Annotated in this window: 104 protein-coding genes, 1 pseudogene and 1 riboswitch (1 of these 106 running past the window's edge); of the genes and pseudogenes, 36 read left to right on the top strand and 69 right to left on the bottom strand. The window is 61.6% G+C overall.

All coding sequences use genetic code 11. From position 1 onward, the window contains the following. Positions 1 to 1,106, top strand: the 3' portion of a protein-coding gene (locus AC07RO_RS03740) for a gamma-glutamyltransferase family protein (RefSeq protein WP_495085296.1). Its footprint begins 490 nt before the window's first position; 1,106 of the gene's 1,596 nt are visible here — the last part of the coding sequence; its start codon lies off the left edge, out of view; the stop codon is at positions 1,104 to 1,106. A 297-nt stretch (positions 1,107 to 1,403) separates the two neighbouring features. On the opposite strand, the gene AC07RO_RS03735 is transcribed toward AC07RO_RS03740, so the two are convergent. From AC07RO_RS03735 to AC07RO_RS03725, 3 genes are all read right to left on the bottom strand, one after another. Next, positions 1,404 to 1,754 carry a DUF202 domain-containing protein gene (locus AC07RO_RS03735; protein ID WP_495008876.1) on the bottom strand — a complete coding sequence of 117 codons (351 nt, stop codon included), beginning with the start codon at positions 1,752 to 1,754 and terminating at the stop codon, positions 1,404 to 1,406. Next, on the bottom strand, positions 1,751 to 2,179 hold the full coding sequence (locus AC07RO_RS03730) for a YidH family protein (RefSeq protein WP_495085295.1): 429 nt from the start codon (positions 2,177 to 2,179) through the stop codon (positions 1,751 to 1,753). Before AC07RO_RS03730 ends, AC07RO_RS03735 begins: the two co-directional genes overlap by 4 nt. 587 nt (positions 2,180 to 2,766) lie before the next feature. Next, positions 2,767 to 4,080, bottom strand: a complete 1,314-nt coding sequence (locus AC07RO_RS03725) for an L-fuconate dehydratase (protein ID WP_495085294.1) — start codon at positions 4,078 to 4,080, stop codon at positions 2,767 to 2,769. Positions 4,081 to 4,291: 211 nt separating this feature from the next. Here AC07RO_RS03725 and AC07RO_RS03720 point away from each other — a divergent pair, with 211 nt between their 5' ends. From AC07RO_RS03720 to AC07RO_RS03705, 4 genes are all read left to right on the top strand, one after another. Further along, positions 4,292 to 5,245, top strand: a complete 954-nt coding sequence (locus AC07RO_RS03720; RefSeq protein WP_495085293.1) for a LysR family transcriptional regulator — start codon at positions 4,292 to 4,294, stop codon at positions 5,243 to 5,245. Positions 5,246 to 5,461: 216 nt separating this feature from the next. Beyond that, the gene (locus tag AC07RO_RS03715; protein ID WP_495085292.1) at positions 5,462 to 7,015 is read left to right on the top strand and encodes a UxaA family hydrolase; all 1,554 of its coding nucleotides are present in this window, start codon (positions 5,462 to 5,464) and stop codon (positions 7,013 to 7,015) included. 215 nt (positions 7,016 to 7,230) lie between these two features. Next, the gene (locus AC07RO_RS03710; RefSeq protein WP_495085291.1) at positions 7,231 to 8,556 is read left to right on the top strand and encodes an MFS transporter; all 1,326 of its coding nucleotides are present in this window, start codon (positions 7,231 to 7,233) and stop codon (positions 8,554 to 8,556) included. Positions 8,557 to 8,948: 392 nt separating this feature from the next. Further along, positions 8,949 to 10,514 carry a sensor domain-containing diguanylate cyclase gene (locus AC07RO_RS03705; protein WP_192172800.1) on the top strand — a complete coding sequence of 522 codons (1,566 nt, stop codon included), beginning with the start codon at positions 8,949 to 8,951 and terminating at the stop codon, positions 10,512 to 10,514. Here AC07RO_RS03705 and AC07RO_RS03700 read toward each other — a convergent pair. From AC07RO_RS03700 to AC07RO_RS03690, 3 genes are all read right to left on the bottom strand, one after another. Then, positions 10,492 to 11,274, bottom strand: coding sequence for a DeoR/GlpR family DNA-binding transcription regulator (locus tag AC07RO_RS03700; protein WP_495085290.1), 783 nt, complete (start codon positions 11,272 to 11,274; stop codon positions 10,492 to 10,494). The two genes, AC07RO_RS03705 and AC07RO_RS03700, sit on opposite strands and share 23 nt — an antisense overlap. Positions 11,275 to 11,341: 67 nt before the next feature. Continuing rightward, on the bottom strand, positions 11,342 to 11,905 hold the full coding sequence (locus AC07RO_RS03695; RefSeq protein WP_192172802.1) for a GNAT family N-acetyltransferase: 564 nt from the start codon (positions 11,903 to 11,905) through the stop codon (positions 11,342 to 11,344). A gap of 30 nt (positions 11,906 to 11,935) precedes the next feature. Continuing rightward, positions 11,936 to 13,213, bottom strand: coding sequence for a serine/threonine transporter (locus tag AC07RO_RS03690; protein ID WP_282367477.1), 1,278 nt, complete (start codon positions 13,211 to 13,213; stop codon positions 11,936 to 11,938). Positions 13,214 to 13,570: 357 nt separating this feature from the next. Between AC07RO_RS03690 and AC07RO_RS03685 the strand changes: the two genes are divergently transcribed. Beyond that, the gene (locus AC07RO_RS03685) at positions 13,571 to 14,020 is read left to right on the top strand and encodes an SgcJ/EcaC family oxidoreductase (protein WP_495085289.1); all 450 of its coding nucleotides are present in this window, start codon (positions 13,571 to 13,573) and stop codon (positions 14,018 to 14,020) included. A 70-nt stretch (positions 14,021 to 14,090) separates the two neighbouring features. On the opposite strand, the gene AC07RO_RS03680 is transcribed toward AC07RO_RS03685, so the two are convergent. Both AC07RO_RS03680 and AC07RO_RS03675 read right to left on the bottom strand, forming a co-directional pair. Further along, entirely contained in the window at positions 14,091 to 15,425 is a 1,335-nt protein-coding gene (locus tag AC07RO_RS03680) for an ATP-binding protein (protein ID WP_423572817.1), read from the bottom strand. Then, positions 15,422 to 16,105 (bottom strand): response regulator, encoded by a 684-nt coding sequence (locus AC07RO_RS03675; RefSeq protein ID WP_495085288.1) that lies wholly within the window; start codon positions 16,103 to 16,105, stop codon positions 15,422 to 15,424. The genes AC07RO_RS03680 and AC07RO_RS03675 overlap by 4 nt, the downstream gene beginning before the upstream one ends. Positions 16,106 to 16,306: 201 nt before the next feature. Between AC07RO_RS03675 and dsbG the strand changes: the two genes are divergently transcribed. Continuing rightward, positions 16,307 to 17,074: a thiol:disulfide interchange protein DsbG gene (gene dsbG / locus AC07RO_RS03670; protein ID WP_495085287.1), complete on the top strand. Its 768-nt coding sequence runs from the start codon at positions 16,307 to 16,309 to the stop codon at positions 17,072 to 17,074. A 140-nt stretch (positions 17,075 to 17,214) separates the two neighbouring features. After that, positions 17,215 to 17,778: a TetR/AcrR family transcriptional regulator gene (locus AC07RO_RS03665; protein ID WP_495085286.1), complete on the top strand. Its 564-nt coding sequence runs from the start codon at positions 17,215 to 17,217 to the stop codon at positions 17,776 to 17,778. A gap of 59 nt (positions 17,779 to 17,837) precedes the next feature. On the opposite strand, the gene fabF is transcribed toward AC07RO_RS03665, so the two are convergent. The 17 genes from fabF to mtnA form a co-directional block, all read right to left on the bottom strand. Continuing rightward, positions 17,838 to 19,112: a beta-ketoacyl-ACP synthase II gene (fabF, locus tag AC07RO_RS03660; RefSeq protein WP_423572824.1), complete on the bottom strand. Its 1,275-nt coding sequence runs from the start codon at positions 19,110 to 19,112 to the stop codon at positions 17,838 to 17,840. Positions 19,113 to 19,152: 40 nt separating this feature from the next. Further along, entirely contained in the window at positions 19,153 to 19,956 is an 804-nt protein-coding gene (locus AC07RO_RS03655; RefSeq protein ID WP_495008864.1) for an SDR family NAD(P)-dependent oxidoreductase, read from the bottom strand. Positions 19,957 to 20,127: 171 nt separating this feature from the next. Beyond that, a complete protein-coding gene (locus AC07RO_RS03650) occupies positions 20,128 to 20,472 on the bottom strand; it encodes a ComEA family DNA-binding protein (protein ID WP_192172811.1) in 345 nt (114 codons plus the stop codon). 198 nt (positions 20,473 to 20,670) lie between these two features. Beyond that, a complete protein-coding gene (locus tag AC07RO_RS03645; RefSeq protein WP_407073233.1) occupies positions 20,671 to 22,665 on the bottom strand; it encodes a polysaccharide biosynthesis protein in 1,995 nt (664 codons plus the stop codon). Between the two features lie 109 nt (positions 22,666 to 22,774). Further along, positions 22,775 to 23,791: an MraY family glycosyltransferase gene (locus AC07RO_RS03640; RefSeq protein WP_192172812.1), complete on the bottom strand. Its 1,017-nt coding sequence runs from the start codon at positions 23,789 to 23,791 to the stop codon at positions 22,775 to 22,777. Continuing rightward, on the bottom strand, positions 23,788 to 24,756 hold the full coding sequence (locus tag AC07RO_RS03635; RefSeq protein WP_495085285.1) for a UDP-glucose 4-epimerase family protein: 969 nt from the start codon (positions 24,754 to 24,756) through the stop codon (positions 23,788 to 23,790). The genes AC07RO_RS03640 and AC07RO_RS03635 overlap by 4 nt, the downstream gene beginning before the upstream one ends. 123 nt (positions 24,757 to 24,879) lie before the next feature. Further along, the gene (locus tag AC07RO_RS03630; protein ID WP_423572830.1) at positions 24,880 to 26,253 is read right to left on the bottom strand and encodes a phosphohexomutase domain-containing protein; all 1,374 of its coding nucleotides are present in this window, start codon (positions 26,251 to 26,253) and stop codon (positions 24,880 to 24,882) included. A gap of 196 nt (positions 26,254 to 26,449) precedes the next feature. Continuing rightward, entirely contained in the window at positions 26,450 to 26,689 is a 240-nt protein-coding gene (locus tag AC07RO_RS03625; protein WP_192172815.1) for a lipopolysaccharide assembly protein LapA domain-containing protein, read from the bottom strand. A 17-nt stretch (positions 26,690 to 26,706) separates the two neighbouring features. Beyond that, positions 26,707 to 27,006: an integration host factor subunit beta gene (ihfB, locus tag AC07RO_RS03620; RefSeq protein ID WP_037011901.1), complete on the bottom strand. Its 300-nt coding sequence runs from the start codon at positions 27,004 to 27,006 to the stop codon at positions 26,707 to 26,709. Positions 27,007 to 27,207: 201 nt separating this feature from the next. Next, complete coding sequence (rpsA, locus tag AC07RO_RS03615) at positions 27,208 to 28,899, bottom strand: 30S ribosomal protein S1 (RefSeq protein WP_065992985.1); 1,692 nt, start codon at positions 28,897 to 28,899, stop codon at positions 27,208 to 27,210. A 121-nt stretch (positions 28,900 to 29,020) separates the two neighbouring features. Next, complete coding sequence (cmk, locus tag AC07RO_RS03610; protein WP_065992981.1) at positions 29,021 to 29,710, bottom strand: (d)CMP kinase; 690 nt, start codon at positions 29,708 to 29,710, stop codon at positions 29,021 to 29,023. Continuing rightward, the gene (locus AC07RO_RS03605) at positions 29,707 to 31,914 is read right to left on the bottom strand and encodes a bifunctional prephenate dehydrogenase/3-phosphoshikimate 1-carboxyvinyltransferase (RefSeq protein ID WP_495085342.1); all 2,208 of its coding nucleotides are present in this window, start codon (positions 31,912 to 31,914) and stop codon (positions 29,707 to 29,709) included. Before AC07RO_RS03605 ends, cmk begins: the two co-directional genes overlap by 4 nt. 28 nt (positions 31,915 to 31,942) lie before the next feature. Then, positions 31,943 to 33,055, bottom strand: coding sequence for a histidinol-phosphate transaminase (gene hisC / locus AC07RO_RS03600; protein WP_423572835.1), 1,113 nt, complete (start codon positions 33,053 to 33,055; stop codon positions 31,943 to 31,945). 54 nt (positions 33,056 to 33,109) lie between these two features. Further along, the gene (gene pheA, locus AC07RO_RS03595; RefSeq protein ID WP_192172818.1) at positions 33,110 to 34,204 is read right to left on the bottom strand and encodes a prephenate dehydratase; all 1,095 of its coding nucleotides are present in this window, start codon (positions 34,202 to 34,204) and stop codon (positions 33,110 to 33,112) included. Continuing rightward, positions 34,204 to 35,289 carry a 3-phosphoserine/phosphohydroxythreonine transaminase gene (serC, locus tag AC07RO_RS03590; RefSeq protein ID WP_463582845.1) on the bottom strand — a complete coding sequence of 362 codons (1,086 nt, stop codon included), beginning with the start codon at positions 35,287 to 35,289 and terminating at the stop codon, positions 34,204 to 34,206. The genes pheA and serC overlap by 1 nt, the downstream gene beginning before the upstream one ends. A gap of 258 nt (positions 35,290 to 35,547) precedes the next feature. Further along, a complete protein-coding gene (gene gyrA, locus AC07RO_RS03585) occupies positions 35,548 to 38,343 on the bottom strand; it encodes a DNA gyrase subunit A (protein ID WP_495085284.1) in 2,796 nt (931 codons plus the stop codon). Between the two features lie 305 nt (positions 38,344 to 38,648). Continuing rightward, positions 38,649 to 39,725: an S-methyl-5-thioribose-1-phosphate isomerase gene (gene mtnA / locus AC07RO_RS03580; protein ID WP_282367513.1), complete on the bottom strand. Its 1,077-nt coding sequence runs from the start codon at positions 39,723 to 39,725 to the stop codon at positions 38,649 to 38,651. A gap of 163 nt (positions 39,726 to 39,888) precedes the next feature. Here mtnA and AC07RO_RS03575 point away from each other — a divergent pair, with 163 nt between their 5' ends. From AC07RO_RS03575 to AC07RO_RS03555, 5 genes are all read left to right on the top strand, one after another. Beyond that, complete coding sequence (locus AC07RO_RS03575; protein ID WP_282367515.1) at positions 39,889 to 41,220, top strand: TRZ/ATZ family hydrolase; 1,332 nt, start codon at positions 39,889 to 39,891, stop codon at positions 41,218 to 41,220. A gap of 67 nt (positions 41,221 to 41,287) precedes the next feature. Beyond that, complete coding sequence (gene ubiG / locus AC07RO_RS03570; protein WP_192172823.1) at positions 41,288 to 41,986, top strand: bifunctional 2-polyprenyl-6-hydroxyphenol methylase/3-demethylubiquinol 3-O-methyltransferase UbiG; 699 nt, start codon at positions 41,288 to 41,290, stop codon at positions 41,984 to 41,986. Between the two features lie 3 nt (positions 41,987 to 41,989). Next, complete coding sequence (gene mupP, locus AC07RO_RS03565; protein ID WP_495085283.1) at positions 41,990 to 42,661, top strand: N-acetylmuramic acid 6-phosphate phosphatase MupP; 672 nt, start codon at positions 41,990 to 41,992, stop codon at positions 42,659 to 42,661. Between the two features lie 61 nt (positions 42,662 to 42,722). Beyond that, positions 42,723 to 43,469 (top strand): YciK family oxidoreductase, encoded by a 747-nt coding sequence (locus tag AC07RO_RS03560; protein ID WP_423572845.1) that lies wholly within the window; start codon positions 42,723 to 42,725, stop codon positions 43,467 to 43,469. Between the two features lie 286 nt (positions 43,470 to 43,755). Then, positions 43,756 to 44,682, top strand: coding sequence for a GGDEF domain-containing protein (locus AC07RO_RS03555; protein WP_346630602.1), 927 nt, complete (start codon positions 43,756 to 43,758; stop codon positions 44,680 to 44,682). 4 nt (positions 44,683 to 44,686) lie between these two features. Here AC07RO_RS03555 and AC07RO_RS03550 read toward each other — a convergent pair whose 3' ends face one another. The 5 genes and pseudogenes from AC07RO_RS03550 to trhO all read right to left on the bottom strand — a co-directional run bounded on the left by AC07RO_RS03550 (position 44,687) and on the right by trhO (position 51,694). Continuing rightward, positions 44,687 to 45,484, bottom strand: coding sequence for an iron-containing redox enzyme family protein (locus AC07RO_RS03550; RefSeq protein ID WP_192172827.1), 798 nt, complete (start codon positions 45,482 to 45,484; stop codon positions 44,687 to 44,689). 35 nt (positions 45,485 to 45,519) lie between these two features. Further along, entirely contained in the window at positions 45,520 to 47,985 is a 2,466-nt protein-coding gene (locus AC07RO_RS03545) for an EAL domain-containing protein (protein ID WP_346626521.1), read from the bottom strand. A 265-nt stretch (positions 47,986 to 48,250) separates the two neighbouring features. Continuing rightward, positions 48,251 to 50,136, bottom strand: a pseudogene (locus AC07RO_RS03540) (ABC transporter ATP-binding protein). Further along, a complete protein-coding gene (locus AC07RO_RS03535) occupies positions 50,084 to 50,686 on the bottom strand; it encodes a DsbA family protein (RefSeq protein WP_192172951.1) in 603 nt (200 codons plus the stop codon). Before AC07RO_RS03535 ends, AC07RO_RS03540 begins: the two are co-directional and overlap by 53 nt. Positions 50,687 to 50,722: 36 nt before the next feature. Beyond that, positions 50,723 to 51,694, bottom strand: coding sequence for an oxygen-dependent tRNA uridine(34) hydroxylase TrhO (gene trhO / locus AC07RO_RS03530; RefSeq protein ID WP_346626519.1), 972 nt, complete (start codon positions 51,692 to 51,694; stop codon positions 50,723 to 50,725). A 224-nt stretch (positions 51,695 to 51,918) separates the two neighbouring features. Here trhO and AC07RO_RS03525 point away from each other — a divergent pair, with 224 nt between their 5' ends. From AC07RO_RS03525 to AC07RO_RS03515, 3 genes are all read left to right on the top strand, one after another. Continuing rightward, a complete protein-coding gene (locus AC07RO_RS03525; protein ID WP_495085282.1) occupies positions 51,919 to 52,545 on the top strand; it encodes an FMN-dependent NADH-azoreductase in 627 nt (208 codons plus the stop codon). 133 nt (positions 52,546 to 52,678) lie between these two features. Then, a complete protein-coding gene (locus tag AC07RO_RS03520) occupies positions 52,679 to 53,380 on the top strand; it encodes a glutathione S-transferase family protein (RefSeq protein ID WP_192172832.1) in 702 nt (233 codons plus the stop codon). A 105-nt stretch (positions 53,381 to 53,485) separates the two neighbouring features. Further along, the gene (locus tag AC07RO_RS03515; RefSeq protein ID WP_192172833.1) at positions 53,486 to 54,049 is read left to right on the top strand and encodes a TetR/AcrR family transcriptional regulator; all 564 of its coding nucleotides are present in this window, start codon (positions 53,486 to 53,488) and stop codon (positions 54,047 to 54,049) included. A gap of 50 nt (positions 54,050 to 54,099) precedes the next feature. Here AC07RO_RS03515 and AC07RO_RS03510 read toward each other — a convergent pair whose 3' ends face one another. Both AC07RO_RS03510 and AC07RO_RS03505 read right to left on the bottom strand, forming a co-directional pair. Next, on the bottom strand, positions 54,100 to 54,396 hold the full coding sequence (locus AC07RO_RS03510; protein ID WP_065992949.1) for a BolA family protein: 297 nt from the start codon (positions 54,394 to 54,396) through the stop codon (positions 54,100 to 54,102). Between the two features lie 12 nt (positions 54,397 to 54,408). Continuing rightward, on the bottom strand, positions 54,409 to 54,945 hold the full coding sequence (locus AC07RO_RS03505; protein ID WP_065992947.1) for a DUF2059 domain-containing protein: 537 nt from the start codon (positions 54,943 to 54,945) through the stop codon (positions 54,409 to 54,411). Positions 54,946 to 55,206: 261 nt separating this feature from the next. Between AC07RO_RS03505 and AC07RO_RS03500 the strand changes: the two genes are divergently transcribed. The 3 genes from AC07RO_RS03500 to AC07RO_RS03490 all read left to right on the top strand — a co-directional run bounded on the left by AC07RO_RS03500 (position 55,207) and on the right by AC07RO_RS03490 (position 57,584). Further along, positions 55,207 to 56,601 carry a class II fumarate hydratase gene (locus AC07RO_RS03500; RefSeq protein WP_282367543.1) on the top strand — a complete coding sequence of 465 codons (1,395 nt, stop codon included), beginning with the start codon at positions 55,207 to 55,209 and terminating at the stop codon, positions 56,599 to 56,601. After that, positions 56,594 to 57,208 carry an NAD(P)H-dependent oxidoreductase gene (locus AC07RO_RS03495; protein WP_122535668.1) on the top strand — a complete coding sequence of 205 codons (615 nt, stop codon included), beginning with the start codon at positions 56,594 to 56,596 and terminating at the stop codon, positions 57,206 to 57,208. Before AC07RO_RS03500 ends, AC07RO_RS03495 begins: the two co-directional genes overlap by 8 nt. 154 nt (positions 57,209 to 57,362) lie before the next feature. Next, entirely contained in the window at positions 57,363 to 57,584 is a 222-nt protein-coding gene (locus AC07RO_RS03490) for a DUF6316 family protein (protein WP_346626513.1), read from the top strand. 12 nt (positions 57,585 to 57,596) lie between these two features. Here the strand turns inward: AC07RO_RS03490 and AC07RO_RS03485 are convergent, their stop codons facing one another. Together AC07RO_RS03485 and AC07RO_RS03480 are read right to left on the bottom strand one after the other, a co-directional pair. Next, positions 57,597 to 58,187 (bottom strand): tRNA-uridine aminocarboxypropyltransferase, encoded by a 591-nt coding sequence (locus tag AC07RO_RS03485; RefSeq protein ID WP_495085281.1) that lies wholly within the window; start codon positions 58,185 to 58,187, stop codon positions 57,597 to 57,599. Between the two features lie 10 nt (positions 58,188 to 58,197). After that, positions 58,198 to 59,091, bottom strand: coding sequence for a LysR family transcriptional regulator (locus tag AC07RO_RS03480; RefSeq protein ID WP_282367551.1), 894 nt, complete (start codon positions 59,089 to 59,091; stop codon positions 58,198 to 58,200). 166 nt (positions 59,092 to 59,257) lie between these two features. Between AC07RO_RS03480 and speB the strand changes: the two genes are divergently transcribed. Beyond that, positions 59,258 to 60,208, top strand: coding sequence for an agmatinase (gene speB / locus AC07RO_RS03475; RefSeq protein ID WP_495085280.1), 951 nt, complete (start codon positions 59,258 to 59,260; stop codon positions 60,206 to 60,208). Between the two features lie 351 nt (positions 60,209 to 60,559). Next, positions 60,560 to 60,850, top strand: coding sequence for a hypothetical protein (locus tag AC07RO_RS03470; protein ID WP_495085279.1), 291 nt, complete (start codon positions 60,560 to 60,562; stop codon positions 60,848 to 60,850). A gap of 125 nt (positions 60,851 to 60,975) precedes the next feature. Here the strand turns inward: AC07RO_RS03470 and AC07RO_RS03465 are convergent, their stop codons facing one another. The 3 genes from AC07RO_RS03465 to AC07RO_RS03455 form a co-directional block, all read right to left on the bottom strand. Continuing rightward, complete coding sequence (locus AC07RO_RS03465; protein WP_122535674.1) at positions 60,976 to 61,101, bottom strand: PA1414 family protein; 126 nt, start codon at positions 61,099 to 61,101, stop codon at positions 60,976 to 60,978. A 182-nt stretch (positions 61,102 to 61,283) separates the two neighbouring features. Continuing rightward, positions 61,284 to 62,735: an NCS1 family nucleobase:cation symporter-1 gene (locus tag AC07RO_RS03460; RefSeq protein WP_495085278.1), complete on the bottom strand. Its 1,452-nt coding sequence runs from the start codon at positions 62,733 to 62,735 to the stop codon at positions 61,284 to 61,286. 363 nt (positions 62,736 to 63,098) lie between these two features. Next, a complete protein-coding gene (locus tag AC07RO_RS03455; protein ID WP_282367612.1) occupies positions 63,099 to 64,463 on the bottom strand; it encodes a DNA recombination protein RmuC in 1,365 nt (454 codons plus the stop codon). A 1,080-nt stretch (positions 64,464 to 65,543) separates the two neighbouring features. On the opposite strand from AC07RO_RS03455, the gene AC07RO_RS03450 reads away from it, so the two are divergent. The 3 genes from AC07RO_RS03450 (at position 65,544) to AC07RO_RS03440 (ending at position 67,982) form a co-directional block, all read left to right on the top strand. Beyond that, complete coding sequence (locus tag AC07RO_RS03450; protein WP_122535677.1) at positions 65,544 to 65,768, top strand: hypothetical protein; 225 nt, start codon at positions 65,544 to 65,546, stop codon at positions 65,766 to 65,768. Positions 65,769 to 66,059: 291 nt separating this feature from the next. Next, on the top strand, positions 66,060 to 66,551 hold the full coding sequence (locus AC07RO_RS03445; RefSeq protein ID WP_423572869.1) for a hypothetical protein: 492 nt from the start codon (positions 66,060 to 66,062) through the stop codon (positions 66,549 to 66,551). 138 nt (positions 66,552 to 66,689) lie between these two features. After that, positions 66,690 to 67,982, top strand: coding sequence for an OmpP1/FadL family transporter (locus AC07RO_RS03440; protein WP_495085277.1), 1,293 nt, complete (start codon positions 66,690 to 66,692; stop codon positions 67,980 to 67,982). A gap of 110 nt (positions 67,983 to 68,092) precedes the next feature. Here AC07RO_RS03440 and AC07RO_RS03435 read toward each other — a convergent pair whose 3' ends face one another. From AC07RO_RS03435 to AC07RO_RS03350, 18 genes are all read right to left on the bottom strand, one after another. Then, a complete protein-coding gene (locus AC07RO_RS03435) occupies positions 68,093 to 68,644 on the bottom strand; it encodes a glutathione peroxidase (RefSeq protein WP_495085276.1) in 552 nt (183 codons plus the stop codon). A gap of 93 nt (positions 68,645 to 68,737) precedes the next feature. Next, positions 68,738 to 69,685 carry a GlxA family transcriptional regulator gene (locus tag AC07RO_RS03430; protein WP_346630616.1) on the bottom strand — a complete coding sequence of 316 codons (948 nt, stop codon included), beginning with the start codon at positions 69,683 to 69,685 and terminating at the stop codon, positions 68,738 to 68,740. Between the two features lie 67 nt (positions 69,686 to 69,752). Then, entirely contained in the window at positions 69,753 to 70,490 is a 738-nt protein-coding gene (locus AC07RO_RS03425) for an adenosylcobinamide-GDP ribazoletransferase (protein WP_495085275.1), read from the bottom strand. Next, on the bottom strand, positions 70,491 to 71,063 hold the full coding sequence (gene cobC / locus AC07RO_RS03420; RefSeq protein WP_495085274.1) for an alpha-ribazole phosphatase family protein: 573 nt from the start codon (positions 71,061 to 71,063) through the stop codon (positions 70,491 to 70,493). Then, positions 71,060 to 72,112: a nicotinate-nucleotide--dimethylbenzimidazole phosphoribosyltransferase gene (gene cobT / locus AC07RO_RS03415; RefSeq protein WP_495085273.1), complete on the bottom strand. Its 1,053-nt coding sequence runs from the start codon at positions 72,110 to 72,112 to the stop codon at positions 71,060 to 71,062. Before cobT ends, cobC begins: the two co-directional genes overlap by 4 nt. After that, positions 72,109 to 72,630: a bifunctional adenosylcobinamide kinase/adenosylcobinamide-phosphate guanylyltransferase gene (cobU, locus tag AC07RO_RS03410; protein ID WP_495085272.1), complete on the bottom strand. Its 522-nt coding sequence runs from the start codon at positions 72,628 to 72,630 to the stop codon at positions 72,109 to 72,111. Before cobU ends, cobT begins: the two co-directional genes overlap by 4 nt. Then, positions 72,630 to 74,099 (bottom strand): cobyric acid synthase, encoded by a 1,470-nt coding sequence (locus AC07RO_RS03405; protein WP_495085271.1) that lies wholly within the window; start codon positions 74,097 to 74,099, stop codon positions 72,630 to 72,632. Before AC07RO_RS03405 ends, cobU begins: the two co-directional genes overlap by 1 nt. Further along, a complete protein-coding gene (gene cobD, locus AC07RO_RS03400) occupies positions 74,096 to 75,088 on the bottom strand; it encodes a threonine-phosphate decarboxylase CobD (protein ID WP_495085270.1) in 993 nt (330 codons plus the stop codon). Before cobD ends, AC07RO_RS03405 begins: the two co-directional genes overlap by 4 nt. After that, a complete protein-coding gene (gene cbiB, locus AC07RO_RS03395; protein ID WP_495085269.1) occupies positions 75,081 to 75,989 on the bottom strand; it encodes an adenosylcobinamide-phosphate synthase CbiB in 909 nt (302 codons plus the stop codon). The genes cobD and cbiB overlap by 8 nt, the downstream gene beginning before the upstream one ends. Further along, positions 75,986 to 76,636, bottom strand: a complete 651-nt coding sequence (bluB, locus tag AC07RO_RS03390; protein ID WP_495085268.1) for a 5,6-dimethylbenzimidazole synthase — start codon at positions 76,634 to 76,636, stop codon at positions 75,986 to 75,988. Before bluB ends, cbiB begins: the two co-directional genes overlap by 4 nt. A 165-nt stretch (positions 76,637 to 76,801) precedes the next feature. Beyond that, the gene (locus AC07RO_RS03385; protein ID WP_192172853.1) at positions 76,802 to 78,103 is read right to left on the bottom strand and encodes a cobyrinic acid a,c-diamide synthase CobB; all 1,302 of its coding nucleotides are present in this window, start codon (positions 78,101 to 78,103) and stop codon (positions 76,802 to 76,804) included. Beyond that, positions 78,100 to 78,711 carry a cob(I)yrinic acid a,c-diamide adenosyltransferase gene (gene cobO, locus AC07RO_RS03380; protein ID WP_282367588.1) on the bottom strand — a complete coding sequence of 204 codons (612 nt, stop codon included), beginning with the start codon at positions 78,709 to 78,711 and terminating at the stop codon, positions 78,100 to 78,102. The genes AC07RO_RS03385 and cobO overlap by 4 nt, the downstream gene beginning before the upstream one ends. Before the next feature lie 107 nt (positions 78,712 to 78,818). Then, positions 78,819 to 79,044, bottom strand: a riboswitch (cobalamin riboswitch). Positions 79,045 to 79,171: 127 nt separating this feature from the next. Then, entirely contained in the window at positions 79,172 to 79,708 is a 537-nt protein-coding gene (locus AC07RO_RS03375) for a C40 family peptidase (RefSeq protein WP_192172855.1), read from the bottom strand. Between the two features lie 87 nt (positions 79,709 to 79,795). Then, positions 79,796 to 80,485: a C40 family peptidase gene (locus AC07RO_RS03370; RefSeq protein ID WP_192172856.1), complete on the bottom strand. Its 690-nt coding sequence runs from the start codon at positions 80,483 to 80,485 to the stop codon at positions 79,796 to 79,798. A gap of 66 nt (positions 80,486 to 80,551) precedes the next feature. Continuing rightward, positions 80,552 to 81,325, bottom strand: coding sequence for an NAD-dependent deacylase (locus AC07RO_RS03365; protein WP_495085341.1), 774 nt, complete (start codon positions 81,323 to 81,325; stop codon positions 80,552 to 80,554). 8 nt (positions 81,326 to 81,333) lie between these two features. Further along, the gene (gene hda / locus AC07RO_RS03360; protein WP_074890952.1) at positions 81,334 to 82,038 is read right to left on the bottom strand and encodes a DnaA regulatory inactivator Hda; all 705 of its coding nucleotides are present in this window, start codon (positions 82,036 to 82,038) and stop codon (positions 81,334 to 81,336) included. A 216-nt stretch (positions 82,039 to 82,254) separates the two neighbouring features. Then, positions 82,255 to 83,328 (bottom strand): AI-2E family transporter, encoded by a 1,074-nt coding sequence (locus AC07RO_RS03355; RefSeq protein WP_282367596.1) that lies wholly within the window; start codon positions 83,326 to 83,328, stop codon positions 82,255 to 82,257. 54 nt (positions 83,329 to 83,382) lie between these two features. Next, positions 83,383 to 84,444 (bottom strand): DUF2066 domain-containing protein, encoded by a 1,062-nt coding sequence (locus AC07RO_RS03350; RefSeq protein WP_495085340.1) that lies wholly within the window; start codon positions 84,442 to 84,444, stop codon positions 83,383 to 83,385. Positions 84,445 to 84,775: 331 nt separating this feature from the next. Here AC07RO_RS03350 and purM point away from each other — a divergent pair, with 331 nt between their 5' ends. The 4 genes from purM to AC07RO_RS03330 all read left to right on the top strand — a co-directional run bounded on the left by purM (position 84,776) and on the right by AC07RO_RS03330 (position 87,689). Continuing rightward, complete coding sequence (purM, locus tag AC07RO_RS03345) at positions 84,776 to 85,834, top strand: phosphoribosylformylglycinamidine cyclo-ligase (protein WP_346626497.1); 1,059 nt, start codon at positions 84,776 to 84,778, stop codon at positions 85,832 to 85,834. A gap of 8 nt (positions 85,835 to 85,842) precedes the next feature. After that, positions 85,843 to 86,493: a phosphoribosylglycinamide formyltransferase gene (gene purN / locus AC07RO_RS03340; protein ID WP_346626728.1), complete on the top strand. Its 651-nt coding sequence runs from the start codon at positions 85,843 to 85,845 to the stop codon at positions 86,491 to 86,493. Positions 86,494 to 86,501: 8 nt separating this feature from the next. Then, entirely contained in the window at positions 86,502 to 87,218 is a 717-nt protein-coding gene (locus AC07RO_RS03335) for a DUF3108 domain-containing protein (RefSeq protein ID WP_192172860.1), read from the top strand. A gap of 282 nt (positions 87,219 to 87,500) precedes the next feature. After that, entirely contained in the window at positions 87,501 to 87,689 is a 189-nt protein-coding gene (locus AC07RO_RS03330; RefSeq protein WP_282371765.1) for a hypothetical protein, read from the top strand. Between the two features lie 73 nt (positions 87,690 to 87,762). On the opposite strand, the gene AC07RO_RS03325 is transcribed toward AC07RO_RS03330, so the two are convergent. The 7 genes from AC07RO_RS03325 to AC07RO_RS03295 form a co-directional block, all read right to left on the bottom strand. Further along, entirely contained in the window at positions 87,763 to 88,305 is a 543-nt protein-coding gene (locus AC07RO_RS03325) for a DUF2058 domain-containing protein (RefSeq protein ID WP_074890960.1), read from the bottom strand. A gap of 26 nt (positions 88,306 to 88,331) precedes the next feature. Beyond that, positions 88,332 to 89,165 (bottom strand): nucleoside triphosphate pyrophosphohydrolase, encoded by an 834-nt coding sequence (gene mazG, locus AC07RO_RS03320; RefSeq protein ID WP_192172861.1) that lies wholly within the window; start codon positions 89,163 to 89,165, stop codon positions 88,332 to 88,334. Positions 89,166 to 89,357: 192 nt separating this feature from the next. Continuing rightward, on the bottom strand, positions 89,358 to 91,601 hold the full coding sequence (relA, locus tag AC07RO_RS03315) for a GTP diphosphokinase (protein ID WP_192172862.1): 2,244 nt from the start codon (positions 91,599 to 91,601) through the stop codon (positions 89,358 to 89,360). Positions 91,602 to 91,757: 156 nt separating this feature from the next. Continuing rightward, a complete protein-coding gene (gene rlmD, locus AC07RO_RS03310; protein WP_495085267.1) occupies positions 91,758 to 93,113 on the bottom strand; it encodes a 23S rRNA (uracil(1939)-C(5))-methyltransferase RlmD in 1,356 nt (451 codons plus the stop codon). Next, on the bottom strand, positions 93,113 to 94,015 hold the full coding sequence (cysM, locus tag AC07RO_RS03305; protein WP_495008836.1) for a cysteine synthase CysM: 903 nt from the start codon (positions 94,013 to 94,015) through the stop codon (positions 93,113 to 93,115). Before cysM ends, rlmD begins: the two co-directional genes overlap by 1 nt. Positions 94,016 to 94,242: 227 nt before the next feature. Continuing rightward, complete coding sequence (locus tag AC07RO_RS03300) at positions 94,243 to 95,619, bottom strand: sensor histidine kinase (protein WP_495085266.1); 1,377 nt, start codon at positions 95,617 to 95,619, stop codon at positions 94,243 to 94,245. Between the two features lie 8 nt (positions 95,620 to 95,627). Continuing rightward, positions 95,628 to 96,374, bottom strand: a complete 747-nt coding sequence (locus AC07RO_RS03295) for a response regulator transcription factor (protein ID WP_192172866.1) — start codon at positions 96,372 to 96,374, stop codon at positions 95,628 to 95,630. Positions 96,375 to 96,862: 488 nt separating this feature from the next. Here AC07RO_RS03295 and AC07RO_RS03290 point away from each other — a divergent pair, with 488 nt between their 5' ends. The 5 genes from AC07RO_RS03290 (at position 96,863) to AC07RO_RS03270 (ending at position 102,517) form a co-directional block, all read left to right on the top strand. Beyond that, a complete protein-coding gene (locus AC07RO_RS03290) occupies positions 96,863 to 99,616 on the top strand; it encodes a response regulator (protein ID WP_192172955.1) in 2,754 nt (917 codons plus the stop codon). 179 nt (positions 99,617 to 99,795) lie between these two features. Continuing rightward, positions 99,796 to 100,782: a 2-hydroxyacid dehydrogenase gene (locus AC07RO_RS03285; RefSeq protein WP_495085265.1), complete on the top strand. Its 987-nt coding sequence runs from the start codon at positions 99,796 to 99,798 to the stop codon at positions 100,780 to 100,782. 85 nt (positions 100,783 to 100,867) lie between these two features. Continuing rightward, positions 100,868 to 101,305, top strand: a complete 438-nt coding sequence (locus tag AC07RO_RS03280) for a hypothetical protein (RefSeq protein WP_495085264.1) — start codon at positions 100,868 to 100,870, stop codon at positions 101,303 to 101,305. Beyond that, positions 101,302 to 101,706, top strand: coding sequence for an META domain-containing protein (locus AC07RO_RS03275; protein WP_495085263.1), 405 nt, complete (start codon positions 101,302 to 101,304; stop codon positions 101,704 to 101,706). The genes AC07RO_RS03280 and AC07RO_RS03275 overlap by 4 nt, the downstream gene beginning before the upstream one ends. 289 nt (positions 101,707 to 101,995) lie before the next feature. Beyond that, positions 101,996 to 102,517: a cysteine hydrolase family protein gene (locus tag AC07RO_RS03270; RefSeq protein WP_495085262.1), complete on the top strand. Its 522-nt coding sequence runs from the start codon at positions 101,996 to 101,998 to the stop codon at positions 102,515 to 102,517. 355 nt (positions 102,518 to 102,872) lie between these two features. On the opposite strand, the gene AC07RO_RS03265 is transcribed toward AC07RO_RS03270, so the two are convergent. From AC07RO_RS03265 to AC07RO_RS03250, 4 genes are all read right to left on the bottom strand, one after another. Then, positions 102,873 to 103,439 (bottom strand): ankyrin repeat domain-containing protein, encoded by a 567-nt coding sequence (locus AC07RO_RS03265; protein WP_282371775.1) that lies wholly within the window; start codon positions 103,437 to 103,439, stop codon positions 102,873 to 102,875. Between the two features lie 53 nt (positions 103,440 to 103,492). Then, positions 103,493 to 104,968 carry a catalase KatB gene (gene katB / locus AC07RO_RS03260; RefSeq protein WP_495085339.1) on the bottom strand — a complete coding sequence of 492 codons (1,476 nt, stop codon included), beginning with the start codon at positions 104,966 to 104,968 and terminating at the stop codon, positions 103,493 to 103,495. Positions 104,969 to 105,128: 160 nt separating this feature from the next. Continuing rightward, on the bottom strand, positions 105,129 to 106,061 hold the full coding sequence (locus AC07RO_RS03255; RefSeq protein WP_495085338.1) for an acyltransferase family protein: 933 nt from the start codon (positions 106,059 to 106,061) through the stop codon (positions 105,129 to 105,131). A gap of 400 nt (positions 106,062 to 106,461) precedes the next feature. Then, complete coding sequence (locus tag AC07RO_RS03250) at positions 106,462 to 107,712, bottom strand: MFS transporter (protein ID WP_495008825.1); 1,251 nt, start codon at positions 107,710 to 107,712, stop codon at positions 106,462 to 106,464. Positions 107,713 to 107,815: 103 nt separating this feature from the next. Between AC07RO_RS03250 and AC07RO_RS03245 the strand changes: the two genes are divergently transcribed. Then, a complete protein-coding gene (locus AC07RO_RS03245) occupies positions 107,816 to 108,784 on the top strand; it encodes an AraC family transcriptional regulator (RefSeq protein ID WP_495008824.1) in 969 nt (322 codons plus the stop codon). A gap of 143 nt (positions 108,785 to 108,927) precedes the next feature. Here AC07RO_RS03245 and AC07RO_RS03240 read toward each other — a convergent pair whose 3' ends face one another. Further along, entirely contained in the window at positions 108,928 to 110,049 is a 1,122-nt protein-coding gene (locus AC07RO_RS03240) for an alkene reductase (RefSeq protein WP_192172877.1), read from the bottom strand. Positions 110,050 to 110,051: 2 nt separating this feature from the next. Beyond that, positions 110,052 to 111,095 carry an MsnO8 family LLM class oxidoreductase gene (locus AC07RO_RS03235; RefSeq protein ID WP_192172878.1) on the bottom strand — a complete coding sequence of 348 codons (1,044 nt, stop codon included), beginning with the start codon at positions 111,093 to 111,095 and terminating at the stop codon, positions 110,052 to 110,054. Positions 111,096 to 111,185: 90 nt separating this feature from the next. On the opposite strand from AC07RO_RS03235, the gene AC07RO_RS03230 reads away from it, so the two are divergent. Continuing rightward, positions 111,186 to 111,752, top strand: coding sequence for a tautomerase family protein (locus AC07RO_RS03230; protein ID WP_342345373.1), 567 nt, complete (start codon positions 111,186 to 111,188; stop codon positions 111,750 to 111,752). Between the two features lie 100 nt (positions 111,753 to 111,852). Here the strand turns inward: AC07RO_RS03230 and AC07RO_RS03225 are convergent, their stop codons facing one another. Beyond that, on the bottom strand, positions 111,853 to 113,664 hold the full coding sequence (locus AC07RO_RS03225) for an ABC transporter ATP-binding protein (RefSeq protein ID WP_495085261.1): 1,812 nt from the start codon (positions 113,662 to 113,664) through the stop codon (positions 111,853 to 111,855). 241 nt (positions 113,665 to 113,905) lie between these two features. Between AC07RO_RS03225 and AC07RO_RS03220 the strand changes: the two genes are divergently transcribed. Further along, positions 113,906 to 114,289, top strand: coding sequence for a response regulator (locus AC07RO_RS03220; RefSeq protein WP_192172880.1), 384 nt, complete (start codon positions 113,906 to 113,908; stop codon positions 114,287 to 114,289). The last annotated feature ends 10 nt before the right edge of the window (positions 114,290 to 114,299 follow it).

Raw genomic sequence — 114,299 nt, 5'->3', positions numbered from 1 at the left:
TGCTGAAGGATCAACCGGGCTTTGCCGAGTGCTTCCTGCAAGGCGGCAAAGCGCCAAAGGCCGGCGAGAAAGTCACGCTGAAGGATCACGCGAAAACCCTGGAGCTAATTGCTCAGACCAAGGGCGAAGCGTTCTATCGCGGCGAACTGGCTCAGGCGATGATCACTCACGCTAACGCCAATGGCAGCGTCATGAGCCTTGAGGATCTGGCGAACCACCGGGTGGACTGGATCGACACCTTGTCGGTGCCGTACGCCGGCGCCGTGGTTCACGAACTGCCGCCGAACGGCCAGGGCATCGCCACGCTGGCGGGCCTTGGAATAATGGAAGCGCTGGGCGTGGGTGAGCAGCCGGTGGACAGCGTCGAGACCGTGCACCCTGTGCTGGAAGCGATGAAACTGGCGCTGGCCGACCTCAACCAGCACGTCACCGACAACGATCACATGCGCGTCGCCGCTGAACACATGCTCGACCCAGCCTACCTTCGCGACCGCGCGGCATTGGTCGGCGAACAGGCGCAAGACCCGCTGCATGGCGCGCCCAAGGCCGGCGGCACGGTGTACCTGTCGGCGGCGGACGAGAGCGGCATGATGGTCTCGTTCATCCAGTCGAACTACATGGGTTTCGGTTCCGGTGTGGTGGTGCCGGGCACGGGCATCAGCCTGCAGAATCGCGGTGCGGGTTTTACCCTGGACCCTAATCACGTCAACACCGTGGCACCGAGCAAGCGGCCGTTTCACACCATCATTCCGGGCTTCGTGATGAACGCCGACGGCACGCCGTTGATGTCCTTCGGCCTGATGGGCGGGCCGATGCAAGCCCAGGGGCATTTGCAGATGATGCTGCGGATTCTTCGCTACAAGCAGAACCCGCAGGCCGCTGCTGATGCGCCGCGCTGGCGCATCGAATCCGGCCTCAAGGTCGCGGTTGAGCGCTCGTTTGATCCGAAGGTGATTGAAGCGCTGCGCGCCAAGGGTCATGACGTGGAGGTTGAAGACCCGAGCGGCGTGTTTGCGTTTGGCGGCGCGCAGATCATCCAGCGCACGGCCCATGGGTATGTGGGCGGGACCGATCCGAGGAAAGATGGGTTGGTGGCGGCTTATTGATCTGACAGGGATTTGGTGGAGGCCCCTTCCCGGCTGAAGCCGGTCCCACTCGATCCTACGGCTGACGCAAAACCTGTGGGAGCGAGCTTGCTCGCGAAGGGGCAGGAACGTCCGCAAGATCTTCAGCGGCTGAAATGCCGTCTTCGTGAGCAAGCTCACTCCCACAGGGATCGAGTCAGCTGAGAGATTGCGGCGTGTCAGACAACTGACAGGTCACTGACAGACCTGATTTTGCGGGCAAGGTAGGGCGCCACTCCGATCGCTCCTACAGGGATTTCATTAGACCCATGCCCTTCTTCAGCCAGACACCACCGCAACAATCCCCACCAGACTCAACACCATCACCGTACAACCCAGCACCGCCACCTCACGCAACGGTGGTGGGATGCGCTCTTGGGTCATCCCTCGGGCGCTTTTGCGGTAGCGGGCGTTGAGGCCGATCTGGATCAGGATGCCCGCCATCAGCGAAAGGATGACGGGCAGCAGGGCCACCCACCCAAACGGCGGAATCCAGCGCAGGAACAACAGGCACACGCCGATCAACGTCAGCAGCGTGCGGCGCCAGGCCAGCAGTGTGCGTTCGGGTTGCAGGCCGGGATCGTCGTGGCGCACGGGCGTCGACGATACGGCATGTCCGCGCCGGTTCACGCCGCGCCGTAAATCAGAAAGACGATCAGCCCCGCCGCCACCAGTGCGCCGCCCAACGACAGAATCGGCACCAGCACTGGCAACGGCAGCGGCTTGCGTTGACGCATCGCCCGCTCGACTTTCAGCCAGCGCACGCAGGCACTGGCGCTCACCAACAAGGCCAGCACCAGCAACGACAGGGCCACGGCCCGACGCAGACCGGGGCTGAACACGTCGCTGGTGAAGGCTTCGACCGCGATGCCACCGGCGAGAAACGCCAATGCCGTGCGGATCCAGGCGAGAAAGGTGCGTTCGTTGGCGAGGGTGAAGCGCGGGTCAGGCTCGCAGCCGCCACCGAGCAGCGAAGCCGAGAGCCGATCACGCTCCGGCGGCGTGACAGGGGCATGGGCGGGAGGGATGACGTTGCCGGGCTCGGAGGAATTCATGTCGCACCGTGGTCGGGTAGATGCGACGGATCATACCGGTCATGCCCGGGAAAGGCCCGTGTCCACAGCGACATGGGGGTGTCTGTTGGCGCAGCGCGGGGTTTCTCAAATAGGGCCATGTCACCGATATTCGTGGCGATGACGAGCGTGTGGGAGTGAGCTTGCTCACGAAGAGGCCGGTACAGCCGTTGCATCTTCTGTGACTGGAACGCCGCTTTCGTGAGCAAGCTCACTCCCACAGGATGGTGGGCTGACTCAATATTTAGGCCAGTTCGGAGGACTTGTGGGAGTGAGCTTGCTCACGAAGGGGCCAGTACATCCGCTAAATTTTCAGCGGTTGAAACGCAGTCTTCGCGAGCAAGCTCGACTCCCACGGGATAGTGGGCTGCCTCGATATTTCGGCCAGTTCGGAGGACCTGTGGGAGTGACCGGGGTGGCGCTCCACCTTGCTCGCGAAGGGGCCGGGACATTCAGCCACTTTCTCTGATGGCTGAAAGTCAGTCTTCATGAGCAAGCTCACTCCCACAGGGTCTATGTTTGCTGCGCCACCGTGCAGCATCCGTGAGACGGAGTGACCAACATTTAAATCATCTGTTGGCAGCCAGCTCCATCCACACTGCGCCATCGGGATACTGATACCGCTCCAGCGTTTCGGCGTGCATTTCGATGCTGTACCCCGGCCGCTGCGGCGGCATGTAGCGGCCGCGGCGGATGACCACCGGATCAAGGAAATGCTCGTGCAGGTGATCGACGTACTCCAGCACGCGTTTGTCCAGGGAGCCCGATACGGCGATGTAATCGAACAGCGAGATGTTCTGCACGTATTCGCACAACCCGACGCCGCCGCCGTGGGGGCATACCGGGATGTCGAATTTGGCCGCCATCAGCAGCACGATCAGCACTTCGTTCAGCCCGCCCAGCCGGGCCGCGTCGAGCTGGCAGAAATCCAGAGCGCCGGCCTGGAACATCTGTTTGAACATCACCCGGTTGTGGCAATGCTCGCCGGTCGCCACGCCAATCGGCGCGATGCGCTGACGGATCGTCGCGTGGCCGAGGATGTCATCGGGGTGGGTCGGCTCTTCGATCCACCAAGGCTCGAACGCCGCCAGCCGGCGCATGTTGCTGATCGATTGCTCGACGCTCCAGACCTGATTGGCGTCCATCATCAGCGTGCGCTCCCAGCCCAGTTCGTCCCGCAGGATCGCGGCGCGGCGCATGTCTTCTTCGATGTCCGAGCCGATCTTCTGCTTGATGTGGGTCCAGCCCTCGGCCACGGCTTCGCGGGCGAGACGGCGCATCTTCTCTTCCGAATAACCCAGCCAGCCCGGCGCGGTGGTGTAGCCGGGATAGCCCTCCTCCCGCATCTGCGCCTCGCGCTTCGCTTTGCCCGGCACTTGCCGACGGAGCAAGGCGATGGCTTCTTCCGGGGTGATGGCGTCGGTGACGTAGCTGAAGTCCAGGCACTTAACCAGCTGCTCGGGGGTCATGTCGGCCAGCAGCTTCCAGACCGGCTTGCCCTCGGCCTTGGCCCACAGGTCCCACACCGCATTGACCAGCGCGGCGGTGGCCAGATGGATCACGCCTTTTTCCGGCCCCAGCCAGCGCAACTGGCTGTCGCCTGCGGTGATGCTGTGCCAGAAGGCGCCCATGTCCGCAGTGATCGATTCCAGGCTCAGCCCCACCACGCAGGGCGCCAGGGAGTGAATCGCTGCCGCGCAGATTTCGTTGCCACGGCCGATGGTGAACGTCAGGCCATGGCCCTCCAGCCCGTCGGACGAATCGGTGTGCAGCACGACATAGGCGGCGGAATAGTCCGGCGCGCTGTTCATCGCGTCGGAGCCGTCGAGGGACAGGGAGGTGGGGAAGCGGATGTCGCGGACGGAAATGGAGGTGATCTGCATAGTGGGCTCTTATTGTTTGTGGCAACGCATACCTGTAGGAGTGACCGGGGTGGCGTTCCACCTGCTCGCGATTGCAGCGTGCCAGTCAACGCTTCAGTACCTGATCAATCGCCATCGCGAGCAAGCTCACTCCTACAGTCATAGCCAACTGTAGGCCAGTGCGCGATACAGGCATAATCGCCAAATCCTAATCACCGATATCAAATCCGATATGTCAGACACGTCACCCTCCGCCGGTCTGCCTGGCACCTTCCCGATGCTGAAAATCTCCAGCCGGCAGATCGCATTGCTCAACGCGTTGGGCGAACTGGGCAATCTGCGCAAGGCCGCCGCTGCCATTCACACCACCCAGCCCGCCGCCAGCCTGTTGTTGCAACAGCTGGAAGAACGCCTCGGCGTGCAGCTGTTCGAGCGCTTGCCGCGCGGCATGCAGCCGACGCTGTTCGGCGAGGTGATGATTCGCTACGCCCAGGGCGCGCTGCATGAATTCGAATACGCCGAAGCGCAGCTGGCCGAGCTGGCACGAGGGGCGACGGGGATGGTGCGCATCGGCACGGTCATGGGCCCGGTCCCGACGCTGCTGACCCGCGGCGTGCTGGCGTTCAAGACCGCGCACCCGAAAGTGCGCATCGCCCTGGAAGTCGGCACCAGCGATGAGCTGCTGCCCGCACTGATTCGTGGCGATTTCGATGTGGTGCTGGGTCGGCTGCCCGATCAGCTCGACGGCCAGAGCCTCGACATTCAGCTGTTCGAACAGGGCGAACGCATGCGCATCATCGCCCGGCCGGGGCACCCGCTGGTCGACCACAGCGGCATGACCCTGACGGAGCTGGCGCCACTGACCTGGATCCTCCACCCCATCGGCAGCCCCATGCGGCGCCAGGTTGAAAATGCGTTGCAGGCGGCGCAATTGATTGAGCCGCTGGACATCATCGAAACCCGTTCGATTCTGGCCACCACCTCGATGCTCGAATCCTCGGACATGATCGCCGTGGTGCCCAATGACGTCGCCGAGCATTACGCACGTTACGGCATGATCGCCATCCTGCCGGTCGAGCTGCCGCTGAGCATGGTCAATCTTGGGCTGATGACGTCGAAAGCCCGACCGACGTCGGCAGCGGTGAAGGCACTGCTGACATTTCTAAAGTCTCCGATAGCGGCATGAATCGATAACCCTGCGTTATCGCGTAATCGAAACCTTTCATTGGGAAATTACCCGCTGGCTTCATAGAGTGGCTGAAAATCGGCCAACAACGTCCGCGCTTATGAAGCGGCGTCGTGCACGTCGTGATAACAATAACCGGCCAGCCACGGTGCGCTTCCCAGGGGGAGCCGTCGCCTCGCACTGCTGACGCAGGCCGCCACCGTCATGAGAGGCCGCATGGAACTCATTGCCAAAACCGCCGCGTTCGACAGCAGCGCGCTGTTCATCCGCCTGAACCCCCTCGATAACGTGCTGATCGCTCGCCAAGCGCTGAACGAAGGCACGCACCTGGACGAAGAAAACGTCACGGTCTCGCAGCCGATTCCTTCCGGGCACAAGGTCGCGGCGGTCCGGCTCGAGCAGGGTCAGCCGCTGCGGCGTTACGGCCAGATCATCGGCTTCGCTTCACAGCCCATCGACGCCGGGCAGCACGTGCATGTGCACAACGTCGAGATGGGTGACTTCTCCCGTGACTACGCCTTTGGCGCCGACGCCCACGAGACGCCGAAAACCGAGGCGTTCTTTCAAGGCATCGTGCGCGCCGACGGACGCGTGGCGACGCGTAACTACATCGGCATTCTCACCTCGGTGAACTGCTCGGCCACCGTGGCCCGTGCCATCGCCGACCGTTTCCGTCGCGACATTTTCCCGGAAGCCCTCGCGGACTACCCCAACATAGACGGCGTGGTCGCGCTGACCCACGGCTCCGGTTGCGCCATCGATTCCAAAGGCGAGGCCATCGACCTGCTGCGTCGCACCCTCGCGGGCTACGCCGTGCACCCGAACTTTGCGGCGGTGCTGGTGGTGGGCCTGGGCTGCGAGACCAATCAGATTCAGGACATGCTCGACAGCCAGGGCCTGAAAGCCAGTGACCAACTGCGCGCATTCACCATTCAGGGTACCGGCGGCACGTCGAAGACCATCGCCAGCGGCATCGCCCAGGTGCAATCGCTGCTGCCCCAGGCCAACCGGATCACCCGGGAAACCGTCAGCGCTCGGCACTTGATCGTCGGTCTGCAATGTGGCGGCTCCGACGGCTATTCCGGCATCACCGCCAACCCGGCGCTGGGCAATGCGGTGGACCGGCTGGTGGCGGCGGGCGGTACGGCGATTCTGTCGGAGACCCCGGAAATCTATGGCGCCGAGCACTTGCTGACGCGGCGGGCGGCCAGTCAGGCCATCGGCGAGAAGCTCGTCCAGCGGATTCACTGGTGGGAGGATTACTGCCAGCGCATGAACGCCGAGCTGAACAACAACCCCTCCGCCGGCAACAAGGCGGGCGGGCTGACGACCATTCTGGAAAAATCCTTGGGCGCCGTGGCCAAGGCCGGCTCGACCAACCTGATGGGCGTGTATGAATACGCCGAAGCCGTTCGCGCCCAAGGCTTGGTGTTCATGGACACCCCCGGCTACGACCCGGTCTCTGCCACGGGGCAAGTGGCCGGCGGCGCTAATCTGATCGCGTTCACCACCGGTCGCGGTTCGGCGTACGGTTGCGCGCCGACGCCGTCGATCAAGCTGGCGACTAATAACCGCGTGTTCGAATTTCAGCAGGAGGACATGGACGTCAATTGTGGCGGCATCGCCGACGGCACCACGACGATTGAAGAACGCGGCGCGTATGTGTTCCAGATGATGCTGGACATCGCCTCCGGCGCCCGCAGCAAAAGCGAGCAGCACGGTTATGGGCAAAACGAGTTTGTTCCGTGGCACATCGGTGCGGTGACCTGAGGTCTGTCGAGCAATCGACGCTCTTCGTGGGACCGGTTTTAGCCGGGAAGCTTTTCAAACGTCACACCGCAATATGGATGGTGCCCACACCGGCCGCTTCCCGGCTGAAGCCGGTCCCACAGGGAAATGCGTTCGCCTGCTGGACTGCGTTCGCCTGGTAGGACCGGCTTTAGCCGGGAAGCTTTCAAGCCTTACAACAATAAAAAAGGTGCGCAATGAAATCCCTCAAGACCTACCAGACGATCACCATCGTCTTTCTGATGCTGTTCGGCGTGGTCAATTATCTGGACCGCAGCGCACTGTCCATCGCCAACACGACGATTCAGAAAGACATGCTCATCAGCCCGTCAGAGATGGGCATTCTGTTGTCGGCGTTTTCGCTGGCCTATGCCTTCGCGCAGTTGCCGATGGGCATGATCATCGACAAGCTCGGCAGCAAGATCGCATTGGGTGGCGCGCTGATGGTGTGGTCCATCGCGCAGACGGCGTCGGGCTTCGTCAACAGCTTCAGCGGCTTCTTCGCCCTGCGCGTTTTGCTGGGGATTGGCGAAGCACCGATGTTTCCGTCAGCCGCCAAAACCCTCAACGAGTGGTTCGAAGAGCACGAGCGCGGCACGCCGACGGGCATCGTCTGGTCGGCCACCTGCATCGGCCCGTGCCTGGCGCCGCCGCTGCTGACGCTGTTCATGGTCAACTTCAGCTGGCGCGGGATGTTCATCATCACCGGCGTGCTCGGCATCGTGCTGTCGCTGTGCTGGCTGATGTTCTACAAAAGCCGTGCGCAGTACCTGAAGGAGCTGGCAGCCGAGGGACGCGAACCGACCGTTCAGGTGGTTCAGGCCGACGCCGGGCCGAAGGCTTCGTTCTTCGCCGGCTGGCTCGACCTGTTCAAGCACCGCAGCACCTGGGGCACGTTCCTCGGTTTCATGGGCGTGATCTACATGCTCTGGCTGCACCTGACCTGGTTGCCCGGCTACTTCCAGCGCGAACACGGCCTCGACCCCTATCAAACCGCCTGGGTGGTGTCGTTCGCCTACGTGTTCGGCGCGATCGGCACCATCGCCGCCGGACGCATCTGCGATCGGCTGGTCAAGCGCGGCGTCGGCGTGCTCAACAGCCGCAAATACACGGTCATTGGCGGGCTGGTGTTTGCCGCCGTGTTCACCCTGCCGCTGACGTTCGTCACCGGCCTGAGCGGTTGCGTCGCCCTGCTCTGCCTGGCGCTGTTCGGCATCAACCTGTCCAGCGCCACGGCGTGGATGGTGGTCAATACCGTGGTCGACACCAAACGCGTGGCGTCCCTGGGGTCGATCCAGAATTTCGGCGGCTACATCGCCGGCTCCATCGCGCCGATCGTCACCGGGTTCAGCGTGCAATATTCCGGCACCTTCGCCACCGCCTTCGCGGTCAGCGCCATCGTCGCGTTGCTCTCAGCGGTCGCCTACTTCGTGCTGCTCAAGGCACCGATCCCCGAACACACCACCACGGCGCAGAAGGACTGGCAGGCGAATCTGGATGAGGTGCAAGGGCGTCGGGTTTGATTGATAACCTGCAACGTATTGCTGGGAACGCACGCGGCCCCAAGAACGCAGTTATAGCCCGGTGAACGCGATCCCTGTAGGAGTGAGCTTGCTCGCGAAGACGGCATTCCACCCGCTGAACATTTAGCGGATGTACTGGCCCCTTCGCGAGCAAGCTCGCTCCCACATGCCAACCTCAGCCAAACTCGCACACGGCCCTATAACCACGTCACGCCCACACCGCAGCACATCTCCCGCAGATGATTTATACGCCATAAATTTCCCTTCAAAATCCCGCACTTGTCCTACGCTGTGAGTCAGACGGGTCGCTGTTGCGATGCTGCGTGTCCGAACGAGAGGATTGTTCGTCACAGTGGCGGGTCTGAAATCGTGGCAGTCAGCGAGGGTGGGGTTTGAGACAGGTAGAAGGATCGGAGTTCGGCGTCAGAAACCGACGACTCAAACGCATGCCGGTGTTGTGGCTGGCGGGGCTGTTTACCTTGTTGGTGTGCATCTCCATCACCAGCATCACCGTCTGGCAGTTACGCCAGACGCGCATGCACGAGCTGGAAATCGCCAATACCAACGTCGCCAACCTTTCGCGCTCAATGGCGCAGCACGCCGATGACGCCTTCGACCAGGCCCACATCGCCGTGTCGTCGGTGGTCGAACGGCTTTCCTTCGATGGCTTCGGCGCCGCCAGTGGTTCGCGCATGCACGACTATCTGCGCGCCACCGCCGCCAGCGTCGAGCAGATCCAGGGCCTGTTCATCTACGACAAGGACGGCAACTGGGCGGCCACCTCTCTCAACCACATGCCGGCCAACGCCAACAACGCGGACCGAGAATATTTCCGCTTTCACCAATCCATCGACAGCACCCTCCCCCACATCGGGGCGGCCATCCAGAGCCGTTCCACCGGCGACTGGATCATCCCGGTGTCGCGACGGGTGAACGATGAGATGGGCAACTTCGCCGGTGTGGTGCTGGCCACCGTCGAGCTGAACTACTTCGAACGGTTCTTCGAGCGCTTCGACATCGGCAAGCATGGTGTCATCACCCTGGCAATGGCCGACGGGACCTTGTTGGCGCGACGCCCGCTTCTCGAAAACGTACGCGGTACGTCCATCGCCGACGGCGAATTGTTCCGTCTTCACGTCAGGGAACACTACGAAGGCACGGCGAACGTCGTGTCGATGCTTGACCACGAACAGCGCTTGTATGGCTACAAGAAACTGGACCGCTACCCGATGGTGGTGCTCGCCGGCCTGTCCCAGCGCGAAGTGCTCGACGAGTGGCGGCAATACGCATGGCGCTCGCTGGCGATCATCATCTGCGTAGTGGTCGCCAACCTGCTGTTTGGCGTCTTGCTGTTCCAGCAGATCCGTTTCGGCCTCAACGCCGAATCACAGCTGCGCATCGCCAGCCACTCGCTGGAAAAACTCGCGCTGCAGGACAGCCTCACCGGCCTGGCCAATCGTCGGCATTTTCAGGAGATCCTCAGCCTGGAATTTCGCAACGGTGAGCCCAACCTGCATCCGCTGAGCCTGATCATGATCGACATCGATTTTTTCAAGAGCTACAACGACAACTACGGCCACGTCGCCGGCGACAAATGCATCGTCGCCGTGGCCGAGTGCATTCGCAGCAACCTCAACCGTACCGGCGACCTCGCGGTGCGCTATGGCGGGGAAGAGATGGCCGTGTTCCTGCCCTACAGCGACGTGCACGGCGCGGTGAGCCTGGCGGAAAAGATCCGGTTGGCCGTGCTCACCCGAGCCCTCGAACATCAGGGCAATCCGATCGGCATCGTCAGCATCAGCCTGGGGGTTTATGGCTGTAAAGCGCAGGAATGCCAGACCATGGAAGACTTCGTCAAACGCGCGGATGCCGCGCTGTATGCCGCCAAGCACCAGGGCCGCAATCGTACCGTGGCCTGGCAGGAATCGACGGTGCTCAGTGCGCTGCCCGCGCCGTAATGATCTGCGCCACCTGGCCACGAAACAGCTCAAGCCGGTCAGCGGGCGCGTCGTGTTCGACCACCAGCGCGCCGACTTCCTCGCACTGCGCGACCTGATAGTGCGCGATGCTGGAGAGCTTCTCGTTGATCACCGCCACCGCCACCTGACCGCTGCGCGCCACCACGGCGCGCTTGAACTCGGCGACGTCCATGTCGAACGCGGTTACGCCCTTCAGCGCATCCAGCGCACAGGCGCCGAGAAAGCACAGATCGAAGTTGAAGTGGGCGAGTTGCTGAATCGTGGTGAAGCCGTAGGTGCTGCCCGCAACGGGACTCAGGCGTCCGCCGAGCAGAATCACTTCCACCGACGGCAGCTTCATCAGCTCGACGGCGATCAGCGGCGCGTTGGTGGTGACGGTCAACGGCATGTGCGGATCAAGGGCTTTGGCGATCGCCAGATTGGTCGAGCCGCCGTCGATAAACACGTGCTGCCCGGCGCTGATCAATCCCGCCGCCGCGATACCCAACTGACGCTTGCGCCCGGGCTCATGCTCGACACGCGCAGCGATCGGCCCGTCCGACGCCAGAGAAATCGCCCCGCCGTACACGCGTTTGCACAGGCCGGCGGACGCCAACGCGCCGAGATCGCGGCGAATGGAATGCTCGGACACATTGAACTCGGCCGCCAGCTCCGCCGCTATCACCCGACCGTGCACGGCCAGACGCTCGGAGATCAACCGCTGACGCTCGCCGGGGAATGCTTCGGGGTTGGCAGACATAAGGCCTCGATAAAGAGCTGAATCGATCAGAAACGAGCAGGATCATGGGGCGCACTCTGGCGCCCTGTCAAACCACAGGCTGGACATGTCCTGACACGCTAAGCGACTTGCAGAAAAACACGTTTGGGTGGGATTCAGCCTGCAGGCGATGTACCGCCATGCCGGTTTCTTCGTAGCCCTGTCGAGGGTAAAACTGCAAGGCACGGGTGTTCCTCGCCCAAACCGTCACCCATATCTTTGAAGCGCCCCTGGCCGCTGCTTCACGTTCCGCGCTGCGGAGCAACTGCCACCCTATCCCATGCCCGGCAAATCGCTCCTGCACATAAAGGCGCTTGAGCTCGGCCGCATGCTGGTCGCTAACCAGAGGGTGACCCGTTTGCAGACAGATCTGCGTAAAGCCGACCAGATGCTCATCGACTTCCGCGAGCAGGAATATGGAGTCAGGCCGCTCGATAATCGAAGAAATGGTTTCGGGCGCGAACGACTCTAGCGCTTCCCGAGCGATGGCGTCACGCACGCCCTCGGTCGCATAGGTATCCATGAACACCTGCATACCCAACACCGCAATCGTGAGCACATCCGATTGCGTGGCAGGGCGCAGGGTAAAATCGAGTGTGTCGCTATTGGCCATGTTCGCCGCTTCCCTGACTGCGATTGTTGATCACTGCATCAACGAATAAACCAGCGCCGAGATCGAGATCAACCCTATCACCACCACAAACACATTCGACAGTTTTCCCGCATAGCGACGCATGGCGGGCACTTTGCGCACGGCGTACATCGGCATGAGGAACAGCAGCGCCGCAATCACCGGGCCGCCGAGGGTTTCGATCATCCCGAGAATGCTTGGGTTGAGGGTTGCCACCAGCCAGCAGACCACCAGCATGAAGCCTGCGGTCAGCCGATCGAGCGTACGTGGCGAAGGACGGCGGCCGGTCTTTATCACCAGACCTTTGAGGCCTTCGCTGGCGCCGATGTAGTGGCCCAGGAACGACTTGGTGATCGCGACGAATGCAATCAGCGGCGCCGCGAACGCGATGGTCGGGTTGCTGAAATGATTGGCCAGATAGGACAGGATCGACAGGTTCTGCGCCTTGGCTTCCGCCAGTTGCTCCGGCGCCAGGGTCAGCACGCAGCTGAAGACAAAGAACAGCACCATGACCACCATCAGCAGATGGGCACGGGCCAGGATCTGCGCGCTACGGGGTTCGGCCTGCTCGCCGTACTGGCGCTTCTGGTCGACGGCAAAGGCCGAAATGATGGGTGAGTGGTTGAACGAGAACACCATCACCGGAATCGCCAGCCATAGCGTGTGCAGCAGCGCCGAAGGTGCCGGAAGGCTGCTTGCCGTGGTGAGAATGCCGCCGTTCCAGTGGGGAATCAGGAACACCGCGAGGAACAGCAACGCCACGATAAACGGGTACACCATCAGGCTCATGGCCTTGACGATGATCTGCTCACCGCAACGTACTACCGCCAGCAGGCCAAGGATCAGCACGAACGCCAGCAGCGCTCGCGGCGGCGGCTGCACGTGCAGTTGGTGCTCCATGAAACTGCCAACCGTGTTGGTCAGCGCCACGCTGTAGATCAGCAGGATCGGAAACACGGCGAAGAAATACAGCAGCGTGATCAGGGCACCGGCTTTCTTGCCGAAATGCTGCTCGACCACCTCGGTGATGTCCGCGCCATCGCGGCCCGAGAGCACGAACCGGGTCAGCCCGCGGTGCGCATAGAAGGTCATCGGGAAGGCCAGCAGGGCCAGAATCACCAGCGGCCAGAACCCGCCGATACCCGCGTTGATCGGCAGAAACAACGTGCCCGCGCCGATGGCGGTGCCGAACAGTCCGAGCATCCAGGTGGTGTCGTTGCGGTTCCAGGTAGTCACGCTCGCGGGTGCGGCGTCGACGGTGTGTTCGACGCTGTTGGCCTGATCATTCATCCGGTCGATTCTCCGTTGCCGGTGATAGCTACATGGTCAAAAGCGCGTCGAAAAACGTGGCAGTCGGCGCCCCTGACCGGTTCTCTACAGGGAAAGGGGCGCGATTGTCCGGGATTAGAGAGCAGAATCAAAGGCTTGTCGGACCAAAAGCCTGCGGGGCCGGATGATGGAAGTTACAAACCGGCTTAACTTCCTGCACAAATCAGCAACGCTTCTTACTTAACAAACCAGACAATTCCCACACCGAAAACGGACGAATTAGTGTGCGAAACGTATTGTAAATCCATGGGAGTACAACTTCCGTTAACCCTCCATTAGGCTCTCGACCCACATTCAACCGCCCATGGAAGGTAACGCATGCTCAAGACTTTTGCCGTCATCACGTTTCTCACTGCAAGCACTTACGCGAGTGCAAACAACGCTCCCGCACAATGCGCAACACTTGATCAGCAACAAGCGAAAATCCTGTTCGACCGCTGGAACAACGCACTGCAGACTGGCGATTCCGGAAAGGTCGCCGCGAACTACACGCCAGACGCCGTGCTGTTGCCGACCCTCTCCAACCAGCCCAGAACAGATCTTGCCGGCAAAGTCGATTACTTCAATCACTTCCTTAAAAACAAACCGGTCGGCGCCCTCGACAGCAGCACTGTTATTACAAGTTGCAACAGTGCAATCGATACCGGCCTTTACACGTTTCGTTTCAGCGACGATTCAGAAGTCCAGGCGCGTTACACCTTTACTTACGCACTTGTGAATAACCAATGGCTGATTACCTCCCACCACTCTTCGGCCATGCCGGAGTAGCGAACATTCAGCAAACCCTCGGCCTGACGTCCAACGTCGGCCGACTCCACTTTCAGACCCTTCCCACACGTCACTCGCCTGCGACATCCCGCCGCAACGGCATGCTCAGCTCCACCCGCAAACCGTCATGACGGCTGTCAAAGCGCAGCGAGCACGCGCAACGCTGAACAATGGCCTGAACAATCGCCAATCCCAGGCCGGCGCCGGGGCTCTTGCCGTTGCGCCAGAAGCGCTGGGTGAGCTTGTCCAGGTCCGGCTCGGGAATGCCGGGGCCGTGATCGCGAACGCGGAAATGGGCCTGCCCGTCGAAGGTTTCGACACTCAGTTCCACCTTCGCAGCGGCCTGGCTGTGGCGCAGGGCGTTGTCCAGCAGATTGCGCAACGCGGCCACCGCCAGTGCCGCCGGCATCTGCACGGCGGCGCGGGACAACTGCGAGGGCAGGATCAGTTCGATGCGCTGTTCGTCGCCGTGACTGGCATCGTGAATGGCCAAACGCGCGACCTGCTCGGCATCGCACTGCACGCCGTCGTCAAACGACAGGCTGCCCTCGACCCGCGCCAACAGCAGCAGCTGTTCGAGGGTGTGGTGCATCCGGTCGGCGCCCTCCTCCGCATGAGCCAGCGCCGTGTCGCGCTTCTGGCCGTCGGTCATGCGTGCCACCTGCAGATGGGTCTTGATGGCCGTGAGCGGGCTGCGCAGTTCATGGGCAGCGTCCCCGGTCAGCCGCCGCTCGCGCTCCAAGGTCTGGGCGATGCGCTGAAACAGCTGATTCTGGCTGACCAGCAGTGGCTGCAACTCACTGGGCAGGTTCGGCACGTCCAGCGGTTCGACCGAGTCGGCGCTATGGCGATTCAAGGCGTCGCGCATGCGGTTGAGCGGCGCCAGCCCCCGGCCGATGCCGAACCAGACCAGCGCCAGACTGCCGAACAGCGCGACCAGCACCGGCACCGACGCCGCCAGGAGCACCGAATGCCCCAGCACGTCGCGCTCGATCTGCCGGTCGGCGGTGGTCACCCGCACGTTGTCATGCATCATCGTGTACACGCGCCAGTGGTCGCCGTTGATCATCTGGTCATGGAAGCCGCTGGCGTCGGCCTTCAGCGGTTCACTCGGCGAGCTGTCGGTGCGCGCCAGGACCTGCCCGCGCAGGGAACTCAGCTGACACGCCATGCCACTGGGCAGCGCCGGGTCGTCGGCCCGCAGCGAGCGGGTTTCACTGCCGGTGGGCATCTGCATCTGTTCGAGCAGCCCGGCCACCATGCGCGCCGAGGCCTCAAGGCGTTGATCGAGGGATTGCATCATCTGCGTGCGCAAGTCCCTCAGCATCCACGCTGCGGCCAGCACCCAGATCAGAATGAACGCCGAGCCCAGGATCAGACTCAGCCGCGTGCGCAGGCTCATCATGGCGCTGACTCCGAATCAAGGCCGGCCGGGCCGAGGCGATAGCCCAGACCGCGGACGGTTTCGATGATCCGGCCGCCCAGTTTGCGCCGCAGGTGGTGAATGTGAACGTTAAGGGCGTTGCTCTCGACTTCGTCGCCGAAGCCGTACACGCAGTCCTTTAACTGTTCGCCAGAAAGCACGCGGCCACTGTTGTTGAGTAACGCTTGCAGCAAGGCCTGTTCACGACGGGAGAGATCAACCGGCTGACCGGCAAGGCGGGTTTCGCGGCTGCTCGGGTTGTAGCTGAGCACGCCGTGTTCGATCACGTTGACGCTGCGCCCGGCCATGCGGCGCACCAGGGTGTGCAGGCGCGCGCTGAGTTCACGCAGGTCGAAGGGCTTGAGCAGGTAATCGTCCGCCCCGGCCTGCAAGCCGTCGACGCGGTCGGTCACGGTGTCGCGAGCGGTGAGAATCAGCACCGGGATTTCGACCCCCTGCTGGCGCAACTGCCGCAACAGCTTCAGGCCATCTTCATCGGGCAGGCCGAGGTCGAGAATCATCACGTCGAAATGTGCGGCCGACAGCATCGCCCGCGCGGACGAGGCCGTGGCCACGCGATCCACCGTCAGGCCCTGGGCGTCGAGGCCCGCGACGATGCCGCTGGCAATCAGGTCGTCGTCTTCACAAAGCAGTACGTGCATGGTCGGCCCCGAAAAAAAGGCGATTGAAGCGCAGAGGGATTAACGGCGGATTATGCACCAGCCGCCGCAGACACGACGCGCCCCGTAGAGTTAATCGACTGTTAATCGCCACTGCTCAGCATCGGGCAACCGAGCACGCGCTGCACACACTCATCCCGCAGCATCAGCGCATGTCTGCCTCCTCTCTGCAAGGACCACCCCATGAACTTCATGCGCCCTGCGCTTATCGCCATCGCCGTTTCGCTCAGCCTGCCAGGCGCGCTGGTTCACGCCGAAGATCTCCCCGCCCCGATCAAGGCGCTCGAAGCCAAGGGCGCAACCATCAAAGGCAGCTTCGACGCACCGGGCGGGCTGAAGGGTTATGCCGCCGAGTATCAGAATCAAGGCATGGCGCTGTACCTGACCCCTGACGGCACGCACGTGCTGGCCGGCAATCTGTTCGATGAAAAGGGCGAGGACCTGAGCACCGCGCCCCTGCAGAAGCTGGTCTATGGGCCGATGGCCGAGGCGATGTGGGGCCGCATGGAAAACAGCACCTGGATCGCCGACGGCGCCAAGACTGCGCCGAAAGTCATCTACCTGTTCAGCGACGCCAACTGCCCGTATTGCAACCTGTTCTGGGAGCAGGCGCGGCCCTGGGTGAAGTCCGGCAAGGTGCAATTGCGCCACATCATGGTCGGCGTGATTCGCGAAGACAGCGCCGCCAAAGCCGCGAGCCTGCTGGCCAACGCGAACCCGGAAGTGGCCTTGCAGAACCACGAACAGGCGGGCAAAGCCAGCACGCTCAAGGCCATGCAGAACATTCCCAAAGAGATCCAGGCCAAACTCGACGCCAACATGAAACTGATGGAAGACATGGGCCTGTCCGCCACACCGTCGATCTTCTACAAGGACGAGGCCGGACACCTTCAGCAGCAACAAGGCGCGCCCCGGCCTGAGGCACTGGCGAAGATGATGGGTCCCAAATAGCTGCGCATGAGTGAGGCCGTCTGGCGTGGGGCCTTCTGACCGGTGGCGACACGCATGACAACGTGGGTACTGCGCCGGCGGGTCATCCGTGTAAAAATGTCGATCACCATTTCAAGAGCCACAGTCAGGAGGCTCGCTCCATGCGTTACGCCGAAGATCACAAAGCCCAGACCCACCAGCGCATCCTTCAGGAAGCCGCCGCACGCTTTCGCCGTGACGGCATCGGCGCCACCGGTTTGCAGCCTTTGATGAAGGCATTGGGCCTGACCCACGGTGGTTTTTATGCCCACTTCAAATCCAAGGATGATCTGGTCGAGAAATCCCTGCGCTGCGCCGTCGACCAGCTGCAGGCCTCACGCGCCGAGAAACTGGCCGAAGACAGCTCGACCCAGGCGTTCATCGACATGTACCTGTCGACCGCCCATCGCGATCACCCGGAAAAGGGCTGCCCTCTGCCGACCATGGCATCCGAGCTGGGCCAGCGCGGGCAACCGAGCGAGATTACCGACGAGTTGATCAACCGCATGCTCGCCACCCTCGAAGCAGGAATGCCAGCCGAGGGGCAAAGCAGCGACAAGAGCGTGATGGTCATGTCCGGGCTGGTGGGGGCGATGGTACTGGCGCGCAGCGCGAAAGATCCGGCGCTGGCCGAGCGGATTCTGGAAACCACCCGCGATCAGCTCAAGCAGCTGATCGAAGGCTGACGCTCACTTCCCTGCCCGTTCTTGGCAGGGAAGCGTCGCGCTTATTTCACTGATGCCTCTCAGGGATGCCAGCGACGAAACAGCACGCTGGCGTTCACACCCCCGAAGCCAAAACCGTTGGAGAGTGCGTATTCGATGTTCATCGGACGCGCCTTGCCATGGACGATGTCGATGCCTGCTGCCGCCTCGTCAGGGTTCTCCAGGTTGAGGGTCATCGGCGCGATCTGATCGCGGATCGCCAATGCCGTGAAGATCGCCTCGATCCCGCCTGCCGCGCCGAGCAAGTGCCCGGTAGCTGATTTGGTCGACGTCACGGCGACGCCATTCTGGTCGCCGAACACCGTTTTGATCGCGGCCATTTCACCCTTGTCGCCCACCGGGGTGGACGTGGCATGGGCGTTGACGTGCTGGACATCGGAGGGCTGAATGCCGGCCTGCCGAATCGCTGCCTGCATCGCCCGACGCGCACCACTGCCATCTTCAGGCCCGGCCGTCAGGTGATAGGCGTCCGCGCTGGTGCCGTAACCGACCAGTTCAACGATGGGCGTTGCACCGCGAGCGAGTGCGTGCTCCAGGGTTTCGATGACGATGATCCCTGCGCCCTCGCCCATGACGAAGCCGTCGCGGTCACGGTCGAAGGGCCGTGAGGCGCGTTCCGGTGTGTCATTGAAGCCATTGGAAAGCGCCCGCGCCGCAGCAAAACCACCCAGAGCAACGCGATCAATGCAGGCTTCGGCGCCACCGCAGATGGCCACGTCCGCTTCGCCGTTGCGGATCAGCCGCGCGGCATCGCCGATCGCCTGAACACCCGCCGCACACGCCGTCACCGGCGCGCCCAGCGGGCCTTTGAAACCGTGCTGGATCGACACATGCCCGGCCGCCAGATTCACCAGAAACGAAGGAATGGTGAACGGCGACAAGCGTCGCGGCCCACGGGTATCCGTAATGCGAACCGCCTCGGCGATGGCACCAAAACCACCTACGCCGGCGCCAATGATGGTCGCAGTACGCTCCCGCTCCTCTTCAGTCGATGGCGCCCAGCCTGCCTGTTTGACCGCCTGCTGCGCAGCGCCCAGGGCAAACAGGATGAAGCGGTCCATCTTCTTCTGCTCCTTGGGCGGCGCGGCGGCGTCAGCGTCGAAACCGGCTTCAGGGTCTTGCTCCAGGGTCGGCACCGGGCCGCCGACCTTGCCTGCCAGGTCAGCCACCGTCTGCTCAGGCAACTGCACAATGCCGGAGCGGCCTTCAAGCAATCGCTTCCATACCGCTTCGACGCCGGAGCCCAATGGCGTCACCAGCCCCATACCCGTCACTACGATGCGACGCTCGCTCATGGGTTCACCTTTTCCTCATTTTTGGCAGTCGCCGGCACCGTTAAGCGCCAGCCGTTTTATAACGTTGCGCCGCGTGCTGCAGCGACAGATTCGGGCCCAGCGCCAGGCGTGCCTGGGTGAAGGCCTGCCAGTCAGCGGCATCCGGCAACGATGGAATGGTGATCAGCTCTTTCTGATCGAACCCGGCCAGCGAAGCGTCGACCATTTCGTTGACGTCCATGACCATTTCCGGCGGGAAGGCGTTGATGTCCAGACCGGCGCGCTCCCAGATTTCAGTGCGAGTGGCGCCGGGCAGCACGGCTTGAACCTGCACGCCCTTTTCGCTCATCTCGGCAGCGAGCGACTGGGTCAGGCTCAACACATAAGCCTTGCTGGCGGCGTACACCGCGTTGAAGCGCTCCGGCAACAGTGGCACCACGGACGCAATATTGATGATCGCCCCGGTACCGCGCGCCGCAAAACCGGCGGCTGCGGCGGACGCCAGATGGGTCAGCGCAACGATGTTGAGTTGAATCAGGCGGTCCACTTCGCCCAGATCCGATTCGGCGAGGGGCGTGCTCAGCGCAACTCCGGCGTTGTTCACCAGCAGCGTGAGCGATGCGTCCGAGCGCAGACGCTGCTCAAGGACGCTGACATCGGCGGGCTGGGTCAAGTCGGCTTTGATCACCTCGACATTGATCGAATGTTTTGCGCGCAGATCCGTCGCCAGTGCTTCCAGTCGCGACTGGTCACGGGCCACCAGCAGCAGATCAAATCCGCGCTGCGCCAGGCGGTCCGCATAGGTGAAGCCAATGCCCGACGACGCGCCGGTGATGACAGCTTTGCCTTGAGTCTGAGTAGTCATGAACGTTCTCCGTGGGAAAGTGAGCGTAGCTGCGGAGGGATATTACGCCCGTAATTTAAAAAATAATATGTCGGTCGACATTTTTCTATGTTGGTGGGGAAACGGTGCACCTGGAGTCATGACGGGCATAAAAAAGGCCGATCAAAAGATCGGCCTTGAGCTCATGGGGTCTCAGTCAATTGCCAGCTTGTCGCGGTTCTTGTCCAGCAGCGCCTTGCCGATGCCCTTCACTTCGATCAACTCATCCACGGCTGTAAACCCGCCGTGTTCTTCGCGGTAAGCCACGATGGCATTGGCTTTGGCGGCGCCGATGCCGGACAGCTCTTTCTGAAGGGTTTCCGCACTCGCGGCGTTGAGATTAACCTTTGAGCCCTGCGCACCCGCTGGCGCGGAAATGGCAGGTTGGGTGGCGTCTGCCGGGGTGACGGCAGGGGTGGCAGAAGGCGCGGCAGTCACAGCGAGGGACGTACCCGCCAGCAGCGCGAAGATCAGGGAGGACAGATAAGAAGTACGCATGAGTCATGCTCCATGGGCATCGTAAGTGGAAGCAGCATTCCTGAGCTGCTTCCCAAACCTAGCCGATGGCGACAGACCGTCAACGCAGGGATCGGTGACCGGATATGTATCGACTCGCAGGCCCCGTACCGCCGGGCCTCGCGCCGGTTGCAGTGCCCCATGTCGCTGCGTAAGAAAAGATTTCCGGAACGCGAGCGTCTACGGTTCCCGGCGACGCTGCTGATGAATCCAGTCGACGATATCGCCCTCTGGCGCATAGCCAGCGACGGTGTCGCCGAGGATCTGCCGAACGCGGGTGTAATCGTCGTCGTCCAGTGCCTTGAGCAGCTGCGAGAGGCTCTGCTTGAAGACGTCCCATGACAGAAAGTCTTCCTGCGCGCTCATGATCATCGGGTGGCGAGTCGCCGCCACGTTGTTGCCGATCAACAGCTCCTCATAGAGTTTCTCGCCAGGGCGCAGCCCGGTGAACTCAATGGCAATGTCGCCTTGGGGATTGTGCTCCGAGCGGATGCTCAGGCCCGACAGGTGCACCATCTTCTCGGCCAGCTCGATGATGCGCACCGGCTCGCCCATGTCGAGCACGAACACGTCGCCGCCCTGCCCCATGGAGCCGGCCTGGATCACCAACTGCGCCGCTTCCGGGATGGTCATGAAGTAGCGGGTGATTTTCGGGTGCGTCACCGTCAGCGGGCCACCGGATTTGATCTGCTGATGGAACAGCGGAATCACCGAGCCGGATGAACCCAGCACGTTGCCGAACCGCACCATGATGAATCGCGTCTTGTTGACCTGATGCACATTGGAGCGGTCGCCGAACATGACCGGCGCGGTTTCCCGGCTCAGTGCCTGCAACGTCAGCTCGGCGAGGCGCTTGGTGCTGCCCATCACATTGGTCGGACGCACGGCCTTGTCGGTGGAAATCAGCACGAAGTTGGCCACGCCCGCCTGCAGCGCCGCTTGGGCCGCGTTTAGCGTACCAACCACGTTGTTGAGCACGCCTTCGGCGATATTGTGCTCGACCATCGGCACATGCTTGTAGGCCGCCGCGTGGTACACGGTGTTGACCTGCCAGGTCTTCATCACATCCAGCAGCTTGGCGTGATTGCGGATGGAGCCCAGGATCGGCAGCAGTTTGACCTTGAGCGACTCGCGGGCCACCCGCCGCTCCAGCTCGGTAAGAATCGTGTACAGGTTGAATTCGCTGTGATCGAGCAGCAACAGCGTGGTCGGCTTCAACAGCAGGATCTGCCGGCACAGCTCCGAGCCGATCGAGCCCCCTGCCCCGGTGACCAGTACGCACTGGTTCTTGATGCAGTGTTCGAGCAGTTCCTCTTGCGCAGGCACGGCGTCGCGCCCGAGCAGGTCAGCGATGTCGACTTCCTGAAGATCGTCCACCTTCACCCGGCCTGCCGCCAGATCAGAGAAATTCGGTACGCTGCGAACATGCAGCGGGAAGCCTTCCAGGAAGCCGAGGATTTCCCGGCGACGGGCTCGTGCCGACGACGGAATCGCCAGCAGGATTTCCTGGGCGCCGGTGACGTCGATCATCTGCTGAATGTGCTTGGGCTTATAGACCAGCAGCCCGGAAATGACCCGGTTGGAGATCGAGTCGTCGTCATCGATGAACGCTACCGGACGCATCGACCGGCCCATGCGCAGTGCAGCGACCAATTGGTTACCTGCCGCGCCGGCACCGTAGATGGCGACTTTTGGCAGGCCATCGTCGCGGGTTGCAAAGGGCACATGGCGAGCGGCGGAAAACCAGTCACCGAGAAAATACTGACGCATTGCCAGGCGCAGGCCACCGATCATGACCATGCTCAGCCACCAGTAATTGAACATCACCGATCGCGGCACTACATGCTGGTGGTTGCTGTAGAGATAGACCACGACCCCGAGAATCAGGGCCGACAGGCTGACGGCTTTGATGATCGCGATCAGCGCGTCGTTGCCGAAATAGCGCATCACCGCGCGGTACATGCCGAAACGAATGAACAACGGGATCGCGACCACAGGCGCGCTTGCGAACAGCCAGGTATGGATTTCCAGGGGGTTGATGAGTTCATCGATGCCCAGGCGGACGACAAACGCCATCCACAACGCGAACCAGATCAGACAGACGTCTGCGGCGACCTGCATGATCCGCTTGTGCCGGCGAGGCAGCGCCAGCAGCGAAGTGCGTATTTTTCCCATCATCCCCTCAAGCACGCGTTCAAACTCCTTTCAGTCGACCCCTGCACCGGCCATTGATTCCTGCCCCACAGGGGAATCGGATCAACAGCATCAGCGCCAATGTCCGGGCTCAGCCCTTTTCAAGCGCCCCTGCTTTAAAGATGACTGCCAGAGCGAGCAATGGAGCGTAAGCAATGATCACGCCGAGTGCGCCATCCAGCCCGAAACGGGCGACACACACAGCGACCGGCAACAGCCAGCACAGATTGATTACACCGACTGCGGACGTCACCGGAAGGTGCTTGCCAAAACGTCGCGAGGCGAATTGGTAAGCGTGACTTCTGTGCGCCTCATAGACCTTGTCGCCCCGAACGAGCCGACGGATGAGGGTTACTGTAGCGTCTACGATGAAAACCCCGAGGAGAATAAGCCATACCCACAAGAACTGCGAGGAAATCCACGCCCCCTGCAGTGACAGACAACCGAGCATAATGCCAAGGAATCCGCTGCCGGCGTCGCCCATGAAGATCTTCGCCGGAGGAAAATTCCAGAACAGAAAGCCCGCGACGGCGCACGCCAACAGGATCGGCAGCCACACCAGAGTGGCAACGCCGCTCAGGGCGTAGATGATCGCAGCGCCAACGCAGACACAGATTGCCTCTACGCTGGCGATGCCGTCGATGCCGTCCATGAAGTTGTACAGATTGAGCAGCCACACCAGGTAGAACGCCGTCAGCACATTAACGATCAAGCCCGGATCGAGGGTCATGCCGAACACGCTGATTGCCGGAAGGCCGCCTAACCAGAACAACGCCCATGCCGCCGCGAAAAAATGCCCCAGCAGGCGCCATCGCGCGGCGATGTGGCCGTGATCGTCGAGAAACCCCAGCGCCGCGATCAACGCGCCCGCGCCGAACATGGCCAGGAACAGGTCGCGGCCCATCAGCCCCGCCCATAGCATCCAGACCAGCGCGACCAGATAACTGATGACAATCGCCACGCCGCCGCCCCTTGGCGTCGGAAGTGTGTGAGAGCTTCTACCGTTCGGGATATCAAGCAAGCTTTTGTGCAGCGCATAGCGTCGCAATACATGCGTCAGCGCAAACGAAAACACGACAACCGCAACCGCGACCCACCAATAATTCATGCTCGATCCGTCACCAGAAAATGCTCGACGGTCTTCCTGAGGCCGTCCTCTACCGACACCGGCGGCTGCCACTGCAAGCGCTCGCGGGTTTCGCTGATGTCCACGCGCAGCGAACCCAGCACACGCTCGGCCGCCGATTTGCGACCCAACAGTGTGGCGCCGAGCATGATAAGGGATTCGGGTACGGGAATGAGCCAACCGGATGCCCCCATCTGTGCCTTGAGGCGGCTGGCCAGTTCGGTCGTGGAGAGGTCCCGGCCATCGCTGACCAGAAAGACCTGGTTCGCGGCGGCAGGATGATCGATGCAGACGCGGATCAGGTCGGTCAGGTTGTCCAGCGAGACCAAGCTGCGCGCATTGTTCACCGCACCGAGTGGCAGCGGCACGCCTTTGCGCAACGTGCGCATCAGTTGCAGGAAGTTGGCTTTGACGCCGGGGCCGTAAACCAGCACCGGGCGAATGATGACGACTTCCATCGCGCAGGTTTTGGCCAGGGCCTGAAGGCCTTGTTCCGCTTCGTGCTTGGAGATGGCGTAGGGGTCGCTCGGATTGGGCGCGTCGTCCGGACGAAAGCAGTCGCCCCGCGCGGTGGACTCACCGTTGACCTTGATCGTGCTGATGAAGATAAAACGCCGAACGCCTGCTGCGGCGGCCTGCTCAACCAGATTCAGCGTGCCGAGGGTGTTGACCTCCCGGTACAGCGAAAGCGGATCGGCCGCGGTGTCGTGCATGACATGCACCCGCGCTGCGGCGTGAATGACCGTGTCGACGCCGTGCAGAACTTCCTGCCATGGGGTGTCGGCAGTCAGCCCGGCAACAACGGCCGTCGTCACGTTTGGAGAAGAATGGGGCGTCGCCCGTCTGCTGACCGCGACAATGTGCGCGTCGGGCAGGTGTGCAAGGTGGTCAACCAGCGCTGTTCCCAAAAATCCCGAACTGCCTGTTACCAGGATTTTTCTGGTCATATCCGATCCATGCACATAAGAATTCGCCGTCCATCATGACGGCCGCTGCGAAACAGCGGCGCCATTGTAGACGATTGGCGTGCGGCCCCGCCAATCAGCAAGCGGGACCGCGCGCCGGGTGCATCACTTGCCGTTGATCAGCGCTTCGATCTCTTTGACCTTGGCTTCTACAAGGGCTGGATCACGACGGCTCTCGACGTTCAGACGCAGCAGCGGCTCGGTGTTGGAGCCGCGCAGGTTGAAACGCCATTCGGCGAACTCAAGGCTGATGCCGTCGGTTCTGTCGATGTTCGAGCAAGACGGCGTGTAGTGTTCCAGGATCTTGGCGATGATGGATTTGACGTCGTCGACCTTGTAGTTGATTTCGCCGCTGCACGGGTAGGCCGCCATGCGTTCATCAACCAGCTGCGAGAACTTCTTGCCGGACACCGACATCAGCGCGGCGACCAGCAGCCACGGGATCATGCCGCTGTCGCAGTAGGCAAAATCGCGGAAGTAGTGGTGAGCACTCATTTCGCCGCCATACACGGCGTCTTCCAGGCGCATGCGCTCCTTGATGAACGCGTGACCGGTTTTGCACAGCACTGGCGTACCGCCCGCCTGCTTGACCTGATCGATGGTGTTCCAGGTCAGGCGCGGGTCGTGAATGATTTTTGAACCCGGGTGTTGCTTGAGCAGCATTTCGGCCAGCAGGCCCACCAGGTAGTAGCCCTCGACGAAACGGCCTTGCTCGTCAAAGAAGAAGCAGCGGTCGAAATCGCCGTCCCACGCCAGGCCCAGATCGCAGCCGTGCTTGAGCAGCGCGTCGCGGGTGATGCTGCGGTTTTCCGGCAGCAGCGGGTTCGGCACGCCGTTCGGGAAGTTGCCATCCGGTTCGGCGTTGATGATCACCCACTCGAACGGCAGCTGGGAGCGGATCGCGTCCAGTGCGGGACCGACGGCGCCATTGCCCGGATCGGCGAGGATCTTCAATGGACGAAGGTCGGCACCTTTGACGTAGGTCAGCAGGTGCTCGATGTAAGCGGTCTTGTCCGGCTTGGACTGAACGCTGCCGTGCTGAGCGGCCACTTGACCGAAGTCGCCCGCATCCACGCGCTGGCGAATGGCATCAAGGCCGGTATCACCGCTGATGGGACGTGACGATTTCTGGACCAGTTTCATGCCGTTATAACCCTTCGGGTTATGACTGGCCGTGACCATTACGCCGCCGTCTGCATCGTAGTGGCTGGTGGCGAAGTAGACTTCTTCGGTGCCGCACAGGCCGATGTCGATGACATCCGCGCCGGCTTCCTGAATGCCCTTGATCAACGCCTGAGCCAGGGCCGGGCTTTCAAGACGCATGTCTCGGCCCACTACGATATTTTTGGCACCCAGTTCAACCACCATGGACCGGCCGATGCGGTAAGCAATGTCATCGTCAAGGTCATTGGGTACCTGACCACGGATGTCGTAGGCCTTGAAACAGCGAGTCTGAAGAGCGGGATAGTCGGAATTCATGTGTAAAAACCTATGCGACGAAAAAACCCGAAGGTTCCTCTGTTCAGTAGAAGCAGCTCGAATGATGAACTGCACGCAACCCTCGCGCCTGAAAGCTTGAGGCGTGGGTTAGGCATTGAAAAAGGAGATTAGTTATAGGTGCGCTTGTAATTATCTTCAACGCAAGCGTTGAGGTGTCTGGCGCGCGGGGATTCTATCAGGGTAGACGTGACGCCTTGGGTTTCCTGCGCAGACGCGCGACTGAAACCAGAAGGGGGCCAATCAACATGCCCACCAGCAATGCAAAGATCACCGGCACGGCGACCGGCAGCTCGGGTGCATTCCAGCCAAAGAACACCAGGGCGACGTTCTGCTGGTTTTCCAGCACAAATACGACAATCACCGCTGCGATCAACAGGGCGATAGCCAGAAAGATCAGACGCTTCACATTTCGCATGAGAACTCCTCAAAGAGCTATTGGAGCTCATGCTCCTCTTCTTCGTTCACCCGGTCGCGGAGCTCTTTGCCTGGTTTGAAGTGAGGTACGAACTTGCCGTCGAGGCTGACAGACTGACCTGTCTTCGGATTGCGGCCTACGCGAGGTGCGCGATAGTGCAGGGAAAAGCTGCCGAAGCCGCGTATTTCAATACGGTCGCCCGTCGCCAGGCACTGCGACATCTGCTCGAGCATGGTCTTGATGGCCAACTCCACATCCTTGGATGAGAGCAGTCCTTGATGGGTGACAATTCGTTCGATCAACTCCGACTTCGTCATATTTTTCCCTTCTTTTTCAAGCAGCTAGGTAAAGCGCTTTGAAGGTTTTAGCATGACCAGAAGGATTTGAACAGAGTATGTCCAGACTTAAATGAGTGGAGATTGAAGATCCTCACCAGGCATTGGCCGAACACAGCGCAAAAACACCCGCCCACAAAAAAGGGCGACCGAAGTCGCCCTTTTTCAATGGTCAGACAGAACTCAGTTCTGTTTTTCCATTTGAGCACGCAGCAGGTCACCCAGAGTGGTAGGACCAGTGCTTTCAGCGGTTTCAGGCTTGCTACGCAGGCTCTGAATCGCTTCTTTCTCGTCTTCAACGTCTTTCGACTTGATGGACAAGCTGATCACGCGGCTCTTGCGGTCAACGCTGATGATCTTGGCTTCGATCTCTTCGCCTTCTTTCAGAACGTTACGCGCGTCTTCAACGCGGTCACGGCTGATTTCGGAGGCTTTGAGGGTCGCTTCGATGTCGTCGGCCAGAGTGATGATGGCGCCTTTGGCGTCAACTTCTTTAACGATACCGCGGACGATAGCGCCTTTGTCATTGACAGTGACGTACTCGGAGAACGGATCGCTTTCCAGCTGCTTGATACCCAGCGAGATGCGCTCACGCTCTGGATCAACCGACAGGATCACGGTGTCAAGCTCGTCGCCTTTCTTGAAACGGCGTACGGCTTCTTCGCCCACTTCGTTCCAGGAGATGTCGGACAGGTGAACCAGGCCGTCGATGCCGCCGTCCAGACCAATGAAGATACCGAAATCGGTGATCGACTTGATGGTGCCGGAGATCTTGTCGCCCTTGTTGAACTGGCCAGAGAAATCTTCCCACGGGTTAGATTTGCACTGTTTGATGCCCAGGGAGATACGACGACGCTCTTCGTCGATGTCCAGAACCATGACTTCCACTTCGTCGCCAACCTGAACGACTTTCGACGGGTGGATGTTCTTGTTGGTCCAGTCCATTTCCGAAACGTGTACCAAGCCTTCCACGCCTTCTTCCAGCTCTGCGAAGCAGCCGTAGTCGGTCAGGTTGGTAACACGCGCGGTAACGCGAGTGCCTTCCGGGTAACGAGCCTTGATAGCAACCCATGGATCTTCACCCAGTTGCTTCAGACCCAGGGAAACACGATTGCGCTCGCGATCGTATTTCAGAACCTTTACATCGATCTCATCGCCAACGTTGACGATTTCCGATGGATGCTTGATACGCTTCCAGGCCATGTCGGTGATGTGCAGCAGGCCATCGACGCCACCCAGATCGACGAATGCGCCGTAATCGGTGAGGTTCTTGACGATACCCTTGACCTGTTGGCCTTCCTGCAGCGATTCCAGCAGAGCTTCGCGCTCGGCGCTGTTTTCGGCTTCCAGGACACTGCGACGGGAAACGACAACGTTGTTGCGCTTCTGGTCCAGCTTGATGACCTTGAATTCCAGCTCTTTGCCTTCCAGGTGCGTGGTGTCGCGCACTGGACGGACGTCAACCAGAGAACCTGGCAGGAACGCACGGATGCCGTTAACGTCGACTGTGAAGCCGCCTTTAACCTTACCGTTGATAACGCCCTTGACCACTTCCTCAGCTGCGAAAGCCGCTTCCAGAACGATCCAGCACTCAGCACGCTTGGCTTTTTCGCGGGACAGCTTGGTTTCGCCAAAGCCGTCTTCGACCGCGTCCAGCGCAACGTGGACTTCATCGCCAATCTTGATGGTCAGCTCGCCAGCATCGTTGTGGAACTGCTCCAGCGGGATGAGGCCTTCAGACTTCAGACCAGCGTGAACGGTGACCCAACCAGCCTGGTAATCGATATCGACGATGATCGCGGTGATGATCGAACCGGCCTGAAGGTTAAGAGTCTTTAGGCTTTCTTCGAAAAGTTCAGCAAAGCTTTCGCTCATTTTAATTCCTGTTGATAAGGGCGAAGAATACGCCCATCTGCCACGCTCCAGACAACGTGGGTTTCGTTCATATGAAAGAAAGCCTGCGGGACTATGACTGGTCTCCCACATGGCTTTCTGGTCATCCGGCGAGATCGCGGAGTGCGACTTCACTCAGGATGCGTTCAAGCACCTGCTCGATGGACAATTCGGTGGAATCCAGCTGAATGGCGTCATGCGCCGGCTTGAGCGGGGCTACCGCTCGCTGGGTGTCGCGCTCGTCGCGGACACGGATCTCATCTAGCAGACTCGGCAGACTAACATCGTCACCCTTGGCCTTCAACTGCAAATATCGCCGACGGGCACGCTCGTCGACGCTGGCCGTCAGAAAAATCTTCAGTGGCGCGCCGGGAAAGACCACCGTGCCCATGTCGCGGCCGTCGGCGATCAGGCCCGGAAACTCCTGAAAAGCCCGCTGGCGCTGCAGCAGTGCTTCGCGAACAGCCGGCAACGAGGCCACCTGCGACGCGCCACTGCCGACATGCTCATTGCGGATGGCTGACGTGACGTCCTCCCCTTCCAGGATAATGCGCTGACCGTGGTCGTCGGTCGCTGCCATGAACTGCACGTCCAGATGCGCAGCCAGCAGCTTTAATGCTTCTTCATTGGTCAGGTCGACGCCATGGTTGACGGCCGCAAAGGCCAGCAACCGATACAGCGCGCCGGAATCCAGCAGGGACCAGCCCAGACGTTTGGCCAGCTTGCCGGCCACCGTGCCCTTCCCGGAACCGCTGGGTCCGTCGATCGTAATGACCGGAGCTTGAACTTTCACGATTGCCCCTCTTGCGTTACACGAATACCCACCTGAGCACACAGCGTCAGGAAACTGTGAAATGAAGTCGCCACATTGGCGCAGTCCCGGATGCGGATCGGACTGGCCGCGCGCAACGACGCGATACTGAATGCCATGGCGATACGGTGATCACCCTGCGCATTGATTTCACCACCGCCAACGGTTCCACCATCAATAATGATGCCATCTGCGGTGGATTCAACGTTTATACCGAGCGTCGCCAGACCGTCGGCCATGGCCTCAAGACGGCCGGATTCCCTGACGCGTGAGCCCCGGACACCGTTAAACACTGTTCGCCCTTCCGCGCACCCTGCGGCAATAAAGAGTGCTGGAAGCTCGTCGAACGCCAGAGACACCAGCGTCCGCGGAACGGCGATACCTATGAGGCGCGCAGGGCGCACGTGCAGATCAGCCACCGGCTCGCCGCCCGCATCGCGCGAGTTATGCAACGTGATGTCCGCACCCATCAGACGCAGGACATCAATAACGCCGGAGCGCGTCGGGTTGACACCCACGCCTTCCAGAATCAGGTCGGAGCCTTCGGCGATGGACGCTGCCACCATAAAGAACGCAGCAGAGGAGATGTCGCCGGGCACTTCGATGGGTGCGGCCTTGAGCTCAACCCCTGAATGCAGCGCCACTGTCGCGTCATGAACGGCAACCGAATGACCGAAGCCTTGCAGCATGCGCTCGGTGTGGTCCCGGGTCGGCGCGGGCTCATGCACCATCGTTGTGCCATTTGCGTAGAGACCGGCGAGCAACAGCGCGGATTTCACCTGGGCGCTGGGCAACGGCATGTCGTACCGTATGGCCTGAAGACCCTGCCCGGCGCGAAGGGTCAGCGGCGGCCGGCCGTCCTCTGCGGTTTCAATCACGGCGCCCATCTGGCGCAATGGCTCAACGACACTGGTCATCGAGCGCCGCGACAGCGAGGCATCGCCAGTCAGCACGCTGTCGAATCGCTGCGCGGCCAACAGGCCACAGAGCAGCCGCATAGAAGTGCCCGAGTTACCCAGATAAAGCGGCCCCGGCGCCGGTTGAAGCCCGTTGAGGCCGACGCCATGAATGGTCAGGCGACCGTGGTGCGGCCCTTCGATGACCACGCCCATGTCGCGGAACGCCTGCAACGTTGCCAGCGCGTCTTCGCTTTCGAGAAAACCTTCGACGACGCTGGTGCCTTGGGCCAGGGACCCGAGCATGATCGCCCGGTGGGAAATCGACTTGTCACCCGGCACGCGAACCTGCCCGCGGACAACACCGCCGGGCTGCGCCATAAACGTCAGGTCGGCGCCCGCTGCTTTTTCAACGTAGGCGCGACGGGCGAGGATCTTGCCGAAATGCTCTCGGGCGAAGCGAGCCCGGGTGAACACACCGAGCAATTGGTGGCCATCGCCTGCATCCACGGCGTCGCGCAGCGCATCGAGATCACTGCGGAAGGTGTCGAGGGTGCGCAGCACGGCCTCGCGGTTCGCCAGGAAGATGTCATGCCACATCACCGGATCACTGCCGGCGATGCGCGTGAAGTCGCGGAAACCGCCCGCGGCATAACGGAAGATGTCGAGGTTTTCGTTGCGCTTGGCCAGCGAGTCCACCAGACCGAACGCCAGGAGGTGCGGCAGATGACTGGTCGCCGCCAGCACTTCATCGTGGCGCTCGACCTGCATGTGCTCGACGTCTGCGCCCAGAGCCGACCAGAGACGGTCGACCAGCGCCAGCGCCGACGGATCGGTTTCCGCCAGAGGGGTGAGAATGACTTTGTGCCGTTTGAACAGCTCGGCGTTGGAGGCTTCCACCCCGCTCTGCTCGGAGCCGGCAATCGGGTGACCCGGCACAAAGCGCGCCGGCATCACGCCAAACGCTTCGCGGGCAGCGCGGACCACATTGCCTTTGGCGCTGCCGACATCGGTCAGCACGGCATTGCCCAAGTCCAGGCCTGCCAGCACGCCGAGGAGCTTTTCCATGGCCAGGATCGGCACGGCCAACTGAATGACGTCAGCCCCCACGCAGGCGGCAGCGAGATTGTCTTCACAGCGATCGACCACGCCCAGTTCGACGGCCAGCGTGCGCGATTGCGGGTCGAGATCGACGCCCACGACTTCGCGGCACAGGCCACTTTCCTTCAACCCTTTGGCGAACGAACCACCGATCAATCCGAGGCCGACCACCACCAGGCGGCCGATCATAGGCGCAGCGGGTTGCAGCGACGTGACATCAACCACGCGCCAGAACCTTGCTCAACGCCTCGAGGAAACGACTGTTCTCGGCCGGCAGACCAATGCTCACCCGCAGGTGATCGGGCATGCCGTAACCGCCGATCGGGCGAACGATCACGCCTTCGCGCAGCAATCCTTGATAGACCGAAGCGGCTTCGCGGCCCAGGTCCACGGCGATGAAATTGGCTTTGGAAGGAATCCAGCTGAGGCCCATCTGACCAAGCCCTGCTTCCAGCTGCTGCATGCCGGCTTCATTCAACTGACGGCTTTGCGCAACATAGTCAACGTCGTCCAGCGCGGCGCACGCAGCGGCCAGTGCGAGGCTGTTGACGTTGAATGGCTGACGCACGCGGTTCAGCACGTCGGCCACGACCGGCGAGGACAGGGCATAACCAACGCGCAAAGAGGCCAGGCCATAGGCCTTGGAGAACGTACGCGACACCAGCAGGTTCGAGTAATCGCTCAGGAAGTTGAGACCGTCTGGCAGGTCAGCGCCCTCGGCGTATTCAATGTAGGCCTCGTCCAGCACGACCAACACGTTGTCGGGCACCTGCGCGAGGAAGTCAGCCAGGGCACTCGGTCCGAACCAGGTCCCGGTGGGGTTGTTCGGGTTGGCGATGAAGACGACCCGGGTGTTGCTGTCGATGGCGGCGAGCATGGCCGGCAGGTCGTGACCCCACTCTTTCGCCCTGGCGACGCGGGCGGTGGCGCCCACGGCCTGGGTGACGATCGGATAGATCGCAAACGCGTGTTCGCTGAACACCGCATTGAGCCCCGGCGCCAGGTAGGCGCGGGCGACGATTTCCAGAATGTCGTTGGAGCCGTTGCCCAGCGTCACTTGTTCGGGCTGCACGCCACAGGCTTGCGACAAGCGCTGCTTGAGCTCGAAACCGTTGCCGTCAGGGTAGCGGGTCAACTCCGCCAGTGCGTCTTTGATCGCCTGCAACGCCTTGGGGCTGGCGCCCATGGGGTTTTCGTTGCTCGCCAGCTTGATGATGCGCGCCGGATCGATATCCAGTTCACGCGCCAGTTCGTCCACCGGCTTACCGGGAACGTAAGGCGATAGTTTTTGCACGCCGGGCTGTGCCAGCGCGAGGAAGTCGCCGCTCATGTACCGCTTTACCTCTTCAGAAAAACCCGTGGGGCTGCAAGTCCGGTCGCAGGATCAAAGCACTGCTTTCGGATAGGAACCCAGCACCTTGAGCGCCACGGCTTCCTGGCTGATCTGCTCGAGAACGGCCTTGATCAGCGGGTCGCGGTGGTGGCCAACGAAGTCGATGAAGAATACGTAGGTCCACTTACCGCTTCGCGAGGGACGCGTCTCGATGCGCGTCAGGTCGATGCCGTTCTGGTGGAAAGGCACCAGCAGCTCATGCAGCGCGCCCGGCTTGTTGCTCATCGAGACGATGATCGACGTCTTGTCGTCGCCGGTCGGCGGCACTTCCTGATTGCCGATCATGAGGAAGCGCGTGGAGTTGTCCGGACGGTCCTCGATCTTCTCGGCAATCCGCGTCAAGCCATAAAGGCCCGCCGCCATATCACCGGCGATCGCCGCCGAGTTCCACTCACCCTTGACCCGCTTGGCCGCTTCGGCGTTGCTGGCAACGGCGACGCGTTCGACGTTCGGGTAATGCGCGTCCAGCCACTTGCGGCATTGCGCCAGGGACTGGGCGTGGGAGTAGATGCGGCTGATGCTGTCGGTCTTGGTGTTCTCGCCCACCAGCAGATGATGGTGAATGCGCAGCTCGACTTCGCCACAGATGACCATGTCGTGCTCAAGGAAGCTGTCCAGGGTGTGGTTGACCGCACCTTCGGTGGAGTTCTCCACCGGGACCACGCCGAAGTTGACCGCACCGGCGACCACTTCACGGAACACTTCGTCGATCGCTGCCATGGGCTTGCTGATCACGGCGTGGCCGAAATGCTTCAGCGCAGCGGCTTGAGTGAAGGTGCCCTCAGGGCCGAGATACGCGACCTTGAGCGGCTGCTCCAGCGCCAGACACGAGGACATGATTTCGCGGAACAGCCGCGCCATCTCTTCGTTGCTCAGCGGGCCACGGTTACGCTCCATGACGCGCTTGAGCACCGCCGCTTCACGCTCGGGGCGATAAAACACCGGCTCTTCGCCTGCCGGCAGTTCGGCCATCTTGACCCGCGCGACTTCCTGGGCGCAGCGGGCGCGCTCGCTGATCAGTTCCAGAACCTTTTCGTCCAGGCTGTCGATGCGGACCCGCAGTGCCTTGAGCTCTTGTTCAGACATTAGCCGTGTTCCTTCTCGAACTCTGCCATGTACGCGGTCAGGGCGTTGACCGCACTGAGGTCGATGGCATTGTAGATGGACGCGCGCATGCCGCCGACAGAACGGTGGCCTTTGAGGTTAAGCAGGTTGCGCGCTTCGGCACCCGCGAGGAACGGCTTGTCCAGGCGATCATCGGCCAGACGGAACGGCACGTTCATCCACGAGCGGTCGGATGGGTTGATCGGGTTGCTGTACAGACCGCTGGCGTCGATGAAGTCGTACAGCGTGCGCTGCTTGAGTTCATTGCGCGTGGCCATGGCCTCGACGCCGCCCTGTTCTTTCAGCCATTCGAAGACCAGACCGGACAGGTACCAGGCCAGCGTTGGCGGCGTGTTGTACATGGAGCCGTTGTCGGCTGCGACCTTGTAATTGAGCATCGTCGGGCACAGCGAACGCGCGCGACCCAGCAGGTCCTCGCGGATGATTGCCACGACGATGCCACTCGGGCCGATGTTCTTCTGGGCACCGGCGAAGATCATGCCGAAACGCGAGACGTCGACAGGGCGCGAGAGGATGTCCGAGGACATGTCGGCGACCAGCGGCACGTCACCGGTATCCGGAATCCAGTTGAATTGCAGACCGCCAATGGTCTCGTTGGGCACGTAGTGAACGTAGGCCGCGTCTTTCGACAGCTTCCAATCGTTCTGGCCGGGAATGGCGAAGTAATCGGAGGGTTTGGCGCTGGCGGCGACATTGATGTTGCCGTAGCGCGATGCTTCTTCAATGGCTTTCTGCGACCAGATGCCGGTGTCGATGTAGTCGGCCGTGCCTTTTTCCGGCAGCAGGTTCAACGGAACCTGAGCGAATTGCTGACTGCCGCCACCTTGAAGAAACAGCACTTTGTAATTAGAGGGGACAGACAGCAGATCGCGAAAATCCTGCTCCGCCTTGGTGGCGATGGAGACGAACTCGTCGCTGCGATGGCTCATTTCCATGACGGACAGGCCTTTGCCATGCCAGTCCAGGAGTTCGGCCTGGGCGCGCAGCAGAACAGCTTCAGGGAGCGCAGCAGGACCTGCGCAGAAGTTAAAGGCTCGCTTGCTCATATCCACTCTCGTCGTGTCACTGAATTAATTTGGAACGGGTGAAATGCGGGGAAGTGCGGAACAGGGACTGTATTGTGTCAGAAGATCCGCATCGCGACCGTCGTTACCTCCGATTGCTCCTACAGACGTTCTCTGGTCGGGCACTGAGATCGACGGTAGGAGCAATCGGAGTTTGCGACGGTCGCGAAAGCGATCTGTCTGACAGCATGCGTCCCATGATTCTAAGGAGGGGGCCGGATCACCAGCCCCCTCTAAGCGTTACTCCTGCGGCTCTTCTTCGTCAGCCGCGGCATCCGCCTGCACATCGTCAGCGGACTCGTCAGTGTCGACGGCGCCAATCACGTCGCCATCAACCTCTTCGCCCTCGAACGCTTCGCCTTCCAGCTCTTCGCCTTCGACTTCCGATGGCTCCTGCACGCGCTCCAGACCGACCAGTTTCTCGTCCTTGGCCAGTTTGATCAGGGTCACGCCCTGGGTGTTCCGGCCCAGACTCGAGACTTCGCCAACGCGGGTACGCACCAGCGTGCCCTGGTCGGAAATCAGCATGATTTCCTCGCCGTCTTGCACCTGAACCGCGCCGACCAGACGGCCGTTACGCTCGTTGCTGACCATGGCGATGACGCCCTGACCGCCACGCTTGTACTCAGGGAACTCAGTGATCGCGGTGCGCTTGCCGTAGCCACGCTCGGAAGCGGTGAGGATCTGGCTGCCCTGCTCCGGAATCAGCATGGAAATCAGCTTCTGCCCTTCAGGCAGACGCATGCCGCGCACACCGCGAGCCGTACGGCCCATGGCGCGCACTTCGGATTCCTTGAAGCGGGTGACCTTGCCGCCGTCGGAGAACAGCATGATTTCCTGCTCGCCATCGGTGACGGCGGCGGAAATCAGGATGTCGCCTTCGTCCAGCTCCAGCGCAATCAAACCGACGCTGCGTTGACGACTGAACGCCACCAGCGGGGTCTTCTTGACGGTACCGTTGGCGGTCGACATGAAGATGAACGGCGCCTTCTTCTTGTCGGCGGCCTTGATGCGCGCCTTGCGCTCTTCTTCGGTCTCGTTGCTGTTCTCGAGGTCTTCGGCGTCGGTGTCCACGCCTTCGGCTTCTTCTTCGTCAGCCCGCTTGCGCATGGCTTCGAGGTCGACCGGCAACATGGTGGTGATGTATTCGCCTTCGCTCAGCGGCAACAGGTTGACCAGCGGACGGCCACGGGCAGCGCGGGACGCTTCCGGGATCTCGTAGGTCTTGAGCCAGTACACCTTGCCTTTGCTGGAGAACATCAGCAGCGTGGTATGGCTGTTGGCAACCAGCAGGTGAGCGATGTAGTCCTCATCCTTGACGCCGGTGGCCGACTTGCCTTTGCCACCGCGACGCTGGGCCTGATAAACGGCCAGCGGTTGAGTCTTGGCGTAGCCACCGTGGGAGATGGTCACGACGCGCTCTTCTTCGGGGATCATGTCGCCGAGGGTCAGGTCCAGGCGCGCATCAAGGATCTCGGTGCGACGCACATCGCCATATTCGGCGCGAATCAGCTCCAGCTCTTCGCGGATGACTTCCATCAGGCGCGTGGCGCTGTTGAGGATGCGCAGCAGCTCGCCGATCTGAGTCAGGATTTCCTGGTATTCGGTCAGCAGCTTTTCGTGTTCCAGACCGGTCAGGCGGTGCAGACGCAGCTCAAGGATCGCCTGGGCCTGTTCCGGCGACAGGAAATACTTGCCGTCACGCATGCCGTACTGAGGATCGAGGTTTTCCGGGCGGGACGATTCGGCGCCTGCGCGCTCGACCATCTCGACCACGGCGCTGGATTCCCACGGCGTGCTGATCAGGCCTTCTTTGGCTTCAGCCGGGGTCGGCGAGGCTTTGATGAGGGCGATGACCGGGTCGATGTTCGACAGGGCAACGGCCTGACCTTCGAGGATGTGACCCCGCTCGCGGGCCTTGCGCAGTTCGAACACGGTGCGACGGGTAACGACTTCGCGACGGTGACGAATGAAGGCTTCCAGCAGGTCCTTGAGGTTCAGGATGCGTGGGCGGCCGTCGATCAGCGCAACGATATTGATACCGAAGACGCTTTGCAGCTGGGTCTGAGCGTAGAGATTGTTGAGGATGACCTCAGGCACTTCGCCGCGACGCAGCTCGATGACCACGCGCATGCCGTCCTTGTCGGACTCGTCGCGCAGCTCGGTGATGCCTTCGAGCTTCTTCTCTTTGACCAGCTCGGCGATCTTCTCGATCAGACGGGCCTTGTTCAGCTGGTACGGCAGTTCGGTGATGACGATCTGCTGGCGACCACCGACCTTGTCGATGTCTTCGACGATGGAGCGGGCGCGCATATAGATGCGGCCACGGCCGGTCTTGTAGGCTTCGACGATGCCGGCACGACCGTTGATGATCGCGGCGGTCGGGAAGTCTGGGCCGGGGATGTACTGCATCAACTCGTCGACGGTGAGGTCGCCGTTGTCGATGAGCGCCAGACAGCCGTCGATGACTTCACCGAGGTTGTGCGGCGGAATGTTGGTCGCCATGCCCACGGCGATACCGCTGGAGCCGTTGACCAGCAGGTTGGGAATACGGGTCGGCATGACCGCAGGAATCTGTTCGGTGCCGTCGTAGTTCGGCACCCAGTCCACGGTTTCCTTGTGCAGGTCGGCCAGCAGCTCATGGGCCAGCTTGGTCATGCGCACTTCGGTGTATCGCATGGCAGCGGCGTTGTCGCCGTCCACCGAACCGAAGTTGCCCTGGCCGTCTACCAGCAGGTAGCGCAGGGAAAAGGGTTGGGCCATACGAACGATGGTGTCGTAGACCGCGGTGTCGCCATGCGGGTGGTACTTACCGATAACGTCACCGACCACACGGGCGGATTTCTTGTACGGCTTGTTCCAGTCGTTACCCAGTTCGCTCATCGCGAACAGTACCCGCCGGTGCACGGGCTTCAAGCCGTCGCGCGCATCGGGCAGAGCTCGTCCGACGATGACGCTCATCGCGTAGTCGAGGTAGGACTGCTTCAGCTCGTCTTCGATATTGACCGGGAGGATTTCTTTGGCCAGTTCGCCCATGAGAAGCCTGATTCCTTTTTCTGGTGAAACCTCGCTCAGCCATCCGGGATGAACAAGGCTTGCCGCTGCCGACGATTGTCAGGCAACGACTTACGACAAATCAGCGAGTTATGCCATGAATGTGCGCAGTCATAAGGGTCGCCATGCGCCCCTTTGGAAACCGCCGGATGGTACCACAATCGCCGTCAGGCACGAAGTCTTTGCAGGCGCCGTGAACACGCCATTTCGCCAGCAGACGCCTGATACGCGCTCACAGAGCCCGATAGCGCGTTTAGCGACGAATGGCATTATCGGCTGCGGGGTGATCAATGCAGGCGTTTGCGGCACATCAATAAGGCCATTTTGGTCGTGTCGGGGCGTTCGACGATGCCCTTCTCGGTGACGATGGCGTCGATCAAATCGGCGGGCGTCACATCGAACACAGGGTTGAAGGCGTCGACGTCGGCACCCACGCGCTTGCCGCCGACTTCAAGCAATTCACGGCCGTCGCGCTCTTCGATGGGAATGTCGTCGCCACTGGCAAGGTTCATGTCGATGGTCGAGCTCGGCGCCACGACCATGAAGCGCACGCCGTGGTGCATCGCCGCCACCGCCAACTGGTAAGTGCCGATCTTGTTGGCGACGTCGCCGTTGGCGGTGATGCGGTCGGCGCCGACGATGACCCAGGTGATGCCTTTGGTTTTCATCAGGTGCGCGGCCGCGGAGTCGGCATTGAGGGTGACCGGAATGCCTTCGTTGACCAATTCCCACGCGGTCAGACGGGAGCCCTGCAGCCAGGGACGGGTTTCGTCGGCGTAGACGCGTTCGATCATGCCTTCCAGGTGTGCCGCGCGGATGACGCCGAGCGCGGTACCAAAGCCGCCAGTGGCCAGCGCGCCGGTGTTGCAATGGGTCAGCACGGTCTGCAGATTGCCCTGGTGCTTGCGGATCAGCTCGGCACCCAGTTGCGCCATGGTCAGGTTGGCTTCGCGGTCGCTCAAGTGAATGGCCACGGCTTCGGCTTCCATGGCCTTCAGCGGATCTTCATGATCCTTCAGGCGATACAGGCGTTCGCGCATGCGATTCAGCGCCCAGAACAGGTTGACCGCCGTGGGCCGGGAGTTGGCCAGCAGGTCGAAGTCTTCTTCCAGGGCCATTTGCCAGTCACCGCCTTCGGCCAGACGATCAATGACCGCCAATACGATGCCGTAGGCCGCACTGATACCGATGGCTGGCGCGCCGCGCACAACCATCGTGCGAATGGCTTCGGCCACGCCTTCAGCTGTGGTGTAGGGATGCCAGGTTTCTTCGAAGGGCAGGACCCGCTGATCCAGCAGATGCAACGTGCCGTCCCGCCAATCGATGGCCTTTACCTTCTCCGCAGCCAGTAATCGATCGCGCATTGCACACCCCACTTGATGAATTTTTGAAAAGCTGCCGCCACAGCGACGGTGCAAAGAAGCAAATCGCCAGCACCTTAAAAAGCCGCCGATTATAGCGAGCCGCCTGCGAAGACGCTCGGGTATACTTCGCCGTCCCCGTAATAAGCCATTGGATGCCCGCCCCATGCCCCATTCCGCTGCCCCGCTCGACCTGTTGTTGCTGCCGGACTGGCTGGTACCGGTCGAACCCGCCGGCGTTGTGTTGAAGCAGCACGGAATCGGCATCCGCGATGGCCTGATCGTCTACATCGGCCCCCGCGCCGAGGCCCTGCGCCAGCCGGCCATCGAAGTGCGCGAGTTGCCGGGCATGCTGCTCAGTCCTGGGCTGATCAACGCCCACGGCCATGCGGCCATGACGCTGTTCCGCGGCTTGGCGGACGATCTGCCGTTGATGACCTGGCTGCAGGACCATATCTGGCCAGCCGAGGCGAAATGGGTCGATGAGGATTTCGTCCGCGACGGCACCGATCTGGCCATTGCCGAGCAGTTGAAAGGTGGCATCACGTGCTTCTCCGACATGTATTTCTTTCCGAAGGTCGCCTGCGAGCGGGTGCACAACAGTGGCATTCGCGCACAGATCACCGTGCCGGTGCTGGACTTCCCGATACCCGGCGCGCGCAACAGCGATGAATCGCTGCACATCGGTATCGAGCTGTTCAACGACCTCGCCCACCACGATCGCATCAAGATCGCCATGGGGCCCCACGCGCCTTATACCGTCAGCGACGAGAACCTGGAGAAGATCCGGGTCATCGCCGATGAACTGGATGCAATGATCCAGATGCATGTTCACGAAACCGCTTTTGAAGTACACGAGGCCGTTCAGCAACGCCAGGAACGGCCCATCGCCCGGCTGCAGCGTCTGGGCCTGCTGGGCCCGCGTTTCCAGGCGGTGCACATGACCCAGATCAGCGATGACGACCTGGCGATGCTGGTCGAAAGCAACTCCAGCGTCATTCACTGCCCCGAATCGAACCTGAAACTGGCCAGCGGCTTCTGCCCGGTCGAGCGCCTGTGGCAGGCCGGGGTCAACGTCGCCATCGGCACCGACGGCGCGGCCAGCAACAACGACCTGGACCTGCTCGGCGAAACCCGCACCGCCGCGCTGCTGGCGAAGGCGGTGGCCGGCTCGGCCACTGCGCTGGACGCCCACCGTGCGCTGCGTATGGCCACGCTGAACGGCGCCCGCGCTCTGGGCATCGACGATCACACCGGCTCGCTGCAGATCGGCAAGGCCGCCGACATGGTCGCGTTCGACCTCTCTGGCCTGGCGCAACAGCCGGTCTACGACCCGGTGTCACAGCTTATTTATGCGACGGGGCGCGATTGCGTCACCCACGTCTGGGTCGCCGGCAAGCCATTGCTGCAGGACAAACGCCTGACCCGCATGGACGAAGAAGCGCTGACCCGAACCGCCAAAGCCTGGGGCAACCGCATCGCGGCAGACAAAGCCTGACCCATTGAGCACCGCCACGGTCAGATACCGTGGCCGGACACCGAATTCAAGTTTTAGAGGATCACACATGAGCAACGTCGACCACGCCGAAATCGCCAAATTCGAAGCCCTCGCCCATCGCTGGTGGGATCGCAACAGCGAGTTCAAGCCGCTTCACGACATCAATCCGTTGCGGGTGAACTGGATTGACGAGCGCGTGAATCTGGCCGGCAAGAAGGTGCTCGACGTCGGTTGCGGCGGCGGCATTCTGAGCGAGGCCATGGCCTTGCGCGGCGCCACCGTGACCGGCATCGACATGGGCGAGGCGCCGCTGGCCGTGGCGCGCCTGCATCAGCTCGAATCTGGCGTGAACGTGGAATACCGGCAGATCACCGCCGAAGCACTGGCCGACGAAATGCCCGAGCAGTTCGATGTCGTGACCTGCCTGGAAATGCTGGAGCACGTGCCGGACCCGTCGTCGGTGATTCGCGCCTGCTACAAGATGGTCAAGCCGGGCGGTCAGGTGTTTTTCTCCACCATCAACCGAAACCCGAAGGCGTACCTGTTCGCCATCATCGGCGCCGAATACATCATGAACCTGCTGCCGCGCGGCACCCATGACTTCAAGAAATTCATCCGCCCTTCCGAGCTGGGCGCGTGGAGCCGCGATGCCGGGCTGCAGGTCAAGGACATCATCGGCCTGACCTACAACCCGCTGACCAAGCACTACAAGCTGGCGTCCGACGTCGACGTCAATTACATGATCCAGACGCTGAGAGGCGTCTGAGCCATGCGCTTGAGGGCAGTTCTCTTCGACATGGACGGCACGCTGCTCGACACCGCGCCGGACTTCATCGCGATCTGCCAGGCGATGCTGGCCGAACGCGGCTTCCCGCGTGTGGACGACAAACTGATTCGCGACGAGATCTCCGGCGGGGCCAGGGCGATGGTCTCGGCGGCGTTCTCCATGTCCCCCGAGGCGCCTGAATTCGAGGCGCTGCGACTGGAATTTCTGGCGCGCTACCAGACCGATTGCGCCGTGCACAGCAAGCTGTTCGACGGCATGACCGAATTGCTGGCCGACATCGAAAAAGCCAAGCTGATCTGGGGCGTGGTGACCAACAAGCCGGTGCGTTTCGCTCAGCCGATCATGGAGCAGCTGGGCTTGTCGGAGCGTTCCGCGGTGCTGATCTGCCCGGACCATGTGACCAGGAGCAAACCCGACCCGGAGCCGCTGTTGCTGGCCTGCAAGATGCTCGATCTGGACCCGTCCAGCGTGCTGTTCGTGGGCGATGACCTGCGTGACATCGAATCCGGCCGCGACGCCGGCACCAAGACCGCCGCCGTACGCTATGGCTACATCCATCCCAACGACAATCCCGATCACTGGGGCGCGGACGTGGTGGTGGATCACCCGCTGGAGCTGCGCCGGGTGCTGGATGATGCGTTGTGCAGCTGCTGAGAATCGCTGACCAGCACAGCTCCGCAAAGGCACAGCGCACTACATAGAGAGAGGAGCCCCCATGTTCAATTATTCCGCCCGCCCCGATCTGCTCAAGGACCGGGTGATTCTGGTCACCGGCGCCGGCCGTGGCATTGGTGCCGCTGCCGCAAGAACCTACGCCGCCCACGGCGCGACGGTCTTGCTGCTGGGCAGGACCGAAGCGAACCTGAGCGCGCTGTATGACGAGATCGAAGCTGCCGGTCATCCGCAGCCGGTGGTCATCCCGTTCGATCTCGAGACCGCCCTGCCCCATCAGTACGACGAACTCGCCGTGATGATCGAAGCGGAGTTCGGCCGGCTCGATGGCGTGTTGCACAACGCCTCGATCATCGGCCCGCGCACGCCGATCGAGCAGCTCACCGGCGAGCAGTTCATGCAGGTGATGCACATCAACGTCAACGCCACCTTCATGCTGACCACCGCGTTGCTGCCGCTGCTCAAGCTCTCGGGTGACGCGTCTATCGCCTTCACTTCCAGCAGCGTCGGGCGCAAAGGCCGCGCGTATTGGGGCGCCTATGGCGTGTCCAAGTTCGCCACCGAGGGGCTGATGCAGACGCTGGCCGATGAAATCGACGGGCTTGGGTCGCTACGCGCCAACAGCATCAATCCGGGCGCAACCCGCACCGACATGCGCGCCCAGGCGTACCCGGCGGAAGATCCGACCAACAACCCGACGCCGGACGAGATCATGCCGGTGTATCTGTACCTGATGGGCCCGGACAGCACAGGCATCAACGGACAGGCACTGGATGCGCAGACCCGCTGACTTTGGGGCCAGTCGTCCGCTAACCACAAGGAGCGCTCTCAAACGCGCTCCCTCATCTGAATATCAGACAACGCCGGGCACCCTCCACTCGGCAGTTTCCTGCCGTCTTGTGTAGCAGAATGCCTTCAGGATCGATACGTTAGTCAAATCCAAGGCGCGGAAAGGTATCAAACCTGTCACAATCCGCCGCAACTTATTGATTGACAATACTTTTCACGCAGGCAGTCGAATTGGCACGAGTTTCGCTCTCTCCATTTCAAGCCCGTAGAGGCGAAGGAGCGGAACCATGAGTTTTCCAACCACCACCAATGCCATAGATTTCGACAGCGCCCGGCTGCAACGCCATGGTTTCGCGCCGCCCCACAGCCTCGTCCGGCCCGCCCTCGATTACGAACAGCTCAGGCGTCAGCTCGATCTGCAATTGCAGACCAGTCTCGAAGCGGACAAGATCCTGTCGATGCTTTTCCAGAGCGTTCAGCAACTCATCCCGCTGAATGCCCTCAGCTACAAACACCTGCCCACCGATCTGCGCCTGGAACTTGGGGAGCGCGCCCGGCACAGCGCTATTTACCGCATGACCCACGAAGGCGAGCAGTTGGGCGAGCTGTCGTTCCAGCGCGACCACCGTTTCGCCGAGGATGAGCTTGAGCAACTCGAATCGTTGCTGTCCAGCCTGCTGTATCCCCTGCGCAACGCCCTGCTGTATCGCCACGCCAGCCTGAGTGCGCTGCGCGACCCGCTGACCGGCGCCGGTAACCGAATCGCGATGGAGCAGTCGCTGATTCGCGAGTTCGAGATCGCACGCCGCCAGCAGCAACCGCTGTCGGTGCTGATGCTCGACATTGACCACTTCAAGGGCATCAACGACACCCATGGCCATGCCACGGGCGATGAAGTGCTGCGGGCGGTGACCAACGCGGTCAAGGATCGCCTGCGCAATATCGATCAGGTGTTCAGATTTGGCGGTGAGGAATTTCTCATCGTGCTGACCAACACCAGCCGTGAGTCAGCCGCGCTGGTGGGCGAACGCCTGCGCAGTGCGGCACTGCAACTCAGTTATCCGGTGACAGGACGACCTCTGGATCTGACCGTCAGCCTCGGTTGCTCGACGCTGCTGCCGGGCGAATCGTCCGACAGCATGTTGCGCCGTGCCGACACGGCCCTGTACGCCGCCAAGCGCAAGGGCCGCAACCGCCTGGAAATGGCGGGCTGACCGATCAGGCGCGGGCGGGGATCCGGTGTTCACGGACCGAGCCGGTACCTTCCTGAGATCGTTCCAGCGTCATGCACCGTTCAAGGAACAGAAACATGTACTCGTAGCTCTTGCAGACCGCCATTCGCAGGTCGCTCTGCAATTGCTCGCTGGGGTTGTTGCCGGCCAGGGTGCAGATGATTTCCAGCGCTTCCCAAGGGTGGGAATCGTCGTACTGCGCATGCATCTTCAGCCACTTCATTGCCCGCTTTCGTGTGTCCGGCGGGAACATGTCCGCGTAGGTGTCCTGGGAACAGACAACCGCCGACCATTCACCGGTGGCACCTTCGATGGCGTAGTTGGTCGCCGCGATGGCGACTACCAGTGAATCCGACGAACAACTGTGCCAGCACCAGTGATTCAATGCGTGGAGTTCCGAGGGCACCAACTGCGCCTGCAAGTCTTCCAGCGTCACCCCGTGGGCAGCGCTCCAGTTGACCCAGTAATCGGCGTGGTTGAGTTCGACCCGAATGTTGCGCATCAACCATCGTCGCGCCATGTCTTCACCCGGGTGTCGGGCGAATCGGGTTTTGGTCAGGTTATGCGCCATATAGACCGCGAACTGTTCGACGACCGGCCATCCCCCAATCAGGTACTGGCGCATGGTCTTAGAACTGAGCCGCCCGTCACGCATGCGTTGATAAAGTTCATGCCCTACCACCTTGGCCTTGGCGTCACTGCAATCGTCAATCAATTGCTGTGCCCAAGCGGGGTAACTGCTGGCATCCATCAGCGGACCGGTTCTAATGAACATATCGATCACTGTGTAGCTCCTTATGTAAGTTGCGTAGGATGTGTTCAGCGAAAAGTCCCGGGAGCGCTGAACAACAGTGGGGTCTGCCTCGCGGGCCGTGCGTGCAGACATTCACAGGTGAATAATTGCGGTCGCTCGATAACGTACCCCTGAGCGTAGTCCACACCGATTTCCAATAACGCCTGCTCTATCTGGGGGCTTTCGACGAACTCGGCGATCGTCTGTTTGCCCATTACGTGCCCGATATGGTTGATCACTTCCACCATCGCCCGGTTGACCGGATCGTCGAGCATGTCTTTTACGAAACTGCCATCAATCTTCAGGAAGTCCACAGGCAAATGCTTCAGGTAAGCGAATGACGACATGCCTGCACAGAAGTCATCCAGAGAGAAACGGCATCCCAGACTTTTAAGTTCATTGATGAACCGAATGGCGCTGCCCAAATTGGCGATCGCACTGGTTTCGGTGATTTCAAAACAGATAAGTTCAGGAGGGATTGCGTAGATCTGGAACTGCTGTCGCAAATACTCAAGAAAGGCGTCGTCGCCAATGCTGGTCCCGGACAGGTTGATCGCACACACGGCCATCGGCCCTTTGCCGTGTCCGGACTTGAGACAGTCGGCGATGATCATGAAGACGTGCTGCACGACCCAGCGGTCCAGGGTGGTCATCATGCCGTAGCGCTCGGCGGCGGGGATGAAACTGTCCGGCAGGATCATGCGCCCGGACTCGTCGCGCAGCCGCAGCAGAATCTCGATATGGCCAGGGCCTTGCACGGCGTTGCGGCCCAGTGCTGCAATTTCCTGGGAGTACAGACAGAAGCGGTTGTCTTCGAGGGCCATGTGCAGGCGCTGAATCCAGGCCATTTCGCCAAAGCGGGTGGACAGATCAGAGTCGTCGTCGTGGTAGACCTGAACCCGGTTGCGGCCCTTTTCCTTGGCCATGTAGCAGGCCATGTCGGCGGCGCGCAGCGAGGTCTCCAGCGTGGTCGGGACATCGTCGATGTGCACCAGACCGATGCTGACGGTGGTGACAAACGGCCGGCCTTTCCAGACAAAGTGCAGGCTTTCCACGGTTTGCCGCAGGCTTTCGGCCACGCGCTCGGCGGCCTCCGGCGCACAGTGTTCGAGAAGGATGCCGAACTCGTCGCCCCCAAGGCGCGCCAGCGTATCGCCTTCGCGCACGCCCTGCTGCAGCAGCGTGCAAATGTGCCGCAGCAGCTCATCACCCGCGGCATGGCCGCTGGTGTCGTTGACCAGCTTGAACTGATCGAGGTCAAGGAACATCAATGCATGCTGCGCCGGCTGCTCGGCCAGGCCGTTGAGGGCCAGCTCGAGGCGGTATTCGAACTCGCGGCGATTGGTCAGTCCGGTCAGCGCATCGTGGGTCGCCTGCCAGGACAGATTAGCGATGTACTGACGCTCCTGAGTCATGTCGTGCAACACCAGCACGGCGCCACTGACCTTGCCTTCGGTACGGATCGGCGAGCCGACCAACGCGACCGAAACGGTACTGCCGTCCAGGCGCTGAATCAGTCGTGAGCTTTCACTACCGCCGCCCAGATTGCCACTGAGCATGCGCTCGATCAGGGTCGAGGTGTCTTTCTGATCGTTCTCGTCGAGCAGGCTGAACAGCGCGGCCAGCGGCAGACCGGCCGCCTGCTCGTTCTTCCAGTGGGTCATGAGCTCTGCGGCAGGGTTCATGTAGACGATGGAGCCGTCGACATCGGTGGTGATGACGCCGTCACCGATGGACTCCAGGGTGATCTGCGCGCGCTCTTTTTCCGCCTGCAGCGCGATCGCAAAGGCGTGGCGCTGCTCCAGCAGTTTATGGGTGCGCAGCAGCGCAAGGATGATCAGGCACAGCGCCGTGGCGAGGTTGACCACCAGCAGAATCCGCAGGATGACCCGCGAGCCCTCCCCCAGTGCGTCGCTGAAAGCCATGGCCGCCGGCGTGACACCTTCGTTGATGGCGCTGATGCGCTGGCGCCAGCCCAGGACTTCACTGTTGGTGACGTTGCCTTCCTGAATACGGGCGTGCATTTCACGGGCGACTTCATCGAGCTGCACGAGATAGTTGTCACCGACCTTCCACAGGTCGATGGCCTTTTCCAGGTAGCTGAAGTGCTGGAAGTTCAGATAGAGCCAGATGATGCTCTGCGCATCGTCGGGATGGTTACCCCCCTGCAGAATCCCGGCCTTGGCGCGCACGATGTCGGGCACCGGCTGATCCATCGCCAGGCGCAAATCATGCCCGCCCTGGGGAATGGCGATCGCCTGCTGGTATTTCAGGTAGTTGATGTCGTCGCGGCTGTTGGCGTAGAGATTCAGATAATAAATGGCGTCTTTCTGGCCCTTCGACCACAGGCTCTCACCGCCGATGTAGCTGCGGACCGCGGACATCATGTACAAGCTGACGCAGCCGAGCAGTGCCTGTAACAGCACAACAGCGATAAACGGCCAGACGATGCCCAGAAGACGAGGCTTCCCGAGGATCCGCTTTTGCTTCATGGTGTCCCTTTGATCAGCACTGCCAGATTCTCAGTCCCCCCACGCCAGGCAACCTTCCTGGAGCCTGAGGGACTTCGCTAATTCCACGACGCAGCAGACAATCTCTCACATCTTTTACAAGACGTAACCAGCCAATTGGGTGCGAAGACGTAAATATGACGCTTTTCACATTTTCGGTAAGCGCCTGAGCAAGCATAGCCCAAGAATTGACGTGCTCCAGTGGCAATACGCTATTGCGTACTGCCCCGTAGCTCGCCCGGTCGTATCACACCTGTTGCAGGTGTCCATAGAGCCTAGCGTAGAGCCCGCCGTCTGCAATCAATTGCTGATGATCCCCGTCTTCGGCGATGCGCCCGCCATCGAACACCAACACGCGATCGGCCTGTTTCACCGCTGACAGCCGGTGGGCGATGATCAGCGTCGTGCGGCCGCTGAGGAAACGGTTCAGGGCCTGGTGCAGGTTGTACTCGGTGGCGGCATCCAGCGCAGAAGTGGCCTCGTCGAGAATCACCACCTTGGGGTCAGCCAGCACCATGCGGGCGATGGCCAGCCTCTGGCGCTGCCCGCCGGAGAGGCGAACCCCCGAACGCCCGACCACGCTGTCCAGCCCAGGGGCAGCGCGCGGATCGTCGAATCCATCTGAGCGATTTCAAGCGCTTGCCAGCAGGCGTTGTCATCCTGCTCGCGGCCCATAAGAAGGTTGGCGCGGACGGTGTCGTTGAACAGCGCCGGGTGCTGCAACACCACCGCGACGTTCTCGCGGACGGTGTCCAGGCCGATCTCCTGCAAGCTTGAACCTCCGAAACGAATGACCCCGGATCGGGCGGTGTACAGGCCAAGCAGCAACTGGACGAGCGTGCTTTTGCCGCCGCCGCTGGCCCCCACGATCGCGACTTTTTCGCCGGGATTGATCGACAGGTCCAGCTGATCGAGGACCAGCTCGTCGTTGTAGCCAAAGCTCAAACCGCGCACGTCGATGCTCACCGTCTGCCGCCCCACGAACGGATTGGTCTTTCCCGGGTACTGAGGCTCGTCTGCGCGAGCCAGCAGCTCATTGATGCGGGTCAGGGCGCCGCCGGCCGCGTAATAGGCGTACTGCAGATTCAGCAGTTGTTCGACCGGTCCGATCATGAACCACAGGTAGCTGAACACTGCGAGCATGTGGCCGATGGACAGGTCGGAGAACAACACCGTGAGCATGGCGGCAGCGCGGAAGATGTCGATGCCGAATTGAAACAGCAAGCCGCTGGCCCGGCCCGACGCATCGCTTTTCCACTGGGATGACACCGCGTAATCGCGCACTTCCCGGGCGCGCAGGCCGAGCAAACCGAGGAAATAGCCCTGACGGTTGCTGGCACGGATTTCCTGAATGGCGTCGAGGGTCTCGGTGAGCGCCTGGGTGAAACGCGAGGTGCTGTCGTTTTCCAGTTTCTTTAGGTGTTTGACGCGCTTGCCGAGCTTCACCGTGGCGAACACCACCAGCGGATTGAACAGCAGGATCAGCAGCGCCAGTTGCCAGTGCATCCACATCAGGATCGCAGCGGTGCCTGTGAGGGTGAGCATCGCCACGAGAAACTTGCTCAGCGTCTCGCCGACGAATTTGTCCACGGTGTCCAGATCCGTCACCAGATGCGCGGTGACGGTGCCGCTGCCCAGGCTTTCGTATTCGCTCAGCGAGATGCGCTTGAGCCGTTCGATCAGGCGCGTGCGGATGCAGTAGACGATGTCCTTGGCCAGTCCGGCAAACAACCGCGCCTGAATCACGTTGAAGACCAGCGCGCCCAGTCGCAGGCAGAGTGTCGCCACCAGCATCAGCCCGATGTAGCCGACAGGCTTGTGCAGGCTGTCGGGCAGGAATTGATTCATGAAGATCAGCGCCGAATTGCCTTTGCCCAGCAGCACTTCATCGACCAACAAGGGCAGCAGCAGCGGGATCGGCACTGAGCAGAGGACCGCCAGGACAGCGACACCATTGGCCACCCACAGCGCCTTTTTGTGCTGCAGGACGAGGCGGCGGATCTGCGCCCAGTTCAGGCGATCACCGGCCGGACGCTCATGTGCCGATGCGGCGCTACTGCGATGTTCCAGGTCGGAGACGTCAGGCACTGGCGTTGCGCTCCAGCCAGCGACCCAGCAAGGGCCCGAGGACATCGAGGGGTTGATAGCCGTTGGTCAGCAGCGCCAGTTGGCCATTGCGCTCAGCGAGCAGCGTCGGGAAGCCGGCAATGCCCAAGTCCTGAACCCAGGAGAAATCCGACGCGGTCGCGGTGTGCTGTTCGACGCTGTCGAAGGCTTCGGCGAACTCGATGCGCGGCAAGCCGGCTTTTTCAGCCAGCTCGGCCAGCACCGAGCCGTGGGTGACGTCGCGGCCATGAAGGTAAAAGGCTTGCTGGATTTCCTTGACCAGCCGCCAGGCGACGTCCGGCGCCAGGCTGCGTGCCGCGACGATGGCACGGCAGGCCGGCGCGGTGTCGTAGACGAAACCGTCGGGCAAGGCGCCGTCGAAACGGAATGCCTGCCCCGTGGCGTCGTGCACCGCTTGCCAGTGTTCGAGAATGTAGCGTTTGGTCGTCGGCTCCAGGGCCGCGCCACTGCCCGTGCGCAATCCGCCCACCACCAGATGCAACGGCACCCCCGCCGCTGCCGCCTGCTCGACCAATGCTTCGGCCACCGGAGAAAACCCCCAGCACCACGAACACATCGGGTCCATCACATACAGCAGGCGGGTGGACATGGCTCAGGCCTCGTTGTTTTGAGTTTCAGTCGCCTGGCCGTCAAGCGCACGGTAATTGCGACCGATCGGGTGCGGCTGATTGCGCGCCTTCGCCAGTTCGATCTGCTTTTGCCGGTCGATGGCGCTGCGGCGGGTTTTCTCGCTCAGCGAATCCCAGCAATGCGGGCAGCTGACGCCCGGCGAATAATGTTCGCTGGCACGGTCCTCTGCGCTGATCGGCGTGCGGCAGGCATGGCATTGATCGTAGTCGCCTTCGGTCAGGTCGTGGCGGACGGTGACGCGATTGTCGAACACGAAGCAGTCGCCCTGCCAGCGGGTTTCTTCCTGGGGCACTTCTTCCAGGTATTTGAGAATGCCGCCCTTGAGGTGATAGACCTCTTCGAACCCTTCACCGAGCATGTAGCTGGAGGCCTTCTCACAGCGAATGCCGCCGGTGCAGAACATCGCGACCTTCTTGTGCCTGGCCGGATCGAAATTCGCCTTGATGTAATCGGGAAATTCACGGAATGAAGTGGTCTTGGGGTCAATCGCGCCTTCGAAGGTGCCGATCGACACCTCGTAATCGTTGCGCGTGTCGATGAGCAGCACTTCAGGGTCGGCGATCAGCGCGTTCCAGTCCTTGGGATCGACATAGGTGCCGACCGCCTTGTTCGGGTCAACGCCCGGGACGCCGAGGGTCACGATCTCTTTCTTGAGTTTGACCTTGGTGCGGTAGAACGGCTGCTCGTCGCAGTACGATTCCTTGTGGTCGATGTCGACCATGCGCGGGTCTTTCTTCAGCCAGGCCATCAAGCCGTCGATGCCCTCGCGACTGCCGGACACCGTGCCGTTGATGCCTTCTTCGGCGATCAGCAAGGTGCCTTTGATGCCGTTGTCGACCATCGCCTGCAGCAGTGGCTCGCGCAGTGCGACGTAATCGGAAAGGGTGACGAATTTGTACAGCGCCGCGACGACGATGGGTGCGGGTTGGGTCATGTGGCGTCTCCAGGTGGTGACCCTCGCAAAGGGCCTACCGGATGAATGATTCAGATGAACGCGTGCCGACCGGGCAACGCGGCGCGGATTCTATCAAGAATCGAACGTGGGCAGGCAGGAGGGTTGATCAATCGCCTCATCACCCCGTCTACCTGCCGGGAACATCGGCCTGAGCGTCACGGACTAAATGACATCGCTTGCCCACACCCACAGGAACAAATCCCATGCATATTCTTCACCTTGCCAGCTCTCCCCGCGGCGATCGCTCTGCCTCTCTCAAACTCGCTGCGCGCTATCTCGAGACCCTGACCTCGTTGCACGCCGACGCCACGGTGGATGTCCTGGACGTCTGGACGACCGACCTGCTGCCCTTCGACGGTGCCGCGCTGGAGGCCAAGTACGCCGATTTGCAAGGCGTGCAGATGAACGCCGAGCAACAGGCGATGTGGGAGCAGATCCACACATTGGGCGAGCGCTTCCATCGCGCCGACGTCATCGTTTTCAGCGTGCCAATGTGGAATTTCGGTATTCCTTACCGCCTCAAACATCTGATCGACGCCGTGTCGCAGCGGGGCGTGCTGTTCGATTTCGACGCTCAGGGCATGCGCGGTCTGCTCAAAGGCAAGAAAGTGGTGGTGTTTGCTACCCGTGGGGTAGCGCTTGGGGAGGACTTCCCCACGGAGGACTACGATCATCAGGTCGCTTACCTGAAAACCTGGGCGCGCATGGTGGGTGTACCGGCCATCGATGCGGTGATCTCGGAAGCCACCCTCGCAGATGCGACGACGGCGGAGAAGAATTTCAACGCGGCGCTGGCGCAGGCCTCGAAGCTGGCTGCCGACCTGACATGAACGCCCGTCAAATCAGGGGGGCATTCGTACCTAACGAATGTTAGGTAGCCTATTGACCGAGGCGGTATTCAAGCCTAAGGTTGGCCTACCTAACAACCGTTAGGTGATTAATCTTCCCCCACAGGACAGCGCCATGACGACCAGACTGCAGCTATTCACCTCTCCTTCGGCGTACCCCAATCCCCAGCGACTGCGCTTGTTCATGCACGAAAAGGGCATCGCCGATCAGTTCGATGAAACCATCTATGACATGGCGCCCGGTGGCGAGCAGCGCGGCTGGCGTCACCTGAATATGAACCCGTGGGGAGAAACCCCTACGCTGCAGTTGGCGGATGGCAGCTTTATTTCCGAAACACCGGCCATTGCCCGTTTTCTCGACCAGTCTTATCCCGGCCGCAAGATCATGGGCGAAACCGCGCTGGAGCAGGGCCTGGACAACATGTGGGATAACCGCATCTGGGTGCATATCCTTTATCGGATCGTCACGGCCTTTCACGTCTTGCACACCGGGCTGGGTTTCAAGCTGGAGTTGACGAAGAATGAGGCATGGGGTGAGCACTGCCGCAAAGAGGCGCTGATGCATGCTGCTTTGGTGAATCGTCATCTGGCCGACGGTCGCGAATGGCTGCTGGGCGGGGCCGAACCGACGTTTGCCGATATCACGCTGGCCACCGCCATTGCCTTCTCCAAGTTCCCGGTAAACGCGACCCCGCTGGACGAGCGCTTCGAGCACCTGGACAGCTACTGGCAGCGCTGGCAGAAACGTCCGGCTTTCCAGGCCGCCTACGCCGATCGCAGCAGTGGCATACCGGAGCTGGATTCGCCTTCCGCGTGATCCGACTGGATGGGCACGTCATGATCTGAGAGGACGGGAGCTGGAGCTTTTGCTTTAAGATGGCCGGCTCCACTGCAACTCGTCCGACCCATGAAAGGCACGACAATGAGCATCAACGCCCGCGAGGCCATACTCCTGGCTGCCCGAAACATTGCCCAGTCACAGGGTTACAATGGCCTGAATTTTCGCGACCTGGCCCATGAAGTTGGCATCAAGGCAGCCAGTATCTACTACCACTTCCCAAGCAAGGCCGATCTGGGCATTGCTGTCGCTAAACGATACTGGCAGGACGGTGCGGCTGCATTGGAAACGCTCAGCGAGCAGACGCCGGATCCGGTGGAGGCATTGCGCCGATTCCCCGAAATTTTTCGTCGCTCGCTGGAGGCCGACAACCGGCTGTGCCTGGGAAGTTTTGTAGGGGCTGAAGCCGATAATCTTCCCCCCGCAATGGTCAAGGAGATGCAGGCTTTCGCTCAGGTGAACGTTGAATGGCTGAGCCGACTGCTCGTCTCGGCGAAATACTGCGAGGAAGCCAACAGCGACATCCGCGCGCGCGCCATTTTCTCGGCCGTCGCGGGTGCACAACTGATCGCGAGAAGCACATCAGACATTTCGGTTTTCGACACGCTGATTGAAGCCTACCGTGCCTATGGTCCCCTGCCGGCGTAACAGTCGCTTGCCGCCCGAAGAAGGTGAACACCTTCTTCGGGCGGCGCGCGTCAGTCGTGCCCACCCGCACAGGTCGGGGAAGACGGCGCGGCGCCGAGCTTCGCCCATTCTTCCGGGGTGTAGGTGTGCAGCGCCAGCGCGTGGAACTCACCCATCAGGCCACCGAGCAGGCCATAGACCTTCTGGTGACGCTTGACCGCGTTGAGGCCGGCGAACTGCTCGCTGACCACCACCGCTTTGTAGTGAGTGTCCGTGCCGCGACTGTGCATGTGGCTTTCATTGAGCACCTGGAGGTACTCGGGCTGAAAGACCGTCAACGCGGATTCGATTCGCTGTTGCATGCTCATGTCAGGCTTCGCTTATGGCTTCTTGGCAGGAGCAGCCGGTGCAGCAGGCTTGGCGCCAGCCGGGGTCAGTTCCTTGGTCATGTCGGCGAGCAGCTTGTTGACCACAGGCACCGCGCTTTCCAGTTTGCTCTGGGTCAGCTGGAACGACTGCTGGCTGATCTGCGGCATCTTGGCCTGGACTTTCTGGCCCAGTGGAGACTGGTAGAAGGCAACCAGATCTTTCAGCTCGCTTTCGGTGAAGTTGGAGGTGTACAGCTTGACCATGTCAGGCTGCAGCTTTGGCCAGCTGATCACCTGATCCAGCGCGGCATTGGCCTTGCCCTGATAGGTTTCGAGGGTGGCTTGCTTGGACGCAGGTGCTTTGGTTTCAGCGAAGCGCTGAGCGAACATCTGCTGGACTTGCATGTAAACCGGCGCACCCAGTTGATCGGCGTGAGCCAGTTTGAGGAACGCTACAGCACTGGCTTCATGGCTGGCGGTATCGGCAAGAACCTGGCCGCTGGCACATACCAGAGCAACCGCAGCACAAATGGCACGAAGACGGGTCATCGAGTTTCCTTATCTAGCAGGCGAGGCAGAACCCCAAGGCCGGCCATTCTGCGCCCCTTTGCGCATTTCCCTCAACCCCTGACCCTACGAGCGGTTATCCCGCGGACCTGACGCACTCGCGCGCACGAAGGTTTAGGGCGACCAGTCCGGGGCTTTTGTCGCACACTGTCCGCACCTGTTCCGACCGCACAGCAGCCACGGGGAACCCCACCGGCTCCCCGGTTACTAAACTGCGCAAATCGATCTTAAGGAGAGAGTCCAGTGAGCCGTACCGAAACCGACAGCATAGGTCCGATCGAAGTCCCCGAAGACGCTTACTGGGGGGCGCAGACGCAGCGCTCTCTGATCAATTTCGCCATCGGCCAGGAACGCATGCCGTTGCCGGTATTGCACGCGCTGGCGCTGATCAAAAAAGCCGCCGCCCGGGTCAACAACCGCAACGGCGACCTGCCCACCGACATCGCCAACCTGATCGAGCAGTCCGCCGACGAAGTGCTGCAGGGCCAGCTCGACGACCAGTTTCCTCTGGTGGTCTGGCAGACCGGCAGCGGCACGCAAAGCAACATGAACGTCAACGAAGTCATTGCCGGCCGTGCCAACGAACTGGCGGGTGGCGTTCGCGGCGGCAAATCGCCGGTTCACCCCAACGATCACGTCAACCGCTCGCAAAGCTCCAACGACTGCTTCCCCACCGCCATGCACATCGCGGCCGTGCAAGCAGTTAAAGAGCAACTGCTGCCGGCCATCGCCGAACTGTCCACCGGCCTCGCCGAGCAGTCTTCGCGGCACATGAAGCTGGTGAAAACCGGCCGCACGCACATGATGGACGCCACACCGATCACCTTCGGCCAGGAGCTCTCGGCTTACGTCGCTCAGTTGGACTACGCCGAAAAAAGCATTCGCGCCGCGTTGCCGGCCGTGTGCGAGCTGGCCCAGGGCGGCACCGCCGTCGGCACTGGCCTGAACTCGCCCCATGGATTCGCCGAAGCGGTGGCCGCCGAACTGGCTGCGCTGTCCGGCCTGCCCTTCGTCACCGCGCCGAACAAGTTTGCCGCGCTGGCCGGGCATGAGCCGCTGACCGCGCTGTCCGGCGCGCTGAAAACCCTCGCCGTGACCCTGATGAAGATCGCCAACGACCTGCGCCTGCTGGGTTCCGGCCCCCGCGCGGGCCTGGCTGAAGTAAAGCTGCCAGCCAACGAGCCAGGCAGCTCGATCATGCCGGGCAAGGTCAACCCGACCCAGTGCGAAGCGCTGTCGATGCTGGCGTGTCAGGTCATGGGCAACGACACCACGATCACCTTCGCCGCCAGTCAGGGCCACCTGCAACTGAACGTGTTCAAGCCGGTGATCATCCACAACCTGCTGCAATCGATCCGTTTGTTGGGCGATGGCTGCCGCAACTTCAACGAGCACTGCATCGCAGGCATGGAACCGGATGCCGCCAAGATGGCCGAGCATCTGGAACGCGGCCTGATGCTGGTGACCGCGCTGAACCCTCACATCGGCTACGACAAATCGGCGCAGATCGCCAAGAAAGCCTACAGCGAAGGCCTGACGCTGCGTGAAGCGGCGCTGCAACTGGGTTTCCTCACCGACGCCGAGTTCGACGCTTGGGTGCGCCCGGAAAAGATGCTCGAGGCCGGCAGCAATGGCTGAACCCATCAGCGGCGCCACGCCACTGGAAGGCTACGGCAAACGCATTCTGATGATCATCGGCACGCCGAAAAGCATCAGCCTCGGCCACGCGCTGGGCGAGGCTTATGCCCAGGGCGCGCGGAGCAAAGGTCATGTGGTGCGGGTGCTCAAACTTGACGAGATGGATTTCGACCCGGTGCTGCGCGGTGGCTACGAATCCGCCCAGACACTGGAACACGATCTGCTTGAAGCCCAGCGCGAGGTGCACTGGGCCCAGCATCTGGTTTTCGTTTATCCGGTCTGGTGGGGCGGTTTGCCGAGCCTGCTCGGTGGATTCTTCGACCGGGTGTTCATGCCCGGCTTTGCCTTCAAGGCCCATGGCAGGCATCACCCCTCCAATGAGCTGCTGAAGGGCCGAACAGCAGAATTGCTGGTGACAATGGACACGCCGTCGCGCTATTTTCGCTGGGTCTTCAAGGCCCCTGCCCACCGGCAGATGGTCAGGACAATCCTTGAATTCTGTGGGATCAAGACCACACGGCTGACGGAGTTCTCGCCGGTACGCACCTCTACCGAAGAGCAGCGTCAACAGTGGATTCGCGACGCCGAGGCGCTGGGCAAACGCTGAAACCCGAGGCCCGCACCGCCAGGCAGGTTGCGCGGGCTCGCACGTTGATGGAACCGTTAAGAACGCTACGATTCAAATGCTCTGACTTACCCTGTGGCGACACTTGTCGCCCACCCAGATCACCCGCGTACCGACCTAATGCCCGGAGAAGGCCATGTTAAGCAAGCGTGAACAAGATCCAGCTCCCACCGTACGTTTTCGCAGCGACCGCGTATCCCGCGTAAATGGCCTGTATTTCTTCAGCACCCGGGAAAACACCCTCGAAGGCCCGTTCATGAGCAAGGAAGACGCTGCTCGGGAAACCGAGGTCTATATCCGTCGCATGCAGGCCGCCAGCGCGTATCAGCCAGGCATGCCCTCCTCGCTCAACGGCTGACTCATCCCGCCTTTACGAATGATTGCGGCGAAAAGTCTCCTCGCCCATTGCTGCGATCTGTCCGTCGATCAGTGCATCGAAGGGACGCAACAAGCCATCGAATGACGTTTCCGGCTCCAGCGTGTGCAGCGCATGGACGATGGCCTCCAGTGTCGACAACGCCTCGGGGCCCGGTGCCTTGCGCAATCGGTAGCGTGACGCTGGCGCGTTGGTTAGCACCACTCTGGGCAGCGCCGCCAGCAGCGGATTAAGGTGCAGCAGCTTGCGCGCCTTGCGCCAGGTGCCATCGGGTACGACGAGCAGCACGGGTGCATCGTCGACCCGGTTAGCCTTCAGCGAAACAGCCTCCTCCCCCGGAAACAGCAAACATGCTTGGTAACCGGGCTGGCTCAGCCATTGCGCCAGATCCTCGAACACCTCCCCCACCTGCAATTGCGCATTCGTCAGGCCTAGTGCTGCCAGGCGCGCCGTGTTGAGCGCGTGATTGACTTCGCTGGGGTGCTGCAGGATCAACACGCGCGTGCGGCTGCCCAACGCAGGAATCAGCGCACACAGGCAGTGATCGGTCGGACGCAGGCAGCGCTCGCAGCGGGCACGGGACATCGTCAGTTTCCTACAGTGGATTGAGCTGCGCTTTCAGCAGATCGCGAAAGGTCTGAATCAACGGCTCACGGCTGCGTCCGCGACGCAGGATCATCGAAAACGGTGCCTGATAGCCAAAGGTCGCCGGGAGCAACACGCGCAGGTGCCCCGAATCCACCCACGACTGGGCGTAGTGCTCGGGCAAGTAACCGATGTAGGCGCCGGACAAAACCAGAATCAGCTGCGCTTCCATACTCTCGACGGTCGCGGCGCTGTGCTTGAAGCCGTGTCGGGCGAGCTCGGCCTGGCTCCAGTAGCCGCGTCCGACCATGCGTTGTTGGGTGATGACCGGTTCCGGGATGCGCCGTTCGGCATACAGCGCGTGGCGATTGCTGCAGTACAGCCAATGCTGCTCGCGGTACAGCGGCTGATAGAGCAGGCCGTTCATGCGCGTGGAAAACGAGCCGATCGCCAGGTCCAGTCGGTTGTCCAGCACGCCCAGCTGCAGTTCATAGGGGCTCATCACGGCAAGGTGCAAATGCACGGCTGGATGCTCCGCACTGTAGGCGCCGATGACTTCCGCAAAGGGCAAAGCGCGGTCACTGACCGTCGAGTCCAGCACCCCCAGGTTCAGCGTGCCGCGCAGCTCGCCTTTGAGCGCCGCAGCGTAGAGTTCGAAACCTTCCAGCTCGCCGAGCAGGCGCAGGGTTTCCTGATGAAACAGCTCGCCCTTGCTGGTCAGGCTGAACCCGCCGCGCCCGCGATGACAGAGCACGATACCCAACGCCGCTTCGAGCTGGCTCATGTAGGTGCTGATCGCCGACGTCGACAGATTGAGTTCTTGCTGGGCACTGGCAAAGCCCTGATGGCGCACCACGCAAGCGAAGATGCGCAGCAATTTGAGGTCGGGAAGCGCGCTGGCCATGGTCGTTCCAGGGTGGGTTTTGCGCGCAGCTTACCCGATACTTCAGGAATATCTGAACTAAGTATTTCGCCTGGCCGATTGTTCGCAGCGGGCGCGGTAAACAGAATCGGGGCCATGCTGGAAGCCCGCTTCCGCCCCTTTTGATTACCACCGATGAGGCATTCCCGTGGACAAGATTTTCCATCAACCACTGGGCGGCAACGAAATGCCGCGCTTCGCCGGCATCGCCACCATGATGCGCTTGCCGCACCTGCAAACCGCGGCCGGGCTGGATGCGGCCTTCGTTGGCGTGCCGCTGGACATTGGCACATCCCTGCGCGCCGGCACCCGTTTCGGCCCACGGGAAATCCGCGCTGAATCGGTCATGATTCGCCCCTACAACATGGCCACCGGCGCCGCCCCTTTTGATTCGCTGTCAGTGGCGGACATCGGCGACGTGGCGATCAACACCTTCAACTTGCTGGATGCGGTGCGCATCATCGAAGAGGCCTACGACGGTTTTCTCGAGCACGACATCATCCCGCTGACCCTCGGCGGCGATCACACCATCACGTTGCCGATCCTGCGCGCCATGAAGAAGAAGTACGGCAAGGTCGGGCTGGTGCACATCGACGCCCATGCGGACGTCAACGATCACATGTTTGGCGAGAAGATCGCCCACGGCACCACGTTCCGGCGGGCGGTGGAGGAAGGTCTGCTGGACTGCGATCGCGTGGTTCAGATCGGTTTGCGCGCTCAGGGTTATACCGCTGAAGACTTCAATTGGAGTCGCAAGCAGGGGTTCCGGGTGGTCCAGGCCGAGGAATGCTGGCACAAGTCGCTGGCGCCGCTGATGGCCGAAGTGCGCGAGAAGGTGGGCGGCGGTCCGGTGTACCTCAGTTTCGACATCGACGGCATCGACCCGGCCTGGGCACCGGGCACTGGCACACCGGAAATCGGCGGGCTGACCACAATTCAGGCAATCGAGATCATTCGTGGGTGCCAGGGGCTGGACCTGATTGGCGGCGACCTTGTTGAAGTCTCGCCGCCCTATGACACCACCGGCAACACCTCGCTACTGGGCGCGAACCTGCTGTATGAAATGCTCTGCGTGCTGCCGGGTGTGGCGCACCGCTGACAGCGGGCGTGGATGCTTCGCTGTTTAGTGGGACCGGCTTCATCCGGGAAAGGCCCGTCCGAGTGCCCTCAATTTTCGCGGCGTGACGACTGAGGCTTTCCCGGCTAAAGCCGGTCCCTCAATGAGTGCCCTGCATCGGGCGCGCCGCTCCTCCATTGCGCGCCAATACAAAAATCTCCCCACACCTGTCATTCCCCTTCCGCGAACTTGGGCTAGCCTTAAAGCGACACCGTCGGCGTTGTGCAACGCAGCGCGGGTTTTTCAGGGTGGTTGCTTTTGGGGATTCCTGCCACAACCCTCTGTATTTTGATGCTGGGGTGATTACCACTTAAATCAAAGCAGAGGCCTGCCATGAAGCGGAGCGAAGTCAGACAGCATGTGATCGACACGATCGGAAAGATCCTGGTCGACAAGACCCTCATTCAGGAAGAAGACGACGTGATGCTAAGTGCGCTTGAGCTGGATGAAGAAGACTTCAGAGAGTTCTTCTCGATTCTGCAAAGCGACTTTGGCATCGTCCTCCCCAACCAGATCAAAGCCGATATTGCAGGGATGTCAGCACATTCACCCAATGGCCAACTGACCGTGCAGGGCCTGGTCGACCTGATTCTCGTCGAGATGAAACGCAGAACTCATCACTGAGCCGCAGATGGGATCGATTTAGAAAAGATAGTGAGGCGAGCTGGGTGTTTGACCGAACGGTCGGAGGAAACAGAGCGGGCTATCGGGCGATAGCGCCGCTTTTCAGCGCGCCTGGCGAAGAGCGCTTAGCGCCGTGGACGACGACGCTCATCATCATTGCTGCGCACGGGAATGGGTTGCAGCTTTGGCTTTTCGATCAACCCGAGCGCGACGCCTACATCGTGAAGCCATTCTTGCAATTTGCTGTTCATATAACGCCCCCTTCAGGGAAATACTCGGCAGCCAATGTCCGAACTGCTTAGAGCAGATCATAGTGCTAAGGCGCACTTTACGCCTGCTACCGAGTGTCGCGGCAGGAATTTTTTGCCTTACATGACGTTATGACACTGCAAATCGCACATTCGAAGACTTCACGCGACAAACGGCAGGGCGGTCAACCGGCGCCCACAGCCGTGAACGCCGCACATTCATGGGCCTGGCGGCGTCTGGCGAACAGATAGAACAGCCCGCCGCCAAGGAAACATCCTGTAAACCATGCGAAGTTGGCCATCGGCTGCAACGCCGGGACGAAGGTGATCGCAATGCCCGCCACCGTTGCCAGGATCAATGCCTTGACCGCCGTGTAGTTCACCCCGCCGGTGTACCAATAGCGCCCGGTCGGCCCATCGTTGAACAGCGCATCGACGTCGATCTGCTGCTTCTTGATCACGTAATAGTCCACCAGCAGGATGCCGAACAAAGGCCCGATGAACGCCGCCAGCACGTCCAGCGTGTAATGGATGACGGCGGGGTTGTTGAACAGGTTCCAGGGCGTAATGAAGACCGACGCCACTGCCGCGATCATCCCGCCTGCACGCCAGCTGATCTTGCTGGGGGCGACGTTGGCGAAGTCGAAGGCCGGTGACACGAAGTTGGCGACGATGTTGATGCCGATTGTGGCGGTCACGAAGGCAAACGCTCCGAGCAGTACTGCAACGTCGTTGTCGATGCGGGCCACGGTGGCGATCGGGTCATGGAGCATCTCGCCGAACACCGGCAGCGTTCCCGAAACAATGACGACGGTGACCAGCGAGAACGCCAGAAAGTTGATCGGCAGGCCCCAGAAATTGCCGCGACGCACCTCAGACATGCTCCGGCAGTAGCGACTGAAATCGCCAAAATTGAGCGTAGGACCCGAGAAGTAGGACACCACCAGGGCCGTGGCCATGATCACTTGGGAGAACGCTTCCCAGCCGGTCAAGGATTTCTCGGAGAGGGTGAAGCTGATGTTGGCCCAGCCCGCTTTCCAGACAATCCAGCCCGCCAGAATGAACATCACGGCATAGACCACGGGCCCGGCCCCATCGATGAACCGGCGGATCGAATCCATGCCGGTCCAGAACACCGCAGCCTGTACCACCCAAAGCACCAGGAAGCCCATCCACCCGAGGTAGGACAAGCCGGCAAAGTGCGGTTCTGCGTAGACCGACATGTGTGGGAAAAAGCGCAGCACTACGATGATCAGCGCGCTTGAAGCCAGGTACGTCTGCACTCCGTACCACGCCACGGCGATCAGGCCACGAATCACCGCAGGAATATTCGCACCGAACACGCCAAAGGCCAGACGACAGATCACCGGATACGGCACGGCTGCCTGCTGACTGGGCCTGGCCAACAGGTTGGCGATCACCTGAATGATGCAGATGCCCACCAGCAGCGCGATCAGCACCTGCCAGCTCGCCAGCCCGAGGGCGAACAGGCTGGCGGCGAAGACGTAGCCGCCCACGCTGTGCACATCACTCATCCAGAACGCAAAAATGTTGTACCAGGTCCACTTCTGCGGCACGGGACCCAGGTCCTCGTTGTACAGGCGGGGGCTGTAGCCCTTGGGCAATGGCTCGGTCATCGCATTTCTCCCTTAAAGGACGAACCGGCTCCCGACGTCACATGTGCACACACTGCGTACGGGAGCGAGTGTGGGTTGTATACGAAGTAAGAGGCAGAATGCGTGCCATTGCGGACCAAAACCGCTGGCAAGGCGCCAAAACAGCGGGTTTCCAGCAACCGAAGACACCGAAATTTTAGATTTCAAAACGGGGGATTGCAGATGCCGCGCCTGCCCGCAGTGCACCGTGACCAATGTCGGTGCGTTTTCATGGGGCAGGAGACGGGCAAAAGGGAGAGGCAAAATGTGTATACGATCACCGCGAGCTTTGTTCCAACTTATCAGCCTGCGTGCTGCCGCATCCTCGTAAGAAACAGTCCCGATTCACTCGGGCAACTGCGCCAGTCCATCCGGGTCAGTCATCGCCCGCTCCAGCAGATCCGCCGGCAGACTCTTGCTGGCCCGCGCGCCGAGCAGCTTGAGCTGTTCGCTGCGGCTGACCAGATTGCCGCGCCCCTCGACGAGCTTGTTACGCGCGGCGCCGTAAGCTTTGTCCAGCTGCTGAAGACGGTTGCCGACCTCGTCCAGGTCCTGGATGAACAGCACGAATTTGTCGTAGAGCCACCCTGCCCGCTCGGCGATCTCCCGGGCATTCTGACTCTGCCGCTCTTGCTTCCACAGACTGTCGATGACCCGCAGCGTCGCCAGCAGCGTGGTCGGGCTGACGATCACGATGTTGCGATCGAAGGCCTCCTGGAACATGTTGGGCTCGGCCTGCAACGCCGCAGAGAACGCCGCTTCGATCGGCACGAACAGCAAAACGAAATCGAGGCTGTGCAGCCCTTCAAGGCGTTTGTAGTCTTTGCCGGACAAGCCTTTGACGTGATTGCGCAGGGACAGCACGTGCTGCTTCAGCGCCGCCTGGGAAATCACCTCATCGTCGGCCGACACGTACTGCTGATAGGCCGTCAGACTGACCTTCGCGTCGACAACGACCTGCTTGTCGCCAGGCAGCATGATCAACACGTCAGGCTGGAAGCGCTCGCCGTCGGGCCCCTTCAGGCTGACCTGGGTCTGGTACTCGCGGCCCTTTTCAAGACCGGCATGCTCGAGCACCCGCTCCAGAATCAGTTCGCCCCAGTTGCCCTGGGTCTTCTGGCCCTTCAGCGCACGGGTCAGGTTGTTTGCCTCATCGCTCAGGCGCAGGTTGAGCTGCTGCAAGCGCTCCAGCTCCTTGCTCAGAGAGAAACGTTCGCGGGCTTCGTTCTGGTAACTGTCTTCGACGCGCTTTTCAAACGACTGGATGCGTTCCTTGAGCGGATTGAGCAACTGCCCCAGCTGCTGCTGACTGGTCTCGGCGAAGCGCTGTTCGCGCTCATCGAAAATCTTGCCGGCCAGTTCTGCGAACTGCGCACGCAGCTCGTCGCGGGAGCCCTGCAGATCGGTGAGGCGCTGCTGGTGACTGTCCTGTTGTTCGCGCAGCTCGGCGCCAAGGGATGCGCACTGGGCGTCGAGTCGGCGCAGCTCGGCCTCTCTGGCGGTCCGTTCGCGGCCCCAGTCTTCCTGGGCCTCGCGCGCGCCTTCATGCTGCTGGCGCAGCAACTCCACTTCCCGGCGCAGGGCCGCCAGGTCTGCCTGCTTCACTGCATTGGCTTGGGCGAGATCACTGATCTCGTCGCGGCTGGCATCCAACTGAGCATTGAGCCCATCCTGCGCCATCTGAGCGTTACTCAAGCGCTCGTCGAGCAACGCGGCGTCCGCCTCCCGTTGCGCCAGGCGCCGCTGCAACTGCCACGCCAGCCCCAGCAAAGGCACCGCCGCCACCGCCAATCCCAGCAACAGGCTGGTTAACTCAAACACCATAAAATCCAGACTCCGACATTCAGGCAGGCAGCATTATGCGCAGAAGCGAGCTCGACGTCCGATCCGGGTTAATCAGTGCCCGGCCAAGACAAAAATACGAGCGAATGCTTCAGAAGCAGCGTCGTAGAGCCAGCGCTTGGGACAATCCACAGAACCTGTGGATAACTCAGTGGACAACACCCCTTAAGCTCTCGCAAACGCACGTAGAATGGGGCCTGCGTTCAAACTGACGATTTTTTCACCAGCGTAAAAAAACGATGGTTTTCATTGACTTAATAATTCGTTGCATTAAATCAAGCGGTTAGCGGACGACGTGACAGTGACATGACAGATACCTTTCGCAATGTGCACAAGTGAATTTCGTCTGTACCTAAGCCGGTTTCCATAGCCATGGCATTCGCTCAAAATTCGCGAAAACAAGGCACGGCCCCACCCTTCCCGCTCCATATGCTGTAGTCTTTTGCGCCCCGCGTTATGCCGCTTAGCTAACCTATTGCAAGTCAGCGCTTGCGTTGTTCCTGTAACTCCATTAGCATCGCCGCCGTTAGTACCAAGCTGAAAGTCAATTCTGATCGAACAAATCCCCCAATCCAGGTCCGCCAACTGAGCGAACGGATTGAAAACAGGGATCGATCACCTCGATGGTTTCCAGACATGAACTCACACGACCTGCCGAAGAAACGGAGGGGTGTGCAGATCATTCATGCTCTTATCAACCAGCCTGCAAATTGATCAGGATCTTCACCTCGAGCATCGAACCTTAGCTCGCGTTGTGTTGCCTGCCCTCCTAAGTACCTACCAGTCAGCCCCGCGCCACATTTTAAATGCGCTCAACTGGCTGCTTTTTGTTCCAGACAGGTTCTGCGCCCTGCCACTGACTCGCATTCGAGCATCGGTCCGCGTTTACTGGAACGTTTTTATTTTGCACGCCTCTTATTGCGTGTCGATTCAGGAAACACCCATAACATGACTACTCATATCCAGACTCAAAACGCTATTCGTACACTGACCAACGCTTTTGCCCCGATGAACTGCCTGATCATGGCAACCCGCAAAGGCTGCTTCAGCTTCACCATCGTCAACGAGCACGGCATCGCCCGCCATAGCGAACGTTTGTACCCGGATCAATACTCCACCGATGCTCCGCTGCAGGCTGTCATCGACCGTACGCGTCAGGCCCTGGTTGCTTGATACCGTTGCCTGATACCGTCCGTCGGTAAATATCGCTGCATCGACAAGGCCTCACCCGATAACGGTGGGGCTTTTTTGTATCTGTTTTACTTACAGAAAAAGCGACAGATGCAGTAATGAATACCAGTCACGCCGTACATGCCGACCGGGAACTCGCCGTAAAACAGGCCTTTACACCGTAAATATCACACTACACTTCAAGTCAGCGGCGCAGGTCGCTGCCGATGGGCCCACTCCATCACTGCTGCCAAGCGCCAGGGCCCGCCTACTCATCAACTCCCCGAGGGTGTTATGGGAATCGCCGCCAGTGAACTGTGTCGCTACGTCATCCGCCCGACGCTTCTCTATCTCGGCCGAGCCAATCGGGCCGCCGAATCCTTGCTGCTGGGGGTCGCCGCCAGCCAGTCCGCGCTAGGCGCCGAGCTGGACAACCCGCGCGGCCATGGGCTTTACAGCATTGCGGACACTCAGCACCGCCAGCTATGGGATGAATACCTCGCCCGCGATCCGGACCTTGCCAGCCTCGTCCGGGGCCTGGCAAGCCAGCACGCGTTCCTCACTGGCCCTGATCTGGAACTGACGGTCAACCTGCGTTATTCGACTGCCATCGCGTGGTTGATGGTCGAGGCGAGCCATATTTCGCTTCCGGATGCAGATGATTCGTTGGCCATGGCGCAAATGTGGCGCGAGATATTTCAGCCCGGCGGCCAACTGCAGGATTTCACCTCGGCATGGCAAACATGGGTCAGCCCCTTGTTTCAGCCCTCGACGGCCATTTCGTGACCGATTGGTATTGACTGAAAAAGCCGCGAACTTTCAGGATTGTCCTACAAGAACCGCTCTAAATCGGCTGATCCAGGCTATAGCGCGCTGGCAGAAATATTGGTAATTTCCGCGCGGTGATCAACAGGAGTTCTAACAATGAAAAAAACAATGATCAAATCCAGCCTCAGTCTCGCCATCACTCTTGCCTCTACTCAGATTTTCGCCTCCGGCTTTGCCCTGAACGAACAAAGCATCAGCGGCATGGGGACCGGTTTTGCGGGCCGTACCTCGTCCGTCGATGACGCCAGCATCGTGTACGGCAACCCGGCCGGCATGTCGCGTCTCAAGCGCGCGCAGGCGACCGTGGGGGTCGCGGCTATCGATGCCTCGACCGACATCACCGACACCAGCGGCCGCAGCACCGGTTCCAACAAAGGCGACATGGTCCCTTTCATCGCCGTGCCGATGGGCTTCTACGTGAACCCGGTCGACGAGCACTGGGCGTTCGGCTTCGGTGTCTACGCGCCATTCGGTCTGGTCACCGACTATGAAGACAACTTCCAGGGCCGCAACTTCGGCAGCAAGAGCATCGTCAAGGTCGTAACCTTCCAGCCGACCGTCAGCTACGCATTCAACGACAAGGTGTCGATCGGCTTCGGTCCGACCATCAACCGTATTTCCGGTGCGCTGGAATCGGCACTCAATGTCAGCCCGCTGCTGGGTGCCCGCACCGGCGACGGCCGCGTGCAGGTCAAGGGTGATGACGTCGGTTACGGTTTCCACGCCGGTATCCTGGTGCAAGCCACCGATACCACCAGCGTCGGCCTGACCTACCACTCCAAAGTGACCTACAACCTCGAAGGCCACACTGAAGTGACTCCGGGCGCAGGCGTGCCTGCCCAAGTACTGGGCGCGGGTCGATACGACGCCAAGCTGAACATCGACACGCCTGAAACCGTGGACTTCTCGGTCACGCAGAAGATGAACGATGCCTGGAAGCTCTACGCCGGGGCCACCTGGACACGCTGGAGCCGTCTGGAAGACATCACCGTGAAGAATTCGGGCGTCACTCGCGCGGGTGGCGTGGCTGCGCCAAGCCTGGTCGGTACCATCACCGAAGAGCAGAACTGGCATGACACCTGGGCCTACGCCGTGGGTACGTCGTATCAGTTGAACAAGCAGTGGGTGTTGCGTACCGGTCTGTCGTTCGATCAGTCGCCGACCAACAACGAGAACCGCTCGCCGCGCATCCCGACAGGCGATCGCACGATCTTCAGCCTGGGCGCCGGTTACAGCCCGACCGACGACATCACCATCGATGTGGCCTACTCCTACCTGCAGGAAGAGAAGGTCAAGGTTGCCGACTCGAACGCTCTGGGTCAAAGCTACAACGCCAAGTACGACAACAGCGCCAACGGTTTCGGCGTGGGCATGACCTACCGCTTCTGATGCAGTGGGCGGGACAGGCAGATCACCTGTTCGCCAGACCAAAAACCCCGCAACCAGTGATGGCTGCGGGGTTTTTCGTTGTGGCCGGTCTGCTCTGCCTCAGCGCGCCTTCACGGCTTCGAAGCGATAGCCTTCTCGATGGCTGAAATCAATTCGGGATCGTCCGGCGCGGTGTTGCTGGAAAAGCTGGCAACCACGTTGCCTTTGCGGTCGACCACGTATTTATAGAAGTTCCAGCGCGGCGGATTGCTTTGCTCGGCGAGGACCTTGAACAGGTTGATGGCATCGGCGCCACGCACCGGCTGCGGTTCGGTCATGGTGAACGTGACGCCGTAGTTCACGTAGCAGACTTTGGCGGTCTCGGCAGCGTCTTTGGATTCCTGCAGAAAGTCGTCCGAGGGGACCCCAAGGACTTCAAGCCCCTCACCCTTGAAGCGCTGATTGAGCGCTTCCAGCCCTTTGAACTGCGGCGCAAAGCCACAGAAGCTCGCGGTGTTGACCACCAGCATGGGCTTTCCGGCGAACTGTTTGCACAGGTCGATATCCTGTTTCGCCCGCAGCTTGGGCAGCTCGCCCTGCAGCAGTGGCGGGCAATCGGCGGCCGCCGCGGCGCCACTGAGGGCAAGCAACAACAGAGGCGCGTGAATCCAGCGTAGGGCCATGGCGACGTCCATTCATGAGCGGGCAGGAAAGGTGGGGCTGCCGCTACGCTACTCCGCCGCGCGATGAATGCCTAGCGCCAACCAAACGGGCTATCAGCTGGCTTTGTCGGTGGCCGTGAACGCCCGCTGGATCGCCTGGGGCGGTTCGCCGAAGTTGCGCAGAAACGCCTGGCGCATCCTTTCCCGATCGCCGAAACCGGTCTCCCGGGCGACCACTTCAATGGGGTGCCGACTGGTTTCCATCATCGCCCGTGCCACTTCCACCCGCAGGCATTCGATGGCTTTCGCCGGGGTCTGGCCGGTCTCCCCGCGGAACACCCGACTGAACTGGCGAGGACTCAAGCGGGCGATGGCGGCAAGTGCATCAATGGAGAGATCACTTTTGAGGTTCTCGCGGGCGTAGGCCAGCGCCAGCTGCACGCGGTCGGACTTGGGGTCCAGTTCCAGCAGCGTCGACAACTGGGAATGCTCGCTGCCGCGACGTTGATAGATCACCAGCTTGCGCGCGACCTGCCGGGCGATGTCGGCGCCGAGGTCGTTCTCGACCATCGCCAGAGCGAGATCAAGGCCGGCGCTCATGCCCGCACCGGTCCAGATCTGGCCGTCCACGGTAAACAGTTTGTCGTCCTCGACGCGAACGTTCGGGTAGCGCTTGCGAAACTCGGGGGCGTGAATCCAGTGCATGGTGGCGCGCTTGCCGTCGAGCAAACCGGCCTCTGCCAGCACAAACCCGCCCGTGCACAGCGACGCCACCCGCCGCGATTGAGCCGACGCAGTGCGCACGAACTCAAGCAGGCTGGGAGTCGGCAATTGCAGGTCCATATAACCGCTGACGATGATGGTGTCGTAACCGTCGGCCTGCAATGGCGTGGTATTGACCGAAAAGCCTTCGGACGACATCACCGCCCCGCCGCTTTCCGACACCAGATGAAAGGAGTACGCCGCCTCGCCCTGCATCAGGTTCGCGCAGGTCAGCACGGACCCGACCGACAGGCTAAGGGACTGAAATTGCGGGTACACCACCAGCGCAACGCTATGCATGACACCTCTCAGAATGATCAGCCGACCGCAGATCCTGTGGGAGCGACCGGGGTGGCGCTCCCACAAATCAATCGCACATCAGCGCCAACGTCACCAGCACCAAGGTTTCCAGCAGTTCGAGCATCGCGCCAGCGGTGTCGCCGGTAGAGCCGCCCAGCCGTTGCATCATCACCCGACGCAGCCAGAAGAAGCCACACGCTGTCACCACCAGCACCCACGCCGCCGCGCCGCCACCGATGAGCACGCAGACCACCGCCACCGCCGCCAGCACCCGCACGCCCGTCTTGCGCGGCAGGTGATCGGCCAGCGCCTGGCCCAGCCCGCCGGCGCGCACATACGGCGTGTTCAGAAACAGCGCCAGCATCGCCGCGCGGCCAATCACCGGGGCCAGCAGCAGGCCAACATCCGTGTGCGCGTCAATCAACGCCAACAGCGCGGTGAATTTCAACAACAACACCACCACCAGCGTGACCACCGCAATCGGGCCGCTACGCGGATCTTTCATAATCAGCAGCGTGCGGTCGCGGTCGCCGAAACCACCAAGCCAGGCGTCGGCGCTGTCGGCCAGGCCATCCAGGTGCAGCCCACCGCTGAGCATCACCCATGCCGCCAGCAGCAAAGCGGCATGCAACAACATCGGCGCTCCGTCGAGCAGATGATTCAGCGCCATCAACAGCACGCCGAACAGCAAACCCACCAGCGGGTAAAACAGCAGCGAGCGCCCCGATTCCTGGGGCGTCGGCATGCCCGGCAGGCGAATGGGCAGGCTGCTGAGGAACTGCAAGGCGATCCAGAACGGCAGCATTTAAACCTCCGTCAACTCACCGTTGCCCTGGACATCGAGCCCGAACATACCACCGTGGGCCACGGTGACCTGCAGCAAGTGTTCGCGGGGCAGACCGCGGGCGCGGGCCAGCAGCAAACGCATCACCCCGCCATGGCTGATCAGCAGAATGCGCTGTCCGTCATACGCCCGCTGCAACCGCTCAACAGCGGTCAGCACGCGGGTGGCAAATACCTGAACCGGCTCGCCATTGGGCGGCGTAAATCCGTACGGATCTTCCCAGAAACGTCCCAACCCGGCAGCAGCGGTTTCCATCAATTGCGCAGGGCTCTGGCCTTCCCAGTCGCCGAAATGCAATTCCTGAAGACCGGCTTCCAATTCCACGGGCAAGCCCAGCCGCCCGGCCAGCTCGTCGGCGAAACGGGCGCAGCGTTGCAGTGGCGAGCTGACGATCCGGTCCCAAGGCCCACGATCAGCCACCGCCGCACGCATCTGCTGCCAGCCGATGTCGGTCAGCGCGTCGTCGATGCTGCCGCGCAGGCCGCCGCCGAATTCGGTTTCACCGTGGCGCAGCAAATCCAGATGCAGCGTCATGCCGGGCGATCTGCCACGGCGGCTTCGGCGAAGGTCGCCATGCCTTTATGCAGCTCGCAGGCCAGACGCAACAATGGCACCGCCAGCGCCGCGCCACTGCCTTCGCCCAGACGCAATCCCAGGTCCAGCAACGGCTCGGCCTGCAGCGCGTCCAGCACCAGGCGATGGCCCGGCTCGGCACCGCGATGGCCGAAGAACAGCCACTCCCGGCACGACGGATTGATGCGCACCGCCACCAGCGCCGCCACGGAACAGATAAAACCATCGACCAGCACCGCGATGCCCTCCTGCGCGCAGGCCAGATAGGCGCCGACCAGCGCCGCGACTTCAAAACCACCGAGGGCGCGCAGACTGGACAGCGCGTCACCGACAGAAGCGGCATGCAGCCGCAGGGCACGTTCGATCACTTGCGCCTTGTGGCTCACGCCTTCGGCATCCAGGCCGGTGCCGGGGCCGGCCAGCGAGGCGGCGGGGCAATCGAGCAACGCGCACGCCAGCGCACTGGCGACGGTGGTGTTGCCGATGCCCATTTCGCCGCCGATGAACAGCTCGGCGCCCGCGGCCTTAGCGCGCAGCACGCTGTCGCGACCGCCATCGAGCGCAGCGTGCAGTTGCGCCTCACTCATGGCCGGACCCTGGGCAAAATTCGCGGTGCCCGGGCCGAGGTTGAGATGACGCACGCCCGGCAGGTCCAGCGGGGCAACCGTGCCCAGATCGACCACGTCCAGCTGCGCCGACAGCTGCCGCGCCAACACGCTGATGGCCGCGCCGCCCATGATGAAGTTGTGCAGCATCTGCCCGGTGACTGCCTGAGGGTAGGCCGAAACCCCTTCAGCGACCACGCCGTGATCGCCGGCAAAAATCGCGATCCAGACCTCATCGACCTCCGGTTTCAGGCGACCCTGCAGGCCGGCCAGTTGCACCGCCACGTCTTCCAGTCGACCCAAAGAACCGGTCGGTTTGGTCAGTTGCTGCTGACGGGCCAACGCTTCTTCGCGGCTGGCGTGATCGACTTCTCGGGCAGGCGCGAGCCACCAGGCGTTACTCATAGTGCGGGTCCTTTCAGGATCATGGGCAGTCCGGCGACAGTGAACACCACGCGCTGGCAACGTTCGGCCAGCGCCTGATGCAGCCAGCCGGCTTCATCGACATAACGACGGGTCAGCTCACCGAGGGGCACGACGCCCAGCCCGGTTTCGTTGCTGACAAAAATGATTTCGCCCGGCAGTTCCGCCAGACCATCGAGCAAGGCTTCGCGCTCTTGAACCAGCCGCTGCGGATCGTCCAGCATGAGCAGATTGGTCAGCCACAGGGTCAGGCAATCCACCAGCAGGCAGCCGCCCTCCCCGGCGTTTTCCCGGAGGACGCGGGCCAGTTCGACAGGTTCTTCGACTAGCCCCCACTCCGCCGGACGACGCTCGCGGTGCACGGCGACGCGCTGGTTCATTTCGCCGTCCAGAGGCTGACTGGTGGCGATGTAGATGACGTCGAGGCCGCTGTCGCTGGCGAGCTTTTCAGCCAGCCGACTTTTGCCGGATCGTGCGCCGCCGAGGATCAATTGCAGCATCAGGGTTGCTCCAGGCCGCAGAGTTCACGCAGTAATGTGCCGTCCAGGTGGGTTTCCACCAGATCGGCCAGGCGCTCGATGTCGCGCTCGCGCAGGGCGTGGTAATCCACCAATTGCACATTCTGCAGCCCGGCCCATCGCAGCAACGCGCTGCTCGACGCAGGATTCTCGAACAGCCCGTGCAGGTACGTGCCGAGCACTTGGCCGTCAGGACTGCACGCGCCATCGCAACGACCGTCGGCCAGCTGGACCAACGGACGCTCCAGCGCCGCGCCGGTGGTCACGCCGGCATGAATCTCGTAGCCGCTGACGTCGGCGTCTTCGAGGGTCAGCCGCCCGCTCACATTGCGCAGCTGTTTCTCTTCTTCCAGCACCGTGCTCAGGGCCAACAGCCCCAGGCCCGGGCTTGAACCCGCCGCGCCTTCCAGTCCGTGCGGGTCGTGCAACTCTTCGCCCAGCATTTGCAGGCCACCGCAGATGCCCAGCACTTTGCCGCCGTATCGCAGGTGGCGGTGGATGGCGGTGTCCCAGCCATTGGCGCGCAGATAAGCGAGATCACTGCGCACGCTTTTCGAGCCGGGCAGGATGATCAGGTCAGCGCCGGGAATCGCCTGCCCAGGGCCGACGAATTGCAGATTCACCTGGGGGTGCAGGCGCAGCGGGTCGAAGTCGGTGTGATTACTGATGCGCGGCAGGACCGGCACGATGACATTGAGCACCTGCTCGGCCTTGTCGGTCTGGCGCTGATCAAGACCGTCTTCAGCCTCCAGATGCAGGTCCATCACGTAGGGCAGCACGCCCACCACCGGTTTGCCGGTGCGCTGTTCGAGCCAGTCGAGGCCGGGCTGAAGCAGCGCGATGTCGCCGCGAAAACGATTGATGATGAAACCTCTGACCCGCGCCTGTTCGCTGGGCGACAGCAATTCCAGCGTGCCGACCAGATGGGCAAACACCCCGCCGCGATTGATGTCCGCCACCAGCAGCACCGGGCAATCCACCGCTTCGGCAAAGCCCATGTTGGCGATGTCGCCGGCGCGCAGGTTGATCTCGGCCGGCGACCCGGCGCCTTCGACCATGACCACCGGCCAGCCTTCGCTGAGGCGGCGATGGGAAGCGAGTACGGCCTGCATCGCGATGGCTTTGTAGTCGTGGTAGGCGACGGCGTTCATGGTGGTGACGCCGCGCCCGTGAATGATCACTTGCGCGCCCGTGTCGCTGTTGGGTTTGAGCAGCACCGGGTTCATGTCGGTGTGGGGTTCGAGGCCGCAGGCCTGGGCTTGCACGGCCTGGGCGCGGCCGATCTCGCCGCCGTCCGCGGTCACTGCGCTGTTGAGCGCCATGTTCTGTGGCTTGAACGGCACGGTGCGCACGCCCTGTCGGGTCAGCCAGCGGCACAGCGCCGTCACCAGCGTGCTTTTACCGGCATCGGACGTGGTGCCCTGCACCATCAGGGTTTTGCCGATGTTCATGGGCGCTCCCGGGAGAACTCACTCAGTGCCTGTTCCAGACGCTGCCAGTCGGCGTCCTCGCGGGGCAGGCCGAAACGCAGGCTCCTGTTGTTGTTGAAGATGCGCAGAAGGATGCCCCGGTGTGCGCAGAACTCATACAGTTCTTCCGCCAGCGGCGTGATCAGCCACTGAAACAGCGCGCAGCCGCCCTTAGGCGCGAAGCCGTGGCGGCTGAGCACATCAACCAGACGCTGACTGGCCTGCTCGGTGCGCTGGCGCTGGCGTTGATGCCCGGCCACGTCGTTGAGACAGGCCTGACCGATGATGCGGGTTGGCCCGCTGACTGACCAGGGGCCGATCTGCCGCGCCATGACTTTGAGAAAGCGCGGCTCCGCCAGCACAAAACCCAGGCGCACACCGGCCAGCCCGAAGAACTTGCCGAACGAGCGCAATACGATGAGCCCCGAACGCTGGGTGTAAGCCGCCAGGCTCAACTCCGGCGTGTTGTCCATGAACGCTTCGTCGACCACCAGCCAACCACCACGCTGGGCCAGCCGCGTGTGCCATTCCAGCAGGCGTTCGGGCGTGAGGCTCAGGCCGGTGGGGTTGTTCGGGTTGACCACGACGAGCACGTCAAGGGTGTCGATGAACCGCTCCACTTCGTGCTCAAGCACTTCGCGCACCAGAAAACCGGTGTTGCGCCAGGCCTCGGCGTGCTCGGCGTAGCAGGGCGACAGCACACCGACCTTGCCGGCCTGGCGCAGACGCGGCAGCGCCTGAATCGCCGCTTGGGAACCGGCAACCGGCAGTACGTCCGTGGCGCCGTAGTAGCGGCGGGCGGCGGCTTCCAGACCGTCATCGGTTTCCGGCAGGCGCCCCCAGGCCGCTTCCGGGATCGCCGGGATTGGCCACGACCACGGCGAGATCCCGCTGGACAGGTCCAGCCAGTCCGCCTCATCAATGCCATATTTCAGGACTGCGCCACGCAATCGGCCGCCGTGTTCAAGCATAGAATTCTGTCCCCAGACACAAAATCAGCAACCACAGCCACACGCCGCGCTGCACCAGTTGCCAGCCGCGATCGATGGAGTCCGCGTCCGCCGGCAAGCCTTCGCCCAGGGTCGCGCGCTCATGCAGCTCGCCGTGATAAATCGCCGGACCGCCCAGCTCGACGCCCAGCGCACCGGCGCCGGCGGCCATCACCGGGCCTGCGTTGGGGCTGTCCCACTTCGGGGCCTGGGTGCGCCAGCAGCGCAGAGCCAGTCGGGTGTTGCCCAGCAGCGCGTAGGTTAATGCCACCAAGCGTGCCGGAATGTAGTTGAGCAAGTCGTCGATTTTCGCCGCCGCCCAGCCGAAGCGTTCGAAGCGCTCGTTGCGATAGCCCCACATGGCGTCGAGGGTGTTGCTCAGGCGATAGAGCACAACGCCCGGCGCGCCCAGCACGACGAACCAGAAGATCGCCGCGAACACCGCGTCGCTGCCGTTTTCCAGCACCGATTCGGTGGCTGCACGGGCCACTTCGGTGCCGTCCAGCTCGGAGGTCTGGCGACTGACCAGATAGCCGACGCGCCGACGCGCTTCGGGCAGATCGTCGCTGCGCAGCGCCTGGGCGACCGGCTCGACGTGCTCGCCCAGGCTGCGAAGACCCAACGCGCAGTACAGCGCCAGCACGTCCACCAGCCAGCCAATCAACGGTAGCCAGCTGAGCAACGTGGCGATCAGGGTCAGCGGAATGACGGCGATGAACCACGCCGTCACGCCATGGCTGCGCCAGCCCCGGCCGGCAGCATTCAGGCGCTGTTCGATGCGCTCGGCAAAACGGCCGAACGCCACCAGCGGGTGGTTCCGTTTTGGCTCGCCGAGCAACGCGTCCAGCGCGACCCCGGCGACGCTCAATAACGCCACACTCATTCAATCACTCCCCATGTGTTCTCGTAGACCAACTCTTGCAACGCGCGCGGCTGCGCCCAGCCCTCCAGCACCAGCATCGGCGCCGGGTAAAATGCCTTGACCGGGCCCAGGCACAGGATCGCCAGGGGTTTTGAACCGGTTGGCATCTTCAGCAGATCAGCCAGGGCCTGGGGATCGAACAGCGACACCCAGCCCATGCCCAGACCCTCGGCACGGGCCGCCAGCCAGAGGTTCTGGATCGCGCACGACAACGACGCCATGTCCATTTCCGGCAGGGTGCGACGCCCGAAGATGTGTTTGTCGCGGTCGTCCATCAACGCAGCGACCAATACCTCGGCGCAGTCGCTGATGCCCTCGACCTTCAGCTTCATGAAATCGTCGGACCGCTCGCCCAGGGCTTCGGCGGTGCGGATGCGTTCTTCTTCCACCTGCGCCTGAATCTGCGCGCGCAAGGCCGGATCGGTGATGCGCAGGAACCGCCACGGCTGCATCAGGCCAACGCTCGGCGCGTGGTGGGCGGCTTCGAGCAGACGGGCCAGCAACTCCGGCGCGACGGTGCCCCCGCAGAAGTGACGCATGTCGCGACGCTCGGCGATGGCGCGGTAAACGGCGGCGCGTTCGGGGTCAGTGAAGGTGTGTTCAGTCATGGCTCGCCTGTCCCGCGAGTGAAACACAGCAATCACCTGCGATGCGCCCCATGTAGGAGTGAGCTTGATCGCGAAAGCGGTTTTTCAGAAAAGGAGTGGGATCGGACGCGCCCACTTTGCGAGCAGGCTCGCTCCCACAGAATGCGGCGGTTGAATTAGATGGGCTCATGGCAAAAACAGCGCCGCCATCGCCTGGGGATTCGAGGGAAAGTAAAAGTGGACATACGACGCAGTCATGCGCCCTTCGCGGTACACCGCTTCGGCGCCGCGCCCGCCATTGGGGCTGAGGCCGCGGGCGATGGGGGTCAGCTCGGTGCTGGTCAGGGAGTGGTGATAGGTGTGGCCACGCAGGATGCCTTCCGGCAGTTCGACCGATTGCAGGGCCAGGGCGGCCAGACGCTTTTGCATCACGGCTTCCCCCTTGAGCAAGCCCACCCCTTCGGCGCGCTGGCCGTCGACATCGGTCAGGGCATCGAGCAGATACAACATACCGCCGCATTCGGCGAGCAGGGGCTTGCCGGCGGCGTGGTGCGCGCGAATCGCGGCCAGCATGCTGTGGTTTTCCGCCAGCGCCGTGTGATGCAGTTCCGGGTAACCGCCCGGCAGATACAGGCTGTCGGCGTCGGGTAATTCGCGGTCGCGGATCGGCGAGAAGAACGACAGTTCGGCGCCCATCTCCCGCAACAGGTCGAGGCTGGCACCGTAGAAAAACGCAAACGCCTCGTCGTGGGCGATGGCGATTTTCACACCGGCCAGCAGCGGTTCGGCCGGCACGAATTCCGGCGCGGTAAAGGTCACGGACGGTGGCAACGTGGCGTCGCAGGTGCTGGCCAGTGCGGTGGCCGCAGCGTCAAGGCGCATGTCCAGGTCATTCAATTCGCTCGCCTGCACCAGGCCGAGGTGCCGGCTGGGCAGCTCAATGCCGGTTTCACGGGACAGCGCGCCGTACCAGCGCAGGCCTTCAGTCAGGCTGCCTTCCAGCAACTGCGCGTGGCGCACTGTGCCGACGCGATTGGCCAGCACGCCGGCGAATGGCAGATCCGGCTGATAGCGCGCCAGCCCAAGCGCCAGTGCGCCGAAGGTCTGAGCCATGGCCGTGCCGTCAATCACCCCCAGCACCGGCACGCCGAAACGCCGGGCCAGGTCTGCGCTGGAGGGCGTACCGTCGAACAAGCCCATGACGCCTTCGATGAGGATCAGGTCGGCGTCGGCGGCGGCTTCCCACAACAGACGCCGGCTTTCGGCCTCGCCAATCATCCACATGTCCAGTTGGTACACCGGATGGCCGCTGGCGCGTTCGAGAATCATCGGGTCGAGAAAGTCCGGTCCGCATTTGAACACGCGCACCTTGCGCCCCTGATTGCGATGCAGACGGGCGAGTGCGGCGGTGACGGTGGTTTTGCCCTGGCCGGACGCGGGCGCAGCGATCAATACTGCCGGGCAGTGCCGGGGCTGGCGCTCACTCACAGTTCGATGCCTTTCTGCGCCTTGATGCCGGCTTGAAAGGCATGCTTGACCACGCCGATATCGGAAACGGTGTCGGAGAGGTCGATCAGTTCCTGCTTCGCCCCGCGACCGGTGACGATCACGTGCTGCATCGGCGGGCGTGCCTGCAAATCGCTCAGCACCTGCTCCAGGTCCAGATAGCCGTGCTTGAGGGCAATGTTCAGCTCATCGAGCACGACCATGCCGATAGAGGCGTCCTTGAGCATTTCCCGGGTCACGGCCCAGGCGGCTTCGGCGGCGGCGATGTCGCGCTGGCGGTCCTGGGTTTCCCAGGTGAAGCCCTCGCCCATCACGTGGTAACGCACTTGTTCGGGAAAGCGGCGGAAGAACAGCTCTTCGCCGGTGCTGTGGCGGCCTTTGATGAACTGCACGACGCCGCACTGCATGCCATGGCCCATGGCGCGGGCCAGCATGCCGAAGGCCGAGCTGCTTTTGCCTTTGCCGTTGCCGGTCAGGACCAACAGCAATCCGCATTCATTTGGCGCGCTGGAAATGCGCTCGTCCATCACCGCCTTTTTGCGCAGCATGCGCGCCAGGTGGCGTTCGTCACGTTCGGGGGATTCGCTCATCTCAGCTCTCCGCTTGAGGGCAGGTGTGGCAAACGGAGGGCACAGGCAAAGACTGTCAGCAGGCACCGGACATGGCCCGGCCTGCAGCAGAGCATCGCCCTCCGTGATGCTGTTCGATGGATCAGGCCGGTCTCCGGACTCATGAGTTGCCACAACCGTGGCAGGCCAGGCGCCTTCCCATGTTCAGCGAACACAGTGGCATTGTGCGTGGCCTTGACTCATTTACCGTTGCGGAGGCAGCGCCGGAATTGATCGCACGAGCAATCGCACCGGCTTCCCTGTTTCACCCTGTGGACCAACAAGGTCCCGGGCACCTGAAACATGGCGCGAAGGTTAGAGGGTTGACTGGGGAGCGTCAATCGAACCGTGGACAGAGCGCCCACGGGTTTACGGGATTTCACCCTGGAATGCACAGGTGTTCCTGCAGCAGCAGCCCATGAACACGTTGCCTCAAAAACGACTATTGCCTGGCAAGATTCGATGGCTGGATAACGCGCTTGGCATTCAGCCAGGCCTTTTGCCAATAAGGCTTGTCCAGGCTGTCGAGTTTGACGGTGCCGCCGGTGGCCGGTGCATGAACGAATCGCCCTTCCCCGACGTAGATGCCGGCGTGGCTGACGTGGGAGCCGCCGCCCGTGGCGAAGAACACCAGGTCACCGGTCTGCAACTGGCTGCGGTCGATGTCCGGGCCACGCAGGGTGATCATTTCCCGCGTCGATCGCGGCAAGGTGATACCGGCGGCGTCGTGGTAGACATAGCCGATCAGGCCGCTGCAATCGAAACCCGAATCAGGCGTGTTGCCGCCCCAGCGATAAGGCGTGCCAACGAGGCCGATCGCGCGCAACAAAACGTCGTCGGCGAGCGGTGAAGAAAACTGGGGAGGAGCGGAGACCACAGGCCGGTAGACGACCTTGCGTGGAGCAGGCGGTGGAGTGCTGGAACATGCGGCCAGCAGCACAGCCAGAGAGGCGACGATCAGGCGAACCGTTAACGACATAAACACGACAACCTGTGCGGGATGCAGCTTACTTTGCCGAGGGCCGGGGTCGCGCGCAAGAGGGGTTAGCCCTTTGCGCGCCCGGAATTAACGGGTTTGGCGCTTGATTGTAGTCGAGCTCATCGCGGTAGTGGTTGCAGGTACCGTTGAAGGTGCCATCGCCAGCGCGCGTTTGGCTTCGATGAACGTCTTGGCCCAGTAGGCATCGTCGAGGCTGTCGACGCGGACACCACCGCTGCGGCGGCTGCTGGAGTGGATGAATTGATCATCGCCCAGGTAGATGCCCGCATGGCTGACACGACCACGGCCGGCAGTGCTGAAGAACAGCAGGTCGCCTGGCTTGAGGTCATTGCGTTTAACGAGAGGGGCATCGATGTTGATCATTTCGCGGGAGGAACGCGGCAGGCTCATGCCCGCCTCTTCGCGGAAGAGATAACCGATGAAACCGCTGCAGTCGAAACCAGAGGTGGTCGACGTGCCGCCGAAGCGATAGCGAGTGCCTATCAGGGATTTGCCGCGCTCGAGGATGCTGTCAGCCAGAACCGGCAGGCGGTACGGCTTGTTATCGGCAAATTGAGCGAGCTCGTCTTCGGTGGCGACTTCGTCATCCAGTACGGAGGATGCGTAATCGGCACGCTTGCTGGCGGATTGAGCGGTGGCAGAGTCCCGGAACTGGGGGCTTTGCGACTGTTGTTGCGACGTCGGCATCTGGGCCGCACAGCCGAACAACAGCGTTACGAGTGCGAGAGGCACGAGGGGTGCGAAGCGGTTTAGCATGTGCACGACCGTGGCTGAAGTGTAAAGAAGCCGAGACTATGCCTTCAATCGTACCCATTTGCAAATTCAATCGAAACAAATGTGACTTACGATGTCGTCCATCACTTCTAAGGCTCTACACCTCAGAAACGCATCCATGTGCGCGGAATGATCGGTCGGCGAAGGGTTTATCTCGGCAGTAAAGCCTCCCGTCACCCGAGCGCGCAGCATGGGCTCATGAATGTACGGGAAGCTGGCGGTGGTTCCGATGCTGAGCACAGCATCAAAGCCTTTTGCCATCTCTTCCTGAAGCACGTTCAGTGCCAACTCTGGCAACATCTCCTCAAACAACACCACCGATGGCCTCAAAACGCCAGTACAGCGGGCGCACAGCGGTGGCAGTGGCCGGTTGAGGTGCTCGCTCAACTGCAGATCTTCGGCGCCACAAGATTGACAGTAGAGCGGCGCCAACTGGCCATGAATTTCGATCAGCCGTTCTGGCGGACTACCCGCAGCGCGATGATAGCCGTCGACGTTTTGCGTCAACACCCAGCATTCCGGCTTGCGCCGCTGCAATTCGGCGATGGCATAGTGCGCCGCATTGGGACGTCCATCCAGGCAAGCGCTGCCCAATTGTGCAATGTATTTCCAGCACAGCGCCGGATCACGACGCAGCATCGGGCCGGACAACGCCATTTCGATCGGCAGGCCGTCGTCGGTCTCGCCGTTGTACAGACCACCGACACCGCGATAGGTCGGCAAACCCGAATCCGCCGAAAGGCCAGCACCGGTGATGATCAGGATGCGTGTGGCATGGCGCAGGGCCGCGGCGGTTTGCAGGACTAAAGCCTGATCGACCACGGACGCGCTTACCAACCGAGGGTTTCTTTCAGGAACGGAATGGTCAGCTTGCGCTGGGCCTGCAGTGAGGCTTGATCGAGCTGTTCAAGCAGGTCGAACAGCGCACTCATGCTGCGCTTGCCGCGGGTGAGGATGAAATGCCCCACTTCGTCGGTAAGGTGCAGCCCGCGGCGGGACGCGCGCAATTGCAGGGCGCGGAGTTTTTCTTCGTCGGACAACAGGCGCATCTGGAACACCAGCGCCATGGTCAGCCGTGATTTCAGGTCCGCCAGCTTGACCGGCAGCTCTCGGGGCGAGCATGAAGCGGCGATGAGCAAGCGTCGGCCACTGTCGCGCAGCCGGTTGAACAGGTGGAACAACGCCTCTTCCCATTCAGGCTTGCCGACCACCGCCTGAAGGTCATCGAGGCACACCAGTTCGTACTGCTCCAGATGATCGAACAGGCCGATGCCTTGATCGAGCAGTTCGGCCATCGGCAGATAAACCGCCGGCTCGCCCATCTGTTCGAATCGCAGGCAGGCAGCCTGCAACAGGTGCGTGCGCCCTACCCCGTTCTTGCCCCACAGATAGATGAGGCTTTCTGTCCAGCCGGCCTCGGCTTCGCACAGCCGCTCGACATAGCCGAGTGCAGCGGCATTGGCGCCTGGATAGTAATTGATGAAGGTGGCGTCATCACGCAGACGCACACTCAGGGGCAGCTGAACTGGTTTCATGCTGGCTGAACGGTTCGTGACGAACCGCCAAGGGGCCTCTGTGAAAAGTGCGCAAAGTCTATACCCGCAGGGCTGGCCGCACAATGCGGCAGACCGCCAGCAAAATCAAAGGCTTGCGTATGTCACTGGTATCACTGGGGAATACGGGCAAAACCCGCCGAGAAAGAAGGCGCGCGGTGAGCACCGCGCGCCGGTACGCATCCTGATTCGCGGGAATCAGAGATCCGGGTCGTCCAGACCGCCGTAGATGTCCGAATCCTTGTACAGGTCATGAACATGGCGCACCAGGACCATGATCACCGCCGCCACCGGCAGGGCCAGCAGGATGCCGGTGAAGCCGAACAGCTCGCCGCCCGCCAGGATCGCGAAGATCACCGCAACCGGGTGCAGACCGATGCGGTCACCCACCAGCAACGGGGTCAGCACCATGCCTTCCAGCGCCTGACCGACCATGAACACCGCGACGATGCCCAGCATCGGATACAGGTCGCCGCCGAACTGGAAGAAACCCGCCAGAATCGCCGAGCCGATGCCGATCACGAACCCCATGTACGGCACGATGGCCGCCAGGCCGGCAATGACACCGATCAACAGCCCCAGCTCCAGCCCGACCAGCATCAGGCCGGCGGCGTAAATCACGCCCAGCGCGACCATCACCAGCAACTGGCCGCGAATGAACGCACCCAATACCTCATGGCACTCGTCCGCCAGCGCGACGATCTTCTTCTCGCGGTGACGGGGCAGCAGGCTGCGCACCTTCGCCATCATCACGTCCCAGTCACGCAACAGATAGAAGCAGACCACCGGGATCAGCACCAGGTTGGTCAGCCAGCCGATCAGCGCCAGGGTCGAGGTCGTGGCCTGGGACAAGACGATGCCGACGATGTCGCCGGTCTGGCCCATGTGCTCCGAGATCGCCGCCTTGACCTTGTCGAACTTCCAGAAGCCGTCTGCCAGCCCCAACTTGGCCTGCGCCCACGGCATGGCGGTGTGTTGCAGCCAGTCGAGGATTTGCGGTGCCAGTTCGTACAGGCGGTAAAGCTGCTTGGCCAGCATTGGCACCAGCACCAGCAGCAGGCCCATGAAAATCAGGGTGAACAACAGGAACACGGTCACCACACTCATGGTGCGGGACAGCTTCAGTTTTTCCAGCCGGTCTGCCAGCGGATCGCCCATGTACGCCAGCAGCAGCGCCACGAGGAACGGCGTCAGAATCGAGTGCAGCAGCCAGACGAACAAACAGACCAGGACAACCCCGCCCAGCCAGAACCAACGACGCGTATCAGTCATTACTGCCTCTTTCCCCAGGATGATGTGCTTCGAGCAACGTCGTTATGAACCTGTTCACCAACGGAAGTGCAATGCGCTGTCCGAAACAGCAGGCGGCTGCGGTGCTACCGGCGTGCCGTCCGCAGCAACGGGCGCGGCGTTGACCGGCGCGCTGGCGATTTCACCGGCCGGCACTTCCTGCAGTTTCGCCAGCGCCAGTTGGGAACGCAATTGATCGGGGCTGCCGCTGACGTCGAACGCGATGCGATCACCGTCGGCTGATTTCAGGCGGCCGCCGAACGGTTCGAGCAGGCGCAACAGCTGCGCGTAACGCTCAAGATTCATGCCCTGCACATCCAGCACCATGCCCGTCGAGGCGCCGGGCTTGACCACGAAGCGTGGCGCCAGACGCTGGCTCACTGCCAACAGTACCGCGTCGGCCAGTTCCGCCGAGCTCGCGCCGCTGGCACTGCCCTGCTCCATCTTGTCGCCCAGCCACAGGTGCCATTTTCCCTGCCACTGGCCGCCGTTTTCCTGCGCGTGAACCGCCAGAATCGCGTCCGAACCGTAACGCTCGGAAGCCTCTTTGAGTGGGGCGACATTATTGCCATCGAGGGTCTTGGCGTTGCCGATGCCCTGCTCGCCAAGGTCGGCCAGCGGCAGACGTAACGGCAGACCGCGATGCTGAGCGGCGCGGCGAAGAGGCTCGGCAGAGGCTTGGCCGTCGCCGACCAAGTTGGCGCCGTCAGTGGCGTCGTTCAGCCACCAGGCCATGATCACCGGACGGTTGGTGCCCCACAACGACAGTCCCGCCTGACGCATGACGCGTTCGGTGCTCGCCGGGTCGAAATCAACCTGCAGGGTTTCGGGCGGGCCGGCGTCGTAGCCGTACTGGCTGATGATTTGCTGAGGGTCCTTGCGCACCTCGGCAAGGCCGCCGTTCTGCACGGCCTTTGGGTCGCCGGTCAGGCGGATGACCAGGGTTTCCAGCGCGGCCTGGGTGGCGCGGGTTTTTTCGTCCGGGTTCTGGCCGCTGACGGGCTCGCGCACCTGATAGAGATTGTTCACCGTCTCGGCGAACGCCGGCAGACTCATCAATGAGAGGCAACCCACGAACAGGCAGTTTTTTAGGCGCATGAAGGAAGGTGGACGCATGAAGGATTCCCGCTGGGTAAAAAGGCAACGCTATAAATAGCTGCATGAACATGAGTGACCCGACTCTGACCGCAGACGCGCCCGAATCGCTCACTCAGGCGCCAACGTTACACCGGATCCCGCCAGCGACGAACGGGTGCGGCGGGATAAACCGGGTTATTTTTTCTTCACGACAGTCCTGCCCGTCGGCCCAAGGATGGCCGCTTGCGCCCAACCCTGATAAAATCGCGCGCCTTCGCAGACCGGCGATGACAAGGCCCCGCGTCGTTGCCACTCGGTCGTTACCCCGAATCCCCCCCTAAAGGCCTGGATCATGAGCAAGCAACCCTCCCTGAGCTACAAAGACGCCGGTGTTGACATCGACGCCGGTGAAGCGCTGGTCGAACGCATCAAGAGCGTCGCCAAGCGCACCAAGCGCCCGGAAGTGATGGGCGGCCTCGGGGGCTTCGGCGCTCTGTGCGAAATCCCGGCCGGCTACAAGCAGCCTGTTCTGGTCAGTGGCACCGACGGTGTCGGCACCAAGCTGCGTCTGGCACTGAACCTGAACAAACACGACACCATCGGCATCGACCTGGTCGCCATGTGCGTCAACGATCTGGTGGTCTGCGGCGCCGAGCCGCTGTTCTTCCTCGACTACTACGCCACCGGCAAACTGAACGTCGACACCGCGGCTCAAGTGGTCACCGGCATCGGCGCGGGCTGCGAGCTGGCGGGCTGCTCCTTGGTCGGCGGCGAAACCGCTGAAATGCCCGGCATGTACGAAGGCGAAGACTACGACCTGGCCGGCTTCTGCGTCGGCGTCGTGGAGAAAGCCGATATCATCGACGGCTCCAAGGTTGCCGCCGGTGACGCGCTGATCGCCCTGCCGTCTTCCGGTCCGCACTCCAATGGCTACTCGCTGATCCGCAAGATCATCGAAGTGGCAGGTGCCGATATCGAAAACATCCAGCTCGACGGCAAGCCGCTGACCGAACTGCTGATGGCACCGACCCGCATTTACGTCAAGCAGCTGCTCAAGCTGATCAAAGACACCGGCGCGGTAAAAGCCATGGCCCACATCACCGGCGGCGGCCTGCTGGACAACATTCCGCGCGTGCTGCCTGAAGGCTCCCAGGCCATCGTCGACGTGGCGAGCTGGACCCGTCCGGCGGTGTTCGACTGGCTGCAGGAAAAAGGCAACGTGGATGAGCACGAGATGCACCGCGTGCTGAACTGCGGCGTCGGCATGGTCATCTGCGTCGCCCAGGAACATGTTGAAGTCTCGCTCAACGCCCTGCGTGAAGCCGGCGAGCAGCCTTGGGTGATCGGCCAGATCGGCACGGCTGCCGAAGGCGCTGCGCAAGTCGAGCTGAAGAACGTCAAGGCTCATTAATGCCTGACATGCCCCAACCCTGTGATGTGGTGGTGCTGCTGTCCGGCACTGGCGGTAACCTGCAGGCGATGATTGACAGCTTTCAGGACAGCGCGAGCCCTGCCCGCATCCGCGCGGTGATCTCCAACCGCGCCGATGCGTTCGGGCTCGAGCGGGCCGCCCGCGCAGGGATCGACACCTTGGTGCTCGATCACACCGGCTACGAAGGTCGCGAGGCCTTCGATGGGGCGCTGATCGAGGCCATTGATTCGTTTCAGCCGTCGCTGGTGGTGCTCGCCGGCTTCATGCGCATTCTCACGCCCGGGTTCGTCCGCCACTATCACGGGCGCCTGCTGAATATCCACCCTTCCCTGCTTCCGCTGTATAAAGGCCTGCACACCCATCAACGGGTGCTCGACGCCGGCGATGCCGAGCATGGCTGCAGCGTGCACTTTGTCACGGAGGAACTCGATGGGGGGCCTCTGGTCGTACAGGCAGTTGTTTCTGTAGAGTTGCACGACACGCCCGCCACGCTGGCACAGAGGGTTCACGCCCAGGAACACCTGATTTATCCCCTGGCCATTCGCTGGTTCGCCGAAGGACGTTTGACCCTCGACGAACATGGCGCCTCACTGGACGGCCAGCCCTTAGGGCCCAGCGGCCACTTGATCCGACCTTAGGAGATATTATGCGTCGCGCTTTGCTCTTCGCTTTCGCCCTTTTCGCACTTCCCGCAGTCAACGCGGCAGACCTTCAACCTTTCTCCGCCAGCTATACCGCTGACTGGAAACAGCTGCCCATGAGCGGTGGCAGCGCCAGCCGCAGCCTCGAGAAGAACGCCAACGGCACCTGGACCCTGAGCTTCAAGGCGTCGATGATGATCGCCAGCCTGACCGAAGTCAGTACCCTCAAGGTCGACAAGGATCAACTGCTGCCACAGACCTACCACTTCGAACGTGGCGGCCTGGGCAAGAGCAAGACGGTCGATCTGGTGTTCGACTGGCCCACCAAATTCATCACCGGCTCGGACCGTGGCAACGCGGTGAAAATCCCGCTGAATGCCGGCATCCTCGACAAGTCCACCTACCAGCTCGCGCTGCAGCATGACGTGGCGGCGGGCAAAAAGAGCATGTCGTATCAGGTCGTCGACGGTGACGAAATCGACACCTATGACTTCCGCGTGCTGGGCACTGAAAAGGTCGACACCAAGGTCGGCTCGGTTGACGCCATCAAGGTCGAGCGCGTGCGTGATCCAACGCAGAACAAGCGCATCACCGTGATGTGGTTCGCCAAGGACTACGACTACCTGCTGGTTCGCCTGCAACAGGTCGAAACCGACGGCAAGGAATACAACATCATGCTGCAGGACGGCACGGTGAACGGTAAGTCGGTCAAAGGCAGCTGATGCACGCCTGACATCGAGCGTCATACGAAAAACCCCGCCTTCATGGCGGGGTTTTTTTTGGCGTCGGAAAGTGAGTCAGGCCTACATGAAAGATTCTTCATGGCCTCCAACCGGGTGTGACAAAACGTCAGACACCCTTCGAATACAAGCATTTAGCGCACTGTTACGGATTCGGTAAATAACTGTTGCCAGATGCGCACATTTACTTAGCCGGCTATCAAAAACTATAAAGAAGGCCTGCGACGTCCTGCCGCAGATATCCAAGAGTCAGGAGTTTGCACTATGACCGTAACTGTTACTGAACGCGACGACGCCCATATCTCCCACGAGGCCATTGCCGATGGCATCCAGATCTGGGATGTACGCCAACAAGACCAGCTGGTAGGGATGTTTCATCACGAATCGGACGCACAGCGTTACGCAGCAGAGCTTGCCGAGCAAGAAGCCAAGCTACAGGCCAGTCACTCGTAATTTCGGAATCTCAGCAAAACAAAACCCGCCTGTTGGCGGGTTTTGTTGTTTTAGCGGAGTGCGCGACAGACGCTTACCACATTAGATCGTCCGGGATCTTGTACGCGGCGTACGGATCGTCGCCTTCGGGCTCCTCGGTCGGGGCGCTGAGCATGACGATGCGGCGCGGGTCGCGCTCCTGCACCTTGAGGGCGGCTTCGCGGGGGATCACCTCGTAGGTGCCGCCGTGGTGCACGATGGCCAGCGCGCCGCTGCTCAGCTTGCTGCGCATCAGGGCGTTGACCGACAGGCGCTTGACCTTTTTGTCGTCGACGAAGTTGTAGTAATCCTCGGTGGTCAGCTTCGGCAGGCGCGTGGCTTCGATCAACTGCTTGACCTGGGCGGCACGGGCTTTCTGCTCGATCTTTTCCTGCTGCTGACGATTCAACTCCTGGTCGCGTTTGGCTTTCTCGGCCATCGCTTCCTGGGCCGCGCGCTGGCTGGTGTCGTCCGCCACTGCCTGGCCCTTGTGCACCAGACGCTGTTCCTTCTGCTTGCTCTTGCTGGCCTGCTTCGCCTGTTTTTCATTGACCAGGCCGGCTTTCAGCAACTGGTCACGAAGGGAAATACCCGCCATCTGTCTTCTCTCTCTAAATAGTCAACTCAACCGCAGTTGGGCGTGATCTTTTCCTGGCGCTTGGCTTCGCCCCAGAGCGCATCCATCTCTTCGAGGCTGCAATCTTCAATGGGGCGCCGGGTGTCGCGCAAGGCCTGTTCGATAAATCTGAAGCGCCGCTCGAATTTGGCGTTGGCGGCGCGCAGGGCATTTTCCGGATCGACCTTGAGGTGCCGGGCCAGATTGACGGCGGCGAACAGCAGATCGCCGACTTCTTCGGTGATGGCCGCGCTGTCGTTGTCGGCCATGGCTTCGAGGACCTCGTCGAGTTCCTCGCGCACGTTATCGACCACCGGCAATGCGTCCGGCCAGTCGAACCCGACCTGGGCGGCGCGCTTCTGCAACTTCGCTGCCCGCGACAATGCCGGAAGTACACCCGGCACGTCGTCGAGCAGGGAAAGCTGCTCGGGGGCACTGGCCTTTTCGGCACGCTCCTCGGCCTTGATCTGTTCCCAGCGATGCTTGACCTGCTCTTCGCTGAGGCGCGGTGTTTCCAGCGGCGCGTACAGATCGCCGGTCGGGAACACGTGGGGATGACGGCGAATCAGTTTGCGGGTGATGCCGTCGACCACGCCGTCGAACTCGAAGCGCCCTTCTTCCCGCGCCAGCTGGCAGTAATACACCACTTGAAACAGCAGATCGCCGAGCTCACCGCGCAGGTCATCGAAGTCGCCACGCTCGATGGCGTCGGCCACTTCGTAGGCTTCTTCAAGGGTGTGCGGCACGATACTCGCGTAATTCTGCTTCACGTCCCACGGGCAACCGAATTGCGGATCGCGCAAGCGGGCCATGAGCGTGAGCAGGTCTTGGAGGCTATACATGGGGGTCTCTCTTCGTTCGCAGCTGTAAGCGACAAGCCACAAGCTTCAAGTTATCCGCGTACGGCTTGAAGCTGATCGTTCCCACGCTCTGCGTGGGAATGCCCGCCTGGACGCTCTGCGTCCCACGAGTGACGCGGAGCGTCACGGACTGCGTTCCCACGCAGAGCGTGGGAACGATCAACCGCCGTAAAATCACGGCGTTCTATTACGCCGCGTTTCGATGATGTTCGGCAGTTGCGAGATGCGCCCCAGCAGCCGGCCCAGCGCGTCCAGGCCCGGGATCTCGATGGTCAGCGACATCAGCGCGGTGTTGTCTTCCTTGTTCGAGCGGGTGTTGACCGCCAGCACGTTGATGCGCTCGTTGAGCAGGATCTGCGAGACGTCACGCAGCAGGCCCGACCGGTCGTAGGCGCGGATGATGATGTCCACCGGGTAGGTGAGCACCGGCACCGGGCCCCAGCTGACCTGGATGATCCGCTCGGGTTCGCGCCCGCCCAGTTGCAGCACCGAGGCGCAGTCCTGACGGTGAATGCTCACGCCGCGGCCCTGGGTGATGTAACCGACGATCGCATCGCCCGGCAGCGGCTGGCAGCAGCCGGCCATCTGCGTCATCAGGTTGCCGACGCCCTGTATCTGAATATCCCCGCGCTTGCCCGGTTTGTAACCCGTGGCCTTGCGCGGAATCAGCTCCAGTTGCTCGTTGCCGCGTTCAGGCTCGACCAGTTGCTGGGCCAGATTGACCAACTGAGCAATGCGCAGGTCGCCAGCACCGAGGGCCGCGAACATGTCTTCGGCCATCTTCATGTTGGCCTTCTCAGCCAGCTTGTCGAAGTCCACCTGAGGCAGCGCCAGACGCGCCAGTTCACGCTCCAGCAATACCTTGCCGGCGGCGACGTTCTGGTCGCGGGCCTGCAGCTTGAACCAGTGCACGATCTTCGCCCGCGCCCGAGACGTGGTGATGTAACCCAGGTTCGAGTTCAGCCAGTCGCGGCTCGGCGTACCGTGCTTGCTGGTGATGATCTCCACCTGCTCGCCCGTCTGCAGGCTGTAGTTGAGCGGGACGATGCGGCCGTTGATCTTGGCGCCACGGCAGTTGTGGCCGATCTCGGTGTGCACGCGATAGGCAAAGTCCAGCGGCGTCGCACCCTTGGGCAGGTCGATGGCGTGACCGTCCGGGGTGAACACGTAGACGCGGTCGGGCTCGATGTCGACCCGCAGCTGTTCCGCCAGCCCGCCGATGTCGCCCAGCTCTTCATGCCACTCGAGGACCTGACGCAGCCAGGAGATTTTCTCTTCGTAGTGATTGGAGCCGGACTTGACGTCGGTGCCCTTGTACTTCCAGTGCGCGCAGACGCCCAGTTCGGCCTCTTCGTGCATGGCGTGGGTGCGGATCTGCACTTCCAGCACCTTGCCTTCCGGGCCGATCACCGCCGTGTGCAGCGAGCGATAGCCGTTTTCCTTGGGGTTGGCGATGTAGTCGTCGAATTCCTTGGGAATGTGCCGCCACAGGGTGTGGACGATGCCGAGGGCGGTGTAGCAATCACGCATCTCCGGCACCAGCACGCGAACGGCGCGAACGTCGTAGATCTGGCTGAATTCCAGGCCTTTGCGCTGCATCTTTCGCCAGATCGAGTAGATGTGCTTGGCCCGGCCGCTGATGTCCGCCTTGACGCCGGTGGCCAGCAATTCGTTCGACAGCTGCGACATCACGTCGGTGATGAAGCGCTCGCGATCGAGCCGACGCTCGTGCAGCAGCTTGGCGATCTGCTTGTACTGCTCAGGCTCCAGGTAGCGGAAGGACAGGTCCTCCAGCTCCCACTTGATGTGACCGATGCCCAAGCGGTGGGCCAGTGGCGCGTAGATGTCGAAGACTTCCCGGGCCACGCGATTGCGCTTTTCATCGTCGGTGTTCTTCACCGCGCGGATGGCGCAGGTGCGTTCAGCCAGCTTGATCAGCGCGACGCGCACGTCATCGACCATGGCCACCAGCATCTTGCGCAGGTTTTCGACTTGGGCCTGAGTGCCGAGCACCAGAGACTGGCGCGGGCTGAGACTGGCGCTGATCGCCGCCATGCGCAGCACGCCGTCGATGAGTTTGGCGACGGTGGGGCCGAAGCGCTGGTTGACGTCGGGCAGCGAGATTTTGCCTTCGCGCACGCCGCGATAAATCACGGCGGCGACGAGTGAATCCTGATCGAGCTTGAGATCGGCCAGGATTTCAGCGATTTCCAGGCCCGTCTGAAAACTCGACGTGCCCTCCGCCCAGAGGTTCTTGGCGGCGTTGTCCTGTTGCTCGGCGTGCCGGGCAAATTCACAGGCCTCTTTCAAGGCCTGTCGGTCCACCGCGAGGTCGACGCTGACCACGTGATCCAGCCACGCGTCGAGGTTGATACTGCCGTCTGTGTTGATCGGCTGGTGGGGTCTCACCTGTACCATGTTGCTTACCTTCCCTACGGCGCGATGAAATGCGCCTTCAGTCGCCGGCCTTCTTGAGCGCGTGCGCCTTGCGGGCCATGCAAGGTCGCGTACGCGCGGGCCAGTCGGATTAAACGAGACTCCGTGTAAGGCATCGGCATTTCCTGAGCCGCCGCCTCACTTGCTCGCTTCAAATAACGCCATCGCCTCGACATGCGCTGTCTGCGGGAACATATCGAGGATTCCGGCACGTTTTAAACGGTAGCCCTGCTTGATCAATTCAACGGTGTCGCGGGCCAGCGTAGCCGGGTTGCACGACACATAAAGGACGCGTTGAGCGCCCAGCGACTTGAGCTTGCCCACTGCTTCGAACGCCCCGTCACGCGGCGGATCGAGCAGCACTGCGGCGAAACCTTCCGCCACCCAGGCCGCCTTGTCCAGTGGCTGCGACAGATCGGCCTGATAAAACTTCACGTTGTTCAAACCGTTGCTGGCAGCATTGGCCGTCGCCCGCTGAACCATGGCGTCGACGCCCTCCACGGCCACCACGTCGCGCGTCATTTGCGCCAGCGGTAGAGCGAAGTTACCAAGCCCGCAGAACAAGTCCAGCACTCGTTCGTCCTTGCCGGGCGCGAGCCAGTCCAGGGCCTGTTCGATCATCGCGGTATTGACCTGAGCGTTGACCTGCACGAAGTCGCCGGGGCGATAGGCCAGGGACAGATTCCACGGTTCCAGGCGGTAGCCCAGTTGCGCCGGAGGGTCGACCGGTTGTGGCTCGCCTTCGCCGTGCAACCACAGCTGCGCATCATGGGTTTCGCAAAATGCTTTGAGAATTGCCAGATCGCTTTCAGGCAACGGCGCGGTGTGGCGCAGCAGCACGGCGTTGGCCGACCCGCTGAACAGCTCGACATGCCCCAGCGCCTGAGGTTTGCTCAGGCTGCGAAGCATGGGCGCCAGCGACGTCATGATCGGTTGCAAGGCCTGTACCAGCACCGGGCATTGTTCGATGGCGATGATGTCCTGACTTGCCGCGGCGCGGAATCCGACGTCCAGGCGTTTGGCGCGGACGTCCCAGCGCACGGCGACGCGGGCGCGGCGACGGTAGGCATATTCATCACCGGTCAGCGGCGCGGCCCATTGCTCCGGCTCGGCCCCGGCGATGCGGCTCAATTGCTCCGCGAGCATGCTCTGTTTCAGGGCGAGCTGTTCGGCGTGGGGCATGTGCTGGGTGCTGCAACCGCCGCAACGGCCGAAATGCGGACACGCTGCCGGGCGCCGTATCGGGCTGGCCTGGAACACCCGCTCAGTGCGGGCTTCGACGACTTTGCCGTGGGCATTGAGCACGCGGGCCTCGACCTCTTCGCCAGCCAGACTGCCCATGACAAACCAGGTGCGGCCTTCAACGAAACCGATGCCGCGACCGTCGTTGGCCAGCCGCTCGATGTTCAGGCGTTGTTTTTTACCGGTAGGAACCTGCGTGGTCCGGGTGCCGCCGCTGGGCTGGAAACGCAGGCCTGCATCACGCTTGGCCATCAGTTGGGCGCATCGTAGACGCCGGTCGACAGGTAACGGTCGCCGCGGTCACAAATAATCGCGACCATCACCGCGTTCTCGACTTCCTGGGAGAGACGTAGCATGCCGGCCACGGAACCGCCCGACGACACGCCACAGAAAATACCTTCTTCCCGCGCCAGACGACGCATGACGTTCTCGGCTTCGGCCTGGCCCATATCCATGATCCGGTCGACACGGTCGGCCTGATAAATGCTCGGCAGGTATTCGGTTGGCCAGCGGCGAATGCCCGGAATCGACGCGCCGTCCATAGGCTGGAGGCCGACGATCTGGATGTTCGGGTTCTGTTCCTTGAGGAAACGCGAGGTGCCCATGATGGTGCCGGTGGTGCCCATGGAGCTGACGAAATGGGTGACGGTGCCGCCGGTCTGCTGCCAGATTTCCGGGCCGGTGCCGACGTAATGCGCCTGCGGGTTGTCGCCATTGGCGAACTGGTCGAGTACCTTGCCGCGACCTTCCGCCTGCATGCGCTCGGCCAGATCACGGGCGCCTTCCATGCCCTCTTCCTTGCTGACCAGAATCAGTTCGGCGCCATAGGCAGTCATGGCAGCCTTGCGCTCGGCGCTGGAGTTGTCGGGCATGATCAGAATCATGCGATAGCCCTTGATCGCCGCGGCCATGGCCAGGGCGATGCCGGTGTTGCCGGAGGTGGCTTCGATCAGGGTATCGCCGGGGTGGATCTGCCCGCGCAATTCGGCACGGGTAATCATCGACAGCGCCGGGCGGTCCTTCACGGAACCGGCCGGGTTATTGCCTTCGAGCTTGAGCAGCAACGTGTTGCTGGTGTTCCCGGCCATGCGTTGCAGACGCACCAGCGGGGTGTTGCCGACGCAATCGGCGATGGTTGGATACTGCAGGGTCATGGCGTTTTCGCGATCCAGACGTGCGGGGGTCGCCTATCATACCGGCAATCGTTGCCAGCCCATATCACGCAAAGTGAGGGGGTTATCGCTGAATGGAATAAGGCAGAGGATTTCTGCACAGGCGAACCGGAGATATCCGGGATAACACGCCATCGCCCTGCCGCTGCAAAACCTGTGGGACTGCGTTATTCGCCCGATACAGCGGCGCCTGGACCTCGAGGCGCTTCCTAAAAAGGTCGCGTCCCTCGGGCCGGCAAACGCATGATCATCCTCAAGCCCTGCCCCGTGTTTTCGGCCCACAAATCCCCGTCCTGCAGGCGCAGCGAATTGCGCGCGATGCTCAGCCCCAGCCCGAACCCACCGTCACCTGGGCGAGCGCCGTCCAGGCGGATGAACGGCGCGAAGATCCGCTCGAGATCGCCCTCGTCGATCCCTCCGCCCTGATCTTCCAGCCACAACAGCCAGTCATCCCCTTCGCGGCGACCGTCGAGGCGCACGATGCCCTCGGGCGGAGAATGGCGGATGGCGTTGCGCAGAATGTTTTCCAGCGCCTGGGCCAGGGTGTTGAGATGTCCACTGACCCAGCACTCGCTGTCCAGATCGCAGCGCAACTGACGGGACGGCCAGCAGGTTTCGAAACAGGCGTCGTCCACCAGCATCTCCCACAGCGCCACGACCTGAATGTCTTCGCCGGGAAGTTTTTCGCGCTCGGTGTCGAGCCAGGCCAGTTGTAGGGTGTCGTCGACCAGGCGGCGCATGCCGTCCACTTCCCGGCTAAGGCGCTCGCGCAATTCGGGCAAGGTTTGCTCGCTGTCGCAGGCCACGCGCAGGCGACTGAGGGGCGTGCGCAGTTCGTGGGAGAGGTCACGCAACAACTGCTGTTGAACCTGCACCGTCGAGTGCAGGCGCGCGGCCATGTGATCAAAGGCGCGGTTCAGCTCGCCCAGCTCGTCGCGTCGCTCGGTCATTTGCGGCGACAGTCGGCTCGACAATCGGTCGGCGCGCCACGCGTTGGCCTGTTCGCGCAGTTGGTTCAGCGGACGAATCAGCAGGCGATACAGCCCAACGCACAGCAGCAAGGTAAACAGCGCGGGAATCAGCACATTGGTCAGGATTTGCCCGACCCACGCATACCGACCCGGCTTGAAGCGCTCAGGCAGTTCGATCACCAGACTCCCCGCGCCCGGGTTGCCGGGAAACGCGATCTTCAGCCAGGGCACGGTCTTCTGCCGCGTGCTCATCGGCCAGTCGATGCCGCGCATGAACGTCAGCCGTTGCGACTGATCGCGGGTCAGCGGCGTGCTGCCAAGAGACTGCAAGTCGCTGCCGATGACCCCGACCCAGCCGGTTTCCTGCAGACGGACCTGCTTCAGCCATTCGTCGATGCCGGGCTGACCGCCGCTGTTCCACGCCCTTTCGGCCTGCGCCGCATAGTCGTTGAGCACCTGATGGGCTTCGGCATTCAGATACGCGTTGCGGGTCTCGATGTAGCGGCCCCAATACCAGCTGAGCCAGATCATCAGCAGGCAGAAGCCGACCAGCAGAACCGCCAGTTTCCAGAACAGCGAATGCCGGCCGGGCAGTCGTTTGCGCGGCTCAATCATTCGACACCTCAGGCATCCTGCACCGCCGCGGTCAGTACATAGCCCTTCCCCCACACGGTGCGCAGTTGCCGCGCCTGATAGCCGACGGCCTTGAGCTTGCGACGAATCTGGCTGATGTGCATGTCCAGGCTGCGGTCGTGCTGGGAATAGCCGCGCTGCAGGACGTGCTGATACAGGAAGGCCTTGCTGAGGACGTCTTCCTGATTGCGCCAAAGGGTATCGAGCAGGCGGTACTCGCTGCCCGTCAATTGCGCGGGGCTACCGGCGAAGAAGACATCGCAGCGCCCGTCATCGAAGGTCAGGCCGTCTTCTTCAGGTTTCTCCACGCCGGCATCGGGCTCGTGGGCGGTCAGGGCATGGAAGCGTCTTTCCAGCTCGACCCGGCGCAGGATCGCTTCGATGCGCACGCGCAACTCATCGACGCTGAAGGGTTTGGGCAGGTAATCGTCGGCGCCGTTCTGGAAACCGGTGATGCGGTCAGCCTCGGCGCCAAGGGCGGACATGAGGATGATCGGCACGGTGTGGCGGCGGCGCAAATGGGTGAGGATGTCGAGGCCGTTCATGCCCGGCAGCAGGATGTCCATCAGCACCACATCAAAGGGTTCGCGTTGCGCACAGGCCAGTCCTTCGGCGCCGTTCTGGCACCAGGTCACCTGAAACCCGCAGCGATCCAGCTGATCGTGGACAAAAGCGCCGAGCACGACATCGTCCTCGATGGCGAGTATGTGGGGGCGGTGGATGCTGGCGGGAGTCATTGGCGTCTGCGAGTGATTCTCAAGACGCGGATTATTCAAGATTGCGCGCGACGGGGCAATGCTGGCCTGCCGGCGATGCGTACTTTTGGGTAGGACTGCGTCGCTTAGGTAGGACCGGCTTCAGCCGGGAATAGGCCAGCGTGGGCAACATCAATTTTCGCGGTGTGACATCTAATGTCTTCCCGGCTGAAGCCAGTCCTACAAGGGAAGTGTCCAGTCCCATCAAGTGTGCACGCTGCGCTCCCGTAGGACCGGCTTCAGCCGGGAAGAGGCCAGTTTGGGCGCCATCAAATCTGCAGTGTGACGCCCGACGCCTTCCCGGCTAAAGCCGGTCCTACAAGGGGCGTGTCCAAATCCATCAGGTGTGCGCGCGCCGGTCCCACTGTGTGCATGAAGCGCAAATGACTACACTGCGCAGTGATTGTGCGTCACACGCTGCATTGGCGCAGCAATTGCCTGAATTCGTGCCGGGTTGGTGGAGAAGAAGTGTGCTGAGAAAAGTGGGCATCAAAGGCCGCGTCATGCTGCTGACCCTGCTCCCGGCCTGCCTGATGGCGGCGTTGCTGGGGGGATATTTCACCTGGATGCAGCTGACCGAGTTGCAGACCCAGTTGCTCAAGCGTGGCGAAATGATTGCCAACGAGCTGGCGCCGCTGTCCGCCGGCGCGCTGGCCAGCGGCGATCAGGCCATGCTCGAACGCATCGCCGGGCAGGTGCTGGAACAGGCCGACGTGCGCGCGGTGTCGTTCCTTGACGCCGACCGCGCGATGCTGGCCCACGCCGGCCCGAGCATGATCAACCAGGCACCCATCGGTAACAGCACGCACATGCTGCAGCGCTCGGAAAATGATGCCACCCGCTACCTGATGCCGGTGTTCGGGCGCAGCCGTCATCTGACCGGCGATGTCGTGCCCGCCGAAGCTGACCGTCTGCTGGGCTGGGTCGAGCTGGAACTGTCCCACAACGGCACCCTGCTGCGCGGTTATCGCAGCCTGTTTGCCAGCCTGATCCTGATTGTCATCGGCCTCGGCCTGACCGCCATGCTCTCCCTGCGCATGAGCCGCACCATCAACGGCCCGATCACTCAGATCAAACACGTCGTCGCTCAACTGAAGGATGGCAATCTGGAAGCGCGATTGCCGCCCATGGGCAGTTACGAGCTGGACGAACTCGGTTCGGGCATCAATCGCATGGCGGCGACGTTGCAGAACGCCCAGGAAGAATTGCAGCACAGCATCGAGCAGGCCACCGAAGACGTGCGCCAGAACCTGGAAACCATCGAAATCCAGAACATCGAGCTGGACCTGGCGCGCAAGGAAGCCCTGGAAGCCAGCCGGATCAAGTCCGAGTTTCTGGCGAACATGAGCCATGAAATCCGCACGCCGCTCAACGGCATTCTCGGTTTCACCCACCTGTTGCAGAAAAGCGAACTGACGCCGCGCCAGTACGATTACCTGGGCACCATCGAAAAATCCGCCGACAACTTGCTGAGCATCATCAACGAGATTCTGGATTTCTCGAAGATCGAGGCCGGCAAGCTGGTGCTCGACGCGATCCCCTTCAACCTGCGCGACCTGTTGCAGGACACCTTGACCATCCTCGCCCCCGCCGCCCACGCCAAACAGCTGGAGCTGGTGAGCCTGGTTTATCGCGACACGCCGCTGTCGCTGGTGGGCGATCCGCTGCGCCTGCGGCAGATCCTGACCAACCTCGTCAGCAATGCGATCAAGTTCACCCGCGAGGGCACCATCGTGGCGCGGGCGATGCTGGAGGAGGAGCACGACACCACCGTGCAACTGCGCATCAGCGTGCAGGACACCGGCATCGGCCTGTCCAGTCAGGACGTGCGCGCACTGTTTCAGGCGTTCAGTCAGGCGGACAACTCGCTGTCGCGCCACTCCGGCGGCACCGGATTGGGGTTGGTGATTTCCAAGCGGCTGGTGGAGCAGATGGGCGGCGAGATCGGCGTCGAGAGCACGCCCGGCGAAGGTTCGGAATTCTGGATCAGCCTGACGCTGCCGAAAACCCGCGACGACCTCGAAGACCTCCCCGCCCCGCCGCTGCTGGGCCGGCGCGTGGCGGTGCTGGAGCATCACGACCTGTCGCGCCAGGCCCTTGAGCATCAACTGGAAGACTGCGGCCTGCAGCCGATGGTCTTCAACAATCTGGAAAACCTCATCAATGGCGTGACGGTGGTGCACCAGACGCCCCACGCCATCGACATGGCCGTGCTCGGCGTGACTGCCCACGAGCTGCCGCCCGAGCGTCTGCGCCAGCAGATCTGGGACCTGGAAAACCTCAACTGCAAAGTGCTGGTGCTGTGCCCCACCACCGAACAGGCGCTGTATCAGTTTTCCGTGCCCGACGCCTACAACCAGTTGCAGGCCAAGCCGGCGTGCACGCGCAAATTGCGCCGCGCGCTGTCGGAGTTGATCCAGCCCAAGCAGTTGCGCAACGAGGTACCGGAGCCGCTGTCGAGCCGGCCGCCGCGCATTCTCTGTGTGGACGACAACCCGGCAAACCTGTTGCTGGTGCAGACCTTGCTCGAAGACATGGGCGCCAGAGTCAAGGCCGTCGACAGTGGTTATGCGGCGGTGCAAGCGGTGCAGGATGAACCCTTCGATCTGGTGCTGATGGACGTGCAGATGCCGGGCATGGACGGGCGTCAGGCCACCGAAGAAATCCGCAGCTGGGAGAGCGAACGTCAGGCCTCGTCGCTGCCGATCGTCGCCCTCACCGCCCACGCCATGGCCAACGAAAAGCGCGCGCTGTTGCAGAGCGGCATGGACGACTACCTGACCAAGCCGATCAGCGAGCGTCAACTGGCGCAGGTGGTGCTGAAGTGGACCGGGCTGGCGCTGCGCAATCAGGCGCCGGAGCGGCACGTCGAAATCGCCCAGGGCGGTATTAATTTGCAGGTGCTCGATCACGAGGAGGGGCTTCGGCTGGCGGCGGGGAAAGCCGACCTGGCGGCGGACATGCTGGCGATGCTGCTGGCCTCCCTCGCCACCGACCGCGAAGCCATCCTCACTGCCCGCGAGGCCAGGGACAACGTCGCACTGATCGAACGCGTCCACCGCCTTCACGGCGCGACCCGTTACTGCGGCGTCCCGCAATTGCGCGCGGCCTGTCAACGCAGCGAGACCCTGCTGAAGCAGGAATCGGCGGACAGCGACAAGGCACTGGATGAATTGGAGAAGGCCATCAACCGCCTGGAAACCGAGGCCCGTGTGAGTGCTTGATCTGGGTCACTGGTTTTTTGTTCTGTGATGGATAGGCTGCAGGGTTCGGGGTGGGTCAGGTCAAATGAGGGCACTGACAGAACGCCTTCGCGAGCAAGCTCACTCCTACAGTGGATATGCGGGGTGCCTAAATCTCACGTTCGACGCGACATTGCAGGCCCATCTATAAAGGAACAACCATGCGCACGCTTGTTTACAGCAGCCAGACTTACGACCGCGAGAGCTTTCTCGGCGCGCAGATCGCGCCGGACATCGAACTGCATTTCCAGCCCGCGCGGTTGACCCTGGACACGGTGGCGCTGGCCGATCAATACGAGGTGGTCTGCGCCTTCATCAATGATGACCTGAGCGCGCCGGTTCTTGAGCAACTGGCCGCAGGCGGCACCAAGCTGATCGCCCTGCGCTCGGCCGGCTTCAATCACGTCGACCTCGCCGTCGCCAAGCGCCTCGGCCTGAGCGTCGTGCGGGTTCCGGCCTACTCGCCCCATGCCGTGGCCGAGCATGCGGTGGCGTTGATCCTATCGTTGAACCGCCATCTGCACCGTGCTTACAACCGCACCCGCGACGGCGATTTCAGCCTGCACGGCCTGACCGGTTTCGATCTGGTGGGCAAGACCGTCGGCGTGGTCGGCACCGGGCAGATCGGGGCGACGTTCGCACGGATCATGGCCGGCTTCGGCTGCCAACTGCTGGCCTACGACCCGTACCCGAACCCGCTGGTCGAAGCACTGGGCGCCCGCTATCTGCCCCTCGACGAATTGCTCGCCGAAGCGCAGATCATCAGCCTGCACTGCCCGCTCAACGAGCACACCCGGCACCTGATCAACCCGGATTCGCTGTCGCGCATGCAGCACGGCGCGATGCTGATCAATACCGGGCGCGGCGCGCTGGTGAACACGCCGGCGCTGATCGACGCGCTCAAAAGCGGTCAGCTGGGTTACCTCGGGCTGGACGTCTATGAAGAGGAAGCGCAGCTGTTTTTCGAAGACCGCTCGGACCTGCCGCTGCAGGACGATGTGCTGGCGCGCCTGCTGACATTCCCTAATGTGGTGATCACCGCCCATCAGGCGTTTCTGACCAAAGAAGCCCTCGGCGCCATCGCCCAGACTACGCTGGATAACGTCACCGATTGGGCGGCGGGCAGCCCGCAGAATCTGGTGCAGTGAGCGCGTTCTCTTCCGATCCCGGGCCGGTCGGCAGCGAGAATCCCCTCTCTAAAGTGTTAGCATGCGCGCCTATTTGGAGACCCCCATGGCCGAACACGATTTCCGTTACAGCATGCTCACCCCGCAACACACCCTGATCGAATGCCGCAGCCTGGCGGTCGGTCGCTACCAGGTCACCGGCAACGGCGGCTCGATCAAGCCCGACGACGTGCTGCTGGTCACCGTTAAAGGCAGCAAAGAGCTGTTCATGCGTTTGAACGTGGAAAAAGTCCGTCACCTGATCAACCCGACCGGTCAATGGGTCGCCGTTGCCAATGGCCCGGCGTTCACCGAGTTGGCGATCCATCAGTGGAAAGTGAACTGCAACAACTGCGGCAAAGAGCGCGACATCGAATTCATGGTCGACGGCAAAGACGGCAAAAAAGCCCTCAAGCCTGCCGCCACCGCACGCATCGAGGAACTGGGCTGGAAGGTCGTCGGCGAGAACCACCTCTGCCCTGCCTGCGCGAAGAAAGCCGCATGAAACCGCTTTTGCTGACACTGCTGGCGGCCACGCTGCTGGCAGGATGCGCCACCAAACCCCCTGCCCTCAAGCAGGACCACGGTTACGTGCTGGAATGGATCGGTGAACGGCCGTTGATCGACAACAGCCACCTGACCATGACCCTGGGCAACGACGGCCGCGCCTACGGCAACGCCGGCTGCAACCACTGGTTCGCGTCGTACCAGTTGCAGGGTGATGCGATCAGCTTCGGCCCGGTCGGCAGCACCCGCAAACTGTGCGCGCCTGCGCTGATGGAACAGGAACACCGGTTCCTTGAAGCGATGGGTAAAGTGCAGCGGTGGGATGTGTCGCCCATCGAGCAACTGCGGTTGTGGCCTGCCCAGGGCAAACCGTTGCGGTTCTGGCTGGAGGAGGACTGAGGCTGGCTGGCATTTGCAGGAGCGTGGCTTGCCCCGCGACATGGCGTGAAGCGGCAGTAGAAATGGCATTCATCCTGACCATGTTCACTTGCAACACCGTCCCGACAACGTTAACTTCGGGCTCATGACTACGCCACGCTTCGAATCGACCACAACCTTCACGACCGCCACTGGCGGGTCGTGGGAGGTTGTGTGAATTAAACCAGCACACAATCCCAAAGACCCGCCAGCAATGGATCGGGTCTTTTTTTTGCCCCGGTTTTGCTGGCACCCACGTAAGGAAACGCACATGTATGCACTTCTGATTCTCGACATGCAGGTAGGGCTTGTTCATGGCCCGGACAAACCTAGGGAAGTCCGGGCGCTTATCAACACATTGAATGAACTCATGAGGAGTGCCCGAGCAACAGGAGCCCCCATCTTTCTTGCCCGCCATATAGGTCCAGCAGGGTCTCCAATTGAGCCGGGCAGCCCGCTCACCGAGCTTGTCCAAGAGTTACAGCTAATGGGTGACGAAGTCATTTTCGAGAAAAAACGCCCCAACGCCTTCGCTCAGACTGACCTGGCAACTCTGCTACGTGAGCGCGAGTGTGACGGCGTCGTCGTTACAGGTATGAAAACTCAATACTGCGTAGACAGTACCTGCCGCGCCGCCAGCGATTGCGGATTTGATGCTGTCCTCATCGCAGACGGACACACCTGTTCCGATACTCCAGGACTCACAGCAGAGGCCATCGTTGCCCACCATAATGCGACGTTAGGTGGACCATTCTGCCGAGTCGTCCAGGCTGATGAATGGAGTTTCAGTTAACTCCCCTGATCGGCCCTGCCAGCGTCAATCTGCCCTTGGCGCTGTCCTTGCCACAACCCGTTAGCGGTCATAAACAGCCAATCTAGCGCCGATAGGAACGGCACTTGCACGGAATGTTGATAAGCGGTGTGACGGGCCAAATGCGGAATGTCTTCTCAGTGTTGATCAACTATGGTCGCGCGCCATTGGCGAAGCTGTTCCCAACTGGATGAGCGCGGTATCCAATATTTCTTTGAGCTCACACTCCTTGGCATCTTCGCGAGCAAGCTCGCTCCCACAATTTCGTGCATCGGCAGAACCATCTGCGGTGTTGTTTGATGTGACTGACTAGGCTGACGGACGCGCTTCGCATCCGTCACCTGTTCGACGACAACGGCTGAAACTCGCCGCGCTCCAGGTTTTGCACCTTGTTGCCCATGGCGTCCGTGGCATTGAGATCCGCGCCTTTGGCCGCCAGTGCGTCAAGAACATCCTTGCGATGGAACAGCGCCGCGTACATGGCGGCGGTCTGACCCGCGTTATTGCGTTGATCGGGCGCGCAATTGGCGTCGACCAGTTGGCGAGCGATGCTGAGTTCGCCTTTGAAGATCGCCCCCATCAACGCCGTGTTGCCCCTCAGATCTTTGGCGCAGGGATCAGCGCCCGCATTGAGCAGTTGGGTGACGGTCGATTGTTGGCCGTGGTACGCGGCGAGAATCAGGGCGGTGTAGCCTTTTTCGTCCTGTACGTTCAGGTCGAACTTTGCGTTGATGAATTCGTTGAGCATGTCTTGGCGGCCGTCTCGGGCAGCCTGGAAAAACAGCTCCCGAAGTTGCGCCTGGGTGTCGCCGGCAGTGTCGGCAGCGGTGCCGCTATCGGATGGGCTGGCCTGGGCCACGCCCGCCGCCAGACACAGCAGCAACACATAAAGGGTTCTGCGCATGTGATGTCCTCCAGAAACCCCGACCCGCCGTGCAAACGGGCCGGGGTGGTCGATCAGTCCTGCAGTGCAGCGGCCAGTTGCTTGACCTTGGCCAGATCGCCATTGGCAACCTTGGTCACGCCAGTGCCGTATTCCGGATCTGCCTTGTAGAGGAACGACAGCATGATGTTCTTGCTCTCGGTATCGGTGGTCGCCAGGGATTCACCAAAGCTCTGGATCAGGTCCTTGCGGTCCTTCTCGCTGTAGGAACGATACAAGTCGCCCGCCTGCTTGAAGTTTTGCTCTTTCTGGATCTTGGCTTGTTGTGTGCTGCCGGACAGTGGCAGTTGGCTGTAGCGCGCCTCTTCAACCGCTGGACGCGGATTGAGTCGGCTTGGCTCGTAGTTCACGCCAGTCGTGGTGTGCCCGGTATTGAGCGGGCCGTCCTGGTTGCCGTTGTTGACCTTGACCCGTGGCGCGTTGATCGGGAGGCTCAACACGTTAGGCCCCACGCGATAGAGCTGGGTGTCCGCGTAGGAAAATACCCGGCCTTGCAGCAAGCGATCTTCCGAAGGCTCGATACCCGGTACGACGTTGGCGGGCGCCATGGCGACCTGCTCGGTTTCCTGGAAGAAGTTGTCCACGTTCTTGTTCAGGACCATCTGGCCGATTTTGCGCTCGGGAATATTCGGCCAGATTTTGGTGGCGTCCAGCGGGTCGAAGTCGAACTTCGCCAGGTCCTCAGGCTTGACCACCTGGACGTACAGGTCCCATTTCGGGAAGTCACCCTTGTTGATGGCGCCCACCAGATCGTGGGTCAGGTGGCTGTAGTCCTTGGACTGCACTTCAGCGACCTGCTTGGGATCGAGGTTCTTCAGGCCCTGCAGGCTCTTCCAGTGAAACTTCACATAGTTGACTTCGCCCTTGGCGTTCACCAGTTTGTAGGCATGCACGCCGTTGCCGTCCATGGTGCGATAGCTGGCGGGTGTGCCTTCGTTGGAGTACAGCAAGGTCAACGTACGCGTGGCTTCCGGGACGTGGGAGAAGAAATCGAAACGTCGCGAATCATCATCCAGGTTGGTGCGCGGGTCAGGCTTGAAGGCGTGGACCATGTCCGGGAACTTGATCGCGTCGCGGATGAAGAACGTCGGGAAGTTGTTACCCACCAGGTCCCAATTGCCATCGGCCGTGTAGAACTTGGTGGCGAAGCCGCGCGGGTCACGCAGGGTTTCAGGGGAGTGATTGCCGTGGACGACGGCGGAGAACCGCACGAACACCGGGGTGTGCTCGCCTTTGCGGAAGACCGCGGCTTTGCTCAGATCAGAGGCGTCGTCGGACGCGACAAATTCGCCGTGGACGCCAGTGCCGCGCGCATGCACGACACGCTCCGGAATACGTTCACGATCGAAGCGCTGGAGTTTTTGCAGCAGCTGCACATCTTGCAGGAGGACCGGGCCGTTCGGGCCGGCGGTCTGGGAGTTCTGGTTATCGCCAACGGCGGCGCCATTGTCGCGGGTCAGGGTGTCAGCGTACGCTGCAGAACTGACCATCAGGCTCGCGCCAATCAGGCTGGCGGCAATATGGGAGCGGGGTAAGTACATCGCGGACTCTCTCTTTCTGGTTGTTCTGAGAGTCAAAGCCTACGGCTAGAGCCCGCGATTGCTGAATTAGTTCTGGCTATGCGTTTGATAGGTTTAAAAATATTGACGGTCAACCGACGGGCATCACCATCCTGCGCCGCAACAGCTGCTTGCCCAGCGCTTGCCCTCTGAGCTCGACATAGTGATAAGTCGCGCTGGAAATCGTCACGACTACCGCCAGAATCAGCAGCACCATCAGGTTATTCAACCAGCCGTGCCCGGTGTCCAGGTAGCGGATGTCATCCAGCATCGGCGCGGCAGCAAAACCGGTTTTTTTCTGCACCACCATAAAAGCCGAAATCACGAAGAACAGCACGGCCAGATGGGTCAGGTAGATAGAGTAGGACCACCGCCCCAGACGCGCGAAGCATTCGTGCCTGAGCACGCGTGACAGCGCCCCGCCATCAAAGGCAAACAGCACGATGGTCACGCAGAACACCGCGCTGGCCGCCAGTACCTTTTGCGGCAAATCCGAGGTCAGCACCCACCAGATGGCGACTGCTGCCAAGGCTTCCAGCACGCTAAGTAATGCAAAGCCAGGTGCCACCCAGCGCCTCAGGCGGGTGAAAAGAGCGTAAGCCAGTGCCCCGGCGAAGAAACAGCCCACGCCTTTTTGCGCGGAGACGGTCAGCACATCGATTTCGCGGTAAAGCAGAGCAAATCCGACGAGGGCAATGACTGTCCACAGCAGGTATCGCCGAGTAGACGCCATGAGCACGGTGGCGGCGAATAGCATGTAGGTCCAGTACTCGATGCTGATGCTCCGGGACGCGGTGTTGAATGACAGGTTTTCCGTCAGGTGCGTCCAGCTTTGCAGCAGCAGGAGATTGGGCAGAATCTGCGACGGCGCGTAAATGCCGGTGAAGGGCGTCTGGTTGAAGGAAAAACCTCGCCTGTAGGCGGCGTACTTGAGGCATTCCAGGCCAACGAATAGCGCGAGCATGAAAACATGCAGGGGTAGCAGGCGAAAGGTGCGCGAAACCAGGAAGCGGCTGAAGTCCAGTTAGCGCTTGCTTCCGTAGGCATGGGCCATGACGAAGCCGCTGCGAAGAAAAACTCGACGAACAAGTCGGCGTTGGAGAAGAACGCCCACTCCGTGATGCTGCTGACGACATGGGTATGGTAAAGGACAACCGCTATTGCGCAGATACCGCGCAGGCTGTCCGGCGCGTGAAATCGTGTCACTTCTTGCATGTAAACCCCCGATTGGTTGCCATCGCTCGAAAGCGCCTAAAGCAACCCATCGGGTTCGGTCGCGTACTACCTCAGGCAGAACCATAGTGCAGGGATGGGTTTGTGCAAGGAGCGTTGGTCGAAGATGTAACCGAGTTGAATCCCGGGGCCGCAGGTATCTAGGCAGAGATAAGCCGCTAGGGCCGATCGGCGCCCCTTGGAGCGCCAAATCACAAATGCAGTGCTGGCCCTTTAAGCACAGCGCCATCTGCCGAAGGAACTCGTACACGCAGTGCAATCAGCAACGCGGCCAGCAGCATCAGCACGGCCGCCGCCAGAAAAACGCCTGCGCTGCCACCGACGCTGAACATGGCACCACCCGCAGCTGCGCCTGTGGCGATGGCCGATTGTACAGACGCCACCACCATGCCCCCGGCGCTTTCCGCCTGGTCAGGGACCGCGCTGGCGACCCAGTTCGACCACGCCACCGGCACACCGCCAAACGCCAAGCCCCAGACCGCCAGCAGGACGGCCTGCCCTGGCACAGAGGCTGGCAACAGGACCAACGCCAGTGCCGCAACGCCTACCAGCGCGGGCATCAACACCAGGGTGGCCAGCGGGTGACGAGTCAGCAACCACCCCGCCACCAACGTGCCGACAAAGTTCGCCACACCAAAACCCAGCAGCATCAGCGACAGCCCCTGCGGGCCAACGCCAGTCGTGCCTTCGAGGAATGGCCGGATATACGTGAACATCGCAAAGTGGCCGCTGTGCACCAGCACGCAACCGAACATCCCCATGGCGATGCCCGGGCGCAGCAGCACTTCAAGTACCGTGCGCAGACGGGCCGGACGGCGTGGCGCGAGACTCGGCAGCGTGAACGACTGGAATGCCAGGGTCACCACCCCCACCGCTGCCGCTGCAAAGAACGCGCTGCGCCAGCCATATAGCCCGCCCAGATAACTGCCCAGCGGGACTGCAACCACTGTCCCGATGGCGATGCCGCTGAAAATGATCGAGAGCGCTCGCGGCAACAAGGCCCCCGGCACCAAGCGCATCGCCACCGCCGCCGCCATGCTCCAGAACCCGCCAAGCGCGATGCCCAGCAGGATACGCATCGCCAAAAGCACCGCGAAACTGGAGGAAACCGCGACCAACAGATTGGAAGCGATCATCAACGTGGAAAAACCCAGTAGCACCCAGCGGCGATCAATGCTGCGAGTCAGGCCGGGCACCAACAGGCCCGCGAACAGTGCCACCACAGCGGTTACCGTTACCGCTTGGCCAGCCAGCGCTTCGGACACCGCCAGCTCCTTCGCCATTGGCGTCAACAGGCTGGCCGGGAGGTACTCGGCAGTCAGCAAACCGAATACGCCCATGGCCAACGAGAACACGGCCATCCACGCGGGGGTTGCAGGTTCTACATCCGGCCCGGTGCCGGAACGGCTGTCGGGTACGGCATTGCATGTAAGGTCGGTCATTGCACAGATCTCCCAATCTTCAATTGCGACCCGCAGTCTAGGCGGGTGAATCCGGATGATCTATGATCGAAAAACCCGTTTTTTTGACTGAAACTCCTGAACAATGCCACCAGATCAATTTGCTCTTTCTTCCGATCTCATCAACGAGCTGTTGCGCGGCATGCGCCTGCGCGGTGTCGAGTACCGGCGCATCCAGGCGGGCCCGACCTTCGGCCTGGGCTTCGATGCCAAACCCGGACATGCCTGGTTCCACTTCCTGGCGGTCGGCAATGCGGTGCTGCGCATGGATGACGGGACGACCTATGCGCTGTCCGCCGGTAACGCCGTGTTCATCTCCCACGGCGCAGCCCATCAGTTGCTCTCGCATGCGCACGCGCCCGTGCAGGACATCGACCTTCTGAACGGCGAGCCCCTTGGCGACACCGTCAGCGCCGTAGATACCGGAACCGATGCCGGCTCCACGCCGACCACGCTGGTGTTCAGTGGCTGCATGGAATTCGAGTTGGGTAGCCTGCATGGCCTTGGGAAGCTGATGCCGGGCCTCATGCTGATCGATGCCGGCGGCCAGCGTTATCCCGGGCTGGTGCCTATTCTCGCCACCATGGAGCGCGAGGTCAGCGCCGCACGCGTCGGCTTCGCTGGCATCCTTGCGCGACTGGCCGACGTGGTCGCCGCCATGGTCGTTCGCGGTTGGGTCGAGTGCGCTTGCGGCAACGCTTCCGGCCTGGTCGCCGCTCTGCGCGATCCGCGGCTGGCAGGTGCCCTTCTGGCGCTGCATCAGCAACCGGGCCTCGACTGGACCGTCGAGCAACTGGCGGCGCACTGCAATACGTCCCGCTCGGTCTTTGCAGAGCGTTTTCAACTGACGATTGGCATGACCCCGCTGCGCTACGTCACTGAAGTGCGAATGCGGCTTGCCAGCCAGTGGCTGACGCTGGAAAGGGTACCGATTGAAGAGGTCGCGCAGCGTTTGAGCTATACGTCTCAGGCAGCGTTCAGCCGGGCGTTCAAGCGTGTTACGGGTAAAACGCCCGGGTTGGGTCGTAGGTTGAGCCAGGCGGCTGCGACCTGACGCTGGGTGAAGGTAGCGTTACTACCTACGTCCACGTGATGGAACATTGACAATCGGTAGACGGCACGCTGGCTGAAGCGTGCCTTCGGCATCACATCGCAGCCTTCGCGCTGAACGCTTACAGGCACGCATCGCTTCTTCAATCAGCCCATGTAGGGCGGATAGTCGACATAGCCTTTTGCATCGCCGCCGTAATAGGTGTCGCGATCCGGCTCGGTCAACGTCCAGCCGTTTTTCAGCCGAGCGACCAGATCAGGATTTGCAATGAAGGGCTGCCCGAATGCCGCCAGATCGATCAGGCCGGCGTGGAGCAGCTCTTCAGCGCGTTCACGGGTCATGTCCCCGGCAAGAATCAATGCGGTCTTGCCCAGCTGGGTTTTGCAGTCTTTGAGCAGGTCACGAAGCGCTTGCTCCTGCGCAGCCGAGCCTTCCTCTGCCATGAAGAAGTGGGTCTGATCCATTACGTGAACGTAAGCGATGCCGCGCTGGCTCATGCCCGCACAGAGCGCTGAGTAGGTTTCGTCGATCTGCGGATACAGCGGCATATCGAACAACTGGCCGTATGGCGAAATCCGGATACCCACTCGATCAGCGCCGATTCTGGCGGCTGCCGCATCGACGACCTCGAATACGAAACGCAAACGATTTTCCAGCGTGTCTGCTGAGTAGCGATCGGTTCGGTCATTCACCAGCGGATTCAGGAATTGCTCAAGCAGATAGCCGTTGGCGCCATGAATTTCCACCCCGTCGAACCCGGCCGCGATAGCGTTTTCAGCAGCCTGGGCGAAATCTTCAACCACGCGTGCTACCTCTTCGGTGGTCAACGGTCGTGGCGTGGATGTGGCCACAAAACCCGGCTCCCCGTCTTCCGTGTAACCAAAGGCAACTGCGCCTTGGGCTTGTTTGCTGGTAGCGCTGACGGGCGCTTTGCCGTCGATCTGAATGGAAGTGTGGGACACGCGGCCAACGTGCCACAGCTGGGCGAACATCTTCCCGCCGACGCTGTGGACCGAGTCGATGACCAGCTTCCATCCTTTGATCTGCTCTTCGGTATAGATGCCCGGGTTGAAGAGATAACCCTGGCCCTCACGAGAGATCGGCGTGCCTTCCGAAACAATTAAACCGGCGGTGCCGCGTTGGGTGTAGTGCAGGGCGATTTGCTCCGTCGCAATGTCGTCAGGGGCGCGCGACCGGGTCATCGGTGCCATGACGATGCGGTTGCCAAGCGTTGTGGCGCCGAGTTCGTATGCTTCAAATAAGGTCATGATTAGTTCTCCTGAAGTGCCCGCTGTGGGGCGCGAAGGTTGGATTCGTGGTTGGCGCGAGCGAGCAGCTCGATAGCACGCTGTCGGTTTGCTTCGCCGGGGATCATGGGGATGACCATCATCTGATCGGTCTGATACTGCGACGCGATGCGCTGCAGTTGCTGAATCGCCAACGGACCGTCGCCAACAACCACGCGCATGCGGTTGAGCGCGACTCGATCGCGTGCTTCAGCGCTGTATTGCGTAGGGTCGACCGCCTCGGGCAGCGCCAACGCCTCGGCTGGGGCAACAGACTCTGCCCGCAGCAACCAGTCATCAAAGCTGGTCGCCAGCCGCTCGGCCTGCTCGACGGTGTCGGCCACTACTGCGAATACAGCAACGATGACACTGGGCGCGGCATGCAGTTTTGATGGACGAAAGTTGGCGCGATAATGCTCGGCGGCCAGCACACCTTGCTGATGATGGGGGTTGATGAAGTGCGCAAACGTGAAGCCCATCCCTTCCAGAGCGGCCAGTTCAGCGGTACTGCCGCTGGCACCCAGTATGTGCAACTCAGGGAGGGTCGTGATCCGAGGTGCAGCGTAGATCGGCTGCGGCTGATCGCCTGCCCCCTCTTTGTCATCAAGGAGCAGAGCCTTGAGGTCCTTGAGCTTGGCCGGGAAAGGAATCTGGTGTGTCTTCTCATCATTGAGGGCACGAGTGACGCGTTGGTCCGCTCCGGGCGCCCTCCCTACTCCCAGGTCTATCCGCCCCGGGTACAACGCCTCCAGCACACGCGCTGTCTCGGCAACTTTGTACGCGCTGTAATGCGGCAGCATGATGCCACCCGAGCCAACCCTGATCGTCTCCGTATGGGCGGCAATCTGCATCATCAACAGCTCGGGGCTGCTTCCCGCCTGAACCCTGGATTGATGGTGCTCCGCCACCCAGTAGCGTTCGTAGCCCAAAGACTCGGCTGCTTGCGCCAGCCGCGTAGTGGCCCATAGCGCATCGCCGGCGGTAAAGCCGTCGTCTACTGGGGAATGGTCAAGAATGCTAAGTCTCACTGCGCCCTCCGGACAAAGAACACAGCCTATTGGAGAAACGATGCGAGATTTCGGCTCATTTTTACCGAATCACATGAATTCAATTCACCAATGAGCTTTTCTACCCGGCTAGAGGACCTTCACAGTGGTATCACTGCAACTGGCGAACCTGCTCGTCTACAAAAACGCATCAAGAAGACAGGACATGGGGCAATTGGAGGCGTGGGTCAGGCTCCATTTCCCTTTAGTATTACGTCCGTCACTTCATCACTGCCTGAAGAGGAATACGCTATGCCGCTTGTACGGATTGATATCTCCGCCGACACACCCGATGGGACAGTTGCCGCAATCGGTGACGTGATTTACGAAGCAATGATCAGCACGGCGAACGTGCCCGAACATGACCGATTTCAGATCATTCACCGCCATGCCAGCGATGAACTGGTGTATCCGGCTGAGGGCTATCTGGGCATTACCTACACAAAGAACATCGTGTTCATTCAGGTGGCCTGGAACGAAGGGCGAACCATTGACGTGAAGAAGGCGTTTTATAAGGCTATCGCCCAAGGCATTCATGACAGGACCGGGCACAGACAGGAAGACATCTGGATCAGTCTGATTGATAACAAGAAGGAGAACTGGTCCTTCGGAAACGGGGAAATGCAGTACGCGCCCTGAAATAAACAAGTAGACGTGCGGACGGGCCGCTAATGGGCCGATAGCCGGCAGCTATGGCCGGCTTCATCCAGTCGCCCGCAGGAACTATGCGGGTCGGCGACTACCGATACCCACGCGCCTGGATGCTGAACAGGCTCGCATAGCGCCCGCCGCCAGCCATCAGTTGCACGTGAGTGCCTTGTTCCAGAATCCGGCCCTGATCCAGCACGATGATGTGATCGGCGTTGCGCACGCTGGAGAATCGGTGAGAAATGAGCAACGTCATGCGCCCCTTCGCGTACTCGCGGAAGTGCTCGAACACGGCGGCCTCGGCGGCAGCGTCGAGGGCGGCCGTCGGTTCGTCCAGAATCAGCAGATCAGCCTCACGGCGCATGTAGGCCCGCGACAGCGCCAGCTTTTGCCATTGCCCACCCGACAGTTCCTGCCCACCGGCGAACCAGCGCCCCAACTGCGTGTGATAGCCGTTGCTCAAGCGTTCGATGAACTCGGCGGCGATCCCTTGAGTGGCCGCATCGCGCCAACGGTCCTGGTCATCGAACGCGTCGACGTCACCCACCCCAAGGTTTTCGCCGACGGTCATCTGGTACCGGATGTAGTCCTGAAAGATCACCCCGATGCGCTGGTGCAAGGCCTGTTCGTCCCAGTCCTGCAAATCGCTGCCGTCCAGCAGGATCCGGCCTTGGTCAGGCGTATAGAGCCGGGTCAGCAGTTTGATCAAGGTGGTTTTACCGGAGCCGTTTTCGCCCACCAGCGCCAGGCTCATGCCGGGCGTCAGGTGCAGGCTGATGCCGCTGAGCGTGGGCTGAGCGGCCCCCGGATAGCGGAACCCCAGGCCCTCGCAGCGCAGGCCGTCGCCCGGGCGAGCACCGGCCTTTAACGTGCCGCGTGCAGCTGCCACCGGCACCCCAAGGTATTCGTAGAGGTCAGACAGGTAGAGGCCATCCTCGTACAAACCGGCAATCGCGCTGAGGCTGGCCGTGATAGCGACCTGGCCTTGCTTGAACAGCACCAGGTACATCGTCATCTGCCCCAGTGTGGTCTGGCCGCGCACGGTGTCCATGACTACCCAGGCGTAGGCCACGTAGAACGCGGCTGTGCCCAATAGCCCGAGGGCAAAGCCCCAAGTGTCGCGTCGCACGGTGAGTCGGCGGTCTTCGGCGTACAGGCGCGTGAAATTGTCGCGATAGCGTTGCAGCAACAACGGCGCCATGCCGAACAGCTTCACTTCCTTGGCATGCGCCTCTTGCGACAGCAAGGCTTCCAGGTAATTTTGCTGGCGGGTTTCCGGGGCGCGACGCTGAAACAGGCGGAAGGCATTACCGGAAAAATGCGTCTCGGCGAAGAACACCGGCAGCGCGCCGAGCACCAGGATCAGGAGCGCCCAAGGGGAAAAATGCACCAGCAGCACCGCAAAGCTGACCAGCGAGATCAGGTTTTGCGTCAGCCCCAGGCCTTTGGTGACAAGGCCCAGTGGCCGGGTCGATGCATCGCGGCGCACGCGCACCAACTTGTCGTAAAAGGTCGAGTCCTCGAACTGCAGCAGCGAAAGGGTCTGGGCCTTTTCCAGGATCATCAGATTGACCTTCTGCCCCAACTGCACCCGCAGCAGCGCCTGTTGCATTGAAAGCGCCCGTTGCGCCGCGGCCAGCAACGCCAATACGCCCGCCTCGGCCAACACGTAACGCAGGACAGGCCACACCGGCGCCTGGCTGCCATTGGCGTGGATCTGCATCGCCTGAACCACCGCATCGACGATCCGCTGGCCGATCCAGGCAGCCAGCGCGGGCAAAATGCCGGCGATCAGCGTCGCCACGATCAAGCCGGCGAACAAGGGGCGGGAAGTCGCCCAAACAAGGCCGACCGCCCTGCCGCTCTGGGTTGAAAATGCAGTCAAACGATTGAACAACGACATCAAAGGCGCAGGCTCCGGATTGGCGGTGACGGGGGATTGTAGCGGCTAGTTCGGCACGCTTCCCCGGTCTTGTGGGTAGCCATCTGGATAATCAGGGGCGATTCAGGCTTTGCATAGAACTGCAGGCCACTCCGTCAGGGCGGTATAACCGTGCAGAGAGACTTGAGCTACGGATGTAACGGAAATGGGAACCCGCAGACAGCGGCCCAGTCCAAAACGCACAACAAACCAGGATGGGCAAATGACAGTGTTATCAACCGTTTTAGTGGTGGAAGATGACTGGCTCATTCGCAGTTTGATCCATGAAATTTTAGAGACGGAAGGCTTCGAGGTCGTCACAGCAGAGACAGGCGACGACGCTTGGGACTGGTTGTGCAAGACCTCGGGAGGGGCGGATCTCATCCTGTCCGACATCCATATGCCGGGTGGGCTGAGCGGTATTGGCTTGGCAAACCGGGTGCAAGCTCAATGGCCCCGCATCCCGGTGATCTTGTCCTCGGGAGGACGAGGGCAACAAATCCTGGAGTCTGGATATGCTCCTCTTTTCATCCCCAAACCTTGGCATTCCCTGGATATCGGCACCATTTGTCGGCGCGCATTAGCTCTGGCGATTAACCGAGAGTGATGCTGCCGAC

The sequence above is a fragment of the Pseudomonas sp. GW821-FHT07F05 genome (assembly GCF_059418765.1).
This window is presented reverse-complemented; position numbering and strand designations above follow the sequence as displayed.

Bases quoted from the DNA above. Each gene is read 5' to 3' on its own strand.
- AC07RO_RS03730 (WP_495085295.1), bottom strand. From the start codon at position 2,179: ATGAATTCCTCCGAGCCCGGCAACGTCATCCCTCCCGCCCATGCCCCT.
- AC07RO_RS03725 (WP_495085294.1), bottom strand. From the start codon at position 4,080: ATGCAGATCACCTCCATTTCCGTCCGCGACATCCGCTTCCCCACCTCC.
- AC07RO_RS03720 (WP_495085293.1), top strand. From the start codon at position 4,292: ATGTCAGACACGTCACCCTCCGCCGGTCTGCCTGGCACCTTCCCGATG.
- AC07RO_RS03715 (WP_495085292.1), top strand. From the start codon at position 5,462: ATGGAACTCATTGCCAAAACCGCCGCGTTCGACAGCAGCGCGCTGTTC.
- AC07RO_RS03710 (WP_495085291.1), top strand. From the start codon at position 7,231: ATGAAATCCCTCAAGACCTACCAGACGATCACCATCGTCTTTCTGATG.
- AC07RO_RS03700 (WP_495085290.1), bottom strand. From the start codon at position 11,274: ATGTCTGCCAACCCCGAAGCATTCCCCGGCGAGCGTCAGCGGTTGATC.
- AC07RO_RS03695 (WP_192172802.1), bottom strand. From the start codon at position 11,905: ATGGCCAATAGCGACACACTCGATTTTACCCTGCGCCCTGCCACGCAA.
- AC07RO_RS03690 (WP_282367477.1), bottom strand. From the start codon at position 13,213: ATGAATGATCAGGCCAACAGCGTCGAACACACCGTCGACGCCGCACCC.
- AC07RO_RS03685 (WP_495085289.1), top strand. From the start codon at position 13,571: ATGCTCAAGACTTTTGCCGTCATCACGTTTCTCACTGCAAGCACTTAC.
- AC07RO_RS03680 (WP_423572817.1), bottom strand. From the start codon at position 15,425: ATGATGAGCCTGCGCACGCGGCTGAGTCTGATCCTGGGCTCGGCGTTC.
- AC07RO_RS03675 (WP_495085288.1), bottom strand. From the start codon at position 16,105: ATGCACGTACTGCTTTGTGAAGACGACGACCTGATTGCCAGCGGCATC.
- dsbG (WP_495085287.1), top strand. From the start codon at position 16,307: ATGAACTTCATGCGCCCTGCGCTTATCGCCATCGCCGTTTCGCTCAGC.
- AC07RO_RS03665 (WP_495085286.1), top strand. From the start codon at position 17,215: ATGCGTTACGCCGAAGATCACAAAGCCCAGACCCACCAGCGCATCCTT.
- fabF (WP_423572824.1), bottom strand. From the start codon at position 19,112: ATGAGCGAGCGTCGCATCGTAGTGACGGGTATGGGGCTGGTGACGCCA.
- AC07RO_RS03655 (WP_495008864.1), bottom strand. From the start codon at position 19,956: ATGACTACTCAGACTCAAGGCAAAGCTGTCATCACCGGCGCGTCGTCG.
- AC07RO_RS03650 (WP_192172811.1), bottom strand. From the start codon at position 20,472: ATGCGTACTTCTTATCTGTCCTCCCTGATCTTCGCGCTGCTGGCGGGT.
- AC07RO_RS03645 (WP_407073233.1), bottom strand. From the start codon at position 22,665: ATGGGAAAAATACGCACTTCGCTGCTGGCGCTGCCTCGCCGGCACAAG.
- AC07RO_RS03640 (WP_192172812.1), bottom strand. From the start codon at position 23,791: ATGAATTATTGGTGGGTCGCGGTTGCGGTTGTCGTGTTTTCGTTTGCG.
- AC07RO_RS03635 (WP_495085285.1), bottom strand. From the start codon at position 24,756: ATGACCAGAAAAATCCTGGTAACAGGCAGTTCGGGATTTTTGGGAACA.
- AC07RO_RS03630 (WP_423572830.1), bottom strand. From the start codon at position 26,253: ATGAATTCCGACTATCCCGCTCTTCAGACTCGCTGTTTCAAGGCCTAC.
- AC07RO_RS03625 (WP_192172815.1), bottom strand. From the start codon at position 26,689: ATGCGAAATGTGAAGCGTCTGATCTTTCTGGCTATCGCCCTGTTGATC.
- ihfB (WP_037011901.1), bottom strand. From the start codon at position 27,006: ATGACGAAGTCGGAGTTGATCGAACGAATTGTCACCCATCAAGGACTG.
- rpsA (WP_065992985.1), bottom strand. From the start codon at position 28,899: ATGAGCGAAAGCTTTGCTGAACTTTTCGAAGAAAGCCTAAAGACTCTT.
- AC07RO_RS03605 (WP_495085342.1), bottom strand. From the start codon at position 31,914: ATGATCGGCCGCCTGGTGGTGGTCGGCCTCGGATTGATCGGTGGTTCG.
- hisC (WP_423572835.1), bottom strand. From the start codon at position 33,055: ATGAGCGGCGACTTCCTCGCGCTGGCACAGCCCGGCGTGCAAAAACTA.
- pheA (WP_192172818.1), bottom strand. From the start codon at position 34,204: ATGTCTGAACAAGAGCTCAAGGCACTGCGGGTCCGCATCGACAGCCTG.
- serC (WP_463582845.1), bottom strand. From the start codon at position 35,289: ATGAGCAAGCGAGCCTTTAACTTCTGCGCAGGTCCTGCTGCGCTCCCT.
- gyrA (WP_495085284.1), bottom strand. From the start codon at position 38,343: ATGGGCGAACTGGCCAAAGAAATCCTCCCGGTCAATATCGAAGACGAG.
- mtnA (WP_282367513.1), bottom strand. From the start codon at position 39,725: ATGCGCGATCGATTACTGGCTGCGGAGAAGGTAAAGGCCATCGATTGG.
- AC07RO_RS03575 (WP_282367515.1), top strand. From the start codon at position 39,889: ATGCCCCATTCCGCTGCCCCGCTCGACCTGTTGTTGCTGCCGGACTGG.
- ubiG (WP_192172823.1), top strand. From the start codon at position 41,288: ATGAGCAACGTCGACCACGCCGAAATCGCCAAATTCGAAGCCCTCGCC.
- mupP (WP_495085283.1), top strand. From the start codon at position 41,990: ATGCGCTTGAGGGCAGTTCTCTTCGACATGGACGGCACGCTGCTCGAC.
- AC07RO_RS03560 (WP_423572845.1), top strand. From the start codon at position 42,723: ATGTTCAATTATTCCGCCCGCCCCGATCTGCTCAAGGACCGGGTGATT.
- AC07RO_RS03555 (WP_346630602.1), top strand. From the start codon at position 43,756: ATGAGTTTTCCAACCACCACCAATGCCATAGATTTCGACAGCGCCCGG.
- AC07RO_RS03545 (WP_346626521.1), bottom strand. From the start codon at position 47,985: ATGAAGCAAAAGCGGATCCTCGGGAAGCCTCGTCTTCTGGGCATCGTC.
- AC07RO_RS03535 (WP_192172951.1), bottom strand. From the start codon at position 50,686: ATGTGTTCGTGGTGCTGGGGGTTTTCTCCGGTGGCCGAAGCATTGGTC.
- trhO (WP_346626519.1), bottom strand. From the start codon at position 51,694: ATGACCCAACCCGCACCCATCGTCGTCGCGGCGCTGTACAAATTCGTC.
- AC07RO_RS03525 (WP_495085282.1), top strand. From the start codon at position 51,919: ATGCATATTCTTCACCTTGCCAGCTCTCCCCGCGGCGATCGCTCTGCC.
- AC07RO_RS03520 (WP_192172832.1), top strand. From the start codon at position 52,679: ATGACGACCAGACTGCAGCTATTCACCTCTCCTTCGGCGTACCCCAAT.
- AC07RO_RS03515 (WP_192172833.1), top strand. From the start codon at position 53,486: ATGAGCATCAACGCCCGCGAGGCCATACTCCTGGCTGCCCGAAACATT.
- AC07RO_RS03510 (WP_065992949.1), bottom strand. From the start codon at position 54,396: ATGAGCATGCAACAGCGAATCGAATCCGCGTTGACGGTCTTTCAGCCC.
- AC07RO_RS03505 (WP_065992947.1), bottom strand. From the start codon at position 54,945: ATGACCCGTCTTCGTGCCATTTGTGCTGCGGTTGCTCTGGTATGTGCC.
- AC07RO_RS03495 (WP_122535668.1), top strand. From the start codon at position 56,594: ATGGCTGAACCCATCAGCGGCGCCACGCCACTGGAAGGCTACGGCAAA.
- AC07RO_RS03490 (WP_346626513.1), top strand. From the start codon at position 57,363: ATGTTAAGCAAGCGTGAACAAGATCCAGCTCCCACCGTACGTTTTCGC.
- AC07RO_RS03485 (WP_495085281.1), bottom strand. From the start codon at position 58,187: ATGTCCCGTGCCCGCTGCGAGCGCTGCCTGCGTCCGACCGATCACTGC.
- AC07RO_RS03480 (WP_282367551.1), bottom strand. From the start codon at position 59,091: ATGGCCAGCGCGCTTCCCGACCTCAAATTGCTGCGCATCTTCGCTTGC.
- AC07RO_RS03470 (WP_495085279.1), top strand. From the start codon at position 60,560: ATGAAGCGGAGCGAAGTCAGACAGCATGTGATCGACACGATCGGAAAG.
- AC07RO_RS03465 (WP_122535674.1), bottom strand. From the start codon at position 61,101: ATGAACAGCAAATTGCAAGAATGGCTTCACGATGTAGGCGTCGCGCTC.
- AC07RO_RS03460 (WP_495085278.1), bottom strand. From the start codon at position 62,735: ATGACCGAGCCATTGCCCAAGGGCTACAGCCCCCGCCTGTACAACGAG.
- AC07RO_RS03450 (WP_122535677.1), top strand. From the start codon at position 65,544: ATGACTACTCATATCCAGACTCAAAACGCTATTCGTACACTGACCAAC.
- AC07RO_RS03445 (WP_423572869.1), top strand. From the start codon at position 66,060: ATGGGAATCGCCGCCAGTGAACTGTGTCGCTACGTCATCCGCCCGACG.
- AC07RO_RS03440 (WP_495085277.1), top strand. From the start codon at position 66,690: ATGAAAAAAACAATGATCAAATCCAGCCTCAGTCTCGCCATCACTCTT.
- AC07RO_RS03435 (WP_495085276.1), bottom strand. From the start codon at position 68,644: ATGGCCCTACGCTGGATTCACGCGCCTCTGTTGTTGCTTGCCCTCAGT.
- AC07RO_RS03430 (WP_346630616.1), bottom strand. From the start codon at position 69,685: ATGCATAGCGTTGCGCTGGTGGTGTACCCGCAATTTCAGTCCCTTAGC.
- AC07RO_RS03425 (WP_495085275.1), bottom strand. From the start codon at position 70,490: ATGCTGCCGTTCTGGATCGCCTTGCAGTTCCTCAGCAGCCTGCCCATT.
- cobC (WP_495085274.1), bottom strand. From the start codon at position 71,063: ATGACGCTGCATCTGGATTTGCTGCGCCACGGTGAAACCGAATTCGGC.
- cobT (WP_495085273.1), bottom strand. From the start codon at position 72,112: ATGAGTAACGCCTGGTGGCTCGCGCCTGCCCGAGAAGTCGATCACGCC.
- cobU (WP_495085272.1), bottom strand. From the start codon at position 72,630: ATGCTGCAATTGATCCTCGGCGGCGCACGATCCGGCAAAAGTCGGCTG.
- AC07RO_RS03405 (WP_495085271.1), bottom strand. From the start codon at position 74,099: ATGAACATCGGCAAAACCCTGATGGTGCAGGGCACCACGTCCGATGCC.
- cobD (WP_495085270.1), bottom strand. From the start codon at position 75,088: ATGCTTGAACACGGCGGCCGATTGCGTGGCGCAGTCCTGAAATATGGC.
- cbiB (WP_495085269.1), bottom strand. From the start codon at position 75,989: ATGAGTGTGGCGTTATTGAGCGTCGCCGGGGTCGCGCTGGACGCGTTG.
- bluB (WP_495085268.1), bottom strand. From the start codon at position 76,636: ATGACTGAACACACCTTCACTGACCCCGAACGCGCCGCCGTTTACCGC.
- cobO (WP_282367588.1), bottom strand. From the start codon at position 78,711: ATGAGCGAATCCCCCGAACGTGACGAACGCCACCTGGCGCGCATGCTG.
- AC07RO_RS03375 (WP_192172855.1), bottom strand. From the start codon at position 79,708: ATGTCGTTAACGGTTCGCCTGATCGTCGCCTCTCTGGCTGTGCTGCTG.
- AC07RO_RS03370 (WP_192172856.1), bottom strand. From the start codon at position 80,485: ATGCTAAACCGCTTCGCACCCCTCGTGCCTCTCGCACTCGTAACGCTG.
- hda (WP_074890952.1), bottom strand. From the start codon at position 82,038: ATGAAACCAGTTCAGCTGCCCCTGAGTGTGCGTCTGCGTGATGACGCC.
- AC07RO_RS03355 (WP_282367596.1), bottom strand. From the start codon at position 83,328: ATGACTGATACGCGTCGTTGGTTCTGGCTGGGCGGGGTTGTCCTGGTC.
- AC07RO_RS03350 (WP_495085340.1), bottom strand. From the start codon at position 84,444: ATGCGCCTAAAAAACTGCCTGTTCGTGGGTTGCCTCTCATTGATGAGT.
- purM (WP_346626497.1), top strand. From the start codon at position 84,776: ATGAGCAAGCAACCCTCCCTGAGCTACAAAGACGCCGGTGTTGACATC.
- purN (WP_346626728.1), top strand. From the start codon at position 85,843: ATGCCCCAACCCTGTGATGTGGTGGTGCTGCTGTCCGGCACTGGCGGT.
- AC07RO_RS03335 (WP_192172860.1), top strand. From the start codon at position 86,502: ATGCGTCGCGCTTTGCTCTTCGCTTTCGCCCTTTTCGCACTTCCCGCA.
- AC07RO_RS03330 (WP_282371765.1), top strand. From the start codon at position 87,501: ATGACCGTAACTGTTACTGAACGCGACGACGCCCATATCTCCCACGAG.
- AC07RO_RS03325 (WP_074890960.1), bottom strand. From the start codon at position 88,305: ATGGCGGGTATTTCCCTTCGTGACCAGTTGCTGAAAGCCGGCCTGGTC.
- mazG (WP_192172861.1), bottom strand. From the start codon at position 89,165: ATGTATAGCCTCCAAGACCTGCTCACGCTCATGGCCCGCTTGCGCGAT.
- relA (WP_192172862.1), bottom strand. From the start codon at position 91,601: ATGGTACAGGTGAGACCCCACCAGCCGATCAACACAGACGGCAGTATC.
- rlmD (WP_495085267.1), bottom strand. From the start codon at position 93,113: ATGGCCAAGCGTGATGCAGGCCTGCGTTTCCAGCCCAGCGGCGGCACC.
- cysM (WP_495008836.1), bottom strand. From the start codon at position 94,015: ATGACCCTGCAGTATCCAACCATCGCCGATTGCGTCGGCAACACCCCG.
- AC07RO_RS03300 (WP_495085266.1), bottom strand. From the start codon at position 95,619: ATGATTGAGCCGCGCAAACGACTGCCCGGCCGGCATTCGCTGTTCTGG.
- AC07RO_RS03295 (WP_192172866.1), bottom strand. From the start codon at position 96,374: ATGACTCCCGCCAGCATCCACCGCCCCCACATACTCGCCATCGAGGAC.
- AC07RO_RS03285 (WP_495085265.1), top strand. From the start codon at position 99,796: ATGCGCACGCTTGTTTACAGCAGCCAGACTTACGACCGCGAGAGCTTT.
- AC07RO_RS03280 (WP_495085264.1), top strand. From the start codon at position 100,868: ATGGCCGAACACGATTTCCGTTACAGCATGCTCACCCCGCAACACACC.
- AC07RO_RS03275 (WP_495085263.1), top strand. From the start codon at position 101,302: ATGAAACCGCTTTTGCTGACACTGCTGGCGGCCACGCTGCTGGCAGGA.
- AC07RO_RS03270 (WP_495085262.1), top strand. From the start codon at position 101,996: ATGTATGCACTTCTGATTCTCGACATGCAGGTAGGGCTTGTTCATGGC.
- AC07RO_RS03265 (WP_282371775.1), bottom strand. From the start codon at position 103,439: ATGCGCAGAACCCTTTATGTGTTGCTGCTGTGTCTGGCGGCGGGCGTG.
- katB (WP_495085339.1), bottom strand. From the start codon at position 104,968: ATGGTCAGTTCTGCAGCGTACGCTGACACCCTGACCCGCGACAATGGC.
- AC07RO_RS03250 (WP_495008825.1), bottom strand. From the start codon at position 107,712: ATGACCGACCTTACATGCAATGCCGTACCCGACAGCCGTTCCGGCACC.
- AC07RO_RS03245 (WP_495008824.1), top strand. From the start codon at position 107,816: ATGCCACCAGATCAATTTGCTCTTTCTTCCGATCTCATCAACGAGCTG.
- AC07RO_RS03240 (WP_192172877.1), bottom strand. From the start codon at position 110,049: ATGACCTTATTTGAAGCATACGAACTCGGCGCCACAACGCTTGGCAAC.
- AC07RO_RS03230 (WP_342345373.1), top strand. From the start codon at position 111,186: ATGAGCTTTTCTACCCGGCTAGAGGACCTTCACAGTGGTATCACTGCA.
- AC07RO_RS03225 (WP_495085261.1), bottom strand. From the start codon at position 113,664: ATGTCGTTGTTCAATCGTTTGACTGCATTTTCAACCCAGAGCGGCAGG.
- AC07RO_RS03220 (WP_192172880.1), top strand. From the start codon at position 113,906: ATGACAGTGTTATCAACCGTTTTAGTGGTGGAAGATGACTGGCTCATT.